At 64.9% G+C, this 114,453-nt stretch carries 97 protein-coding genes, 3 tRNA genes, 3 pseudogenes and 1 riboswitch (2 of these 104 cut by a window edge); of the genes and pseudogenes, 53 read left to right on the top strand and 50 right to left on the bottom strand.

The features are described 5' to 3' along the window. From LRX75_RS05455 to LRX75_RS05485, 7 genes are all read right to left on the bottom strand, one after another. On the bottom strand, positions 1–139 hold the beginning of the coding sequence (locus tag LRX75_RS05455) for a protein-glutamate methylesterase/protein-glutamine glutaminase (RefSeq protein WP_113149173.1). It extends 923 nt beyond the left edge of the window; 139 of the gene's 1,062 nt are visible here — the first part of the coding sequence; it begins with the start codon at positions 137–139; its stop codon lies beyond the left edge, outside the window. Further along, complete coding sequence (cheR, locus tag LRX75_RS05460; RefSeq protein ID WP_113149174.1) at positions 136–1,044, bottom strand: protein-glutamate O-methyltransferase CheR; 909 nt, start codon at positions 1,042–1,044, stop codon at positions 136–138. The genes LRX75_RS05455 and cheR overlap by 4 nt, the downstream gene beginning before the upstream one ends. Beyond that, positions 1,041–1,508, bottom strand: coding sequence for a chemotaxis protein CheW (locus LRX75_RS05465; protein ID WP_231812573.1), 468 nt, complete (start codon positions 1,506–1,508; stop codon positions 1,041–1,043). The genes cheR and LRX75_RS05465 overlap by 4 nt, the downstream gene beginning before the upstream one ends. A gap of 3 nt (positions 1,509–1,511) precedes the next feature. After that, positions 1,512–3,812, bottom strand: a complete 2,301-nt coding sequence (locus LRX75_RS05470; protein ID WP_231812575.1) for a chemotaxis protein CheA — start codon at positions 3,810–3,812, stop codon at positions 1,512–1,514. Between the two features lie 25 nt (positions 3,813–3,837). Then, positions 3,838–4,203 carry a chemotaxis response regulator CheY1 gene (gene cheY1, locus LRX75_RS05475; protein ID WP_062470377.1) on the bottom strand — a complete coding sequence of 122 codons (366 nt, stop codon included), beginning with the start codon at positions 4,201–4,203 and terminating at the stop codon, positions 3,838–3,840. A gap of 2 nt (positions 4,204–4,205) precedes the next feature. Next, positions 4,206–4,499: an STAS domain-containing protein gene (locus tag LRX75_RS05480; RefSeq protein WP_113149177.1), complete on the bottom strand. Its 294-nt coding sequence runs from the start codon at positions 4,497–4,499 to the stop codon at positions 4,206–4,208. Positions 4,500–4,626: 127 nt separating this feature from the next. Continuing rightward, a complete protein-coding gene (locus LRX75_RS05485) occupies positions 4,627–6,258 on the bottom strand; it encodes a methyl-accepting chemotaxis protein (RefSeq protein ID WP_231812577.1) in 1,632 nt (543 codons plus the stop codon). A 732-nt stretch (positions 6,259–6,990) separates the two neighbouring features. On the opposite strand from LRX75_RS05485, the gene LRX75_RS05490 reads away from it, so the two are divergent. From LRX75_RS05490 to LRX75_RS05505, 4 genes are all read left to right on the top strand, one after another. Then, on the top strand, positions 6,991–7,245 hold the full coding sequence (locus LRX75_RS05490; RefSeq protein WP_092932100.1) for a GlsB/YeaQ/YmgE family stress response membrane protein: 255 nt from the start codon (positions 6,991–6,993) through the stop codon (positions 7,243–7,245). A 12-nt stretch (positions 7,246–7,257) separates the two neighbouring features. Then, complete coding sequence (locus LRX75_RS05495) at positions 7,258–7,446, top strand: hypothetical protein (RefSeq protein WP_092932098.1); 189 nt, start codon at positions 7,258–7,260, stop codon at positions 7,444–7,446. A 121-nt stretch (positions 7,447–7,567) separates the two neighbouring features. Further along, positions 7,568–8,032, top strand: coding sequence for a YbaK/EbsC family protein (locus tag LRX75_RS05500; RefSeq protein ID WP_231812579.1), 465 nt, complete (start codon positions 7,568–7,570; stop codon positions 8,030–8,032). 180 nt (positions 8,033–8,212) lie between these two features. Then, positions 8,213–8,602, top strand: a complete 390-nt coding sequence (locus LRX75_RS05505) for a DUF930 domain-containing protein (RefSeq protein ID WP_231812581.1) — start codon at positions 8,213–8,215, stop codon at positions 8,600–8,602. A gap of 51 nt (positions 8,603–8,653) precedes the next feature. On the opposite strand, the gene LRX75_RS23255 is transcribed toward LRX75_RS05505, so the two are convergent. Further along, positions 8,654–8,779 carry a hypothetical protein gene (locus LRX75_RS23255; protein WP_269456077.1) on the bottom strand — a complete coding sequence of 42 codons (126 nt, stop codon included), beginning with the start codon at positions 8,777–8,779 and terminating at the stop codon, positions 8,654–8,656. 245 nt (positions 8,780–9,024) lie between these two features. Here LRX75_RS23255 and LRX75_RS05510 point away from each other — a divergent pair, with 245 nt between their 5' ends. The 5 genes from LRX75_RS05510 to LRX75_RS05530 all read left to right on the top strand — a co-directional run bounded on the left by LRX75_RS05510 (position 9,025) and on the right by LRX75_RS05530 (position 12,060). Continuing rightward, entirely contained in the window at positions 9,025–9,561 is a 537-nt protein-coding gene (locus LRX75_RS05510) for a sigma-70 family RNA polymerase sigma factor (protein WP_231812583.1), read from the top strand. Next, positions 9,548–10,333 carry an anti-sigma factor family protein gene (locus LRX75_RS05515; protein WP_231812585.1) on the top strand — a complete coding sequence of 262 codons (786 nt, stop codon included), beginning with the start codon at positions 9,548–9,550 and terminating at the stop codon, positions 10,331–10,333. Before LRX75_RS05510 ends, LRX75_RS05515 begins: the two co-directional genes overlap by 14 nt. A gap of 59 nt (positions 10,334–10,392) precedes the next feature. Next, positions 10,393–11,109, top strand: a complete 717-nt coding sequence (locus LRX75_RS05520) for a Bax inhibitor-1/YccA family protein (protein WP_113149183.1) — start codon at positions 10,393–10,395, stop codon at positions 11,107–11,109. 122 nt (positions 11,110–11,231) lie between these two features. After that, positions 11,232–11,858: a DUF2076 domain-containing protein gene (locus LRX75_RS05525; protein WP_231812586.1), complete on the top strand. Its 627-nt coding sequence runs from the start codon at positions 11,232–11,234 to the stop codon at positions 11,856–11,858. A gap of 4 nt (positions 11,859–11,862) precedes the next feature. Continuing rightward, positions 11,863–12,060: a hypothetical protein gene (locus LRX75_RS05530; RefSeq protein WP_231812587.1), complete on the top strand. Its 198-nt coding sequence runs from the start codon at positions 11,863–11,865 to the stop codon at positions 12,058–12,060. Here the strand turns inward: LRX75_RS05530 and LRX75_RS05535 are convergent. Then, positions 12,039–12,113: transfer RNA gene (locus tag LRX75_RS05535), tRNA-Thr, on the bottom strand. The two genes, LRX75_RS05530 and LRX75_RS05535, sit on opposite strands and share 22 nt — an antisense overlap. A 247-nt stretch (positions 12,114–12,360) precedes the next feature. Here LRX75_RS05535 and LRX75_RS05540 point away from each other — a divergent pair. From LRX75_RS05540 to LRX75_RS05590, 11 genes and pseudogenes are all read left to right on the top strand, one after another. Then, a complete protein-coding gene (locus tag LRX75_RS05540; protein WP_231812588.1) occupies positions 12,361–12,594 on the top strand; it encodes a hypothetical protein in 234 nt (77 codons plus the stop codon). A 310-nt stretch (positions 12,595–12,904) separates the two neighbouring features. Next, positions 12,905–14,197 (top strand): UDP-N-acetylglucosamine 1-carboxyvinyltransferase, encoded by a 1,293-nt coding sequence (murA, locus tag LRX75_RS05545; protein WP_113149186.1) that lies wholly within the window; start codon positions 12,905–12,907, stop codon positions 14,195–14,197. Between the two features lie 123 nt (positions 14,198–14,320). Then, positions 14,321–14,776, top strand: a complete 456-nt coding sequence (locus LRX75_RS05550; RefSeq protein WP_231812589.1) for a DUF2948 family protein — start codon at positions 14,321–14,323, stop codon at positions 14,774–14,776. 134 nt (positions 14,777–14,910) lie between these two features. Continuing rightward, the gene (gene hisD, locus LRX75_RS05555) at positions 14,911–16,215 is read left to right on the top strand and encodes a histidinol dehydrogenase (protein WP_231812590.1); all 1,305 of its coding nucleotides are present in this window, start codon (positions 14,911–14,913) and stop codon (positions 16,213–16,215) included. Next, a complete protein-coding gene (locus LRX75_RS05560) occupies positions 16,212–16,688 on the top strand; it encodes a UPF0262 family protein (RefSeq protein ID WP_113149189.1) in 477 nt (158 codons plus the stop codon). The genes hisD and LRX75_RS05560 overlap by 4 nt, the downstream gene beginning before the upstream one ends. Before the next feature lie 3 nt (positions 16,689–16,691). Then, positions 16,692–17,168 carry an arsenate-mycothiol transferase ArsC gene (locus LRX75_RS05565; RefSeq protein ID WP_113149190.1) on the top strand — a complete coding sequence of 159 codons (477 nt, stop codon included), beginning with the start codon at positions 16,692–16,694 and terminating at the stop codon, positions 17,166–17,168. A 250-nt stretch (positions 17,169–17,418) separates the two neighbouring features. Beyond that, a complete protein-coding gene (gene infA / locus LRX75_RS05570; RefSeq protein WP_004435948.1) occupies positions 17,419–17,637 on the top strand; it encodes a translation initiation factor IF-1 in 219 nt (72 codons plus the stop codon). A gap of 265 nt (positions 17,638–17,902) precedes the next feature. Further along, the gene (locus LRX75_RS05575) at positions 17,903–18,523 is read left to right on the top strand and encodes a Maf-like protein (protein ID WP_231812592.1); all 621 of its coding nucleotides are present in this window, start codon (positions 17,903–17,905) and stop codon (positions 18,521–18,523) included. Between the two features lie 61 nt (positions 18,524–18,584). After that, positions 18,585–18,809, top strand: a pseudogene (gene yacG, locus LRX75_RS05580) (DNA gyrase inhibitor YacG); the annotation flags it as partial. A gap of 340 nt (positions 18,810–19,149) precedes the next feature. Further along, a tRNA-Phe gene (locus LRX75_RS05585) sits at positions 19,150–19,225 on the top strand. Positions 19,226–19,417: 192 nt separating this feature from the next. Next, positions 19,418–20,734, top strand: coding sequence for a tyrosine-type recombinase/integrase (locus tag LRX75_RS05590; protein WP_231812594.1), 1,317 nt, complete (start codon positions 19,418–19,420; stop codon positions 20,732–20,734). 9 nt (positions 20,735–20,743) lie between these two features. Here LRX75_RS05590 and LRX75_RS05595 read toward each other — a convergent pair whose 3' ends face one another. Next, entirely contained in the window at positions 20,744–22,216 is a 1,473-nt protein-coding gene (locus LRX75_RS05595; RefSeq protein ID WP_231812596.1) for a recombinase family protein, read from the bottom strand. A gap of 407 nt (positions 22,217–22,623) precedes the next feature. Between LRX75_RS05595 and LRX75_RS05600 the strand changes: the two genes are divergently transcribed. The 3 genes from LRX75_RS05600 to LRX75_RS05610 all read left to right on the top strand — a co-directional run bounded on the left by LRX75_RS05600 (position 22,624) and on the right by LRX75_RS05610 (position 25,836). Continuing rightward, positions 22,624–24,183 carry a flagellar hook protein FlgE gene (locus LRX75_RS05600; RefSeq protein ID WP_231812598.1) on the top strand — a complete coding sequence of 520 codons (1,560 nt, stop codon included), beginning with the start codon at positions 22,624–22,626 and terminating at the stop codon, positions 24,181–24,183. A 15-nt stretch (positions 24,184–24,198) separates the two neighbouring features. Then, positions 24,199–24,768, top strand: coding sequence for a DUF6641 family protein (locus LRX75_RS05605; protein ID WP_231812600.1), 570 nt, complete (start codon positions 24,199–24,201; stop codon positions 24,766–24,768). Between the two features lie 309 nt (positions 24,769–25,077). After that, positions 25,078–25,836 carry a DUF2958 domain-containing protein gene (locus tag LRX75_RS05610; RefSeq protein WP_231812602.1) on the top strand — a complete coding sequence of 253 codons (759 nt, stop codon included), beginning with the start codon at positions 25,078–25,080 and terminating at the stop codon, positions 25,834–25,836. Here LRX75_RS05610 and LRX75_RS05615 read toward each other — a convergent pair. The 3 genes from LRX75_RS05615 to LRX75_RS05625 form a co-directional block, all read right to left on the bottom strand. After that, the gene (locus LRX75_RS05615; protein ID WP_231812603.1) at positions 25,821–26,123 is read right to left on the bottom strand and encodes a hypothetical protein; all 303 of its coding nucleotides are present in this window, start codon (positions 26,121–26,123) and stop codon (positions 25,821–25,823) included. The genes LRX75_RS05610 and LRX75_RS05615 overlap by 16 nt on opposite strands. A gap of 367 nt (positions 26,124–26,490) precedes the next feature. Further along, positions 26,491–27,090, bottom strand: a complete 600-nt coding sequence (locus LRX75_RS05620; protein WP_338110274.1) for a nucleoside deaminase — start codon at positions 27,088–27,090, stop codon at positions 26,491–26,493. Positions 27,091–27,155: 65 nt separating this feature from the next. Further along, entirely contained in the window at positions 27,156–28,406 is a 1,251-nt protein-coding gene (locus LRX75_RS05625) for an amidohydrolase family protein (protein WP_231812605.1), read from the bottom strand. Positions 28,407–28,616: 210 nt separating this feature from the next. Between LRX75_RS05625 and LRX75_RS05630 the strand changes: the two genes are divergently transcribed. Further along, a complete protein-coding gene (locus LRX75_RS05630) occupies positions 28,617–30,197 on the top strand; it encodes a gamma-glutamyltransferase family protein (RefSeq protein WP_231812607.1) in 1,581 nt (526 codons plus the stop codon). Here LRX75_RS05630 and cysG read toward each other — a convergent pair. Then, positions 30,190–31,752: a siroheme synthase CysG gene (cysG, locus tag LRX75_RS05635; RefSeq protein WP_231812609.1), complete on the bottom strand. Its 1,563-nt coding sequence runs from the start codon at positions 31,750–31,752 to the stop codon at positions 30,190–30,192. The two genes, LRX75_RS05630 and cysG, sit on opposite strands and share 8 nt — an antisense overlap. Then, positions 31,724–34,426: a nitrate reductase gene (locus tag LRX75_RS05640; RefSeq protein ID WP_231812611.1), complete on the bottom strand. Its 2,703-nt coding sequence runs from the start codon at positions 34,424–34,426 to the stop codon at positions 31,724–31,726. The genes cysG and LRX75_RS05640 overlap by 29 nt, the downstream gene beginning before the upstream one ends. A gap of 95 nt (positions 34,427–34,521) precedes the next feature. Between LRX75_RS05640 and LRX75_RS05645 the strand changes: the two genes are divergently transcribed. Beyond that, entirely contained in the window at positions 34,522–34,707 is a 186-nt protein-coding gene (locus LRX75_RS05645; RefSeq protein ID WP_231812613.1) for a type II toxin-antitoxin system HicA family toxin, read from the top strand. Between the two features lie 17 nt (positions 34,708–34,724). Then, positions 34,725–35,123 (top strand): type II toxin-antitoxin system HicB family antitoxin, encoded by a 399-nt coding sequence (locus LRX75_RS05650; RefSeq protein ID WP_231812615.1) that lies wholly within the window; start codon positions 34,725–34,727, stop codon positions 35,121–35,123. Between the two features lie 7 nt (positions 35,124–35,130). On the opposite strand, the gene nirD is transcribed toward LRX75_RS05650, so the two are convergent. The 7 genes from nirD to LRX75_RS05685 form a co-directional block, all read right to left on the bottom strand. Beyond that, the gene (nirD, locus tag LRX75_RS05655) at positions 35,131–35,523 is read right to left on the bottom strand and encodes a nitrite reductase small subunit NirD (protein WP_231812617.1); all 393 of its coding nucleotides are present in this window, start codon (positions 35,521–35,523) and stop codon (positions 35,131–35,133) included. Positions 35,524–35,528: 5 nt separating this feature from the next. Continuing rightward, entirely contained in the window at positions 35,529–37,976 is a 2,448-nt protein-coding gene (gene nirB, locus LRX75_RS05660) for a nitrite reductase large subunit NirB (RefSeq protein WP_231812619.1), read from the bottom strand. A 13-nt stretch (positions 37,977–37,989) separates the two neighbouring features. Then, positions 37,990–38,787: an ABC transporter ATP-binding protein gene (locus LRX75_RS05665; protein ID WP_231812621.1), complete on the bottom strand. Its 798-nt coding sequence runs from the start codon at positions 38,785–38,787 to the stop codon at positions 37,990–37,992. Between the two features lie 14 nt (positions 38,788–38,801). Further along, a complete protein-coding gene (gene ntrB / locus LRX75_RS05670) occupies positions 38,802–39,692 on the bottom strand; it encodes a nitrate ABC transporter permease (RefSeq protein ID WP_231812623.1) in 891 nt (296 codons plus the stop codon). Between the two features lie 61 nt (positions 39,693–39,753). Next, positions 39,754–41,046 (bottom strand): CmpA/NrtA family ABC transporter substrate-binding protein, encoded by a 1,293-nt coding sequence (locus LRX75_RS05675; RefSeq protein WP_231812625.1) that lies wholly within the window; start codon positions 41,044–41,046, stop codon positions 39,754–39,756. 345 nt (positions 41,047–41,391) lie between these two features. Next, positions 41,392–42,684 carry a CmpA/NrtA family ABC transporter substrate-binding protein gene (locus tag LRX75_RS05680; protein WP_231812638.1) on the bottom strand — a complete coding sequence of 431 codons (1,293 nt, stop codon included), beginning with the start codon at positions 42,682–42,684 and terminating at the stop codon, positions 41,392–41,394. Positions 42,685–42,727: 43 nt separating this feature from the next. Next, the gene (locus LRX75_RS05685) at positions 42,728–43,315 is read right to left on the bottom strand and encodes an ANTAR domain-containing response regulator (RefSeq protein WP_113149202.1); all 588 of its coding nucleotides are present in this window, start codon (positions 43,313–43,315) and stop codon (positions 42,728–42,730) included. 276 nt (positions 43,316–43,591) lie between these two features. Here LRX75_RS05685 and LRX75_RS05690 point away from each other — a divergent pair, with 276 nt between their 5' ends. From LRX75_RS05690 to LRX75_RS05715, 6 genes and pseudogenes are all read left to right on the top strand, one after another. After that, entirely contained in the window at positions 43,592–45,493 is a 1,902-nt protein-coding gene (locus LRX75_RS05690) for a potassium transporter Kup (RefSeq protein ID WP_113149203.1), read from the top strand. Positions 45,494–46,039: 546 nt separating this feature from the next. Beyond that, on the top strand, positions 46,040–53,572 hold the full coding sequence (locus tag LRX75_RS05695; protein ID WP_231812640.1) for a type I polyketide synthase: 7,533 nt from the start codon (positions 46,040–46,042) through the stop codon (positions 53,570–53,572). Beyond that, complete coding sequence (locus LRX75_RS05700; RefSeq protein WP_231812642.1) at positions 53,569–54,981, top strand: aminotransferase class I/II-fold pyridoxal phosphate-dependent enzyme; 1,413 nt, start codon at positions 53,569–53,571, stop codon at positions 54,979–54,981. The genes LRX75_RS05695 and LRX75_RS05700 overlap by 4 nt, the downstream gene beginning before the upstream one ends. Before the next feature lie 52 nt (positions 54,982–55,033). Then, positions 55,034–55,837: an SDR family oxidoreductase gene (locus LRX75_RS05705; RefSeq protein ID WP_231812644.1), complete on the top strand. Its 804-nt coding sequence runs from the start codon at positions 55,034–55,036 to the stop codon at positions 55,835–55,837. A gap of 83 nt (positions 55,838–55,920) precedes the next feature. Beyond that, a complete protein-coding gene (locus LRX75_RS05710; RefSeq protein WP_231812646.1) occupies positions 55,921–57,525 on the top strand; it encodes an LTA synthase family protein in 1,605 nt (534 codons plus the stop codon). 6 nt (positions 57,526–57,531) lie between these two features. Continuing rightward, a pseudogene (locus LRX75_RS05715) lies at positions 57,532–58,867 on the top strand (capsule biosynthesis protein). Here the strand turns inward: LRX75_RS05715 and LRX75_RS05720 are convergent. The 6 genes from LRX75_RS05720 to LRX75_RS05745 form a co-directional block, all read right to left on the bottom strand. Further along, positions 58,837–59,847: a KpsF/GutQ family sugar-phosphate isomerase gene (locus tag LRX75_RS05720; protein WP_113149208.1), complete on the bottom strand. Its 1,011-nt coding sequence runs from the start codon at positions 59,845–59,847 to the stop codon at positions 58,837–58,839. The pseudogene LRX75_RS05715 and the gene LRX75_RS05720 overlap by 31 nt on opposite strands. Positions 59,848–59,983: 136 nt before the next feature. Beyond that, entirely contained in the window at positions 59,984–60,451 is a 468-nt protein-coding gene (locus LRX75_RS05725; RefSeq protein WP_231812648.1) for an RrF2 family transcriptional regulator, read from the bottom strand. Positions 60,452–60,612: 161 nt separating this feature from the next. Next, positions 60,613–60,855, bottom strand: a complete 243-nt coding sequence (locus LRX75_RS05730) for a hypothetical protein (RefSeq protein WP_231812651.1) — start codon at positions 60,853–60,855, stop codon at positions 60,613–60,615. Positions 60,856–61,385: 530 nt separating this feature from the next. After that, on the bottom strand, positions 61,386–63,920 hold the full coding sequence (gene secD / locus LRX75_RS05735; RefSeq protein ID WP_231812653.1) for a protein translocase subunit SecD: 2,535 nt from the start codon (positions 63,918–63,920) through the stop codon (positions 61,386–61,388). An 89-nt stretch (positions 63,921–64,009) separates the two neighbouring features. Then, positions 64,010–64,474, bottom strand: a complete 465-nt coding sequence (locus LRX75_RS05740; RefSeq protein ID WP_231812655.1) for a hypothetical protein — start codon at positions 64,472–64,474, stop codon at positions 64,010–64,012. Between the two features lie 137 nt (positions 64,475–64,611). Next, the gene (locus LRX75_RS05745; RefSeq protein ID WP_231812657.1) at positions 64,612–65,490 is read right to left on the bottom strand and encodes a dimethylarginine dimethylaminohydrolase family protein; all 879 of its coding nucleotides are present in this window, start codon (positions 65,488–65,490) and stop codon (positions 64,612–64,614) included. A gap of 505 nt (positions 65,491–65,995) precedes the next feature. Here LRX75_RS05745 and LRX75_RS05750 point away from each other — a divergent pair. After that, a complete protein-coding gene (locus LRX75_RS05750; RefSeq protein ID WP_231812659.1) occupies positions 65,996–66,319 on the top strand; it encodes a chorismate mutase in 324 nt (107 codons plus the stop codon). A 70-nt stretch (positions 66,320–66,389) separates the two neighbouring features. On the opposite strand, the gene LRX75_RS05755 is transcribed toward LRX75_RS05750, so the two are convergent. Together LRX75_RS05755 and mscL are read right to left on the bottom strand one after the other, a co-directional pair. Further along, positions 66,390–67,556, bottom strand: a complete 1,167-nt coding sequence (locus tag LRX75_RS05755) for a pyridoxal phosphate-dependent aminotransferase (RefSeq protein WP_231812985.1) — start codon at positions 67,554–67,556, stop codon at positions 66,390–66,392. Positions 67,557–67,705: 149 nt separating this feature from the next. Then, positions 67,706–68,143: a large conductance mechanosensitive channel protein MscL gene (mscL, locus tag LRX75_RS05760; RefSeq protein ID WP_231812661.1), complete on the bottom strand. Its 438-nt coding sequence runs from the start codon at positions 68,141–68,143 to the stop codon at positions 67,706–67,708. A 211-nt stretch (positions 68,144–68,354) separates the two neighbouring features. Here mscL and LRX75_RS05765 point away from each other — a divergent pair, with 211 nt between their 5' ends. Beyond that, on the top strand, positions 68,355–71,861 hold the full coding sequence (locus LRX75_RS05765; RefSeq protein ID WP_231812663.1) for a hybrid sensor histidine kinase/response regulator: 3,507 nt from the start codon (positions 68,355–68,357) through the stop codon (positions 71,859–71,861). A gap of 19 nt (positions 71,862–71,880) precedes the next feature. On the opposite strand, the gene LRX75_RS05770 is transcribed toward LRX75_RS05765, so the two are convergent. Next, a complete protein-coding gene (locus tag LRX75_RS05770) occupies positions 71,881–72,528 on the bottom strand; it encodes a response regulator transcription factor (RefSeq protein WP_231812665.1) in 648 nt (215 codons plus the stop codon). An 85-nt stretch (positions 72,529–72,613) separates the two neighbouring features. Next, complete coding sequence (locus LRX75_RS05775) at positions 72,614–73,078, bottom strand: hypothetical protein (protein ID WP_231812667.1); 465 nt, start codon at positions 73,076–73,078, stop codon at positions 72,614–72,616. A 192-nt stretch (positions 73,079–73,270) separates the two neighbouring features. On the opposite strand from LRX75_RS05775, the gene LRX75_RS05780 reads away from it, so the two are divergent. Both LRX75_RS05780 and LRX75_RS05785 read left to right on the top strand, forming a co-directional pair. Further along, positions 73,271–73,618: a DUF952 domain-containing protein gene (locus LRX75_RS05780; protein ID WP_231812668.1), complete on the top strand. Its 348-nt coding sequence runs from the start codon at positions 73,271–73,273 to the stop codon at positions 73,616–73,618. After that, a complete protein-coding gene (locus tag LRX75_RS05785) occupies positions 73,615–74,700 on the top strand; it encodes a quinone-dependent dihydroorotate dehydrogenase (RefSeq protein WP_231812670.1) in 1,086 nt (361 codons plus the stop codon). Before LRX75_RS05780 ends, LRX75_RS05785 begins: the two co-directional genes overlap by 4 nt. On the opposite strand, the gene LRX75_RS05790 is transcribed toward LRX75_RS05785, so the two are convergent. The 3 genes from LRX75_RS05790 to LRX75_RS05800 are packed head-to-tail and all read right to left on the bottom strand — an operon-like array spanning position 74,679 to position 76,868. Continuing rightward, entirely contained in the window at positions 74,679–76,049 is a 1,371-nt protein-coding gene (locus tag LRX75_RS05790; protein WP_231812672.1) for an MATE family efflux transporter, read from the bottom strand. The genes LRX75_RS05785 and LRX75_RS05790 overlap by 22 nt on opposite strands. 44 nt (positions 76,050–76,093) lie before the next feature. Continuing rightward, on the bottom strand, positions 76,094–76,600 hold the full coding sequence (locus tag LRX75_RS05795) for a CAP domain-containing protein (protein ID WP_231812674.1): 507 nt from the start codon (positions 76,598–76,600) through the stop codon (positions 76,094–76,096). Between the two features lies 1 nt (position 76,601). After that, on the bottom strand, positions 76,602–76,868 hold the full coding sequence (locus LRX75_RS05800) for a DUF6460 domain-containing protein (protein ID WP_231812676.1): 267 nt from the start codon (positions 76,866–76,868) through the stop codon (positions 76,602–76,604). A gap of 216 nt (positions 76,869–77,084) precedes the next feature. Between LRX75_RS05800 and LRX75_RS05805 the strand changes: the two genes are divergently transcribed. Together LRX75_RS05805 and LRX75_RS05810 are read left to right on the top strand one after the other, a co-directional pair. Next, positions 77,085–78,044, top strand: coding sequence for a class I SAM-dependent methyltransferase (locus tag LRX75_RS05805; RefSeq protein ID WP_231812678.1), 960 nt, complete (start codon positions 77,085–77,087; stop codon positions 78,042–78,044). 197 nt (positions 78,045–78,241) lie between these two features. Further along, on the top strand, positions 78,242–78,874 hold the full coding sequence (locus tag LRX75_RS05810) for a YitT family protein (protein ID WP_113149225.1): 633 nt from the start codon (positions 78,242–78,244) through the stop codon (positions 78,872–78,874). Between the two features lie 33 nt (positions 78,875–78,907). Here the strand turns inward: LRX75_RS05810 and LRX75_RS05815 are convergent, their stop codons facing one another. Together LRX75_RS05815 and LRX75_RS05820 are read right to left on the bottom strand one after the other, a co-directional pair. Next, complete coding sequence (locus LRX75_RS05815) at positions 78,908–79,207, bottom strand: Rmf/CrpP family protein (RefSeq protein WP_231812680.1); 300 nt, start codon at positions 79,205–79,207, stop codon at positions 78,908–78,910. Between the two features lie 61 nt (positions 79,208–79,268). After that, complete coding sequence (locus LRX75_RS05820) at positions 79,269–79,484, bottom strand: hypothetical protein (RefSeq protein ID WP_231812682.1); 216 nt, start codon at positions 79,482–79,484, stop codon at positions 79,269–79,271. A 148-nt stretch (positions 79,485–79,632) separates the two neighbouring features. Here LRX75_RS05820 and LRX75_RS05825 point away from each other — a divergent pair, with 148 nt between their 5' ends. The 3 genes and pseudogenes from LRX75_RS05825 to pdeM all read left to right on the top strand — a co-directional run bounded on the left by LRX75_RS05825 (position 79,633) and on the right by pdeM (position 83,708). Continuing rightward, entirely contained in the window at positions 79,633–80,271 is a 639-nt protein-coding gene (locus LRX75_RS05825; RefSeq protein ID WP_231812684.1) for a YitT family protein, read from the top strand. An 84-nt stretch (positions 80,272–80,355) separates the two neighbouring features. Beyond that, positions 80,356–82,884: pseudogene (locus LRX75_RS05830) on the top strand (ligase-associated DNA damage response DEXH box helicase); the annotation flags it as partial. A 95-nt stretch (positions 82,885–82,979) separates the two neighbouring features. Further along, the gene (gene pdeM / locus LRX75_RS05835) at positions 82,980–83,708 is read left to right on the top strand and encodes a ligase-associated DNA damage response endonuclease PdeM (protein ID WP_231812686.1); all 729 of its coding nucleotides are present in this window, start codon (positions 82,980–82,982) and stop codon (positions 83,706–83,708) included. 201 nt (positions 83,709–83,909) lie between these two features. On the opposite strand, the gene LRX75_RS05840 is transcribed toward pdeM, so the two are convergent. The 4 genes from LRX75_RS05840 to LRX75_RS05855 form a co-directional block, all read right to left on the bottom strand. Further along, positions 83,910–84,146 (bottom strand): Lrp/AsnC ligand binding domain-containing protein, encoded by a 237-nt coding sequence (locus LRX75_RS05840; protein WP_062595166.1) that lies wholly within the window; start codon positions 84,144–84,146, stop codon positions 83,910–83,912. Positions 84,147–84,266: 120 nt separating this feature from the next. Continuing rightward, complete coding sequence (locus tag LRX75_RS05845) at positions 84,267–85,055, bottom strand: TIGR02186 family protein (protein WP_231812688.1); 789 nt, start codon at positions 85,053–85,055, stop codon at positions 84,267–84,269. Then, entirely contained in the window at positions 85,055–85,981 is a 927-nt protein-coding gene (locus LRX75_RS05850; RefSeq protein ID WP_113149233.1) for a TSUP family transporter, read from the bottom strand. Before LRX75_RS05850 ends, LRX75_RS05845 begins: the two co-directional genes overlap by 1 nt. Before the next feature lie 175 nt (positions 85,982–86,156). Then, positions 86,157–89,960 (bottom strand): peptidoglycan-binding protein, encoded by a 3,804-nt coding sequence (locus LRX75_RS05855; RefSeq protein ID WP_231812986.1) that lies wholly within the window; start codon positions 89,958–89,960, stop codon positions 86,157–86,159. A 361-nt stretch (positions 89,961–90,321) separates the two neighbouring features. Between LRX75_RS05855 and LRX75_RS05860 the strand changes: the two genes are divergently transcribed. From LRX75_RS05860 to LRX75_RS05870, 3 genes are all read left to right on the top strand, one after another. Beyond that, the gene (locus LRX75_RS05860) at positions 90,322–92,118 is read left to right on the top strand and encodes an acyl-CoA dehydrogenase C-terminal domain-containing protein (RefSeq protein ID WP_231812690.1); all 1,797 of its coding nucleotides are present in this window, start codon (positions 90,322–90,324) and stop codon (positions 92,116–92,118) included. 77 nt (positions 92,119–92,195) lie between these two features. Next, complete coding sequence (locus LRX75_RS05865) at positions 92,196–93,404, top strand: acetyl-CoA C-acetyltransferase (protein WP_231812692.1); 1,209 nt, start codon at positions 92,196–92,198, stop codon at positions 93,402–93,404. 13 nt (positions 93,405–93,417) lie between these two features. Further along, positions 93,418–95,631, top strand: coding sequence for an FAD-dependent oxidoreductase (locus tag LRX75_RS05870; RefSeq protein WP_231812694.1), 2,214 nt, complete (start codon positions 93,418–93,420; stop codon positions 95,629–95,631). Positions 95,632–95,756: 125 nt separating this feature from the next. Here LRX75_RS05870 and LRX75_RS05875 read toward each other — a convergent pair whose 3' ends face one another. The 4 genes from LRX75_RS05875 to LRX75_RS05890 all read right to left on the bottom strand — a co-directional run bounded on the left by LRX75_RS05875 (position 95,757) and on the right by LRX75_RS05890 (position 99,990). Then, positions 95,757–96,809 carry a Tim44 domain-containing protein gene (locus LRX75_RS05875; protein ID WP_420851156.1) on the bottom strand — a complete coding sequence of 351 codons (1,053 nt, stop codon included), beginning with the start codon at positions 96,807–96,809 and terminating at the stop codon, positions 95,757–95,759. Positions 96,810–96,983: 174 nt separating this feature from the next. Next, positions 96,984–98,015, bottom strand: a complete 1,032-nt coding sequence (locus tag LRX75_RS05880) for a glycerophosphodiester phosphodiesterase family protein (RefSeq protein ID WP_231812698.1) — start codon at positions 98,013–98,015, stop codon at positions 96,984–96,986. A 100-nt stretch (positions 98,016–98,115) separates the two neighbouring features. Beyond that, the gene (locus LRX75_RS05885) at positions 98,116–98,547 is read right to left on the bottom strand and encodes a DUF4174 domain-containing protein (protein WP_231812700.1); all 432 of its coding nucleotides are present in this window, start codon (positions 98,545–98,547) and stop codon (positions 98,116–98,118) included. Positions 98,548–98,622: 75 nt separating this feature from the next. Continuing rightward, positions 98,623–99,990 (bottom strand): Nramp family divalent metal transporter, encoded by a 1,368-nt coding sequence (locus LRX75_RS05890; protein WP_231812702.1) that lies wholly within the window; start codon positions 99,988–99,990, stop codon positions 98,623–98,625. Between the two features lie 245 nt (positions 99,991–100,235). Between LRX75_RS05890 and mntR the strand changes: the two genes are divergently transcribed. Continuing rightward, positions 100,236–100,685, top strand: coding sequence for a manganese-binding transcriptional regulator MntR (mntR, locus tag LRX75_RS05895; RefSeq protein ID WP_113149243.1), 450 nt, complete (start codon positions 100,236–100,238; stop codon positions 100,683–100,685). An 18-nt stretch (positions 100,686–100,703) separates the two neighbouring features. On the opposite strand, the gene LRX75_RS05900 is transcribed toward mntR, so the two are convergent. Further along, positions 100,704–101,705, bottom strand: coding sequence for a calcium:cation antiporter (locus tag LRX75_RS05900; RefSeq protein ID WP_269456092.1), 1,002 nt, complete (start codon positions 101,703–101,705; stop codon positions 100,704–100,706). A gap of 348 nt (positions 101,706–102,053) precedes the next feature. Here LRX75_RS05900 and LRX75_RS05905 point away from each other — a divergent pair, with 348 nt between their 5' ends. The 3 genes from LRX75_RS05905 (at position 102,054) to LRX75_RS05915 (ending at position 103,990) form a co-directional block, all read left to right on the top strand. Continuing rightward, positions 102,054–102,713 (top strand): S24 family peptidase, encoded by a 660-nt coding sequence (locus LRX75_RS05905; protein WP_113149245.1) that lies wholly within the window; start codon positions 102,054–102,056, stop codon positions 102,711–102,713. Positions 102,714–102,726: 13 nt separating this feature from the next. Continuing rightward, positions 102,727–103,470, top strand: a complete 744-nt coding sequence (locus tag LRX75_RS05910; protein WP_231812706.1) for a hypothetical protein — start codon at positions 102,727–102,729, stop codon at positions 103,468–103,470. 109 nt (positions 103,471–103,579) lie between these two features. After that, positions 103,580–103,990: a tellurite resistance TerB family protein gene (locus LRX75_RS05915; protein ID WP_231812708.1), complete on the top strand. Its 411-nt coding sequence runs from the start codon at positions 103,580–103,582 to the stop codon at positions 103,988–103,990. Positions 103,991–104,009: 19 nt separating this feature from the next. On the opposite strand, the gene LRX75_RS05920 is transcribed toward LRX75_RS05915, so the two are convergent. Beyond that, positions 104,010–104,846 (bottom strand): transporter substrate-binding domain-containing protein, encoded by an 837-nt coding sequence (locus LRX75_RS05920; protein ID WP_269456079.1) that lies wholly within the window; start codon positions 104,844–104,846, stop codon positions 104,010–104,012. A gap of 94 nt (positions 104,847–104,940) precedes the next feature. Here LRX75_RS05920 and LRX75_RS05925 point away from each other — a divergent pair, with 94 nt between their 5' ends. Further along, complete coding sequence (locus LRX75_RS05925) at positions 104,941–106,863, top strand: glycosyltransferase family 2 protein (protein ID WP_231812712.1); 1,923 nt, start codon at positions 104,941–104,943, stop codon at positions 106,861–106,863. 75 nt (positions 106,864–106,938) lie between these two features. On the opposite strand, the gene LRX75_RS05930 is transcribed toward LRX75_RS05925, so the two are convergent. Beyond that, positions 106,939–108,381, bottom strand: a complete 1,443-nt coding sequence (locus LRX75_RS05930) for a sensor domain-containing diguanylate cyclase (protein WP_231812714.1) — start codon at positions 108,379–108,381, stop codon at positions 106,939–106,941. A gap of 257 nt (positions 108,382–108,638) precedes the next feature. Here LRX75_RS05930 and LRX75_RS05935 point away from each other — a divergent pair, with 257 nt between their 5' ends. Genes LRX75_RS05935 through LRX75_RS05945 form a run of 3 tightly spaced genes read left to right on the top strand, consistent with a single transcriptional unit; the run spans position 108,639 to position 112,671 of the window. Beyond that, a complete protein-coding gene (locus LRX75_RS05935) occupies positions 108,639–110,177 on the top strand; it encodes an FGGY-family carbohydrate kinase (RefSeq protein WP_231812716.1) in 1,539 nt (512 codons plus the stop codon). Beyond that, positions 110,174–110,950: a DeoR/GlpR family DNA-binding transcription regulator gene (locus LRX75_RS05940; RefSeq protein ID WP_113149251.1), complete on the top strand. Its 777-nt coding sequence runs from the start codon at positions 110,174–110,176 to the stop codon at positions 110,948–110,950. Before LRX75_RS05935 ends, LRX75_RS05940 begins: the two co-directional genes overlap by 4 nt. A 35-nt stretch (positions 110,951–110,985) precedes the next feature. After that, positions 110,986–112,671 (top strand): glycerol-3-phosphate dehydrogenase/oxidase, encoded by a 1,686-nt coding sequence (locus tag LRX75_RS05945; protein ID WP_231812987.1) that lies wholly within the window; start codon positions 110,986–110,988, stop codon positions 112,669–112,671. A 332-nt stretch (positions 112,672–113,003) separates the two neighbouring features. Here LRX75_RS05945 and LRX75_RS05950 read toward each other — a convergent pair. Further along, positions 113,004–113,077 (bottom strand) — tRNA-Gly (locus tag LRX75_RS05950). Between the two features lie 76 nt (positions 113,078–113,153). Continuing rightward, the gene (locus LRX75_RS05955) at positions 113,154–114,248 is read right to left on the bottom strand and encodes a 2'-deoxycytidine 5'-triphosphate deaminase (RefSeq protein WP_231812718.1); all 1,095 of its coding nucleotides are present in this window, start codon (positions 114,246–114,248) and stop codon (positions 113,154–113,156) included. 73 nt (positions 114,249–114,321) lie between these two features. Then, positions 114,322–114,400: riboswitch (SAM riboswitch) on the top strand. Between the two features lie 45 nt (positions 114,401–114,445). Here LRX75_RS05955 and LRX75_RS05960 point away from each other — a divergent pair. Further along, a protein-coding gene (locus tag LRX75_RS05960; RefSeq protein ID WP_231812720.1) for an O-succinylhomoserine sulfhydrylase crosses the window boundary here: on the top strand, positions 114,446–114,453 show its start. Its footprint extends 1,186 nt past the window's final position; only the first 8 of its 1,194 coding nucleotides appear in the window; its start codon is at positions 114,446–114,448; its stop codon lies beyond the right edge, outside the window.

Below are 114,453 nucleotides of genomic sequence, written 5' to 3' on the forward strand. Positions count from 1 at the left end.
TGATGGCCTGGCGCGCCTGCATGGCATCGGCCGCCTGACCGACCACGCTGACGGCGGGATCGGCATTCAGGATGGCCGTGATGAGACCGCGCATGGTGGCGCTGTCATCAACGACGAGAACGCGAGCGGGAGCGGTCATGAGCGGCCTCCCGCGTGCTTGCCGGTGTAGCGGTAGGCGGTGATGCCGATATTGTCGAACACGGCCTTGGCGTCGCCGGAGACGCGCTCGGAGTGGCCGATATAAAGATGCCCGCCGCCATCCAGCGTGGTTGCGAAGCGCGACCAGATCTTCATCTGCGTCGGCTCGTCGAAATAGATGACGACGTTGCGGCAGAAGATCACGTCGAAGGGTCCCTTGAACGGCCACTGCGCCATGAGGTTCAGCTCGTTGAAGGTGATGAGCCGCTTGACCTTGTCGTCGATCTGCCACTTCTCGCGGCCGTTGACCGAGGTCTGCGAGAAGAACTGCTTGCGCATCTGCGGCGTGACCGTTTCCAGCGCGTTGAGATCGTAGGCGCCGGCCCGGGCGATCGCGAGAATCTTCGGGTCGATATCGGTCGCCAGGATACGGATGTCGTAATCCGCCGCGTTGGGCAGGACCGCCAGGATGGTGAGCGCGATCGAATAGGGCTCCTGCCCGTCGGAACAGGCGGCAGACCAGATGCGAACGCGGCCGCCGGTCTTGGCACGCGCGATCAGCCCCGGCAGAACCGTGTCGCGCAGATGCTCGAAATGGTGGTTCTCGCGGAAGAAGCGCGTGAAGTTGGTGGTGAGGTGCGAGAGCATGTCCCGTCGCTCGGCGGCACCGGCGGGAGACGAGACGAGGTTGCAGTACTCGCGGAACCCCCCGAGCCCGAGATTGCGGATGTGTTTCGACAGGCGCGAATAGACGAGCGAGGCCTTGGTCTCGTTCAGATAGATGCCGGCATCCGCATAGATCATCGCTGCGATCTCGGAAAGATCGCGGCGCGTCAGCGGGTATTCGCCGCTGGCCAGGCACTCGTCGGGCGACGCTTTCGTGTCGAAGGCGGCCATTCTGCTCATGCGGCTTCGCTTTCGGTGTGAGGGAAGACGGCGTCCAGTTCGATCAGGCAGATCATGCGCTTTTCGATGGCCAGAACGCCGCGGGCAAAGGTTCGCTCGAAGTCGGAACTGACATCGGGCGTCGGCTGTATGTTGTCGTTCGTCACGCTCAGTATGTCGGACACCGCCTCGACCAGCAGCCCGACGATCCTCCGTCCGGACTGAGCGACGATGATGACATGCCGAACGGTGGGTTCGGCCGGGTTCATTCCGAGGCGTGCTGCCAGATCGATGATCGGCAGGACCGCGCCCCGCAGGTTGATGACGCCGAGCATGTAGCCCGGCGTATGGGGCATCGACGTCGCAGGCGTCCAGCCGCGGATCTCGCGCACCGACATGATATCGACGCAGAACTCCTGATCGCCGATCCTGAAGGCGATCAGTTCGCGGGCACCGCTGGTCATGGTGTTTGCGAGCGTCGTCATGGTTTACCCCACAGCTGCCAGGGCTGATTCGAGCCTGAGGGGCTGGCCGCGCGAGGCCGCGACCACAGCATCCACATCCAGGATCAGCGCCACGCGGCCGTCACCGAGAATAGTCGCCGCGGCGATGCCGGGCACATGGGTGTAGTTGGCCTCGAGGCTCTTGATGACGACCTGGCGCTGGCCCTGGATCGCATCGACCATCAGCGCGCGCTGACCGCCGCCTTCCGATTCCACCAGCAGCGCCACGCCTTCGACGGGATTGGCCTGCGTGGCGCGGAAGTTGAGGATCCGGCCGACATCGACCAGCGGGCAGAAGGAGTTGCGGATCGAGATCAGGCGTTGCGTCGCACCGAAGGAATGGATCGAGGCGGCATCCGGCTGCAGCGTTTCGACGATGGCCGTCAGCGGCACGACCAGCGTCTGGCTGGCGACCGTGACCACCATGCCGTCGAGCACGGCGAGCGTCAGCGGCAGGCTCATGGTGAAGACGGAACCCTGCCCCGGCTTCGACGAGATGTTGATGCGGCCGCCGAGCGCCTGGATGGAGCGCTTGACCACGTCCATGCCGACGCCGCGGCCGGAAAGGTCGGAGACCTTCTCGGCGGTCGAGAAGCCCGCGTGGAAGATCAGGTTGTCGATCTCCTCGTCCGACAGGTTGGCATCGGCCGCGATCAGGTCGTTGTCGATCGCCTTCTGGCGGACGCGTTCGCGGTTGATGCCGGCGCCGTCGTCGGCCAGCTCGATGATGATGCGGCCCGAGCGGTGCTTGGCGGTCAGGCGGACGGTGCCTTCCGGGTTCTTGCCGAGGGCGACGCGCTTCTCCGGCATTTCCAGGCCGTGATCGACCGCGTTGCGGATCATGTGCGTCAGCGGCTCGGCGAGCTTGTCGATGACGGTCTTGTCGACTTCGGTGTTCTCGCCCTCCGTGATGAGGCGCACCGACTTGCCGGTGATATCGGCGATTTCGCGCACTGTGCGGGCCATGCGCTGGAAGACCGGCTTCACCGGCTGGGCGCGGATGGCCATGACCGAGTCCTGGATCTCGCGGGTGAGCTGCTGCAGCTCCTCGAGGCCCATATTGATCGACGACGTGCCGTTGGTATCGTTCTCGATGACGCTCTGCGAGAGCATCGCCTGGTTGATGACGAGCTCGCCGACAAGGTTGATCAGGCGATCGACGCGGTCGAGATCGACGCGGATCGTCTGGCCTGCGGCGGCGGCCTGCTGGGCGCTGGCGGCATTGGCGGGCGCCTGCTTCGCGTCGGCAGCCTTGGCGGCGGCACTGGCGAGATTCAGGACGTTGCTGGCGGTTTCGAGCGCCGTGACCGTGGCTTCGCGCTCGCCGGCTGCGATCTGCTCCTCTTCTTCCACCACGCCGAGCGGATGCTCGGGCTCCTCATCGAGGATCGACAGGTCGAAGGGAACGGCCTGCATCGGGGCTTCGCCTTCGATCGCGTCCGGCTGTTCGCCTTCGGCGCGCTCGGCCACCTCGAGTTCGCAGTCCCATTCCGCAAATTCGAAGACGCCGCGGATCGCATCCTCGCCCTTGTCGGTGCGAAGCGAGATCTTCCAGGAGAAGTAGGCGTCCTCGGGGTTGAGGCCATCCAGCGACGGCAGGCTGTCCATGTCGCAGTGGATGCTCATCTCGCCCAGACGCGAAAGGTCGCGCAGAAGCAGCGTCGCCTCGTTACCCTTGCGATAGAGATCCGCATTCGGCTTGAAAGAGATCTCGAAGGTCGGCATCGCGACCGGCTCGACGGCGGCTTCGTCGCCGAAATCGTCGAACGAGAAGGCGACGGGCACGAAGCCCTGGTCGTTGGGTGCTGCCGGAGCCGGGGCCGGCGCGGCAGGCGCGGGCTTGGCGGCCGCGGGCTTGGCTGCAGCCTTGGCCACGGGAACCTCCGCAGCTCCGGGAAGCGGCGTGCCGTGGGCCAGGGCCTCGAGTTCGCGGATCAGCTGCTTGGAGCGCGCTTCATCCACACTGCCGCCGTCGCGGGCACAGTTGGTCAGGTCGGCCAGAACGTCGGCCGACTTGAGCATGACTTTCAGAACCTCCTGCGTGGGTTCCAGCTTGTTGGAGCGAACGCAATCCAGCGTCGTTTCGAACACATGCGCGAACGAGACCAGATCATCCAGCCCGAAGGCGCCCGCGCCACCCTTGATGGAGTGAACGGCACGGAAGACCGCATTGACCGTCTCCGGATCACGATCCCCGTCATTCAAACGAAGGAGACCGGATTCCAGTTCTGCGAGCTGTTCTTCACATTCCTGGAAGAAGATCTCTTTGATTTCATTCATATCCATAGCTGGAATCCTGGCGAGGGTTTTTTTAAGCGGTTACGCGCTCGATGGCGTCGATCAGCTTGGTCGGATCGAAGGGCTTGACGATCCAGCCGGTCGCTCCGGCCTGGCGGGCGCGGTTCTTCTTTTCCGCGTCGCTTTCCGTGGTCAGGACCAGGATCGGGATGGCGCGGTACTTCTCGTTGCGGCGCACACCTTCGATGAAGCCGAAGCCGTCGAGGCGGGGCATGTTGATGTCGGTGACGATGACATCGGGATTACAGTCTTCGAGGACTTCGAGACCTTCGATGCCGTCTTCGGCCTGGATGGTTTCGAAACCGGCATTGTTGAGCGTCACGAGGAGCATATTCCGGATGGTCCGGCTATCGTCCACGGTGAGAACCTTCTTCTTCATTTTCAGATCTCCTTCGCCATCAGGTGGTCGACATTGACCCCGATGAGCTGCGTCGTTTTTGTAAAAGCGTCCGACACCTTGGAAAGGGTGAAGGCGTGTTTGTCCTCTTCCCAGCTTTTGGCGCCAGCCATCAGCACCTGGACGCAGAGCGCTCCGACCCGCTCCACCGCCGAGGCGTCGATGACGATGTTGCTGCCGCGCATCTCCGTCAGCTTGCGATGAAGGGCGCTGGCCTCGTTGAGGTCGAGGACCGGCGCGAGATTGAGCGTCTTCGATGCGGCTTTCTTTGGGGCCATCACGGCGCCTTTCCTTGTGTCACCTGGAGGAGATTGACCTGTCGAACGAAACCGTCCGCGTTGCGATGGCCGGCAGGGCCGGTGTCACGCAGGCGAAACGGGCATGGACGCAGAGCCGGGAGCATCGTCATGATCGCCCCCATGCCGACACGCGCCCGAAGGCGATGTCGTCCTCGTCTTCGAGAAAGGCCTCCGTCCTCGCCACCGGCACAGGCAAAGCCTGTCGCGGCAGCGTGGGGGCGGCCATCGTCTTGTCCGCTGCGCGTGCGCCAGCGGGGCGCAGCGTGAAGCGGCGAATGGTTTCGCCAAGCTCGATCGTCACCATGCGCGCGGTCTGCCCGGCAGCCGCCGTGCGTTCAGCGTCGCCGGTGAGGCCTGCAAGCGCGCGGCCGGAGCGGCCGATCTCGCTGCGGAGATCTTCGAGGCTGGACAGATCCTCGCCCGACTGCCGCGCGATGCCGGTGATGGCGGACTGGATGCCGTGGACCTGCTCGACGATGCTGCCGATGGCGGCCTGCGTGCGGCCGACGCGTTCGACACCGGCGTCGACCTGGGCCTTGGTGCCCGTGACGAGCTGCTTGATCTCGCGGGCCGCATCGCCCGAACGCTGGGCGAGCGCCCGGACTTCCTGGGCGACGACCGCGAAACCGCGGCCGCTTTCACCGGCGCGTGCCGCTTCGATACCGGCATTCAGCGCCAGAAGATTGGTCTGGAAAGCGATTTCGTCGATGACGCCGATGATCTCGCCGATCTTTTCGGCGGAGGATTCGATGTCGGCCATGGCCGCGATGGCAAGACCGGCGATCTCGCCGCTGCGCTCGACCGAATGTCCCGTCGCCGCAACCGCTTTTTCGGCCGCAGCACTTTCGCGTGCGCTGTCGCGAACCCGGATGACCAGGGCTTCCAGGCGTTCGGCAACCGAATCCAGCGCTGCCGCTTCGGATTGCGCGGCCGAACCCAGGCGTTCGGTTCCCTCGGCCAGCGTCTCACCTGCCGTGGCGGACGAGGCGATGCCGGCATCCAGATTGCGCAGGTTCGCCTCGATCGCATCGAGCGCGGCATCCAGCGAACGGGCAAGCGGGGCTGCGGCCTCCGGCGCGTCGGCCGGGGTGCGCGCCGAAACGTCGCCGGCGGCCAGAGCCTCGGCGATGCCGGTGAAGGCTGTAAGCACCTCGGCTTGCGACGTGGCGCGCGTTTCCGCCAGCTGGCGCTGGTGCATCTGGCGCTGTTCGTTGAAGCGAAGGGTAACGCCGATTTCGGTATCGACGAAGACGGTGCGGACGAGAGCGGAGACAAGCTCCGTCAGTTCCTGCTGCTTGCCCTTGCCGGTCGCCAGCATGGATTTCGGCCAGAACGCCTCGATGGCGGACACGATCAGCTTCTCGAGAATGACGCCATGGCCGGCGATCTGCCAGCGGGGATCGAGGCCCATGCGGCTTTCCGCATCGGCCAGCACCTTGACGCGCTCGGCATAGAGACTGTCGAACCGCGCATCGGTCAACACGCCCCAGTGCGCGGCGTGGAGGTCGTGCAGCCGGTCGATCTGACGGTCGCTGGAGAAATGGCGCGAGGCTTCGGGAAAGGTCTGTAGGCGCTGGAAAAGATCGCGCAGAGCGAGATCGACCTGCGGCTGGAGGGCCTGGCGGTGACGGCGCAGGATGTCGGTTTCGCTGGAATCCAGCCCGGCAAACCGCAGGCGCTCGACCAGGCTTCCTGCCTGCGCCCTCCGATTCTGGTCTGCCACGGCTTCCTGTCCCACGTTTGTCCCCGGTCCCGGTATGTCTCCCGTCAGGACCGATGACCATCACCGCCTGCCGAATGAAATGAGAGGGCGCGCGATGGCGCCAGATGATGCCTGCCTGTCCGAAAACGGAACATGTGCCCCGTTAACGTCACATACCGGGTTGGAACCGGCTCGTCGGATCGGCATCATGCCCGGGAGGGGACAAGGGGTCCCCGCTTCGACGTGTAGGGACCATGTTTATGGTTAATTCGTTGCTTGAAAGTTAACGCCGGCCCCCTAATCCACAGAACGCTGAAAGATCGTTCCGGAAAGGCCGCAAATGCCTGTCGGCACAGGTTTTCATCCCCCATTCCTCGCAATTGTGGCCGTGGTCTCGCGCGCATAGAAAGAGGACACTTCCGGCGCGACATTTTGCGGCCCGGCGACCGCGTGATGGACGACGCGATGAGGTCGTCCCGGCATCGTGCGCGTCTTTCGGGAAGGATCCAGCGGACATCATGATGATGACGCGAAAAGGAAACGGGCAATGATTGTTCTCGGACTGAGCGCCACCCTCATCGCATGCCTGACGCTCGTTGCCATCTCCGTCCTTCTCAACATCGACGACGGTCGCGTCGCGCTTCCCTCGCGCGTCCTCTGAGCCGTCCTGGGGACGCGCATCATCTGAACATTTCCCGTTGCTGAAGATCTAACCCGGCGCGCGCGCTGCCCTATCTTCTGGTTCATCCATTCGGAAAGGAACCATCCATGGGTATCGAAAGCATCCTCATCTTCCTCCTGATCGGCGCAGTGGCCGGTTGGCTTGCAGGCCTCATCGTGTCCGGCTTCGGCTTCGGCCTGTTCGGCAACATCATCGTCGGCATCATCGGCGCCTTCATCGCAGGCTGGCTGTTCCCGCGTCTCGGCTTCGTGATCGGCGGTGGCATCCTTGCGGCCATCATCCACGCGACGCTCGGTGCGATCATTCTCCTCGTTCTCATCCGCGTGATCAAACGAGCCTGAGAAGGAGGTATCATGTCCAGCACGACAGACCCCAAGATCGAAGCCGCGCTCGCGTCGTTCATTTCCGACCATCCGGAAATCGACAGCCGCGACGCGGCCATCGCCGCCATTCTCGAGAACTGGTTTACGAGCCACGGCTATCTGCCGCACGGTCAGGAGGGCACGCGCCCCGAAGACCTTGACGCGACCAACGACGACTGAAAAAATCGGCAGCGGCCAGACATGAGGCGGGCGGAACGGTCCGCCTTTTCGTGTCAGCGCCTTTTCGCGTCAGCGCGTGAGGGGCTGGCCACCGGTAAATCTTCAGACAGCGGACAGCCTCATGAGTCTTTCCTCCGTGACAGCCTTCCTGGCCGAGAAAGCGCCCGACCTTGAGGTCATCGTTCTCGACGAGAGCACAGCGACCGTCGCCATGGCAGCGGCCGCGCACCGGGTCGTGCCGGCGCAGATCGCCAAGACCCTGGCGCTTCGTATCGCCGACGACGTGATCCTGATCGTCACGGGCGGCGAAGCGCGCCTCGACAACAGGAAATTCAAGGCGCGGTTCGCCACCAAGGCCCGGATGCTCGACCTTTCCGACGTGGAGGCGGAAACGAGCCATCCGGTGGGCGGCGTCTGCCCGTTCGGCCTGCCGAAACCACTTGCGGTCTATTGCGACGTCTCGTTGCGCGCCTTCGACATCGTCGTGCCGGCGGCCGGCGCCACCAATGCGGCCGTGCGGATTTCGCCCGAGCGCATGGCCGAGATCACCGGAGCGGCGTGGATCGACGTAACGGCCTCGACATAAATCGGCCGATCGTCTCGTCTACTGAAAAAATTATTTAGACCAAAGGGTTACAGGATCGCCGCACCATGATAAGGCGCAGATGGTCGCGCCTTGCGGGCCGCCTGCCTTGTTTCAGCCATCGAATGGCCAAGAAAATTGCCTTGAAGCGGCGTTTTCGACCGATAGTGAGAGAATCAACGCATGAACAGGATTGCCTTGTCGGCTCTGCTGGCGGCGTGCACCGCCACCTCGGCTGCCGCCATGGACCAGACGCTCGTTCGCCAGTTCCAGAAACTCGATCCCGCCACGCGGCTGGAGCAGCGCTGCGATACCGAAGCGATGGAGCGCATCAACAAGGACAAGACCACGTATCGGCCCGACAAGGTCATCGCCTATGCGTTCGGCGATCCGGTGACGGGCACCAACACCATCTCCGCCCCCGGCGCCGTGTTCCGCAGTCAGGGAGAATGGTATCGACTGAAATTTCGCTGCACCACCGGCCCGGATCACATCGACGTGCGATCGTTCAAATACGAGATCGGCAGCCAGATTCCGCATGATGCCTGGGAAAGGCACTATCTCTATCCCTGATGTCCGCCGATCCTTCGTCCTACGTCTTTCGGGGTGACCGTCGAGACGGTTTTAAAGGAACGCCCAGAGACCGAGAAGCGTGAGGACGGCGAGGAACGCCATGGTGTTCAACAGCGTGCGCATCATATGTGTGGCCATGTTCAACTCCTCCCTCAGCGCGGCCGATGCTTGCTGCATGCCGCACGCTTCTGCCGATCGACCTGTCGCTCTTCCGGAACGGCCTCCTCCAAGGCGCGTCCCCCGTCAGGCGCCGAGGCCCCTGATCTAGCGAGTATATCATCTATTCGTTAAGAAACCTCATGACAGAGATGTGAACCTCTGTATATTAGCAAATGCGATAATTCACCCGTCCGCTCTCGCGCTTGCGAAAAATTTTTTGGAGGAGCGTGGAATAGAGCGCCGTCGCCATGCGTATATCTTGCATGGACGACAGGAAAAGCCCCTTCGATGTCATCGGCCAGCTCGGCGCTCTGCGGCGTTACGCCCGGTCGCTCGTGCGCAATCCCGACGATGCCGAGGATCTGGTGCAGGATGCGCTGATGCGCGCCTATGAGCGCCGCCCGACCTTTCACCAGGGTGCGAACCTGCGGGCATGGCTGATGTCCGTCCTTCACAACACGCATATCGACAGCCTGCGGCGCAAGCGCTCGCAGACGCGGCGCGTGGAGGAAGCGGCTCTGCTTTCGCAAGGCCTGCACCATGGCGGTGCGGAAGATGTCGTTCGTCTCGGGCAGTTGCGCGAGGCGTTCTTCAGCCTTCCCGAAGAGCAGCGCGCCGCGCTGCATCTCGTTGCCATCGACGAGATGTCCTACCAGGACGCCGCGCGCGTCCTCGATATTCCCGTGGGAACGCTGATGTCGCGTCTTTCCCGCGCACGGGCCCGCCTGCGCGCGTTCGAGGAAGACCGCACGCCGACCCACCTCAAGATCGTTGGAGGCACCGACAATGACCATGGCTGACCCGATCCTCGACAGCGACCTCGATGCCTATGTGGACAACCAGTTGACGCCGCAGCGCCGGCGTCAGGTCGAGGCGTATCTGGCGCAGAACCCGGAGTCGGCTGCCCGCGTGATGGGCGACCTGCATCTGCGCAGCGAACTGCGCCTGTCGCTGCAGGCAACCGTCGATCCCGGCGGCACGCGGCAGACCCGTGACGCCGCGCGTCGGCTGGAAGGCGGCCTGCGCTTTCCGCGTATGGGGCAGCAGCTGCAGAAGGCGGCGGCCGTCGCCCTGCTCGTCGGGGCCGGCTGGGTTGCCAGCACGAGCTTCGGGCCGTTCCAGGTGACCGAGGTCGTGGCCTCCGAGCCGCCGCCCGCCCATGTGGAAGAGGCCGTGCGCGCCCACCGCACGGCGGAGATCCGCGAGACCATGTCGTCGCAGCCGGAGGTGCGGACCTACGACCGCGAGGACATTCGCGCGGCGACGGCGATCGTCATGCCGGCCCTGCCCGACGGCTGGACGGTGGTCGATGTTCAGGTGTTTCCCTCGCGCTTCGGCCCGAGCGTCGAGCTTGCGATCCGCACGCCGGACAAGGAGCAGATGTCGCTCTTTGCCGTGCGGCCCGGAGCCTTCTCGGTGCGGCCGGTCAAGACCTACGCCATCGACGGCATCGAGGCGGCGGACTGGCAGATCGGCGACGTGGCCTATGCGCTGGTGTCGGCGACAGACGATGCGAGCGGCGATGCCCGGCTGGCGAAGACGGCGGAGCGCCTGTCCAAAACTCTGTACTGACCTCTGGCGCGTCCGGCGCCAGGTCATTCACCCTTTCTCATCTATCAAGGAGAACCTCGATGAGCTTCAGCAATCCCGGCCCGCGCTACGGCGCAACGGCGCAAAGCGGCGCCTTCCTCGACCAGGCCCTGCGCCAGCACATGCTGCGCGTCTACAACTACATGGGCCTTGGCCTCGTCGTCACCGGCCTCGTCGCCTTCATCGTCGGCACGACGCCGGCGCTCTATGTGCCGATCTTCCAGACGCCCCTGAAGTGGGTCGTCATGCTGGCACCGCTCGGCTTCGTGCTGTTCCTGTCGTTCCGTCTGCAGACCATGTCGGCCGGCGCGGCACAGGCCATGTTCTGGGCGTTCTGCGCCGTGATGGGCCTGTCGCTCGCATCCGTGTTCCTCGTGTTCACCGGAACGAGCATCGCGCGCACCTTCTTCATCGCCGCAACCATGTTCGGCGCGACAAGCCTCTATGGCTATGTGACCAAGGCCGACCTGTCGAAGATGGGCTCGTTCCTGATGATGGGCCTGATCGGCGTCATCATCGCCTCGGTCGTCAACATCTTCCTCGGCTCGTCGGCACTGCAGTTCGCCATCTCGGTGATCGGCATCGTCGTCTTCGTCGGCCTCACCGCCTATGACACGCAGAACATCAAGGAACAGTTCGCCGAGAACATGGATCAGGAATCGCAGCAGAAGCTCGCCGTCTTCGGCGCGCTGTCGCTGTACCTGAACTTCGTCAACATCTTCCAGCTGCTGCTGAACTTCACCGGCGAGCGCGAATAGTCCCCTCACGTTCCCCGACACCGATGCCCCTTCCCTTCCGGCCGCGAGGACCGGGAGGGAGCCCATCCGACCAGACCCCTGCAACAGTTTCGTTGCGCATGAGATCACGGAGACACATCACCATGGACAGCAATGACCGCCAGGCGATCGACGGGCTTTTCTCCCGCATTGCCGAGGTCGAGCGCCAATCCGGCCCGCTCGATCAGGAGGCCAATGCCTTCATCGGCCAGAAGATCGCGGCACAGCCGACGGCCCCCTACCTGATGGCACAGACCATCGTGGTGCAGGAGCAGGCCCTTGCCAAAGCCGAGCAGCGCATCCAGGATCTGGAGCGCCAGTCCTCGAGCCGGTCCTCCGGCGGGCTGTTTTCCAGCCTCTTCGGTGGCGGAAGCCCGGCCGCCCCTGCCAGCCGCGCGGCCCCTGCCGCCGCCTACGGACAGCAGGCGGCACAGCAAGGCGGCTATGGCCAGACCGGCACGGCCATGGGCCAGCCGCCAGCGGGCCAGCCGAACAGCCCCTGGGGCAACCAGGGTGCAGCCCAGCAGGGCCAGCGCAGCGGCGGCGGCTTTCTCCAGGGTGCCGCCCAGACCGCCATGGGCGTCGCCGGCGGCATGCTCCTCGGCAGCGCCATCGGCAGCATGTTCTCCGGCAGCGAAGCCAACGCGGCGGAAACACCGGCCGAGCCGGAAGCACCGGCGGACGACGTCGGCGCCGATATGGGCGACGACATGGGCGATATGGACTTCTGATCGCTTGAAAGAGGTGCATGCACGCAAGGAAGGAGCCGGTCGCAAGCCGGCTCTTTCGCGTGATGTCAGCGGCGTCGGTGAACGTGCCAATGCGCCCGGAAACCGACGTGGCGGGCAGCCGACAGGGATCGTTCGCGGCTTCGATCGCCTGATCTTGCAGGAATATTTTGCGGAGGAGAATGGTGCTGCTAGAGAGATTTGAACTCTCGGCCTCTCCCTTACCAAGGGAGTGCTCTACCCCTGAGCTATAGCAGCACTGAAGACAGCGGCGGCGTGTTGGCGACCGTGTTGGAGCGAGGGCCTATTGCCATAGGTTTTCCGGGAGCGCAAGGCGGGTGGTGCGGTTTTCTTGTGTTTGGTCGGATTTGAATAGCGGGACGCGGGTTTCACGGGGCGCGGTGATTTCGTAAGGATGGCGCGCTGGCGATGCGGTGATCGGCAGCCTCGGTGCGATGGATCCGTCGATGCGGGCGGCAGATCGAGGCGGAGGGGAGACGAGAGAATGAGCGAAGCGGAGCGGCAGGCGCAGGCGCGGCGGGAACGGGCGGCACGGACGTTGCGGGAGAACCTTCAGCGGCGAAAGCAGCAAGGGCGTGCGCGACGGGCGGGCGATGCCGACGAGGCCGTGGGACTGCCGGCGGCAAACGGCGAGGTGCCGACCGCTGCAACCTCAACGGCCGCGGGTGACGGAGCCCTCGCCGACGCCGGTTCGGCCGGTGAGACGGCAGAGGAATAGGCGGCTCGCTGCTCCCCGCCGCCGCCGAATCGGTAGGCGCAGGGCCAGCATCGGTCACGAGCGCGCGCAGGATCGGCCGCAAGCGCTGCGCGGATCGCGCAGTCTGCCGCAAATCCGGACGAATTCTCGAGATAATGGTGCGCGGCACCCTTCTTTTGGGGCTCCAGCATCGCCCATACACCCGCTTGCGCCTCGGCGTCCTGCGGGTCGCTTCTCATTTGCCATGGCTTGCTTTATGGAAGCCGTCTTTCCTGCCGACGTACGGCATATCTATTATTCAGGGGCTCCCTAGCCCCGACGAGGACCGATCATGGATCGCATCAGAATTACCGGTGGCAACGAGCTTCACGGGATCATCCCGATTTCCGGCGCCAAGAACGCCGCCTTGCCGCTGATGATCGCATCGCTCCTGACGGACGACACGCTGACGCTGGAGAACGTGCCGCATCTGGCCGACGTCGAACAGCTCATCCGCATTCTCGGCAATCACGGCGCCGACATTTCGGTCAATGGCCGGCGCGAGCGGCAGGGCGAAAGCTATGCCCGCACGATCCACTTCACCTGCCGCAACATCGTCGATACCACGGCGCCCTACGAGCTCGTCTCCAAGATGCGGGCGAGCTTCTGGGTCATCGGCCCGCTTTTGGCGCGCGAGGGCCGAGCCCGCGTGTCGCTGCCGGGCGGCTGCGCCATCGGCACGCGGCCGGTCGACCTGTTCATCGAGGGCCTTGCGGCGCTTGGCGCGAACATCGAGATCGACAGCGGCTATATCAATGCGACGGCGCCAACCGGCGGGCTGATCGGCGCGCGCTACGTGTTTCCCAAGGTCTCCGTCGGCGCGACGCATGTCATGATGATGGCGGCGACGCTTGCCAATGGCACGACGACGATCGGCAATGCCGCGCGCGAGCCGGAGGTGGTCGATCTCGCCAATTGCCTGAATGCCATGGGCGCGAAGATCACCGGTGCCGGCACCTCCACCATCACCATCGAAGGGGTCACCTCGCTTTCCGGCGCCCGCCACCGGGTTCTGCCCGACCGCATCGAAACCGGCACCTACGCCATGGCCGTGGCCATGACCGGCGGCGACGTGATCCTGGAAGGGACCGATGCGCGCCTGCTCGATACGGCGCTGGAAGCGATCCGCCGCGCGGGCGCCGAGATCACGCCGACGGAAACCGGCATCCGGGTCTATCGCAACGGCGGCGGCATCAAGCCGGTCGATGTGGTCACCGATCCCTTCCCCGGCTTCCCGACCGACCTGCAGGCGCAGTTCATGGGCCTGATGACGCGCTCCAGCGGCGTTTCGCACATCACGGAGACGATCTTCGAAAACCGGTTCATGCACGTGCAGGAGCTTGCCCGCCTCGGCGCGCGCATCACCCTGTCCGGCCAGACGGCCAAGATCGAGGGCGTGCCGCGCCTGAAGGGTGCGCCGGTCATGGCGACCGACCTTCGCGCCTCCGTGTCGCTCGTCATCGCCGGCCTCGTGGCCGAGGGCGATACGACCGTTTCCCGCGTCTACCATCTGGATCGCGGCTTCGAGCGGCTGGAAGAGAAGCTGACCCGCTGCGGCGCCATCGTCGAGCGCGTCACCGACTGATGCGACCCCGGTCGCGGCTCTCGGCGCAAGCACCCGTTGCGCAAGGATGAGCCGCGACCTATCTCTGCTACAGGACCACGGACCCCGATGGCCCGACAGGCAGAACCGCACAGGCAGGATCGCATGGACACATTGAAGCTCATGGCGCTCGACGCGCAGGACCTCGAGATCATATCCGCCCATGTGCAGGATGCGGTCTTCAAGGTCGAGGGCATCTCCTATGCGCCGCGCACCGGCACCTTCGCGCTGGTGGTGAACCGGTTCGTCTGGGAAAAGACGGTCGATGGGAAAACCGGCACCCCGGACAAGAAGACCAACGAGCGCCGCCGCGCCGTGATCGGCTTTCACCGGGTGACCTCCGTGCGCTCCATCGGCTTTTCGCGAACGGATACGGATGCCGTGCTCTCGCTGCTGGCCCTGCGCTTCGAGCCCGCGGGCGAAGGCCCCGACGGCGTGCTGGAACTGGTGCTGGCCGGGGACGCGACGATCGCGCTGCATGTGGAATGTATCGAGGTACAGCTTGCGGATACGGGCGGGGCGTGGGAAACCGCTTTCAGGCCCCATCATCCGGAAAGCTGATCCGGACAGCTGAAACGGTGCGGGTCCGCACCCGACGAAGAAGCGGCCCGTGCGGCTGTCGATCCGGACGGTGCCGTTTCGCCTGATATGCCGCATCCGATACGACGCCCGCCGATACGAAGGAACCAGACCCAGTGGCCATTCGCCTCGATCATCGCGCTTCCGATTTCGAGGCCGCTTTTGCGGCTTTTCTCACCACCAAGCGGGAGGTGTCCGAGGATGTCGACCTCGCCGTGCGCCGGATCATCGCCGATGTGCGCGAACGGGGCGACGCGGCGCTCGCCGAGTACACGCTGAAATGGGACAAGCTCGACCTTTCCTCGACGTCCATGACCGTGACGGCCGAGGAGGTGGATGCCGCCATCGAGGCCGTGCCTTCCGAGGTGCTGGGCGCGCTCAAGGTCGCCGCCGTGCGGATCGAGGCGCATCATGCCCGCCAGCTGCCGAAGGACGACATCTATACCGACGCCATGGGCGTCGGCCTCGGCTCGCGCTGGACGCCGATCGACGCCGTCGGCCTCTACGTCCCCGGGGGAACCGCGAGCTATCCGAGTTCCGTGCTGATGAACGCATTGCCGGCCAAGGTCGCGGGCGTGCCGCGCGTGGTCATGGTGGTGCCGGCGCTGGCCGGCGCGATCAATCCCGCCGTGCTGGCCGCGGCCCGCATGGCCGGCGTGTCGGAGATCCACCGGATCGGCGGCGCGCAGGCGATCGCAGCGCTTGCCTATGGCACGGCCACCATCGCGCCGGTCGCCAAGATCATGGGCCCCGGCAATGCCTTCGTCGCGGCCGCCAAGCGGCAGGTGTTCGGCACCGTCGGCATCGACATGATCGCCGGCCCGTCCGAAGTGCTCGTGATCGCCGACAAGGACAACGATCCGGACTGGATCGCAGCCGACCTTCTGGCGCAGGCCGAGCATGATCCGGGCGCGCAGTCGATCCTCGTCACCGACGACGCCGATCTGGCCGATGCCGTGGAGCGTGCGGTCGAGCGGCAGCTGACCACGCTCCCCCGGGCCGAGACGGCGCGCAGCAGCTGGCGCGACTTCGGCGCGATCATCCTGGTCGAGGACCTCGCCTCCGCACCCGATCTCGCCAACCGGATCGCCGCCGAGCATGTCGAGCTGGCGCTCGCCGATGCGGATGCGATGATCCCGCAGATCCGCAATGCCGGGGCGATCTTCATCGGACGCTACACACCGGAGGTCATCGGCGATTACGTCGGCGGCTCCAACCATGTTCTGCCGACGGCCCGCTCGGCCCGCTTTTCCTCCGGTCTCGGCGTGCTCGACTACATGAAGCGCACATCGATCCTCCGGCTCGGGCCGGACGAGCTGCGCGACCTCGGCCCCGCCGCCATCGCGCTTGCCCGTGCGGAAGGGCTGGAGGCGCATGCGCGCTCCGTCGCGATCCGGCTCAACCTCGGAGACGCGGGATGAGCCAGCCGCCCGCCTTTCGCCTGTGCGACGTGGTGCTAGACGAAACGATCGGCCGCTCGACGCCCGATGTCGAGCATGAGCGGGCGGTGGCGATCTTCGACCTGATCGAGGAAAACAGTTTCGAGCCGATCGGTCATGATGGCGGCCCCTACCGGCTGAAACTGTCGCTGATGGACAGCAAGCTCGTGCTCGTCGTGACCACGGAGGCGGGTGGCGACGTCATCACCCATATCCTGTCGCTGACGCCGTTCCGCCGGATCGTGCGCGACTACTTCATGATCTGCGAGAGTTATTACGAGGCGATCCGCAGCTCGACGCCGAGCCAGATCGAGGCGATCGACATGGGCCGGCGCGGCATTCACAACGAGGGCTCGCAAACGCTGATGGATCGGCTTTCGGGCAAGATCAAGCTCGACTTCGATACGGCGCGCCGGCTCTTCACCCTCGTCTGCGTGCTGTACTGGCGGGGATAGGCGATGGCGCCGGGGCTTGAACCGCGAGACGACGGCGCCAGTCCACCCCGATCGGTGCTGTTCATGTGCGGCATGAATGCCATCCGCTCGCCCATGGCCGAGGTGCTGGCGAAGGCGCTTCTGCCGCCCGGCACCTATATCGCATCCGCAGGCGTGAAGACCGGCGAGCGCGATCCCTTCGTGGATGTCGTGCTGGACGAGCTGGGCCTGACCGCCGGACGCCACGAGCCGCACACGCTGGACCAGCTCGAGGACGATTATTTCGACATGATCGTCACCCTTGCTCCGGAAGCCCACCACACGGCGCTGGAGCTCACCCGCTCCATGGCGGTGGATGTCGAATACTGGCCGACGGCCGACCCGACGGCCACCCGCGGCACGCGCGACCAGATCCTTGCGGCCTATCGCGACGTCCGCGACCATCTGGAAAGTCTCATCCGGCATCGTTTGCTTGGACAAGCGCCGCGCAAGATGCCATAGAGCGGGTCACGCGCAGCCGCGCATGCGAGGACAGGCGTTCTCCGGCGGCCGCACGGACCCTCGTCGAAGCCTTCGTGCCCGGCCTGCAGCGTCGAAAGACGCCGTTTTGCCGTTGCCGAACCCTGGTTGCTGACGGAAAGATCGAAAACCGGAACGCCGCTGTTCACAAACGGACGGTGATTGTGTAGTTTCCGGCAAATTTTGTAAAGAGGCCCAGTGCCTTCCTGAAACTCGGAAAGACAAATCGTCAATGGCGAAAGAAGAAGTCCTCGAATTCCCGGGCGTCGTAACCGAACTGCTGCCCAATGCGACGTTCCGCGTCAAGCTGGAGAACGAACACGAGATCATCGCCCACACGGCCGGCCGCATGCGCAAGAACCGCATCCGCGTTCTCGCCGGCGACAAGGTGCTGGTGGAAATGACCCCTTACGACCTGACCAAGGGCCGTATCACCTACCGCTTCAAGTAAAGCGGGCGGCACGGGCACGGCGCGCACCGCCGGCCTCGGGACGGCTGCCATCGACCGCGGTCCGGTCGCCTTTGAGCTGTCGCCCTGTTTTCCGCCGCGGTCGCGACACGGCGCCTCGACCATCCACCGTTTCCGTGCGAAAGCCGTGTCGAGGCAGACGTGGACCTGCGCCACACCGCTGCGCAACGTAACCTGCCGCAGGTGCTCGATCCTGGAAACCGGTTCCGGTCGAGATCCCCGCGGAGAGATCCGGGAACGACAGACGATGGCACACGATCAGACGCTTATCCTGGCATCCGGCTCGCCGCGCCGCGTCGAGCTGCTCGCCCAAGTGGGCATCGAGCCCAAACGCCTGATGCCGATGGATCTCGACGAGACCCCGCGGCGCACGGAGCATCCGCGCTCGCTCGCCTGGCGGCTTTCCGCCGAGAAGGCGCGCGCGGCTGCCGCGGCGCTGAAGGGTATGGACGAGGCGCGCGGCGCCTATCTGCTTGCGGCCGACACGGTCGTCAGCGTCGGCCGGCGGATCCTGCAGAAACCCGAGAGTGTCGGCGAGGCCACGGCGGCGTTGACGCTGCTCTCCGGCCGCAGCCACCGTGTCTACACCGGCATCTGCCTCATCACGCCGGATGGCTCTGTACGGCAGAAGGTCGTGGACACGAAGGTCCGCTTTCGCCGCCTGACCTCGCACGACATCGAAAGCTATCTCGCCTCCGGCCAGTGGCGCGGCAAGGCGGGCGGCTATGCCATCCAGGGCATTGCCGGCAGCTTCGTGGTGAAGCTCGTCGGCTCCTACACCAATGTCGTCGGCCTGCCCCTGACCGAAACCGTCGCCCTTCTCTCCGGCGAGGGCTTCAACGTGCATGACGCCTGGCTTGAAGGATGACACCATGAGCAACGAGACCCCCAAGCCGCCGCGCGGCGCCAAGCCCCCCAACGACACCGGCCCCGCACCCGCCAAACCCGCATCCAACGTCGCCCCGCTGCGCAAGACCGTGCCCTGCCCCGAATGCGGCCGCCCGTCCCACCGCGAGCACTACCCCTTCTGCTCGAACCGCTGCCGCGACCTCGACCTCAGCCGCTGGCTGACCGGCGCCTATGCCATCCCCGTCTCGCAGGACGAGGACAATCCCGACGATACGCTGCAGAACAGCACGCGCGACGACGAATAAGCCGCAGCGCCCGACGACGATCTTTGCCGCCGTGCGATCGAGTGCGCCGGACAGCAACAACGGCCAGCTTGTTTCGAACGCCCCCGCCTTCAGCCTTTCGTGCGCCCTTCCGCCCAGATGATCGGGAAAAGGAGCCCGCGCAGCGCAGCCGAACAGCCCTCGCGCGCGCCCGAAACAGCCGAAGAAGCTGAAGTCTATCAACACGTTGATCCCGAAACGCATTTTCTGTCAGAAAAACGCCATCTGGCGCTGGACACCTCCGAACAAGATGTTATAACCCCGCTCGCTTCCCGGGGAAAACCAAAGCCCTACGGTCCGAAGGGACCTTCGAAGCCGGTATGCCCGGATAGCTCAGTTGGTAGAGCAGCGGATTGAAAATCCGCGTGTCGGTGGTTCAAATCCGCCTCCGGGCACCATTAACTTGCTGAAAATGCTAGGTTTTCAAGGTGCTCTTTGATCCCGCTTGTGCTGGAAATACACTAGCGCACGTCTAGCACAGCCTGCAAAATTGCTCTTTTCCTTCAAGGCCCATCATGCCTGCTTCGGTTGCAGGTTAGCGCAGCTTTAACGCAGGCGTGCTAGCAACGTAACCGATTTTGGAGAGCCTCATGTTGCAGCGTGCGAAGCAACCCCAACAACCCTTTGTCCTCTTTCAGCGTACCGGCGGCGCTATCTGGTCGGTACGTTTTTCCGCTGGCGGCAAGCAGATCAGAAAAAGCCTCGAAACGGAAAACTATGACGAAGCGCATCACCGGGCCTACCAGATCTGGAGCGAGGCGAACTATCGGGTGAAAAATGGCTTCACCGCCGTCGTTCGTCCCTTCGCGGATGTGGCCGAGGAGTTCATCAAGCTCGTGATCGCCGAGAGCGAGCGTAACGACCGCAGCGAATATCATCCCCGCGACTGGCCCCCGGTCATTCGCCGCTATCTCATCGGTTTTTTCGGTAACAAGCCCATCGACACGATCCGCGAACCGGATATCGGGCGCTACATGGAATGGCGCCGGAACTACTGGGTCAGCGGACCGGGAAAAGATATCGAGTTCATTCGCTATGAACGCGGCGGGAAGATCCTACGCCGTTCGGCACGCCATGAGGTTCCGACGATCAGCCGTCAGCGAGGCGAGTTGACCATCGTGCGGGCTTTGTTTCAGCAAGCCGTCAAATGGGGTTATTGTGGCAAGCTCGATATTCCAGACCTCAAGGTCCGAAAGCGCGTCGATAACAGCCGTCCGAGCTTCACGCCGGAGGAATTCGAGCTGCTCGTCAGCACGAGCTTGCAACGCATCTACCCCGATCATAGCGGGCAAGGACAGCTGATCCGCGGCAAAGACGGCAGGGTCTGGCGGCAATTCCGACAGAACATGCATGTCATCTCCGATAGACTGAAACTGCACGCCCATATCGAAATCGCCTCCGGTACGGGAATGCGACCGACGGAGCTTAAAAATCTCAACTGGGGCCATGTCGTCGGTTTCCGCTCGACACGGCAAAACAAGCTGGAAGACCAGGATGTTCGCTTTCAGGTGCAGGGCAAAGGCAAGCACGGTGCATTGGTCCCGCACCTGACCGTCATCCCATGGCTTCATGCGCTCTGGGATGCTTTCGAACGAGAAGTCGAACGCGAACCGCGAGACGATGATCCTGTTTTCGCCGATCGTCACGGTAATCGTATTCAGAGCTTCAAGAAGGGCTTTTCCGAGCTATTGAAGGTCTGCAATCTACAGACAGATTTTCGCGGTGTGGCGCGCACCACCTATTCGTTGCGGCACTATTACATCTCGGAAATGATCGCGCGCGGCGTCGATGTCTATGATATCGCCCGAAACACGAGGACGTCGATTGCGATGATCGACAAGCATTACGGCCAAGTCAGCACCGAGCGTCGCAAAGATCAGTTGCGGCCGGATCATAAGGAATGGTGAGCGCCGACATTACGCCGCGAATGCCCGGAAATATCCGCTGACCCGACCATCCTGCACCCGGTAGGCGGTCACGCCGTTTTCCACGACGATGACGGCCGAGTACGTGCGGCTGTCAAAGCTGATCTCGCTGACAAGCTCTCTGATCGCGGCATGTGTTTCGCAGCGAAGCTCATAGCGGGCGATGTCATCGGCTTGCTCCCACAGCGCACGCAGCCTGCCGATATGGTCGCAGGTTTCCATCGGGCTATCGTGCCGAATGGACCGGCGCTGGCGTTCTCCCTGCTGGTGCCGTAGCTCGCCTTCGACAGCATGCCGTTCGCTTTGCCGGACCTTCAGCAGATCAACGATCGCATCTGGTGGTTCGCTACTATCCTCGATGACTTGCGCCAACCGCTGCTCTCTCCTGCGAAGCTCTTCCCGTTCAAGCGTCAGCCGGGCAATGCTCTCGTCAAGCTCGCGATGAGCGTCATCGAACCGCGTCGATTGCAGCGTCTCCGCAAGGTTGAGTTCGTTGACATGGTCGAGGATCGCCACCTCCAGCGGCTGATACCGAAAATGCCGATTGCCATCGACACAGCGATGACCCCGCACATAGTTCGCGCAGACGAGATAGCGACCGTTTTCATTCTCTTTGACCCTGCTCATCTTCATGGTCATCGGCCCGCCGCAGTGGGCGCAATGGCAAAGCCCGGTGAAGAGATTGGCGAATGTGTTGCCCTTGCGGCCGGGTTTGCCCGGATTGCTTCGCCTGGCCTGCACCCGCAGAAACACATCCTTGTCGACGGCGGCGGGAAAGTAATTCGCGATGGGCTCGCCATCCGGCACGCGCCTGCTATCGATAATCCGATGCGGCTGGAACGTGCCGATGACATCCGGCCGGGTGAGCAGCGCCTTGATGACGCTCTGATACCAACCATCCTTGCTCTTGAACGCGGGAATGCCGTCCGCATTGAGCTTGCGGGCGATCACCGTCGCACCGAGACCGCGCGTTGCCATCTCGTAGATCGCCCGGACAGTCTTCACATGGTCGTTCAACGTGAACGCGTAGCGGTTCGCGTCAATCCGCTTGGCGTCGATCCAAGCGGGGGTAATACTGGTGATATGCCCTTTGCCTTCGCGCGCCAGTTCTCGCTTGCGTTTTGCGACCGCGCTGATGCGTTCGCTTTTGGTCTGGCTCTCCTCGTGTCCCCGCGACATGACGGCGAGGCCGATGATGAGCTTGGTCCAGTCACCATTGAGCCGGTCACGGCTGTAAATCTGCCGATCCTCGCCCAGCGTCACGATGACAATCCCGGCATTGATGATCGCCATGAACAGCGTCAGCGCATCCGGCACGGCTTCCCTCGATAACCTGTCGAGGCTTTCGATCAGCAGGTAGCTGCCCTTGGGGATCTGCCCACTCTCGACCATCGAGAGGAACCGGCCGAGCGCCCCGGTCTTGAAGTTCCGACCCTTCCACGCGCTGACGCCCAAGTCCTGCAAGCTGTCGTCCAGAAGCAGAGCGTGTTCGTCCGCTCAAGCTGCCGGCGCAAGCTATCCCCACGAAGCTGCTTGCGGGTGCTCATGCGGACGTAGGAATACGCTCGGATCGGAAACGGGCTGCTGTTGCTGTCGTCGGTACCCATGACGGCCTCCTCATGTTGCGATCCGCTAACATGGGGCTATCGGGCGGGCGAGCGTGAAGGGCGGAGTGTAACCGGCTTGAACGGAGTGCAGGTGCGGCTTGCGCATCAAGGTGGTTCAAACCACCTCCGATTCGAGCCCATGCTAGCGCAACCCAGGCGATTGCAGAACCGCTAATTTGCACGAGCGTAATGGTTGTGACGCGCACACGCGTGTGGCTGGCGGATTGCCGGAATGGAAGCAAGCGAGCGGGCGGGGCTGCACTTATGAGCTTAAATGGAACCATGCGGACCGGCGTTTCCGGTATGAATGCGCAGGCGAACCGCCTGAGCACGGTTGCCGACAACATCGCGAATGCGAGCACGACCGGCTATAAGAAGGCGTCGACAGAATTCTCTTCGATGATCCTGGCGACGACGGGTGGCACCTACAATTCCGGCGGCATCACTACCGACGTCCGCCACGCGATCTCAGCGCAAGGCACCTTCACCGACACCACCTCGGTGACGGACCTCGCCATCGACGGCAAGGGGTTCTTCGTCGTCACGGGCACCGACGGTCTGGAATACCTGACCCGCGCCGGTGCGTTCACGCCCGTGGATGACGGAACGCTGCGCAACGCGGCCGGCTTTACCCTGATGGGGTACGAATATTCCTCGACCAAGGACCCGACCATTGTCGTCAACGGCTTTTCTGGCCTTTCGCAGATCACTCTCGCAGAGCAGGCGTTGACCGCAACAGGCTCCACGAGCGGTGTCTTGGATGCGAACCTGCCGTCGAATGCCGATGTCGGCTACGAAAAAGCGACCTCGCTCGTTGCCTACGACAGCCAGGGCAACACACGAAAGATCGAATTCCAGTACGAAAAGACCGATGACAATGCCTGGCGCCTACAGGTTAGCGAAGGTTCATTCTCTCTTACGAAATTCACGACAACAAGCGACGCGGTGGTCCACGGGTCGCTCGACGGGGCGCCAAGCCCCTTGGCAGTTCCTGACTGGACCGTCGATGAGCAAGGCATTGGCCGACAGGTCAACTACACATACACGAGGATTTCCCCGACGAGCTGGGCTTTGGATGTCATCGACACATCGACATCCGGCGTCATTGCCAGTCGGGTTCTGGATTTCGATAGCACCGGCAATTTGACCACAGACCCCATTCTGCAAACGACCGCCTCGACCTTCGCCGGCGCGACGCTTCCATCTATTCGCATCGATCTATCTCAGATCAGAAACTCCCCGGGGCCGCACATCCCCGTCACTTCGTCCAACGGGAACGAAACAGGCAGCCCGATCAATCTTCTCTTCGACACCAATGGACGACTGATCGGCCCCGCCAGCGTGCAAACGGTCGCAACCGTTTCCGGCGGCACGGTTCTTGAAGGCCTCGCGATCGATATTTCCGGATCGACCCAACTTGCTTCGGACTTCACCGTGTCGAACGGCAAGATCGACGGCACGTCGGCCTCCAAAGCTGCCAGCTACGAGATCAGCGACGACGGTGTGCTCTCGGTAAAATACGACAACGGCAAACTGACGCCCAAATACCGTATCGCCATGGCCTCGGTGCAAAGCCCCGACCACCTGGAGCCGCTGTCGGGCAACGTTTATGCGCAGAGCAGCAATTCCGGTGCGGTCGTCATGGGTTATGCCGGCAGCAACGGCTACGGCAGCATCATTTCCGGCTCGCTGGAAAATTCCAACGTCGATATCGCCGAGGAACTGACGAGCATGATCGAATCTCAGCGAAGCTACACGGCCAACTCCAAGGTGTTTCAGACGGGTTCAGAGTTGTTGGAAACTCTGGTCAACCTGAAGCGCTGATACCTTTGTGCCGACGTGCTCGGCGAACTGTGGTCAGGCGGTGCGTTCTATCATCGCTCGGCAGAACTCTTTGCTCGCCCTTTTGGCAGACGGCTGTATCCGGGAAACACGTTCAACGGTTTCGGAAAGGATCACAGCATGTCTCACCTCAAGGCTCTCAAGCTCACCTCAGCCGTCGCGGTTCGCGCAACGGTCGATCCGGTGCAGCGTTCGCGGGAAAAGATGGTCGCAGCACTCGCCGAGCAGAAGCAGATGGCGGAAGCGAAGATCGCCGGTCAGGCGTTCACGCCCACGCATGTCGTGCGCAAGAAGAATGCCGAAGGCGTGCGCGTCGAAGTCGAAGCCCCCAAGCGCGTGCGTCAGGGCTGGTTCACCGATGGCGGCGGCAAGGTCTTCCTGGCCCTTCGCTACGCCGGCAAGACCATCGAGTTCGCCAAAGACAAGAACGCCATCGAGATCGGCGACCTCTCTGCACTGCCGAAAATCATCGACACGGTGATTGAAGCGGTTCGCGCTGGCGAACTGGACACGCAGCTGACCGCTGCTGCCGTCGAGCGCGGCCAGATGCTGCGCAAGCCCAAGTAAGCCGCGCGTTTTTGCGGGGTATGCATCCGAAGCCCATGGGATCATATGATCCCATGGGTTTCATGCGTTCCGGCCTGCCGGAACGCTGTCAAAGAGCGTCACGGACGCGCGTTCGTTAGGAGACGCTACACGCTACCGTTTTCGCCTTGCATCGCATTCCTTGAAGCGTCTGTGCGTCTGCTTGATGCGCGCAGCCCGCTCGGCTTGGCCCTAAAACACGCACGCCATTGCCGGTTCGCTCCCCGCATATTGCGCTCGCCCTTTGCGCCCGTTGGATTTTTGTTTCCGCCGAATTCGAGCGGAGACCCTATGCAGAACCATTCAAGCGATGACGACACGAAACTCAGGCAAGCGCAAACCGATTTGGCCATGCTCTTTTCCACCGACCTGCACGTGGGAGCCGAACGTTTCTACAAGATCAAGCGCAAGGGGACCGCGCTGAACCTGCGCTACGAAATCGATGGTGAATTGCACCAGCGCAGCTATCTATCCGCTCTCTCGTGGCGGGCGATCCTGCTGTTTGCTCTCACCGAAAGCAAAACCGTCATCGTTCATGAGATGGACGAGCCGGGCCGTTATCGGCGGCTGTTTCCGACAACGCTGTTGCGTCGATTGCAATGGCATGCCCGGCCGAACGCGAACTTTCCGCCTGTCGCGCGGCTCTATGATCCCAACGGCAGCGCCGTCATGCTGCTGACCCGAAGCCGACTATGCGGTCATGCCGTCGATGTCCTCCACAACCTCACTGATGGCGAGCCTGTGTTTCAGCCGCTGTGGATTTCCGACATCATGGCGTTGCGTCCGATGCTCGGCATCAACCTTGTCCGCGACGATGCATTCTCGGCCACCATGCCGGTCAGTGCGTATCTGGAAGCCGCCGCGATCACGGGCCGAATCGCCGCGGAGCCGGAGCTTTGCGAGACGCCTTTCGGCGGCAACGTACCCCGGCTCGAACTGCCGCGACCATCCGCGGCAGTTCGCAGCCTCTTCGATCAGGCATGCCGCGAAAATCCGGCTGTGCAGGATCTTCAAGGCCGCACTGCATACGGCGACTACGACTTCGATTGACCAGTGAGAAACGCCGCGAATTCGCGTTGATAAGCCTCAAGCACGCTGTCGTCTTCATGGCGCATGTAGGCATCGTGCGGGCCAGGGTCCCCAGCCTTAGCCGCCTTATAGATGGGGTTGCGCTCAAGCCAGTCATCCGAAACCGCCTGGTCGAGCCTCATTTGAAGTAAGATCATTCGGCACCGGACCGCGTCGATTTCCTCAGCCAATGGCGCGTATACGTCAGGCCACTCGGTTTGGTAACGATAGATTGCAGTCTCGGCATCAGCCAATACGTCGCTAAGCATCGAATTGCTCCTTCAAGCTGTGAGATTTTTATGTTCAATGGGATACCGGGGCCGAACCGGCCCCGGGTTTGTCGTGTTTCACGACAACTTGGCGTCTTAAGCCGGGTTGCTCCGCAAAGCCCGCATCCTTCGCAGAACGACCAGTTCCTCAAGGCGCTGGAACATCTGCCGATAGCTTAGTCCCCTGATATAAGCGTAGTCAGCGCCCAGCACCTGCAAGAGCTTCTCTTCGGAAATGGCCTCGCCTTCTGCAGCCAGAATTGTCTGCGCCAGCGGTAGAAGCTCATCCGGTGTAGGCCACGGGCAATGGACGACCTTGCAGCGGTCGCGGATGAACGAGCCTATTCTTGCCGGCCAAGCGCCGCGCTCACCAGGCCCCGTGGTGCACCGCCCCCGCCTCCTCCTCCAGGCACGGGCCCACGACCGCGATCGGCTTCTGCCCCGCGGCAAAGACGGTGCGGGAGGGGAGGTCCATGGTGGGGTTGTCGGGGTGATCCCCGGTGAGGGTTTTCAGGGCGTGCTCGGAGAGGCCGTAGACGACGCGGCCGATGCCGGTCCAGTAGATGGCGCCGGCGCACATGGCGCAGGGTTCGGCCGAGGAATAGAGCGTGCACGTGGCGAGAAAGGGCTCTCGGTAGCGTTTGGAGGCTTCGGTCGCGAGCAGGCGTTCGGCATGGGCGGTGGCGTCGAGATCGGGGAAGTAGCCGTTTTCCATTTCGATCAGAACCTCGCCGTCCGGGCCCGTGAGAAGCGCGCCGAAGGGCATGTTGCCGTGGGTCCGTGCGCGGCGGGCGATGTCGAAGGTCTGTCGCAGGCACCGCGCGTCGGCTTCGGTGAGAGGCGAGCCCGTGACGGGCTGGGTGTTCGGGGCTGCGACGACCTGCGTGGTGCCGCTCTCGGAAGTGGCACCACGGTCGCGTGCTGCCGGGTTCGTCGATGTCTGTTCGGCTGTCGTCCTGTCGCACATGGCGCTCTCCTGGATCTGCCGTCGGGTCGTGGATCGCCCGCCGGTCGGTGGCACGTTCCGCGGCCTCAGTCTGTCGGGAGGGTGCGGAAGAGCTGGGTCGGTGGGCGCTCGAAGCTCTGGCGGCCGTTCTTCCAGGCGGCCGTGGCCGTCGCCGGGCCGGCGATGGCCTGTGCGGCGGAAGGGGCCGACAGAAGGACGAGGGTGGCGGGATCGCCGATGGCAGGCGGCAGGGCGTCCAGGCCGAGCAGGCGTTCCGCATTGACCGTGATCATATCAAAAACCCCTGCGAGCGCCTGTTCCGTGCCCAGTTGCGCGACATTCGCGTAGAGATTGGCCATGCGCAGCAGCGAGACGTCGCCGAAGGGCGTGAACGGGTTCAGCACATTGTTGGTGGAAATGGTGGTGAGCACGCCGAAGCCTGCGAGGCGGTGGGCCGGCGTGACGCCGCGGGGAACGAGATGCGTCGCTGCCCGACCGGTGAGGAAAAGATCGGTCGCCGGCAGGACGGTGACGGCGATGCCGGCATCCGCGATCCTCCCGGCCGTCACGGCAAAGGCCTCCGGCGGCAGCGCGGAGAGTTTGGTCACGTGGCCGACGGAGACCCTGCCCTGATATCCGCGCCGGAGCGTCTCGGCGATGACGGTCGGAAGGTTCGAGCCTTCGGGGTCGAGATCGAAATCCAGGTGGAAATCGACGGGCACGCCGTGCCGTTCGGCAAGGTCGAAGATGGCGGCGATATGTGCCTGCGGATCAGGATCGGTATAGGGGCAGCCGCCGACGAGATCAGCGCCGGACCGCAGTGCCGCATCCAGCATCTCCAGCGTGCCGGGGTCGTTGGTCAGGCCTTCCTGCGCGAAGGCGCAGATCTCGATGTCGATCAGCGCGCGATAATCGTCGCGAAGCTGCTTGATGGCCTCGAAGGAGCGGAAGCCGGCGCGTCCGTCGATCTCAACGAAGGTGCGGAGGCGGTTCGTTCCGTTGACGATCGCCTGCTCCACGACATCCGCCGCCCGTGCGTAGACGTCGGCCTGCGTGAAACCGGCTTTGGCGCGCGAGGTCTCGGCGACGGCTTCGGCCAGCGTGCCGGTGCAGAGCGTGCAACGGCCGATGATGCCGGCCTTGTCGAGATGCAGGTGGGTCTCGACAAGGCCGCGGCAGAGAAACTGCCCCTTGGCATCCCGTTCCGGCGCATCGCAGACGAAGGTTCGCGCCCGGTTGTCGGCGATGCCGGCGATGACGCCGTCTTCGAACGCGATATCGGTTATGCCCTGCCGTCCCTGCAGGCGGGCATTGCGGATCACGAAATCGATGGTCATTGTTGCCTCGCGATCGCTCGGGTGCAGACCCTGTAGCAGGAGCGGCCTTTGCGCATACTGGTGGACGCGCGGCGCTCCGGGGGTCGGCGAAGTTGAAACGGGTTCTTGCGGGAACGCAAGGCCGGAGATGGCGATGAAGCGATGAGCACTCAGCAATCCACGGAAAGGTCTGGGATGGCGGCCAAGGCCTCTGTGCGAGGTCGCGGCGGAATGGTCACCAGTCCGCATGGTCTGGCGAGCGAGGCCGGGGCACGGGTGTTGCGCGAGGGGGGCAATGCGATCGAGGCCTGTATCGCAACCGGTGCTGCCATCGCCGTGCTCTACCCGCACTTTTGCGGCCTTGGCGGCGATGCCGTCTGGATCGTCGCGGATCCCGACGGGCGGCGGAGCTGCTTTCTCGGCATCGGGCAGGCGGCGCGGCACCTGCCCGGGCGTCCTGCCGATGAGACCGCGATCGCGCTTCGCGGAGCGGGCTCGGCGCTGACCAGCGCCTGCGTGGTGGACAGCTGGGGGCATGCGCATGCCTACGCCGTACGGCACTGGGGCGGAACGCACACCTTCGCCCGCCTGCTGGACGATGCCATCGGCTTTGCGAGAGACGGGTTTCCGGTTACGGCGTCGCAGGCCTTCTGGCTCGACTTCCGCAAGGCGGAGGCGGTGAACTGGCCCGGCTTTGCCGAAGTGTTCATGCCCGGTGGTTCTGCGCCCGAGGTCGGCACGATCTTTCGCCAGCCGCGCCTTGCCCGCACGCTCGAACGGCTGGCGACGGACGGACCGCGCGCCTTCTACGAGGGGCCGCTGGCGCAGACGATCGCCGACGGGCTGCGCGCGGCCGGGTCTCCGCTGACAGCAGCGGATCTGGCCGAGACGCGGACACGCGAGGAAGCGCCGGCGCGCCTTCTCTATCGCGGCATGGAATTGCTGGCGCCGCCGCCGCCGACGCAGGGCGCGACGACGCTGGCCATCATGGGCATTCTCGCGCAGTTCGATGTGGCGGCGCTCGATGCCGGGGGTGCCGACCATCTGCATCTCTGCGTCGAGGCGGTGAAGCAGGCCTTTCTCGACCGGCACGGCCTTGCCGATCCCGATGTCAGCGCGCAGCGGATCGATGCGCTGCTCGATCCAGCCCATCTCGCGGCCCGGGCGCAGGCCATCGATATTGCCCAGGCGCAAGACTGGCCGCACGTGTTTCGCACGGGCGATACCGTGTTCTTCGGTGCGACGGATGCCGGGGGGCGCAGCGTCAGCGTCCTGCAGAGCACCTATTTCGACTGGGGAAGCGGCGTGGTCGTGGGCGATACCGGCATTCTCTGGCAGAACCGGGGTGCCGCCTTCTCGCTCGACCGCGGCCATCCCAATGTGCTCGCGCCGGGCAAGCGGCCATTCTACACGCTCAACCCCGGCATGGGACTGCGCGACGGGCGGCCGGCGCTGATCTACGGAACGCAAGGGGCCGACGGGCAGCCGCAGACGCTAGCCATGCTTCTCACCCGGCTGATCGATTTCGGCGAGGATCCGGCACAGGCGCTTGCCGGCCCGCGGTTTCTTCTCGGCAAGACCTTTTCCGACAGCCGCGACAGCCTGAAGCTCGAAGCAGATGCCGGCGAGGCGGTTTTCGAAACGCTCGCGGCTCGCGGCCATCTGCTGTCGCCGCTGCCCGCGCAAAGCCCGATCGCCGGACAGGCGGGCGTCATCCGCGTCAATGCGGACGGCACGCTCGATGGCGCGCATGATCCGCGCGGGGATGGCACTGCCGTCGCCGTCAACACGGATATGTCGCCGGCTAAATAGAGATCCGCTGCAGCGGGCATTCCGAGCTGTCGTCCGGGGCCACCATATGGCTTTCGGCGGAGGCTCTGGGAAAGACGCTTCCGACGCCGATGAGGACCGGATTGTCGTAGCCGATCTCGGCGATGCCGATGTGCATGGTCGATACCGTGCCATGCCAGCGCCGTTCCTCCGCGCGGCTGATGTCGGAGGCGATGACCACCGGCATATTGCCCGCCATACCCTCGGCCATCAGGCGCTCGGCGATGGCGGGGGCCGTGCGGCCGCCCATGTAGAAGACGGTCGTGGTGCGCGGGTCGGCGCAGGCGCGCCAGTCGACATCGGTCGGCAGGCAGCCCTTGCGCGAATGGCCGGTGATGAAGCGGACGGCATGGGTGTGATCGCGGTGGGTCAGCGACACGCCGAGGCGGGAGGCGAGCGCGCTGGCGGCCGTGATGCCGGGCACGACATCCACCGGAATGCCGTGCGCCTCCAGACAGGCGATCTCCTCGCCGGCGCGGCCGAACACCATGGGATCGCCGCTCTTCAGGCGAACCACGGTCTTGCCGGCCTTGGCGAAGGTCACCATCATGGCGTTGATGTCTTCCTGCTTGCAGCTGGTCCGGCCGCCCCGCTTGCCGACCAGCATGCGCTTGGCCTCGCGTCGGGCCAGTTCCAGCACATCGCCGGACACGAGATCGTCGAACAGGATGACATCGGCGGCCTGCAGTGCGCGCACAGCCTTCAGCGTCAGCAATTCCGCATCGCCCGGACCCGCGCCGACCAGCGTCACTTTGCCGGGCGCCGGTCCGTCACGCGTTTCCCGGCGCCCTGCGGCCAGGCGATCGGCTTCGGCGACGAGATCTGCCGCGCTCTGCGGTGTGGGAACGCTGGTGAAGGCCCGATCAACGAAGCGCTCCCAGAAGGCGCGCCGCTCCGGGCCCGGGTGCAGGCGCATGGCGACAGCGTCGCGCAATGATTGCGCCAGTGCCGACCAGCCCTTGAGGCTCTGCGGCAGGAGCGTCTCGATGCGGCGGCGGATCGCCTGCGCGAGGATCGGCGCGGCGCCATCGGTGGAGATCGCGACGACGACGGGCGAGCGGTTGACGATGGAGCCGAACTGGAACTGGCAGAAGGCCGGCTTGTCGATGACGTTGACCGGCACGCCGGCGGCAATCGCCGCGGCGTGGAATGCGCGCGCTTCGTCGTCCTCCTCGCAATCGGCGATGGCCAGGGCGGCACCGGCCAAGACGCCGGCCGTCCACCCCTGCGCGTGGTGGACGAAGGCGCCGCGCGCCTGCCCCGTCGCGCTGTCGGCCGCATGGCGCAGGAGCATGTCGGCGAAGACGTCGCAGAGCGTGTCGTCAGGGGCATAGACGTGAACCTCGGCGCCGCAGGCGGCCAGAAGTTCGGCCTTCCAGCATGCGCCTTCCGTGCCGCCGGCCAGGACGACGCGCTTGCCCTCCAGCCCCCAGAAGACGGGGAGCTTTGCCAGCGCCTCGACGCGGGCGGCCGTCCGGGCGGGCGAGACCTCGCGGGCGCCGTTTGCGTCACTCTGCAGCAGCGATACGCGTTCCATTGAGGATCTCCCTGATCTCTGCGCGGCAGGAGCCGCAATTGGTGCCGGCGTTGAGGGCTTTGCCGATGGCCTCCACCGTGCAGCAGCCGCCGGCCGCTGCGGTGACGATCTGGTTGATGCCGACGTTGAAGCAGGAACAGACCGTCGCGCCGGGATCGACGGCCTCGGCGCCCGGGCGGCCTGCGACGACCGCAAAGCGGCGGCGCAGATCGGCATGGGCGGCGCCGAGCTGGGCGATGGCCCAGTTTCTGGCGACGGCGACGGGGCGCGGGCTGAGGAAGACGGCGGCAAGCAGCCGCTCGCCGTCGAAGAAGGCCAGCCGGATATGGCCGGTAACGGCATCGCGGTAGCCGAGGGGTTCAAGGCCCGGGGGAATGCCGAGCGTCTCGACACTCCACCCGGTCCAGTCGCGATCCTGCATCCCGCCCTCCTCCCCGAGAGGCAGGGGTGCAGCCGCAAACTCCATCCGCCAGCCGCCGATCGCCCGGGCAAGGGCGTGATAGGCGAGCGGATGAGAGGATCTGGAGATATCGGGTTTTTCGACCGAGATGGCGAAGCCGTAGAGCCCGACATCGAGCTTCGCCGCCTTGACGGCCACATGCTTGGAGGCGGGCTGGCCGGACACGGGATCCACCCGTCCCGGCACCAGCGCATCGATACGGGCGGCGGAGGCGAACTGGTCGTTCCAGTGCATGGGCGCAAAGAGGTGCCCCGGCTTCTGGCGCGGCGTCACGAGGGCACGCAGCACCGCCTGCCCCTGCGGGCTTTCCAGCACCACGAGATCCGCCGGCGTCAGGCCGAGCGCCTCGGCGTCGTCGGGATGCATTTCCACGAAGGGTTCGGCGAAATGCGCGGTCAGGCGCGCCGTCTTGCCGGTTCGCGTCATCGTGTGCCACTGGTCGCGAATGCGGCCGGTGTTGAGCGCGAAGGGATGCGCTGCCGTTGTCCGTTGCTCCCGTGCGGGAGCGACGGCCACGAAGCGCGCGCGGCCATCCGGATGGTAAAAGCGACCGTCTGCGAAGAAGCGGCTGTCGGCCATCTGCGGCGCCACCCCCGCCGGCTGCGGCCACTGGAAGGGCGCGAGCACGTCGTAGGCGTCTTCCGTGATATCGGCATGAGCGCCGATGTCGAAATCGCGCCGTCCCTCGTTCTCGAAGCCGGAGAGTGCCGCGTGCTCGGCAAAAACGGCGGCCGGGCCGGCAAAATCGAAGGCGGCGCCAAAGCCCATGCGCCGGGCCACCTCAGCCATCTGCCACCAATCGGCTTTTGCCTCGCCCGGTGCGGAGAGAAACGCCCGCTGGCGCGAGAGACGTCGCTCGGAGTTCGTCACCGTGCCGTGCTTTTCACCCCAGCCGAGCGATGGCAGCAGGACATGGGCATGCGCCGTCGTGTCGGTCTCGGCGATGACGTCGGAGACGACGACGAAGGGACAGGCCGCCAGCGCGGCCCGGACGAGATCGGCTTCCGGCATGGAGACGACGGGATTGGTCGCCATGATCCAGATCGCCTTTACCCGGCCATCCGCAACGGCGCGAAAGAGATCGACGGCTTTCAGGCCCTGTTTATCGGCGATGACCGGCGACTGCCAGAAGCGCTGGACCGTGTCGCGATCCTCCGCGCTCTCGATCGCCATATGGGCGGCGAGCATATTGGCGAGACCGCCGACCTCGCGTCCGCCCATGGCATTCGGCTGCCCGGTGAGCGAGAACGGCCCCATGCCGGGCCGGCCGATGCGGCCGGTGGCGAGGTGACAGTTGATGATGGCATTGACCTTGTCGCTGCCGGAAGAGGACTGGTTGACCCCCTGGCTGTAGCAGGTGACGACCCGCTCGCTGGTCGCGAACAGGGAATAGAAAGCCGCGATGTCCGCGGCATTGAGCCCCGTCGCCTCGGACACGTCGGGAATGCCGAGATGTGCGACGCGGGAGAGGGCCGCATCGAAGCCGTGCGTGTGGTCGCTGATGAAGGTCCGGTCGAGCTTGCCTCTCGCGGCAAGATCGGTCAGCAGTCCGCCGAACAGTGCCGTGTCGCCATCGGGCAGGATCGAGAGGTGCAGGTCGGCGATATCGCTCGTCGCGGTGCGGCGCGGATCGATGACGACGACGTTCATCTCCGGCCGGGCAGCCTTGGCGGCGGCGAGGCGCTGATAGATGACCGGGTGGCACCAGGCGAGATTGGAGCCGGTGAGCACCACGAGATCGGCAAGCTCGATATCCGCATAGGTGCCCGGCACCGTATCCGACCCGAAGGCGCGCCGGTGACCGGCCACCGAGGAGGACATGCAGAGGCGGGAATTGGTGTCGATGTTCGCCGAGCCGATGAACCCCTTCATCAGCTTGTTGGCGACATAATAGTCTTCGGTCAGGAGCTGGCCGGAGACGTAGAATGCGACCGAATCCGGTCCGTGCTGGCGGATGGTGTCGGCGAAGGTCGTGGCAACGAGATCGAGCGCCGCATCCCAGGACGCAGGCGCGCCGGCGATCTCGGGCGTCAGCAGGCGACCGTCGAGATCGATGGTTTCGGCGAGCGCCGAGCCCTTGGAGCAGAGCCGGCCGAAGTTCGCCGGATGATCGGGATCGCCCCGCACCGAAACGGCACCGGTCTCCTCGACGCGAGCGATCACGCCACAGCCGACACCGCAATAGGGACAGGTGGTTTTCGTTTCAACGGGCATGACGGTCGGTCCTTTCAACGGCGTAACAGCACGGCTTGTCATCTTGCAGCACCCGTCGTAAGTGTGTATATATATGCGCATTGGCGAGGTGGGGCATGGAGCGTGACAGCCGCAGGATCATCCAGCGCCTGAGGGAAGACGGTTTCGACCTCGTCAAGGTGTCGGGTTCGCACCACAAGTTCCGCAAGGGTGACCGGACGGTCATCGTGCCCCATCCCAAAAAGGACCTGCCGCTCGGCACGGCGCGCAACATCGCTCGCCAGGCCGGCTGGCACATTTGATGAAAGGCAGATCTCCCATGCGGTCTTATCTGGCACTCGTCCACAAGGATCCGGACAGCGCCTTCGGTGTATCGTTTCCCGACATGCCGAGCGTGTTTTCCGCAGCGGATGCGGAAGAGGACCTGATTGCCCATTCCATCGAGGCTTTGCGCCTGTTCGCTGAAGACGAGCCCCTGCCAGAGCCCTCCACTGTCGAGGCGATCCTCAAACGCGCGGATATCAGGACCGAGCTTGCGGAAGGCGCTTTCCTCATTCGCGTGCCGCTGATCGAAGACGATACGCGGGTCGTGCGCGCCAACGTCACATTCGAGGCGGGCACCTTGCGTGCCATCGACGAAACGGCTGCAAGAAGAGGGCTGAGCCGCTCCGCCTTTCTGGCGAGTTGCGCACGCAAGGAGATTGAGGCCGTCGGCTGACATCGTCCTACTCCGCCGCAACCATCAGCTTCAAATTGTCGAGCGCGATCGCCAGCACGCCATCGCGGTTGCGCACGGCCACCGTGCGAACCTCGCCTTCGTCAGCACCAAGCGCCCTGCCGGTTTCCAGCGAGATCACCATGTTGTGCAGAGGGCACGTAACGGAGGTGCCATGGACGATGCCCTGGGACAGGGGGCCGGCCTTGTGGGGGCAACGGTCCTCCATCGCAAAGACCTGATCATCCGCCGTGCGGAAGACGGCGATGCGGCCTTGGGGGGTGCGTACACAGCGGGCCCCCCGCAGGGGAATGTCGTGAATCGTGCCGATATCGACCCAGTTCACGCCGAAGCCGCTTTCGAAGCCGGCGGCATCGCCTTCCCGGATGGTCTTCGTTTCCATGGTTCTCACTCCGCCGCTTCCGCCATGCCGACGACGGCCATGGGCTTGAACTCGTGCTTGTCCTTGCCGGAGACGCGCTCCGACCAGGGATCGACCTGTGCGAATGTCTGGGAGAAGACGAAGCGGTCGAAATAACCCTTGCGTTTTTCCGCATCGCCCATGATCTGGCGGCGGATTTCGTCCAGTCCGACGCGCTTTGCCCATTTGTAGATGCGCTCGAGGTAGCGGCCCTGCTCGCGGTACATCTGCGCCAGCGCCACGATGTGTTCGAGGGCGTCGTCTTCCGTGGCGACGAGACCCAGCACTTCCGTGCCCTTGATGTCGAGGCCGGCAGCGCCTGCGAAGTGGATCTCGTAGCCGCTGTCGACGCAGATGACGCCGATGTCCTTGCAGGTCGCCTCCGCGCAGTTGCGCGGACAGCCGGAGACAGCCAGCTTCAGCTTTGCCGGCGTCCAGGACCCCCACATGAACTTCTCAAGCCGGATTCCGAGTCCGGTCGAATCCTGCGTGCCGAAGCGGCACCAGTCCGTGCCGACGCAGGTCTTCACCGTGCGCAGACCCTTCGCATAGGCCTGTCCGGAGACGAAGCCGGCCTTGCCGAGATCCGCCCAGACGGCCGGCAGGTCTTCCTTGTGGATGCCCAGAAGGTCGATGCGCTGGCCGCCGGTCACCTTGACCATGGGGATCTCGAACTTGTCGACCACGTCGGCGATCGCGCGCAGTTCGCCGGCATTGGTCACCCCGCCCCACATCCGGGGAACGACGGAATAGGTGCCGTCCTTCTGGATGTTGGCATGGACGCGCTCGTTGATGAAGCGCGACTGGTAGTCGTCGGCATACTCGTCCGGCCAGTCGCAGACGAGATAGTAGTTGAGCGCCGGGCGGCACTTGGCGCAGCCGCAGGAGGTCTTCCACTCCAGTTCCTGCATGACGGCGGGGATCGTCTTCAGCCCCTTGGCGACGATCAAGCGGCGCACGTCGTCATGGCCGAGCTCGGTGCAGGTGCACATGGGCTGGACGGCTGCCGGATTGTAGCTGTTGCCCAGCGTCAGCACCATCAGCTGCTCGACGAGGCCGGTGCAGGAGCCGCAGGAGGCGGAGGCCTTGGTGTGGGCGCGCACGTCGTCGAGCGATGTCAGGCCCTTGGCCGTGATCGTGCCGACGATCTTGCTCTTGCAGACGCCGTTGCAGCCGCAGATTTCCGCATCATCCGGCAAGGCTGCAACGGCCGCCGTAGGGTCCAGCGGGCTGCCCCCCTGATAGGCCTGGCCGAAAATAAGGGTATCGCGCATCTCGGAGATGTCGGTTCCCCGCTTGATCATGTCGAAGAACCAGGCGCCGTCGGCCGTCTCGCCGTAGAGCACGGCACCGACGATGCGGTTGTCCTTCAGCACGAGGCGCTTGTAGACGCCGGCGGTGGCGTCGCGCAGCACGATCTCCTCGCGGTCCTCGCCTTCGGCGAAGTCACCGGCCGAGAACAGGTTGATACCGGTGACCTTCAGCTTGGTATTGACGACGGAGCCGCGATACTCGGACGCGCCGCCGATCAGACGATCGGCCAGCGTCTTCGCGCTTTCGTAGAGCGGTGCGACGAGACCATAGCAGACACCGCGGTGCTCGGCGCATTCGCCGAGCGCATAGATCGAGCCGTCCGACGTCATCATGCCGTCGTCCACCACGATGCCGCGATTGGTGACGACGCCCGCATCCTTGGCAAGCTGGGCTGCCGGGCGGATGCCGACGGCCATCACGACGATGGTGCCTTCGATTACCCGGCCGTCCTCGAGCTCGATGCCCTCGACCTTGTCCTCTCCGACGATGCGCTTGGTGTTCGCCTTGGTGATGATCTCGATGCCGCGATCGTTCAGGGCCTTTTCAAGCAGGTAGGCCGCCGGCGGATCGAGCTGGCGCTCCATGATCGTCGGCATGATGTGGATGACGGTGACATCCATGCCCTGGCGCTTGAGGCCGTAGGCGGCCTCCAGCCCGAGCAGGCCGGCCCCGATGACGATGGCGCGGCCGCCGCGCCGGGTGGCATCCAGCATCTTCTCGACGTCGTCCAGATCGCGATAGGCCAGCACGCCCGGCAGCGTGTGCCCCGGCACGGGGATGATGAAGGGCAGCGAGCCGGTGGCGATGACCAGCTTGTCGTAGCTTTCGGTGACGCCGTTTGCCGAGGTCACGGTCTTGGCGGCGCGGTCGATGCCGGTGACCTTCGCACCCTTGTGCAGGGTCACGCCGTGGCGGGCATACCAGTCGTCGCCATGGATGACGATGTCCTCGTAGAGCTTCTCGCCGGAGAGGACCGGCGACAGCATGATGCGGTCGTAGTTGACGCGCGGCTCCGCGTTGAAGATCACGACGTCGTAAAGGCCGGGGGCCTGTTCGAAGAGTTCTTCCAGCATGCGGCCGGGCGCCATGCCGTTGCCGATGATGACCAGTTTCTGTTTCATGTCATCCTCTCCTTCACGCGGCTTCCACGAGGCGGTGGCGCTCGTAGAGGAATTTCAGGACGGCCTCCCGGCACTTCAGATAGGTGCGGTCCGTGGCCAGCTCGATGCGGTTGCGCGGGCGGGCGATCGGCACGTCGAGGATCTCGCCGATACGGGCCGCCGGACCGTTGGTCATCATGACGATGCGGTCGGAGAGCAGCACGGCCTCGTCCACGTCGTGGGTGATCATCAGAACGGTGTTGCCGAGCTTTGAATGGATCTGCATGACCTGATCCTGCAGGTGGGCGCGGGTGAGCGCATCGAGCGCGCCGAAGGGCTCGTCGAGCAGCAGCACCTTCGGCTCCATGGCGAGTGCCCGGGCGATGCCCACGCGCTGCTTCATGCCGCCGGACACTTCGGAAGGCTTCTTGTCCTTGGCATGCGTCATCTGCACGAGGTCGAGATTGCGCATGACCCAGTCGTGGCGTTCCGCCTTCGACTTCTTGCGGGAGAAAACCTTGTCGACGGCGAGCGACACGTTCTCGTAGACGGTGAGCCAGGGAAGAAGCGAGTGGTTCTGGAAGACGACCGCGCGCTCCGGGCCGGGCTCGGACACTTCCTTGTCCTCGAGCAGGACCGCGCCGCTGGTGACTCTGGTCAGGCCGGCGACGAGGTTGAGCAGCGTGGACTTGCCGCAGCCGGAATGGCCGATGATCGAGATGAACTCACCCTTTTCGACGCCGAGCGAGACCTGCTTGAGAACTTCGGAGACCTGACCGTTGCGCTCGAACGACTTGTCGACCAGTTCGATGGAGAGATAGCTTTTTGCCATGGGAACGTCCTCCTTCAGGCCGTTGCGGTGCCGCGGGTGACCGCGCGGCCGATGAATGCGATGAACCGATCGAGGAAGAAGCCGACCACGCCGACGTAGATGAGGGCGACGATGATGTCGCTGATGAGCGACGAATTCCACGCATCCCAGATGAAGAAGCCGATGCCGACGCCGCCGATCAGCATTTCGGCCGCGACGATGGCGAGCCAGGAGAGGCCGATGCCGATGCGCAGGCCCGTGAAGATGTAGGGGGCCGCGGCCGGCAGCATGATCTTGGCGAAATATTCGAACTGGTTGAGGCGCAGCACCTTGGCGACGTTCTGGTAGTCCTGCGGAATGTTGCGGATGCCGACGGCGGTGTTGATGATGATCGGCCAGACCGCGGTGATGAAGATGACGAAGATCGCCGAGGGATTGCCGTCCCGGAAGGCAGCGAGCGACAGCGGCAGCCAGGCCAGCGGCGGCACGGTGCGCAGGATCTGGAAGATCGGGTCGAGACCCTTCATGGCCCACTGGCTCTGCCCGACGAGCACGCCCATGGCGATGCCGACGACGGCGGCGATGGCATAGCCGACGGCCACGCGCTGGAGGCTGGCCATGATGTGCCAGGCCATGCCCTGATCGGTGCCCTGTCCGACATAAAAAGGATGGACGATCAGGTCCCAGCTCTCGGCCATCACACGCGTCGGGGACGGCAGGCTCGATGTCGGGGAGGAACAGATGAACTCCCAGGCGACCAGAAGCACGAGCAGCGTGACGAGCGGCGGCACGATATCGCCGGCCACGGCCGAGAGCCGTCGCATGAGCTGCGAGGGGGCCGGACGCTTGGCCGGCGCGGAGAAGGTGACGACCTGGGCGCTCGGCTTTGCCTTGGCGGGGGCCGTGTTCAGATTGGTGACGGACATGCCGGTCTCCTGAGAATGAGGGTTGCGGCCGGAGCACGAGGCGCCGGCCGATCGGGGCCGGTCAGGCGAAGCGCTTGATCGAGAGGCTCTGCAGGTAGGCTTCCGGATTTGCCGGATCGAAGGTCTTGCCGTCGAAGAAGGTCTCGACGCCGCGCGATGTGGAGGCGGGCACGTCGGTGATGCCGAGGTCCTTGGCGGCGGCGCGCCAGATGTCCTCGCGGTTGACCTTGGAGATCAGCGCCTTGATGTCCGTGTCCGGCGCATACTTGCCCCAGCGCATGTCCTCGGTCAGGAACCAGGCGTCGTGGCTCTGGTAGGGGTAGGAGGCGTGGTCGGCCCAGAACTTCATGAGGTGCGGGCTCTGGTCGACCACCTTGCCGTTGCCGTAATCGTATTCGCCCTTCAGGCGGCCGACGATGTCCTTGGCCGGCACGTTGAACCAGGCGCGCTTGCCGATGATGGCGGCCAGCTCTTCCTTGTTGGCCATGTCGTCGCACCACTGCTGGGCTTCCATGATGGCCATGGTGAGCGCCTTGGCCGCATTCGGGTTGGCCTCGACCCAGTCGCTGCGCATCGCGAAGGATTTTTCCGGGTGCTTGTCCCAGATCTCGGCCGTGTTGACCGCGGTGTAGCCGATGCCCTGATTGACGAGCTGCGCATTCCACGGCTCGCCGACGCAGAAACAGTCCATGGTGCCGACCTTCATGTTGGCGACCATCTGCGGCGGGGGAACGACGATGGTTTCGACATCCGTGTCCGGGTCGATGCCGCCGGCGGCCAGCCAGTAGCGAATCCACAGATCATGCGTGCCGCCGGGGAAGGTCATGGCCACCTTGGCGGCCGTGCCCTCGGCCTTCTTCTTGGCGAAAGCCTCCTTCAGCACGCCGGAGTCGATGCCGACCTTCAGATCCGCATAGGCCGAGCCGACCGAGATCGCCTGGGCATCGAGGTTCAGCCGGGCGAGGATCGACATGGGCAGCGGCTGGTTGTTCTGGGTAACCTTGCCGGCCGAGATGAGGTAGGGCATGGGGGTCAGGATATGCGCGCCGTCGATGCCGTTGCCGGCCGAGCCGAGCACCAGATTGTCGCGCGTCGTGCCCCAGGATGCCTGCTTGACGACATTCACCTCGGTCATGCCGTGCTTGTCGAAGAAGCCCTTCTCCTTGGCGATGATCAGCGGCGAGCTGTCCGTCAGCGCGATGAAGCCGAGGGTCGCCTTGGTGGTCTCCGGCCCTGCCCCTTGCGCGAAGGCGCCACCGGGGAAGGCGGCCTTCACGGCGGTGAGGAGGGCGGCGGCGGCCGTGGTCTTGAGGATCGAGCGGCGGCTCAGGGACGGGGTCGAGATACGGGTCATCGGAAGATATCCTCTGGTGAAACGGGCGGAAGCTTGGAATTTCGGCACAAAAAAACGCCGCTCGGAAAATGCATCTCAAGGAGCCTGAAGCTCCGGAGCAAAAACCTTGCGACGTCGGTGTCATTGGGTGAGCGCGTCTTGCGCTCTTTCGCTTCAATCGCCGTTGACTGAGCAATTTCTTAAAAGCAAGAGCCGTGCCAGATGCGCGAAATGCGGCCAACCGGTTGTTTCAAATCGGAAATCATCTTCGTGCTCGAAAGATAACCAATTCTGCCATTGCTTATCTTCTAGCCACATGCTCGCGATGCAGCGAAAATCGTGCATCGCAAAACAGCATGTGCGGGATCAGGCTTCGTCGCCGAGGGAGCCCGCGGCCTGCTCGTAGCGGACGGGAAAGGCGGCGACATAATCCGGGATCGCGTGCGGATCGAAGGTGAAGCCATCCATGAAGCGATCGCCGAAGGAGGTGCCTTCCGCCCGCAGATCTGCATCGGCGGGGCCCGCGCCCAAGGCGGCGCGGTAGAGATCGGGCCGGTAGGCCGACACGGCCTTTTCCGCCAGTGCCGGCGACCAGTCGGCCTGCCCCCAGCGCAGCATCTGGCTGTAGGTCCAGAGCGCATGGCTCGGCCGGGGATAGTTCGCAAAGCCGGCATGGAACGAGAAGTAGTCCGGGATCACGCGGCGCTCGCCCGTGTCGTCGAGGCTGAACTCGCCGGCCAGCACCCGGCGGATGATATCGACCGGGGCGGCGATGTAGTTCGGCTGCGCCAGAAGCGTCGCGAGGTCGTCGTGGTTTTCGCCCCGGTCGCACCAGCGGGCGGCCGCATCGAGCGCCACCAAAAGACGGGAGACGGTCTCCGGATGGCTCTCCGCCCAGTCCGGCCGCATGCCGATGACCTTCTCGGGTGCCGACGGCCAGATGTCCTGTTTGGCGGCGACGATGCGGCCGACGCCCCGTTCCGATGCCACCATGTTCCACGGCGCGCCAACGCAGAAGCCATCGATGGCGCCGGCGGCCAGCGCATCGGAGGTCAGCGGCGGGGGAACGACGACCAGCTTGACGTCGAGGTCGGGGTCGATGCCGCCGGCGGCGAGCCAGTAGCGGAACTCGTAATTGTGGGAGGAGAACGGATAGGTCATGCCGAAGGTCGGCGGCGCCTCGCCGGCGTCCCGCATCCCGTCGAGAACGCGGCGGAGCACCCGCGCATGCGCAAGGGCATCGGCGCCCTCCGGCGCGCCGGCATCGCGCATACGGGCAAAGAGCCGGGTCGAAAGCGTGATGGCATTGCCGCCGCGGCCCAGCGAAAACGGGGTGATCGTCGGCGACGGGTTGGAGCCGAGCCCAAGCATCGAGGCAACGGGCATCGGCGAGAGCATATGGGCGATGTCGAACTGGCGGAAGGCCAAGCGGTCGCGCACATTGGCCCAGGAGACGTCGCGCACGAGGTCGAGCGCCAGCCCCTCGCGGGCCGCGAAACCGAACTCTGCCGCTGCAATCAGCACGGAGGCATCGACGAGCGGAATGAAGCCGGCCCTGAGGACGCGCGCACCCTCGCTCCTTGCGCCACGTGCGGGCGCCGCAAGCGCCGCGCCAGGAACCGCCGACGCTGCGCCGGGGGAGATCAGCGTTGACGTCATGGGCGTATTCTCCAATCGACGGAATAGCGGCGGAACGCGGCGATCATGTGAGCAGACCCGCCGCCGTCACGACGCTCTGCGCGATATCGGCGATCTTCTTTTTTTCGTTCATGGCGGTCTGCCGCAACAGGGTGAACGCCTCCTCCTCGGAAAGACCGCGCAACTTCATCATGATGCCCTTGGCCCGCTCCACGACCTTACGCTCCTCGAGCGCGGATCTCGCTTCCGCCAGTTCCCGCTGCAGCCTCGAGAAGGCGTTGAAGCGGCTCACGGCCATGTCGAGGATCGGCTTCACCCGCTCCTTGCGCAGGCCATCGACGATATAGGCGGAAACGCCGGCATCGACGGCCGCCTCGATGGAGGCCGTATCCGAACGATCGACGAACATGGCGATCGGACGGCTGACGGTGCGGGTCAGCTGGAACAGATGTTCCATCATGTCCCGGTTCGGGTTCTCCAGGTCGATGATGATGACGTCCGGCTTCAGCGTCTCGATGATGCGGGCGACGCCGTTGACCTCGTGGATCACCGTGACCTTGAGATGCCCGGCCTCGCGCAGACCCTCCTCGATGATCGAGGAGCGTATGGCATTTTCATCGATGACGAGGATCGTAAGATCGGCGTTGCGCATGCGCCTATTCTTGTGCAGCGCAACAGAATGCGCAAGCGCTGCCGCGGCAAGATTTCGCGAGGGCGACGGGCGGCGCGTCTTCGGGCTTGCTCGCGACCGGACAATGATTGTAACGGTGTGTTCGAAACGGCCGGGATACGGTGTCCGCCCGGGCTCGCAGGCGCCGTGACCGGCGGCGCGTGGCGCCTGCCTGAAGACGGATCGTCTCGCGCAAGCTGTTTCGCGCACGCAACGTGTCTTGCCCGGTGCGAGACGTGAAGGAAAGTCTGACATTCCATGACCGCATCCGCCGGCCCTGCCCAGCAGGACACCGCAGGCACGAAGAAGTTTCTCGTCCTGCTCATGGGATCCATCGGCGTCGTCTATGGCGACATCGGGACCAGCCCGCTCTATGCCTTTCGCGAAGCGCTCCGCCCTTTCTCGCATGACGGCATCAGCCACAACGAGGTCATCGGCCTCATTTCGCTGATGGTCTGGACGCTGACGATCATCGTCACCTTCAAATACGTCCTCTTTCTCCTGCGGGCCGACAATGACGGCGAAGGCGGCACGCTGTCGCTTCTCGCCCTCCTGATGAAGAAGACCGGGCGTTACATGCCGGTCCTGTTCTTCGCCGGCATCATCGGCGCCGCCCTGTTCATCGGGGATGCCATGATCACGCCGGCGCTGTCGGTCATGTCGGCCGTCGAGGGGTTGAAGCTCGTGACACCGGCGCTCAGCGGCTACGTCCTGCCGATCTCGGCCGCCATGATGGTCGGCCTCTTCGCCGTCCAGTCGCGCGGCACCGCCGCGGTCTCCAATTTCTTCGGGCCGATCACCGTTCTCTGGTTTCTCGCCATGGCCTGGGGCGGCATCCTGCACATCGGCGACGACTACACGATCCTCGAAGCGCTCAATCCGGTCAACGCCGTCTGGTTCATCACCCATGCCGGCTTCGTCGGGCTCATCGTGCTCGGCGCCGTGTTCCTCACCGTCACGGGGGCGGAAGCGCTCTATGCCGATCTCGGCCATTTCGGCCGCAAGCCGATCCAGGTCGCGTGGTTCATCCTCGTCTTCCCGTCGCTGGCGCTCAACTATCTCGGCCAGGGCGCCTTCGTGCTGGCACATCCGGAAGCGGCGGAAAACCCGTTCTATCTGATGTATCCCGACTGGGCGCTGCTGCCGGTCGTGCTTCTGGCGACGGCCGCCACCATCATCGCCAGCCAGGCGGTCATCACGGGCGCCTTCTCGCTGGCACGCCAGGCGGTCCATCTCGGCTTCCTCCCGCGCCTGCAGATCACCTTCACCTCCGAGACGAATACGGGGCAGATCTACGTGCCGGCCGTCAACACGCTGCTTTTCGTCGGCGTGCTCGTGCTCATCTTCACCTTTGGGGACTCGGAGTCGCTGGCGACCGCCTATGGCATCTCGGTCACCGGCGCGATGGTGGTGACGACGCTCATGGCCTTCCAGTTCCTGCGCTCGGTGTGGAAATGGAGTGCCGTCGCCGCCGGTGCCGTGCTTTTGCCGCTGCTGCTTCTGGAAACGGTCTTCCTCGCCGCCAACCTTCTCAAGATCCATGACGGCGGCTGGGTGCCGGTTCTGCTGGCGGCCACCATCATGGTGATCATGTGGACATGGCGGAAGGGCTCCATGATCCTGCGCGAAAAGACCGCGCGCAACGACATCCCGCTCGAAACCTTCATCCGGTCGATCGAGAAGAAATCCGATCACGCCCCGGTCGCGGTTCCCGGCACGGCGGTGTTTCTCACCAGCGTGCCCGACAAGACGCCTGCCGTGCTGCTGCACAATATCAAGCACAACCATGTCCTCCACGAGCAGAACGTCATCCTGACCGTGCGCACCGCCGACACGCCCTATGTGCCGCCTGCGTCGCGCATCGAACTCGTCCGGATTTCCGATCGCTTCCTCCGTCTCCAGATCACATTCGGATTCATGGACGACCAGAACGTGTCCAAGGCGCTGGGTCTCTGCAAGAAGGCCGGCTTCAAGTTCGAGATCATGCAGACGTCGTTTTATGTCGGACGGCGCAACCTGATCAGCGACCCGAACTCCGGCCTGCCCAAGTGGCAGGATCGCCTCTACATCGCGCTCGCCGGCATCGGCATCGACCCTTCCGACTACTTCCGCCTGCCGGCCAACCGGGTGGTGGAGCTCGGCGAACAGGTGACGATCTGATCGCCGTACAGGCGTGCCGCGATCCGCGCTCCATCCGCAATTCCGCAGGACATCGTCGACCGTACGAAGGCCTTCCTCCTATGGCGTTGCGAGGCGTGTTCTGGTAACCACCGCCTCGCGCGGACGTGGCCTGGGTCAGCATTGCGAAGCGCACGGCACGGGTTCGGTGCCATTTGGCGTCGGGCAGCAGGCCTCAAAACCTGCACATTTTCGGGTCATCCATCGCCGGTTTTAAGGACATTCAGCCTCCATTCATGCACGGAAGGTCTCTCTCCTTTATGACCCGCAGAAAAAGAAATGAATCGCTCGACAAACGAGCCCACTTGTTGCTGTACTCGGTAAGGCGCTGGTTGTTGCGCCGTAAAGTTGAAAGCCTACACGTTTATATCAATACCCTCTGTTTTAGTTATATATCATATAGATAGACCCATTTTGACCGTGTCCCCGATCGGGGACTGCCACCCAAGAGAAGTTCTGATTGATTTTTCGGGACCCAAGTGCAATCAGCAAGTCACACTGCAGACAGTTCAGAGCGTTCGATAAAAGATGACAGCAGAAATCATAGGGCGCGCCTGCGTCGCTCCGGGAGCTGATTCGCCTCAAGCGCTTTTCCGGCTTCTGCGGCAGGGCAAATGTGCGGTAACGCAGATTCCATCGGATCGGTGGGACCTTGCTCGCTTCTGGCATCCCGAAATGGGCAACCCCGGCAAGACCTATTCGTTTGCCGCCGGGGTGATCGACGACATTTACGGGTTCGACCCTGCCGCCTTCGGCATGTCGCAGCGCGAAGCCATGTATATGGATCCGCAGCAGCGCGTTCTCCTGCAGCTGGCGTGGCGCGCGATCGAAGACGCCAACATCTCGCTGACCTCGCTTCAGGGCGAGAATGTCGGCGTCTATGTCGGCGCATCGAGCCTCGACCATGCAAACCTGACGGTCGAAGACCCGGCGGCGGCCGGCCCCTACTTCATGACCGGCAATACGCTGTCGGTCATTTCCAACCGGATCTCGCATATCTTCGGGCTCAGCGGCCCCTCCATGACCATCGATACGGCCTGTTCGTCCTCCATCGTCGCACTCGATCAGGCGATGCGGGCGCTGAATGCCGGAGAGATCGACACCGCCATCGTCGGCGGCATCAACATTCTTGCCCATCCCCTGCCCTTCGTCGGTTTTGCGCAGGCGCGCATGCTGTCGCCCGAAGGCCTGTGCCGCGCCTATGACAATGACGGCGCCGGTTATGTGCGGGCCGAAGGCGGCGTCGTCTTCGTGCTGCGTCGCTCCGACAGGGCCCGGCAGGAAAAGGACCGCAGCTACGCGCGCATCGTCGCGACGGGCACGAACTCGGCCGGCCGCACCAACGGCATCTCGCTGCCGTCGCGCGAGTCCCAGGCAGCTTTGCTGCGGTCGATCTACGACGGCAACAATATCGACGCCAACCAGGTCGCCTTCGTCGAAGGCCACGGGACCGGCACGAAGGTCGGCGACCCCGCGGAAGTCTGGTCGATCGGCACGGTCATCGGCACCAACCGGCGCGCGCCGGTTCCGATCGGCTCCATCAAGTCGAATATCGGGCACACCGAGCCTGCCTCCGGCCTCTTCGGCATGCTGAAGGCCGTCATGGCGCTCGAGAACAATTATCTCCCGGCATCGCTGCACTTCGACACGCCGAACGAGAACATCGACTTCGACGGCCTGAACGTGCGCGTGACGGCAAACCCGATCGAGCTTCTGCGCGGCAAACGCGCGCGCCTCGCCGGCATCAACTCCTTCGGCTTCGGCGGCGCCAATGCGCATGTCGTGATTTCCGATCCCGAACCCGTCTCCGAAGACCGCCAGCGCAACACGACCGCCGGTCATATGTTCATGGCGAGCGCCCACACGGCGAGCAGCCTCGAAGAGCTTCTGCGCGCCTACAAGTCGTCTTTCGCCAAGGCCTCCCGCGAGGAAGCCCGTGCGATCATCGCGGCCTCCGGTGCCAATCGCACGGCCATGCGCCACCGCTTCGCGGTCCGCAGCGAGAATCCCGAAGACATCATCCGCGCCATTTCGAGCCATATCGACGTTCCCGCATCCGATCTGGGCGAGACCGGCGAAGCCGTGACGCGGGACGCGAAGGTCGCCTTCGTGTTTTCCGGAAACGGCTCGCAATGGGCCGGCATGGGTGCGGACGCCTTCCGCGAGAACCTGCATTTCCGCCAGTGCTTCACCTCGATCAGCGCCCTCTTCAAGTTCCACGCGGACCTTGATCTGGCAGCGCTCCTCACCGATCCGGATCTCGCCCAGAAGCTGGCCGATACCAAGATCGCCCAGCCGCTGCTCTTTGCGGTGCAGGCAGCCCTGTCGGACTCTCTGGTCGCGATGGGCATCAAGCCGACGGCCGTCTTCGGCCATTCCGTCGGCGAGATCGCTGCAGCCTACGCGGCCGGCGCCCTGTCGCTGGTCGATGCCGTGGCGATCGTCGCCAAGCGCTCGCTGCATCAGGACCTTCTGGCCGGCAAGGGCACCATGGCCGCCGTCATGCTCGGCGACGAGGCCGCACAGGCCTTCGCGGAGAAGCACGGCATCGCCAATGTCTGCGTCGCCGCCATCAACGCGCGCAACTCCGTGACGATTTCCGGCCCCGTGGCCGAGGTGACCGCGTTCCGCGATGCCGCCCGAAAGGCGAAGATCCCGGTCCAGATCCTCGATATCAACTACCCGTTCCACCACCCGATCATCGACCAGGCCAAGAAGGCCTTCATGGGCGATATCCCCGACCTGGCGCCACGCACCACCGAGATCGCCTATCTCTCGACCGTCACCGGCGAGCGCCTCGACGGGTCTCAACTGGACGTCGACTACTGGTGGAAGAACGTGCGCGAGCCGGTTCGCTTCCAGGCCGCGACGGAAGCGGCCATCGCGCTCGGCTGCACACTGTTCCTCGAGGTGTCGCCCCGCCCGATCCTGTCATCCTACGTGAAGGAAACGATCAAGGCGGCCGCCGCGCCGGGCATCGTGGTTCCCACCTTGTTGAAGGATGCTGCAGCCAAGGGGATCGACCCGGTGTCGCGCGCCATGGCCCGCGCCATCGCGCATGGCGCCGACTTCCATACGGCGCGCCTCTTCGGCAAGCGGAATGCCTCCGTGCGCCTGCCGCTTCTGCCCTTCGAGCCAACCGAACTTCGTCCCGCGGTGACCAGCGACAGCGCCGATCTTTTCGGCCGCGGCTCCCGCGTGCCCTATACGCTTGCCGGCTGGCGCGCCGACCTGAACGGCGGCAGCTGGAAGAACCATATCGACGGGCACCTCTTCCCGGATCTGGCCGAACACGTCGTCGACGGAAAGCCCATCCTTCCGGGCAGCGGCTTCATCGAGATCGCGATCTCGGCCGCCCAGCAGTTCTATGGCAGCAGCGAGGTCGAGATCACCAATCTCGAAATCGTGCGGCCGCTGGAACTCGGCGATACCAGGATCATGGAGCTCTCGACGATTCTGTCCCCGGAGACCGGCGACATCGAGATCCGCTCGCGCGAGCGCCTGACCGAAGACGACTGGGCGGTGCATGCGGTCGCCCGCTGCCGCAAGCCGATCGCACGCAACGACCACATCCGGCCCGACTTCAAGGGTCTGGAGAAGACGGAAACCGTTCTTGCGGCGAAAGCCTACGAGACGGCGCGGCAGTTCGGGCTGGATTACGGTCCACGCTTCCAGCTGATGTCCAAGGCCGTCGCGATCGGCGACCGGTTCATCGATGTCGAGCTGAAGACGCCGTCCGAAGCGGGGCACCCCTTCGTGTCCTACAGCCTCAATCCGATCTCCGTCGATGCGACGTTCCACGGCATGGTGGCGCTGTTCGGCCGGTTTACCGGCGAAGCCGGCGGCGCACCCTATATTCCCGTTCGTTTCGGTTCGGTGCGGCTGGCCGCCTCGGGCCAGGTGATCAAGCGGGCCATCGCCGAGGTCGAGCGGGTCAGCGCAAACTCGATCAAGGCGAAGTTCCGTTTCTACGGGGAAGACGGCAAGCTCGTCGCCGCGTTCGACGACTGCCGCTTCCGCCGGACCTACCTGCGCCAGCACAAGACGCTGGACATGCTGTCCTACCATTACGAGGCCGTGCCCTCGGAGACGCTTGCGGCGCTGCGGCCTGCGCAGCCGAAGCCTCTGCCGGCTATCCTTCTGCCGGCGGATGGCGGCGAAGGGATCGACAACACGACGCTTCTCTTCAACGCTGCCATCTATCGCGCCTGCCACGAGATCGCGCTGAAGCTCGCGCGCGGCGGCAACCAGGTGGACATGCGGCTTCTGCCCGGCGATGTCGGCTTCCGCTGCTTCCTCAGCAACTGCCTCGTCGTGCTGGAAGATGCAGGCCTGGCCGAACATGCGGACAATCGCTGGACGGTGGCGGCCGACTTCGCGCTGCCTCCGGTCAGCGAAATCCTAAAAGAACTCTACGCCGAAAATGCCGCGCGTGCCGTCGAGGCCGTGCTCATCAACGACGCCTATACGGAGGCGCTGGATCGCCTGTCGGCGCTCTATGCCGCAGAACTGTCCGGCCAGAGCGGCGAGGACGCCGTCGTTCAGACGATGAGCTTCATCAGCGAGGCGACGCTCGATCATCAGGCCGTCCACGCGCTGGCCACCCGCCAGCGCACCGACATGGTCTACGCGGCACTCGAACAGGCCCTGTCGTCAGCTGAGACCGGCCTTCGCGTCATCGAACTCGGTACGGTCTCTGCGAGCTTCACCCGGCGCCTTGCGGCTCTTGCCGTGCGCCACAGTGCAAGCCTTGCCGTGATCGAGCCGCGCGACAATGCGCAGCGCAATCTCGAAATCGCCTTCGAGGACGATGCGCGGGTGTCTGTCCTCAAGAAGGACGCCTTCGCCTCCGTCAAGACGGTCGATATCGTCGTCAGCGCGTCCGAGATGCTGTTTGCCCTGGTGGACGAAGATCCCACCCTGCGCGGCGTTCTCGGTCACGCCCTGCGCCCTGGCGGCGCCTTCATCGCCGTGACGACGGCGCCGACCGTGTTCAGCGATTTCGCCTACGGGCTGACAGATGGATGGTTTGCCCGGAGCCAGTCGCCGGAGTTCCCGATCGGCCGGTTTGCGACAGCGTCGCAGTGGGAAAAATGTCTTGCCGACCTGAGGCTGTCCGACATCGTCATCGACGATCGCGAAGGGGCCTATGGCGCGCTGATCGCCCTGGAGGCGCGCGCCGGCCGGTCCGCGCTCGACGCCCATGCGCAGGATGGCACCGCACCGGTCTCGCACCACCCCATCCTCGTGCTCGGGACAGCGTCCGCGACCGCCGCTCTGCCGTCCTCCCTCTCCGACTGTGCGATCGTGCCCGTGGCGCTCACCGGTGAGGAGACCGACAAGGGGCAGCTTCTCGAAGCGTTCAAGGCGCTTCAGGGTCGCGCCATCCGGGCGGTCTACCTGTCGCCCGTGCCGTCGGCCGACACGCTCGCGGATTCCGAGCACCTGCAGACCCTCGTCCTGTCGCTCAGCGCCTTTGGCGAGGCCGTGCGCGCGCATCATGCCGATCGCGAACCGACGGGCGACGAGCGTCCGCGCCTGGCACTGGTTGCCCCGGGCGGATCGCCGGTCTCTGCGACATCGGCACTGAACAGCGGCGTCTGGACCTTCTGCCGCGTGCTGCAGAACGAATACGAGCTGCTCGATCTCCATGCGATCGATGCGCCCGCCGCGACGCCCTCCGAGGTCGAGACAGCCCTGGGCCTCGCCGCAGCACTCATCGAAAGCCAGCACGAGAATCGCGAATGGGCGGTGGTCGATGGTCATGCGCAGGAAATCCGTGCGGTTCCCGGCCCGGTCGAAGGCACGCTTCGCCAGACGCAGTCCTTCGCGGCAGCCACCATCCGCCAGCGGGTGGCCTCGCAGGTCGGCAGCATCGCATGGGAGGCCACCAGCCTGCCGGAACCCGGCCCGACGGATGTCGTCGTCGAGGTCGCCGCCACCGGTCTTAACTTCCGGGACGTGATGTGGGCCATGGGCCTTCTTCCCGAAGAAGCACTCGAGGACGGTTTTGCCGGTGCGACAATCGGCATGGAGCTTTCCGGCCACGTGGTCGCGCTCGGCAGCGAGATCACGGATCTCGCCATCGGCGATCCCGTCATGGCCATGGCTTCGGCCGCCTTCTCGACGCATGCCGTCGTCGCGCGCGCCGGCATCGCAAGGCTGCCGGAAACGGTCAGCCCGGTTGCCGCCGCGACGGTTCCGGTCGCCTTCCTCACGGCCTATTATGCGATGATCGAACTCGGCCGCATCCGCGCCGGCGAGACCATCCTCATCCACGGCGCAGCCGGCGGTGTCGGCCTGGCCGCGCTGCAGGTGGCAAAGCACGCCGGTGCCAAGGTGATCGCCACCGCCGGCACCCGCGAGAAGCGCCACTTTCTGACGATGCTGGGCGCCGACCACGTCTTCGATTCACGGTCGCTGTCCTTCGTGGAGGACATCCGCGCCGTGACCCATGGCGAAGGTGTCGATCTCGTCCTCAACTCGCTTTTCGCCGAGGCGATGGAGCAGAGCCTGTCGCTGGTCAAACCCTTCGGCCGGTTCCTGGAGCTCGGCAAGCGCGACTACTTTGCCGATAGCAAGATCGGGCTCCGGCCGTTCCGCCGCAACATCAGCTATTTCGGCATCGACGCCGACCAGTTGCTCGTCAACCAGCCGGACCTGACCAAGCGGATCTTCGCCGAAGTCGGGCAGCTGTTCGAAGAGGGCAAGTTCGTGCCGCTGCCCTATCGGGCCTTCGCGCATGACGAGATCGGCAACGCTTTCCGCCTGATGCAGAATGCCGGGCATATCGGCAAGATCGTCGTGCTTCCGCCGGTTGCCGGACGGGACTCCGTTTCGGCAGCGGCCGGCGCACGGATGGCGGTCTCCGAGGATGGCGTGTATCTGGTGGTCGGCGGCATCGGCGGGTTCGGCCTTGCTGCGGCCAACTGGCTCGTGGAAAAGGGTGCCCGCCGGATCGCGCTCACCACCCGCCGCGGTGTGGCCGGTGCCGACACGCTGGATGCAATCCAGCGCTGGGAAGCCAAGGGCATCGTTGCCAGCGTCCACGCCTGCGATATCACCGATGTCGATTCGACAGCCGCGCTGCTTGCAACGCTGCGGCGCGAGGCCCCGCTGAAGGGTATCGTCCATGCCGCAATGGTGCTCGACGATGCGCTGATCTCCAATCTCGACCGGGCGCGCAACCGACCCGTTATCGATACCAAGGCGAAGGGTGCCGCCGTTCTCGACAGCCTGACGCGCAAGGACGATCTCGACCTCTTCCTCCTGTTCTCGTCGGCGACGACGCTGGTCGGCAATCCCGGTCAGGGCAACTACGTCGCGGCCAACGGCTATCTCGAGGGACTGGCGCGGGCGCGGCGGGCAGCGGGGCTGAAAGGTCTCGCCATCGGCTTCGGCGCGATCTCCGACACCGGCTATCTGGCGCAGAATACCGATGTCAACGACATCCTGTCCAAGCGCATCGGCAAGACGGCGCTGAAGGCCCAGGCGGCCCTCGACCAGGTGGAAGCCTATATCGTCGCCGACCCTGGCACGGTGAATGCGGCGACCGCCATGGTTGCCGAGTTCGACTGGACGGCGGCGCGCAATCTGCCGGTCGTTCGCCAGCCGCTGTTTTCGGTGGTGATGCGCACCGCCGACCAGCATACCGGCAGCAGCGACGGCAGCACGCTCGATCTGGTCGCCATGATCGAGGGCAAATCGCCGCAGGAGGGCGAAGACCTGCTTTATGAGCTTGTGGCCAACGAAATCGCCGCAATTCTGCGGGTTTCCAAGGATACGATCTCCCGGAACAAGGTCTTGAAGGAAATCGGGCTGGACAGTCTGATGGCCGTGGAACTCGGCATCAGCTTCCAGCAGAATACGGGCTTCGATATGCCGCTCTCGGGCGTCGCCGACAATACGACCGTCGGGGACGTTGCGCACAAGCTGTACGAAAAGGTCAGCAAGCGCGACCAGGGAAGCGACGAGGAGGAGCCGCCGACGGAAGACAAGATCCTGAGCGAACTGACCCAGCGCCATAAGGCGACGTCTCCGGAGAAAGCTGCAAGCCAATGAGCGACGACCGGCAACCTGCCGCATCGAAGATGAACAGCAGCATCCGGGAGAACCTGCTCGACCGGATGCGCAACACGCACCAATCGTCCGAGCGCAACCGGATGGCCCGCTCCGAACGCGAGGTTCCCACCGCGGTCCGCCGGACGCAGATGCGGTTCGAGGACCTGCCGGAGTACAAGCAGGTGCAGACGCAGGAGGCGGCAAGCGCCCAGCTCGGCATCGACAATCCCTTCTATCGGGCGCATGCGACGGCGGCCGGCGCGACGACCGTCATCAACGGACGCGAGCTGATCAACTTCGCGTCCTACGACTATCTCGGGCTCAACCGTCATCCGCATGTGCTGGGCAAGGCGAACGACGCCATCGGCACCTATGGGATCTCGGCTTCGGCCAGCCGCCTCGTGGCCGGCGAGCGACCGGTGCATGGCGAGTTGGAAGAGCGGATCGCCCGCTTTTACGGCGTGGATGCTGCGGTTTGCTTCGTCAGTGGTTACCTGACAAATGTCGCGGCGATCAGCTGCCTGCTCGGCCCGAAGGACCTCGTCGTCCACGACGAGTTCATCCACAACAGCGCCCTTGCCGGTATCAAGCTGTCGGGCGCAACGCGTCGCCTGTTCAAGCACAACGACGCCCACGACCTCGAAACCGTGCTGCGGACGGTGTCCGGCGACTATCGCCGTATCCTCGTGATCGTCGAAGGTATCTATTCGATGGATGGCGACGTGGCGAACCTGCCGGCCATCCTCAAGCTCAAGGCGGAATACGGCTTCTGGCTGATGGTGGACGAGGCGCACTCGCTCGGCATCCTCGGCCGTCGGGGTCGCGGCACGTTCGAGCATTACGGCATCGACCCGAAAGAGGTCGATATCTGGATGGGCACGCTGTCGAAGACGACGGCGAGCTGCGGCGGTTACATCGCCGGCAATGCGGCACTGGCCTCCGTCCTCAAGGCGACGGCGGGCGGGTTCGTCTATAGCGTCGGGCTCGCACCGGCGCTGACGGCCGCGGCCATCGGCAGCCTCGACATTCTGGAGAACGAGCCGGAGCGGGCTGCAGCCCTCCGGCGCAACGGGACGCTGTTCCTGAAGCTCGCGCAGGAAGCCGGTCTCGACACCGGGCTCAGCGCCGGTTTTTCCGTCGTTCCGGTTCTCGTCGGCGACAGCCTGCGGGCGGTGCAGCTCTCCAACGACCTTCTGACGGCCGGCATCAACGCGCTGCCGATCATTCACCCTGCCGTGCCCGAAGGGCTTGCGCGCCTCCGCTTCTTCATCACCAGCGAGCATACCGAAGAGCAGATCCGCAAGACGGTGATGCTGACGGCGGAGAAGCTCAAAGACCTCACCGACCGCAATTTCGGGCTGGCCTCCATCGACATCCAGCAGATGATGAAACTGATGGCGGCCCGGTGAAACCGGCGCGACGGCCTTCGGTGACGCGCGCCTCCAGAGGGATGGGCGCGGCATGACCCATGTCGTCATCACCGGGGGATCGAGCGGTATCGGCCTTGCCGTGGCACGGATTTACGTGCGTCGCGGCTATCGCGTTTCTCTGATCGCGCGCGGCGCGGCGGCGCTCGAGGCCGCACGGATCGCGCTGGACGAAGCGCGCGACGGACGCGTTCACATTGCCACGGCCGATGTCGCGGATGCGGAGGCCGTGGGGGCGGCCATCCGGGCCTGCGAGGCTGCGGCCGGTCCCTGCGACATCCTGATCTGCTCGGCCGGCATCGTGACGCCCTCTCCGTTCGACGCGCAGGCGCCGGCCGATTTCGACCGGCAGATCGCCATCAACCTGTCCGGCTCCGTACATGCGGTCCGCGCCGTCTATGCACGGATGTGCGCGCGCGGACAGGGGCGTATCATGCTTGTCTCCTCCGGCGCGGGGCTGATCGGCATTCCGGGATATGCCGCCTACTGTGCGTCGAAATTCGCGCTTCGCGGTTTTGCCGAGGCCTTGCGATCGGAAGCAAGGCCGAAGGGCGTCACGATCTCCATCTGCTTCCCGCCCGACACCCAGACGCCACAACTGGAGCGGGAGCGCGCGGCCCGTCCAGCGGAAGCCGAGGTGATCATGGGTCAGGTAAAACCCTGGAGCGCGGAGCACGTGGCAACCCGTCTCGTTCGAGCGCTCGATCGCGGACGCTTCGATGTCTATTTCGGGCTGACGCTGCTCGCACTCGGAAGGCTCGCGCCGCTCGTTCGTCCCCTGATCGACCGGTACTTCGACCGACAGATTCGCCGCCTGCACAGAGTAACGGAACCGTGACAACGCTTGTCACCCGTCGGGATTGTCTCTAGAACTCGGTCGCGACGTGACACCGCTCACGCCGCGATATTGAAGGGTTTCGTTTGCCGTCGACATCGCTCCAGCTTCACGATCATCCGGTCTCGTTGATCCTCGTCTGCTTCACGCTCTCGTTCCTCGTTGCGTGGTTTACCGACAGGTTCGCGCTGCCCGCGCGCGAGCGTCGCCGCAACATGCCGGCAAACAGGACCGTGTGGCACGCCCTGCGCGACGGCATCGCCCGCATGCCGGTCGTTGGTATCATCTATGCGTTCTTCTTCGCCATCTCCTGGCGCCCGCTGTATGGTGCCGCTGGTTGCATGAGCTTCTTCATCATCTTCACCGCGATCTCGCGCGCAAAGTTCCGGTTCATCCGCGAACCCTTGGTGTTTTCCGACATCGCGCTGGTGGCGGACGTCTTCAAGTACAAGTCGATCTTCTATGCGAACTCCCTGAACATCGTCTTCTGGTTCGTCGCCTTCGGCTATGTGTTCGGCGTGTCCGGCCTCTATATGTATTTCGAGCCGAACGTGCTCCCGAACCATGCCGAGCCGTTCTACATCGTGCTGATGGTCATCGCCGCCGCCCTGCCCTGGATCTCGCTCTTCTGGGGCCCGGTCAACACGCCGACGGCCGACCTCGTGCAGCGGCTCGTCGGCAAGCCGGACGCCAAGGTCAGCACCGTCCGTTTCGGCACCTTCTCCTCCGTCGTCTTCCACTTCATCATCTGGCTCGGCGTCCGCCGGGAGAAGATCGTCAACGAGCTGTCCGGCGCCTTCTTCGCCGCCGTCAACGACCTGATCGGGCATGATGCGGAGAACAAGGCGCCGCTGGTCGTCGTCTGGCAGTCTGAGTCCTTCCTCGACATGCGCCATTACGGCGTAAACTCCATTCGCCTTCCGACCATCGACCGGTTGCAGAAGCTCTCCACGCAGTGGGGACGCATCGCGACGGTGTTCGAAGGTGGGTACACGCTGCGCACCGAATTCGCCGTGCTGAGCGGGCTGCAGCCCGACGATATTCATGTGGATGCCAGCTACCCCTATCTCCGGGCGCGGCACTACACCGATGTGGTGTGGCCGACGAAACTCAAGAAGGCAGGCTGGCGGACGCACTTCATCCACCCCTACGACCGCACGTTCTTCCTGCGTCACAAGGCGATGCCGCTGCTCGGCTTCGAAGAGATGACGATGCTGGATGCGTTCGACCACGATCCGGCGCGCGACGGGCCTTACGTTTCCGACACCGCGCTAACGCGCAAGGTGATCGAGGCGGTGGACAAGCAGAAGGACGACAAGGGCAGCTTCATCTTCGTCGCCTCCATGGCCAATCACGGCCCGTGGGAGCCCGGGCGCGTTCCCGGCTACAGCGATCCCGTCAGCATCTATCTGGAAATCCTGCAGCAGTCGGACAGGGCGCTCGGCCAGCTGGTCGATCACCTGAACAAGCTCGACCGGCCGGTCTGGCTCGTGTTCTACGGCGACCATGCGCCGCTGCTGAAATCCTTCGCCGACCCTTTTCCGGACCCGCGCACCGACTATTTCATCACGCCGCTGGCCGCCGCCCGCACGCTGCAGCAGGGGCCCGTCTTCCCGCGCAACGAAGAGCCCTGGAACCTGCTGAAGGCCATGCTGAAGCATGCGAACCTTCACAAGGACGAGCTGGACTAGGCGGCGATGACCCTTGGCGGCACGCATGCATCCGGCAGCGCGCAGCGGGTGTTTCTGTTTCTCGAAGGCCCCTCGTCGCCGCTCTTCATGAAGATCGCCGACCGGCTGGACGCTGAGGGGCATCTCTGCCTGCGGGTGAACCTGAATATCGGCGACCGGATCTTCTGGCGCCGGCGCGGCGGATACGCGTTTCGGGGCCGAGCGGAGACATGGGCCGGCTGGATCGCCGATTTTCTCACGCGCCACGGCGTGACCGATCTCGTCCTTTTGGGCGAGGAGCGCCCCTACCACCGGGTGGCGACGGCGGCTGCAAAGCGAATGTCGATCGACATCTACGTGATCGAGATGGGATATCTGCGACCGGACTGGCTGACGCTCGAGCGCGACGGCATGTCCACCAATTCGCACTTTCCGGATGATCCCGACCATATCCTGCGGGCCGCCCGCGATCTGCCCGAGCCCGACTGGACGCGGCGATATTCGCAGACGTTTCTGGCGGAGGCCGCCTACGACCTTCTCTACAATCTGCCCAACGCGTTCCTCTGGTTCCTCTACCCGCATTACCGCCGCCACGCGCTTTACCATCCGCTGGTGGAGTATGGCGGCTGGGTCCTCAGACTCGTGCAGGAGAAGCGGCGCGCCCGGCAAGCGCAGGCGACGATCTCGGCTCTTCAAGCGGGCCATGGGCCCCTGTTTGTCTTTCCGCTACAGCTGCAGACGGATTTCCAGCTTCGGGCGCATTCGCCCTACCACGACCAGCAGCAGGCGATCGACGAGGTCCTGACGTCGTTCTCGCGCTTTGCGGCACCCGACGCGCGGCTCGTGGTGAAGATCCATCCGCTCGACAACGGCCTTGTCGACTGGGCCGGAACGATCGCGCGCGGTGCTGCTTCGCTCGGGCTCGGTTCGCGCGTTTCGTTTCTCGATGGCGGGGATCTCGCCGCGCTGATCGGCCTCAGCGCCGGCATCGTGACCGTCAATTCCACCGTCGGCCTGCATGCGCTGCAACAGCGCAAGCCGGTCAAGGTGCTTGGGGTCGCGATGTTCGATATCGACAGGCTGACGGATCAACAGCCGCTCGACGGCTTCTGGCACGCGCCGCGCCTGCCCGATGCGGCTGTCTGCACGGCCTTCTTCCGGCTCGTCGCGGCCGCCATTCAGGTTCGCGGCAATTTCTATTCGCAAGCCGGGACGGATGCCGGTGCGGAGGCGATCGCGGCCCGTCTTCTGGCGCGCAATGTCAACCAGCCCGATGCCTTCATCGATCCGCCGCCGCGCAGACGCGCGATCAAACGGCCACGGCCTTAAGCGTCACGCGACGCCTGCGCGCAGCAGGTCGTGAATGTGCAGGATTCCGACCGGCGTCTCGGTCTCATCGACCAGGAACAGCACGGTCACCTTGCTCGCCTGCATGACCTGCATGGCAGCGCTTGCCAGCAGCTGGGGCGAGATCACGCGCGGCTTGACCGACATGATCGCCTCGACCGTCTGTTGCAGGAGACCGTCCGACATGTGCCGGCGCAAGTCGCCATCGGTGATGACGCCCGCAAGCTTGCCGTCCTTGCCGACCACGCCGACGACGCCGAAGCCCTTGGAGGACATCTCGATCAGGGCCTGCCCCATCTGCGCGCCGAGCGGCAGGAGCGGCATGGCCTCGCCGCGATGGCCGAGTTCGCCGACGAGGAGAAGCTGCGCGCCGAGCTTGCCGCCGGGGTGGAAGGTCTTGAAATCCTCGGCCGAAAAGCCGCGGCGCTCCAGCAGCGCGATCGCGAGTGCATCGCCGACGGCCAGCTGCAGGAGCGCCGAGGTGGTTGGCGCGAGCCCATGCGGGCAGGCCTCTACGACCTTAGGAAGGACGATCGGCACGGTGGAATGACGGGCCAGCAGGCTGTCGCGGTTCGAGGTCAGCGAGATCACCGGCACCTTGAAGCGCTGGGCGTAGGTCAGCATGTTGCCGAGCTCCACCGTTTCGCCCGACCACGACAGCAGGATGAGCAGATCGTCCGACGTGATCATGCCGAGATCGCCATGGCTGGCTTCCGTCGGATGCACGAAATAGGCCGATGTTCCCGTGGACGCCATGGTGGCCGCGATCTTGCGTCCGATATGGCCGCTCTTGCCCACGCCGGAGACGACGACGCGCCCGTTGCGCTCGCCGATCAGCGTCACGGCATCGGCCAGATTGCGGGCGAACACCGCGTCATTGGCAAAGCTGGTGGCGAGCGCATTGGCACCATCGACGGTGGTGGCAAGCGAGCGCCCGATGGAATCGAGAATCGCACTGTCCCCGGTCAGGCTGGCATCGATCGATCTAAGGCTCATTGTGTCTCTCCCGGCAATCTGAACGCGGGTTACTCCCTGCGCGGGGAAAGATCAACGCGTAAACATGAACGAACGAAGTCGCCGCCGGAGCACTTTGATGGCATCGAGGTCTCGACGCGTGGGATTGGCGGCGTGTTTAGCTGACGCGCTGGACCGCCGTGTCGTCAGGCAGCGCCACGCGGTGCTTCTCGGGATTGGCGATGAAATCCTCGAGCGTCATCGAATCCAGAATATCGGCCATCGCGTCGCGAACAATGGTCATCGAGCGGCGAACTTCGCATGTTTCGGGATCGTTGCAATCGTCGCAGACCTCGTAAGCCGTGCGGCTGGCACAGCGGATCGGTGCCAGCGGACCATCGAGCGTGCGGACCACCTGCCCGATGCGGATCTGCGCCGCAGGGCGCGACAGCGAATAGCCGCCGCCCGGGCCCTTCTTGGACTTCAGGAAGCCGGCATTGCGCAATTCGAGCAGGATGGCGTCGAGAAACTTCTTCGGAATGTTGTTGCGGGTCGCAATCTCGGTGATGAACGCCGTTTCACCCGGATCCAGATGCGCCAGATCCACCAGCGCCTTCAATCCGTACTTACCCTTTTTCGTCAACATTCCGCGTGCTCGTCCTGAGAAGCCCTACGCCCGACAATTCAGGCGTGCTGCCGCGCCACACTATCACGTTTGGCGCATTTCAGACATAGCCGCTGCACCCCGGAGCAAGGTTTTTACCGGAAAAGCAGCACAAATACGGATTGCGAGAGCGACAGCCCGCCTTAGGCTGCCATGTCCGCCAGACGCCCGGGCTGTCCGCGGGTACCGGCGAGATGGGCGACGACCGCGTGGCGTGCGGCATCGGCCGTGGCGAAGCGCTGCGCGTCGAGTTCCCAGACATGGTACTTCACGGCGACGAACTTCAGCGTGCCAGCATCGGGAACGACCACGCCGACAGCTTCTCCGTTGATTTCGATGACCTGCCGGTTGGCGGTCGCATTCGCGTTGATGGTGTTCTTTTCCATAGTGAACGCTCCTTCCGCGCCAGAGGCGGGAGTGTCTGTCAGTTTCGCAAATCTCGATGGTTTTATCCGGGGTCACATTCGCGAAAGCGAACACATCCACCGGTCTGCCACTGCTTTACGACACAGGGAACGCGAGCCGCGGATGGAAGCAGTGCGGTCAATGTCGAACATGCCTTCTCCTCTGGCTCGACCCGCCAAGCGGGTTTCTGGAACATCCCGCCGACCTTGGTCTCTGCGGATGATCTGAAACTAGCGCAGTCTATATCCGAAGTCAATTACAAAATCATTCATGGCGCAATCTCATTCCAAAAAATCTCTATAGAGCGCCTATATTGAAAGTCTCATTCCGCATTTCGCCATTATTCGGAAAATTATGCCGATTCGAAGACATGCGCCGAAACGTCGTCACGGCACGACAGATCTAGGGTGTTCTTCGCACGAAAAAAGGGCGGTCCTTTAGACCGCCGCGTGAAATTTTCATGACATTTGCGATGCCGGGCCGAAGCGCACCCGCTCCGGCCGGACAGGCGTCAGCCTTTGACCGGCTCTCCCGGGACGCCGGCCGCGCGGGCCGTTTCCCGGTCCTTCCACCAGCGGCTGAGGAACAGGAGGATCGGGCCGCCGATATAGATCGAGGACGTGGTCGCGACGATCACGCCGAAGATCATCGGCCAGGCGAAGCTCTTCACCGCATCGCCGCCCCAGATGGCCATGGGGACCAGAGAGAAAGCCGTCGCCATGGAGGTGAAGATGCATCGTGCGATCACCTGGTTGATCGACATGTCGATCAACTCGGAGAACGGCATCGACTTGTACTTGCGCAGGTTTTCTCGCATGCGGTCGTAGACCACGACCTTGTCGTTGACGGAGTAGCCGATCATCGTCAGCACGGCGGCGATGGCCGTGAGGTTGAAGTCGATCCCCGTCAGCGCGAAGAAGCCGATGGTCTTCGTAATGTCGAGCAGCAGAACCGCGATGGCGCCCACCGCGAAGTGCCATTCGAAGCGCCACCAGATGTAGATCAGGATGGCGAGCATGGCGAGCGACACGGCCAGGAAGCCGGAACGGGCAAGCTCCGCACTGATCGTCGGGCCGACCACTTCCGTACGCTCGAAAGAGGCATCCGGGATGGTGCTGGCAACGGCGCCCTTGATGGCGTTCAGCGCCACCGTCTGTTCCTGCTCCCCGCCCGGCTGGCGCTGGACGCGGATGAGGACGGACGTGCCCTGGCCGAATTCCTGCAGGGCGACTTCGCCGAGGTTCAGGCCTTCGAGGTTTTCGCGCAGCTTGGGCAGGTCGAGCGTCGTCTTCGACGTCGTTTCCACCTGAATACCGCCGACGAAGTCGATGCCGTAGTTCAGGCCCGGCGTGAAGAACAGGATGACCGAACTGATCGACAGGAACGCCGACGTCGCGATGGCGATGTAGCGGCCGCGCATGAAGGAGAAATGCGGGAGATGCCGGACCTTGCCGAAAAGCGAGGGAATTTCCAGCTTCTTCATTTTCCGGCGCACCACCACTTCGCGCATCATCAGGCGGACGACGGTGATGGAGGTGAACATGGAGATGACGATGCCGAGCATCATGGTCACGGCGAAGCCGCGAACCGGGCCGGAACCGAAGGCAAACAGCAGCACGGTGCCGGACAGCGTCGTGACGTTGCTGTCGATGATCGTGGCATAGGCCTTGTTGAAGCCGACATCGAGCGCCTTCATGGCACCGGCACCGGCTGCGGTTTCTTCCCGGATACGGGCATTGATCAGGATGTTGGCGTCGACGGCCATGCCGATGCCGAGGATGATACCGGCGATGCCGGGCAGCGTCAGCGTCGAGCCGAGCATGCCGAGAACGCCGATCGTGAGGATCGTGTGCAGCAGCAGGCCGATATTGGCGATCATGCCCCAGGAGCCGTAGAGCACGACCATGAGCGTGACGACGAGGATGAAGCCGGCGATGCCGGTGAAGATGCCCATGCGGATCGAGTCGGAGCCGAGGTTCGGGCCGACGGAGCGTTCCTCGATGATGGTAAGTGGCGCCGGCAGGGCGCCGGACCGCAGGAGCGCGGAGAGGACGGTGGCTTCCTGGGCGGTGAAGTTGCCCGAGATCTGGCCCTGCCCGCCGAGGATGGGCTCGCGGATGACGGGCGCCGTCAGCACCTTGCCGTCGAGCACGATGGCGAAGGGCTTGCCGACATTGTCGCGGGTGATTTCCGCGAACTGGCGTGCGCCCTGTGCGTCGAAGGAGAAGGAGACGATCGGCTCGTTGGTCTGCTGGTTGAAGCCGGCCTTGGCGTCGGCAAGACGCTCGCCGGAAATGGCGACGCGGGTCTCCACGGCATATTTCGCCGGATCGTTGGCGCCCACGAGGATATCGACGCCGCGCGGTGCAACGCCGTTCGGATCGACCGTCTGATCGACCATGTGGAAGCTCATCTGGGCGGTGGAGCCGAGAAGCTGGCGCAGGCGCGTCGGGTCCTGCAGACCGGGCAGCTGGACGAGGATGCGGTCCGAGCCGACGCGCTGGATGAGCGGTTCGGCAACGCCGACCTGGTCGACGCGGCGGCGGATGATCTCGAGGCTCTGGTCGACGGCGGCCGTCATGCGTTCGTCGAGACCGGCCTGGGTCAGGCGAACCGTGATGGCGGCGTCGGCGCTGGTGACGTTGATATCGGAGGACGAGGAGCCGAAGCCGAGCGGGCTTGCCGGCGCGGCGAGCGCGTTGATCTTCGGGGTCACGCGGTCGCGGGCGTCCGCATCGGCGATCGTGACGACGATGGCGTCGCCGGCGATGCGGGCGGAGGAAACGGGCACGCGCTCCGTGCGCAGCACGCCGCGGATATCATCCAGAAGCGTGTTCAGCCGGGCCTGCCGCAGACCGGCGGCATCGACTTCGAGCACGAGGTGGGAGCCGCCCTTGAGGTCGAGACCGAGGGTAACCGGCTTGACCGGGAGGTAAGCGGCGTAACGCTGCTGCGTTTCCACCGAGAGAACGTTGGGAAGCGCCGCGAGGATCCCGAAGAGGGTGATCGCGACATAGGCCAGAATGGCCCATTTCGATGTGCGCATGAAGGGTTTCCAATATCGTCCGCCCGGAACCCCTGACGGGTGCGGCGGGTCGTGAAGGCAAAGGGTATGACGCGCGAAGCGCCGGCGCGTCAGCGGCCGAACGGCCTGCGAACCGGCGGCGCCCGGGCTTCGGCTGCCTCGGACACACCGCCGTGGAGACGATGGCTGCGGCCTGGGGCAGCCGTGACGGTGGCGGGGTGAAGACGGACTGGCGCCAGGAAGGCCGGAAGGAGAAACGGATCGGCACCGCCGGGAACGGGCTTTGCGTCCACGCGCTCGGCCGTGAAGCGGATATCGGCCGGCTGGGCCGCCCGCAGGGCCTGGCGGGAGAGCGCGGTATCGGCCGCGCGGCCGTCCCGGTTCTCGCGGTCGGAGACGTCGCCCGGCCGGAGGAATGCGCCGGTTCCCGACGCGACGATCTGGGCGGACGCGACGAGCGGCATCGCCAGCACGGCGGCAAACAGCCACAGCAGCGCCAGAAGCCGCGTCGAGGCTCCCCACGCTGCCCGGCGCCATTGCTGGCGGCGGCTCGCTCTGCCGATCCCGTCGGTCACAGGCCTGTCCTTCCCTGCGGACCGCGTCGGAGCGCTCCGTCTCTTCTGGTCGCGCCGAAACGCTTCGTCGATGCCGGCTTTACAACCATTCCCGGCAGGCAAAGTCAAATCACGCTCTCTCCATGGATACGGCAAGCTCAGCCGGCGCTGCGCAGGAGCGGGCAGACCAGCCCGGTCGGGCCGCCTTCGCATGGCACGCAGAGGGCGTCGCCCTCGAAGGTCCGCACCGTGCAGCCGGCCGCCTCCAGCGCTCCTTGCGTTTTCGGATAGCCCGACAGCATCACCAGTTCGCCCGGCTTCAGCGCGAGGACCTGCAGACTGACGCCGTTGCTTGCATGGAATTCGTCGGCGGGCGCCTCGATGAGGCTGATGCCCCATTCCTGCAGGATCTGGTAGAGCGCGACGGGAAGAAGCGGCGCGAAGACCAGCGCCAGATCGCGCCGCAGGGGGCTGACGATCGAGGACAGGTGGAAGCAGGCATCGTCGCCGTTCCAGAGCGGCAGGTCGTAGCTGAGGGCATCGACACCTTGCGCGGCGAGGATCGTCGCCAGCTGGGCGATGCCCTCGTCATTGGTGCGCAAGCCGCGGCCGATGAGCAGCGTTTCCGCATCCAGCCAGACGAGGTCGCCGCCCTCGACCGTGCCGATGCCGTCGATACGGCCGAGAATCGGAATGCCCGCCTTCTTGCAGGCCGCTTCGTGGAGCGCGACCTCCTTGCGCCGCTCGACCTTGCCCGGCCGCAGCAGAACCGCCCCGTGTGGCGTCATCAACAGCGGATCCTGCGTGAACATCGCATCGGCAAGACCATCGCCTCTGTCCTCGATCCAGAGGATCTCGGCGCCGGATTGCTCCACGAGGCGCGCAACGCCGTCATATTGACCGATGGCTTTTTCAGCGTCGAAAGTCGCGCCGTAATGCCACAAGGCGGCATCGGCAGCCATCAGGCTTTTCGCCGGACGGCGCATGAGGACGCGCCTGAGGGGGGCCGACATATCCCGAACGCCGAATTCCGCCATGATCTCTCCTGTCCGAACGAAGCACCCAGCGGCCTGTCCTGCATCGGAAGCGCATCATAGGCAGGCCTGCGACGGCGACAAGGGCCACGAAAAAGGCCGCAGGACGGGACGATCCTGCGGCTTCAAATCGGGACAGTCAATCAGGCGACACCGCACGCACGGTGCCGACGGGCCGACCTTAGCCACCGGCCCGTCAGCATCGGCTTAAGCGTTTCCGGACAATTTGACCGATCGCCACATTTCCATCCGCTCGCCCTTCCGCGGTCAGGCTGCAGCCTGGCTCAAGATTGGGACGATATCTCCTTTCCCATGCCGGCGGGCATACGGCATCCTGCATGTCCGCAACCCATGCGGATCCCCGATCCGCCCGCCGGCAATCCCCCTGCCATTTCCTCATCGATGCCCGTCCTGCATCATGACCGGATCATTTTCCCCTTGCCTCGATTCGCGTGTCGGGCGACATGCGTGACGGCCGCGACGGGCGTTCGGGACAATGGCGAGAAGGATGGCAGCGATGAAGACGGCGGCGGAATGCCAATCGATGGCCGATATCCGGACGGAGATCGACCGGCTCGACGAGACCCTCATGCGGCTTCTGGCAGAACGCTGGAGCTATATCGGCCGGGCGGGCGAGATCAAGACGAAGGCCGGCCTCCCCGCCGACATTCCGAGCCGCGTCGATGAGGTCCGCGCCAATGTCCGCCGCCACGCCGCCGATCTCGGCCTCGATCCCGCTTTCTACGATGCGATCTGGGCGCAGCTGATTCGCCATAGCATCGTACGGGAGGAAGAGATTCTCGCGCCGCGGGACACCACACCGGGCACCTGAACGCGCCATGGACAGAGCCGGCGAACGATGGTTTGCCGGATGGTCTGTCTGCGATGTCGGCCGTCGACGATCAGAGCGCGGCGATATAGCTCGCGAGCCTGTCGGCCGCTGTGCGGATGTGAAGCGGGTCCCGCAGGAAGCAGGCGCGCATGAAGCCGGCACCGCCGGCGCCGAACGCCGTGCCGGGCGCAAGGCCGACCAGCGTGCGATCGACGATATCGAGCGCTGCCGCACGCACGTCGGTGATGCCGTCGATCTTCAGGAAGGCGTAGATGGCACCGTCCGGGCGGAGCGTCTCCACGCGGTTCGTCGCGATCAGCGCATCGCAGAGAATGTCGCGCGACATCGTCGCCTTGACGACGTTCTGCCGGGTGAATTCGTCGCCGTGATCGAGGGCTGCGCAGGCGCCGGCCTGGATGAACGGCGCAACGCCGGAGGTGGAATACTGGATGAGGTTTTCGAGCGCCTGGCCGATCTCCGCCGGGGCGACGATCCACCCTGCCCGCCAGCCGGTCATCGACCAGTTCTTGGAAAAGGAATTGACGAAAATGATCCGGTCCTCATCCTCCATCACGTCGAGGAAGGAGGGCGCGCGGGCATCGGCATAGAAGTAGAGCGCGTAGATTTCGTCGGCGATGATCCACAGACCATGGCGGCGGGCGAGGTCCAGAAGGGCGACGAGATCGGCCCGCGTTGCCGTCCAGCCGGTCGGGTTCGAGGGCGTGTTGACGAAGATCGCCCGGGTGCGCGGCGTGATCGCCGCCTCGATGCGACCGAGATCCAGCTGCCACTTGCCGTTCGTGAACGACAGGGGCACGCCGACGGCGCGGGCGCCGGAAAGCTCGGCGGAGGCCGCGAAATTCGGCCAGGCCGGCGTGAGATAGAGAAGCTCATCGCCCGGAGACGCCACGGCCTCGACCGACAGCTTGATCGACTGCATGCCGGAGCCGGTGACGAAGACATTGTCCATTCCGAGCGTCTTGTTGAAATGACGGTCGTAGTAGCGCACGATCGCCTGGCGAAGCTCGGGGATGCCGCGCTGCCAGGTGTAGAAGGTCTCCCCCGCCGTCAGCGATGCCCGCGCCGCCTGCGAGATGAAGTCCGGCGTCGGCAGGTCGCCCTCGCCCACCCAGAGCGGAATGAGACCGTCGCGACCGCGCGCATAGTTCACGACCTCGACGATGACGCTCTGCGGTGCGGCGAGCGCCCGGGTGCTGAGGCCGGACGCGGCGTCCATCGAAGCAGGATCGGAGGATGGGGAGATGGAGGATGACGACATGGCTGGCTGCGGTCCGGTTGACGACGACCCGGACGTCCTAGACCCTTTCGATCGGACGATCACGCGATAAACGCTGGCCGTCCGATCGATTTTCGTGATGTGTCGCCTCAGACGCGCGGTGCGCGCAGCAGATCGCGGATTTCCGTCAGGAGCTGGACGTCTGCCGGCGGCGGAGCCTGCTCTTCCTTGCCCTCGCGCTTGTCGCGCTCGACGGAGGCGCGCAGCTTGTTCACAGCCTTGATCATCATGAAGATGATCCACGCGAGGATGAGGAAGTTGATGAACACGGTGATGAAATTGCCGTAGGCGAAGATGGCGCCCTGCTCGCGCGCCTGCGCCAGCGTCGTCGCCGTCACATTGCCGCTGAGCACAAGGAAGTAGTTGGAGAAATCGAAGCCGCCGCCCGTGAGCGCGCCGACGATCGGCATCACCAGATCGTTGACGACGCTGTCGACGATCTTGCTGAAGGCCGCACCGATGATCACGCCGACGGCCAGATCCATCACGTTGCCGCGGGCAATAAATTGCTTGAATTCGTTCAACATCCCAACTCTCCTTTGACGCGCACCGGACTTGCCGGACCCCGATATGCAACCTATCGCCTTACGCGGGAAAGAAAAGTGGGGCCTGCACGCTTTCGTGATCCGTCTCCTCGTTGGTAACCGGACTTCGACTTAAGACGAAAGCCGGGGCAATTCTCTTGAGCGTGCCTTTGGCCTATGCTCGACGCGAGGGACGCGGCAGAGGGAGGAACCCATGCTATCCGGCACGGTCGTCTTCGCGGCCGCATTCACCTATCTGCTGCTGCTGTTTGCCGTCGCCACCTACGGCGACCGGAAGGCGCGCAAGGCCGCGTCCGGCGGCCTGGCCGCGCGCGGGCGGCCGCTCGTCTATGCCTTCAGCCTGGCGATCTACTGCACGAGCTGGACCTATTTCGGCGGCATCGGCCTTGCGGCCGAGCGGGGGCTGGAATTCACCGGCATCTATATCGGGCCGATCCTCATGTTCACCGTGGGCCTGCCGATCATCCGCCGCATCACCACGCTCGCCAAGTCGCAGAAGCTGACATCGGTCGCCGACTTCATGGCGGCGCGCTATGGCAAGAACCCGACGGTCGCCGGCATCGTCGCGCTGATCTCGCTGGTCGGCGCCATTCCCTACATCGCCCTGCAGCTCAAAGCCGTGTCGAGTTCGATGGCTGTGCTGGTCGATACGCGGCCCTACGGGCTCGACAGCGGAACGGCATTCATCGACCTGCCGCTTCTCGTCACGCTGTTTCTCGCCTGCTTTGCCATCGTCTTCGGCACGCGCCACACGGATGCGACGGAGCATCAGGACGGGCTGATCCTCGCCATCGCCATGGAATCGGTCGTCAAGCTCGTGGCACTGGTCACCGTCGGGCTCTACGTCGTCTTCTTCCTGTTCGACGGTCCCGCCGACATGCTGGTCCGCGCCGGGGAAAACAGCGCCGTGATGGAGGCCCTGACCTACCGGACGCCGATGGCACGGTGGATCGTGCTTACCCTCCTCTCGGCCATCGCCATCATCATGCTGCCGCGGCAGTTCCACGTGACGGTGGTGGAAAACCGCACACCGGGCGAGCTGCGGATGGCGGGCATCCTGTTTCCGCTCTACCTGATCGGCATCAATCTCTTCGTGCTGCCGGTCGCCATTGCCGGCATGCTGACGTTCCAGGGGAACGGCGTTGCCGATCTCTACCTGCTGACGCTGCCGCTGTCGCACGATCTGCCGGTTCTGACGCTCGTCGCCTTCATCGGCGGCTTCTCGGCCGCCACCGCCATGGTCATCGTCGCCTCCGTCGCGCTGTCGATCATGTTGTCCAACGACATCGTCATGCCGGTCTTCCTGCGGCGGAACCTGACCGGGCGCGGGCGCTCGAAGGATGTCGGCGCCACCCTGCTCAACGTCCGCCGGATGGCGATCTTCGCGGTGCTGCTGCTCGGCTACGGCTACTACCGGGCGGCCGACATGAGCGCCGGTCTCGCCTCGCTCGGCCTCCTGTCCTTCGCGGCGATCGCCCAGATGGCGCCGGCCATGTTCGGCGGGCTCGTCTGGCGGCAGGCGAATGCGCGCGGCGCCATTGCCGGCATGACGATCGGTTTCTTCGTCTGGGCCTATCTGCTGTTCCTGCCGAGCCTCGGCGGTCCCGACAATTCGCAGGTCGCCGCGACCATTCTCGGTTTCCTGTTTCCCTTTGCCGAGATGTTCACCGCGCAGACCGCCGATCCGCTGGTGAACGCCACGGCGCTCAGCCTGCTCTTCAACAGCATGGCCTATGTGCTCTTCTCGCTGTCGCGCACCCCGAAACCGCTGGAGCGGCTGCAGGCCGGGCTGTTCATCCGGCGGGCGTCGCGCACGGAACGCGCCTTTCGCGGGCGCAAGACCAAGATCACGGTGCTCGACCTGAAAAGCACCATCGCGCGCTATCTCGGCGAGGAACGGATGCAGCGGTCCTTCGAGACCTATGCGAGGAAGAGCGGGCGGCGGCTCGACGACGGGCAGCCGGCCGACATGGCGCTCATCCATTTCTCCGAGCAGATTCTCGGCAGCGCCATCGGCTCGTCCTCGGCCCGTCTCGTGCTGTCGCTCGTCCTGCAACGGCTCGACGACACCTCGCCGGATACCGCCATCCTGCTCGATCAGGCCAGCGAAGCCCTGCAGTACAATCAGGACATGCTGCAGACGGCACTCTCGCAGATGGACCAGGGCATCGCCGTCTTCGACAGCTCCAACCACCTGATCATCTGGAACCGGCGCTTCCGGCAGTTGCTCGACCTGCCGGAAGCGTCGGGACAGGTAGGCTTTCCACTGTCGGAGATCGTCGCGATCCTGACGCAGCGCGGCGACCGGGTGCGCGACGGCGAACCCGCTTTGCTGACGAGCTTTCTCGTCCTCGACAAGCCGTTCCAGCTGGTCCTTTCGGGTGGCGAGCGGATCATCGAGGTGCGCAGCAATGCGATGCCGGACAAGGGTCTGGTGACGACCTATACCGACATCACCCAACGGGTGGCGGCCGACATGGCGCTCTTGCAGGCGAACGAAACGCTGGAGGCGCGCGTGGCCGAGCGCACGGCGGAGCTGACGCGGGTGAACCGCGAGGTGGCGGAGGCGCGCGCCGCGGCCGAAGAGGCCAACAACGGCAAGACGCGCTTCTTCGCCGCGGCCGGCCACGATATCCTGCAACCGCTGAACGCCGCGCGGCTCTATTCCTCCTCGCTGGTCGAGCGGCTCGGCGCCTCCGAGAACCGGCTTCTCGTCCAGAACATCGACTCCTCGCTCGAGTCCGTCGAAGCCATTCTCGGTGCCGTGCTCGATATTTCCCGGCTCGATACGGGGGCGATGAAGGCACGGCTGCAGACCGTGCCGCTCGATGATTTCCTGCGGCGGATCGAGACGGATTTTGCACCCGTCGCCAAGGCGAGCGGCCTGACGCTCACCGTCATGCCGACCTCGCTGAGTGTTCGCACCGACCCGAACCTGCTGCGCCGGCTGGTGCAGAACCTCGTGTCGAACGCCGTGAAATACACGCCGAGCGGCCGGGTGCTGGTGGGTGTGCGGCGCCGCGGCGCGGAGGCGGTGATCGAGGTCATCGATTCCGGCATCGGCATTCCCGCCTCAAAATTCCGCACGGTGTTCAAGGAGTTCGCGCGACTGGAGGAAGGTGCGCGGACGGCCTCCGGGCTGGGCCTGGGGCTCTCGATCGTCGATCGCATCTCGCGCGTCCTGCATCACGGCGTCGATCTGCAGTCGGTGCCCGGCAAGGGCACGCGGTTCCGGGTGACGCTGCCGATCGAGACGGGCACGGTGCGGACAGTGGGGGCCGTCGCGGATCTCGCGGCCTCCGGCCCTGCCGCGCCGATGAACGGGCTTGCCGTGCTCTGCATCGACAACGAGCCACGAATTCTGGACGGCATGCGCAGCCTTCTGGAGAGCTGGGGATGCCGCGTGATGACCGCGGCTTCGGCGCAGGCGTGGCTTGCGGACGATACCAGCGACGTGCCGGAAACGATCATTGCCGATTACCATCTCGATCATACCACCGGAATCGACGCCATCCGCGACATCCGCACGGCGTTCGGCCGCGCGATGCCGGCGCTGCTGATCACGGCGGACCGTTCTGTGGAGGTCCGGACGGCGGCCGAGCGCGACGGGATCGCGCTGCAGAACAAGCCGGTGCGGCCGGCCGCGCTGCGGGCCTGGCTGACGCGCTCGGCCTCCTTGCCCAAAGCCGCGGCCGAGTGATCACGCCATGACGGCGTGGTTACGCAGCGACGGCCGTGACCTTGCCGAGCTGTATGACGGCCTGCGTGCGGCTGTCGACGTTGAGCTTGAGGAGGATGGCCGAGACATGCGCCTTGATGGTCGCCTCGGACACGCCGAGTTCATAGGCAATCTGCTTGTTGAGAAGGCCTTCCGCCAGCATGGCCAGAACGCGGGACTGCTGCGGCGTCAGCGTGTTCAGCCGCTGAATGAGATCGGCCACATCGGGCTCGTGGCTCATGCCGCGCCGGAAACCGTCCGGCGTGTAGAGATGTCCGGCAATCACCGTGTCGATCGCGCGGCGGATGTCCTCGATACCGGCCGATTTCGACAGGAAGCCGCAGGCGCCGAGATCGATCGCGCGGGTGATGGTCGCGGGCTCGTCATGCGCGGAAACGATGAGGATGGGCAGCGAGGGGAATTCGGTGCGCAGGACGATCAGGCCGGAAAAGCCGCTGATACCCGGCATGGTAAGATCGAGCATCAGGAGATCGGCGTCCGGATGGCGGGCGGCGGCCTCGCGCACGGCAGCGAAGTCCCCGGCCTCGACGATATCGGGCGCACCCGGCATGGCGGCAAGCGCCTGACGCATCGCCCCGCGAAAGAGCGGGTGATCGTCTGCAACGATGATGGTCATTCCCATTGCCATGATGCTCCTCCTCGAGCGACCGGGCGTCGGGTCCTCCAACCCGGCGGCCGGCTTCATGTCCTGACGCTCCAGAGGATGCCCCTGATCACGTCTTGCGGAGATCGCCGTCAGGCTCAGGCGCCGGCGGGGTCTCTTCTCCCTGCCACTCGCGCCCGAAATCCCTGGCGATCCCCATGAAGCTGCGTATCATTCTATCCATAATGCCCATGGTCTGGTCAATGTCTTCCTGCGTCGGCAGGCGCGGCGAGACGCCCGACGTCGCGTCCTTCCCCGCTTTTTCCAGCGCCTCCACCCGCTTTTCGAGAAGATCGAGTTCCAGATCGTAGGCCGTCCGCTCATCGGCGGCCATGCGGCAGACGAGATCGCCGGCCTTTTCCTGGCAGAGCGTCACCTCGCCGGTCTGTGTGTCCAGCCGCGCGATGCCGGTATCGGTCTTCTGCATGCTGTAGCGCCCCGGTGCCGGCTCCTGCGCGAGGGCGGGACCGACACCCGCCAGCAGCGCGACGAGGGCGAGAGACACTCTGCGGGGTGGAAGGCGACGGTTGGGCATGGCGGCAAATCTCCCTTGGGTCGTTGTCGTTCGGGCGCGTCACATGACATGCGTCTTACACAGATGGTGGACTTTTACGGCGCTTTGCGGCAAGTCCACGGCATCAGGGCCTGCCCCGTTCCATCGCGCGTCGCGGACCGAGAAGCCCGCCTGACGCCGTGGGACGAACCAGAAAGACGAGGAGCGAGCACCATGTCCGGCATCATCTACAAAATCGTGCCATCGACGCTGTGGCGAAACGCGCAGGCCGGCGGAACGTTCGATGGCGCGCCGGTCGATCTTGCCGACGGCTTCATTCACTTTTCGACCGGAGAACAGGTGCGGGAAACCGCGCAGCGGCATTTTGCCGGGCAGGACGATCTGCTGCTGGTCGCCATCGACGGCGAGGCGCTGGGCGAAGCGCTCGTCTACGAGGCGTCGCGGGGCGGGGCGCTGTTTCCCCATCTCTATGGCCCGCTTCCCCTGACGGCCGTGATGTCGGAGCAACCCTTGCCGCTGTCGCCGGACGGGACCCATGTTTTTCCGGAGCTTCGCGCATGAGGGTCAATCTGGAAGCGCTGGCGCGACGCGCGCTGTTCCTCGCCGATCCGGAAACGGCCCATGGGCTTTCCATCAAGGCCCTGCGGTCCGGCCTCGTGCCGTCGCATGCCGCGCCGGCCGATCCGCGGCTGCGCCAGTCGGTGGCCGGCATCAGCTTTCCCAACCCGGTCGGCATGGCCGCCGGCTACGACAAGAACGCCGAGGTGCCGGAAGCGCTGCTGCGCCTCGGCTTCGGCTTCACCGAAATCGGCACCGTGACGCCGCGCCCGCAGGCGGGCAACGACCGGCCGCGCATCTTCCGGCTTGTGCGAGACGAGGGGGTCATCAACCGGCTGGGCTTCAACAATGAGGGCCATGCCGCGGCGCTCGAACGCCTGAAGGCCTGCCGGGCCGACCCGCTGATCGGCGTCAACATCGGCGCCAACAAAGACAGCACCGACCGGGTGAACGATTATGTGCTCGGCATTCGCTGCTTTGCGCCCGTTGCCCGCTACTTCACCGCCAACATCTCCTCCCCCAACACGCCCGGCCTGCGCGACCTGCAGGCGCGCGGAAGCCTGTCGGCGCTGCTGACGGCGGTGCTGGAGGCGCGGGATATCGAGGCGCGCAAGCTGAAACGCAAGCTGCCGGTGTTCCTGAAGATCGCGCCGGATCTTACCGACGAAGGTCTGGACGATATCGCCGCCGAAGCGCTCGCCCATCCGCTCGACGGGCTGATCGTGTCTAACACGACGCTTTCGCGCGCCGGGCTGAGCGACACGTCGCAAGCGGCCGAGGCCGGCGGCCTCTCCGGCAAGCCGCTGTTCGACCCTTCGACCGTCGTGCTCGCGAAGATGCGCCAGCGCGTCGGCCCCGATCTGCCGATCATCGGCGTCGGCGGCATCCATTCGGCCGAGACGGCGGCGGAGAAGATCCGGGCGGGCGCCGATCTCGTCCAGCTTTATTCCGGCATGATCTACGAAGGTCCGGCATTGCCCGGCCGGATCGTGCGCGGCCTGTCGCGCCTCTGCGACCGCGAGGGGCTTTCGGCGATTCGCGATATCCGGGATTCCCGAACCGACTACTGGGCCGCGAAGGTCTGAGCCGCCCGCCGGGGCACGCGCGACCAAAGCAACAGGCCCCGGCAGAGCAGGAACAGGTTCAGCGCCGCCCAGAGCCCGTGATTGCCGAAGACCGGCACGAGGGCGCAGAGCGCTGCGACATAGATCGCGAACGCCGCCAGCATCATGTTGCGCATGTCGCGCGACCACGTCGCGCCGATGAAGACGCCATCCATGAGGAAGGCGAGCGCGCCCGTCATCGCCGTCAGTGCCGCCCAGGGCGTGTAGCCGTAAGCGACGGCGCGGACATCCGGTGCCGTGGTCAGGAGATCGACGAGAGCGTTTCCGAACAGGAAGAAGCCGAGGGTGGTCAGCGTCGCGAGCCCGAAGGACCAGAGGGCCGTCATCTTCAGCGTGCGTTCGAAGGCCGGGCGATAGGCCGCGCCGATGGCACGTCCGATCAGCTGTTCGGCTGCGTTGGCAAGGCCATCGAGATAGTAGCCGGCCACGAGGAAGATCGTCATCAGCACGGCATTTGCCGCCAGTGTGACCGGACCGAAGGCAGTGCCGACCCGCGTCATCACCAGAAAGACCGCGAGCAGCACGAAGGAGCGGATCATGATGTCGCGGTTGAGCGCGAAGAGCCGCGTCAGACCCGCGCGCTCGGCGATCTCGCGCCAGGCGGGCCGCGCCGTGGGGTCGAAGCGGGAAACGACGATCGCGAAGCCGACGAGGGCACCCACCAGTTCGCCGGTCAGCGTGGCGATGGCGACACCGGCCACGCCCCAGCCGAGGTAAAGCCCGAGCGTGATCGACAGGACAATATTGACGCCGTTGATCAGCGTCTGCAGCAGGAGGCCGAGCGTCGCCTGGCCCCGCCCGAGCACATAGCCGAGGATGGCGTAATTGGCGAGCGATGCGGGGGCGGCGAGGATGCGCCAGAGGAAATAGGTGCGCGTGACCGCGGCCACCGCTTCGCCGGGATCCAGCAGCGTCAGCCCTGCCCAGAGGAGGAGCGGCGACACAGCAATGGTCGCGACGCCGGCGGTCAGCGCGATGATCATCGAGCGCCAGAAGACCGTCTGCTCCTCGCGCCGGTCGCCGCGGCCATAGGCCTGCGCCACGAGCCCGGTCGTCGCCGAGCGCAGGAAATTGAAGGTGACGAAGATGAGGTCGAAGACGACGGCCCCGACGGCGAGGCCCGCAAGCAGCGTGGCGTCGCCGAGCCGGCCGATGACGGCGGTATCGACGAGGCCGAGAAGCGGCGTCGTGAGGAAGCCGAGCGTCATGGGCACGGCGATGGAGAGAATGAGCCGGTTGGTGACATGAAAGGCGCCCGCCCCTTGCCGGTCGAGGCCACTTCCGTCACGATCGATGCTGCCTGCCTGCATGTGTGCGTCTCCCGACGTCATGCAGCGGCGTTTCCCCCTGCCCCTCAGGTGCCGGAGGACAGCACCATCGCCCAATAGGGCCGGTTGCCGGAAGCGGGGTTGCGCATGACGGCAACGCCCAGACCTGAATAGCCGGGTCCGAGCATGTTTTCGAGATGTTTCGGCGAGTTCAGCCAGGCGAGATAGGCCTTTTGCGCGTCCGCCTGCCCGACCGCGATGTTTTCGGCTGCGGGAAGCGCCACCGACTGGCTCTTCATGCGACCGCCGAAACTGTCGGTGATGCCGATCAGATGCGCCATCTTGCCGGCTTTCGCCATGCGGCCGGCCTGCGAAAGAGCGGCGCTCGCGGCTGCCGGATCGCGCGAAAGCGGGCCGAGGCCACGCTCCTTGCGCAGGCCGTTGATCAGGCCGAGCGTCGCTTCGGTCTGGTCGCTGCCGTCGCCGGGCGGCGCCAGCACGGCGGTGGTGTTGCAGCCGGCCAGACCGGCCAGCGGGAGGGCGGCCGCCGCCTTGAGAAAGGTGCGGCGGTTCTGCGCGGAGGAAGCGAGCATGTTACCGACGGAAACTGAGAAGCCTGAGCACGATGAAGACCGGGATGACCACCGCGGCACCGATCAGCAGATATTCGCCGACATCGCCCAGCGCAGCGAAGCCGGTGTACCAGAGATCGACGAAGAAATCGCGGATGCCGCGGAAGATGCCGTAGGGCGTCCAGCCGAACACGGTCATGAGGAAACCGACGACCAGCGACAGGACCAAGAGCTTCACGATGACCCGGCCGGGCGTATCGCCAAGAAACCTGTTCACACCATCCGCCATGTCCATCCGTCTCCCTGGGCTGTCCCGCGCGCAGCTGCCGGGCTCCAACGTCGCTGCCGCAGCATGTAGCGATCACGGCCTCCTGTCGCAAGGATTGTGGGCGGAATCGCGGCGTGCGGAACCTCGCGCGCGAATTCCCTTTTCAGGCTTCCGGCGACAGCCTATGTGCTCGTCATCCGGCATCCGGCATCCGGCATCCGGCACAGGAGCTTCGCCATGAACCCGCATCAACTGTCCTCCGGCGACCTCATTGCCGACCGGCGTGCCGAATATGCGCAGATGCTGGCGGCAAGCGGCGATCATGCGGAAGCGGCGGACCTGATGCGCCAGGCGCTGGAGCGGGTGCCCGACTGGGCGGCCGGCTGGTTTCGCTTGGCCGAACACGAGGAGAAGGCCGGAGAACGCGACGCAGCCGTTTCATCGCTTGGCCGCGTGCTCGACCTCAACCCGGACGACATTTTCGGCGCCCGCCTGAAACGCGCCGTCCTCGGCGGCGGCGATGTGCCGGCCCAGGCGCCCAGCGTCTATGTCGCGCGGCTCTTCGACGACTATGCCGACCGGTTCGACACGGCTCTGGTGGAGCGGCTGGGATATACGGTGCCCGCACGGCTGGCGGGGATGGTGGAGCGATTCACGGGCGGAGCGATGCTTGAGCGCGCCATCGACCTTGGCTGCGGCACCGGCCTCTTCGGTGCGCAGATCCGGCATCGGGTCGGCATGCTGGAGGGCTACGACCTCTCCGCCAACATGCTGGCCAAGGCGGACGAGAAGCATCTCTACGACCATCTCGGGGAAGCCGATCTCTCCCGGCCTCTCGACACGTCCGGCCTGATCGCCCCGGATCGTCCCCGCGGGCGCGCGGATCTCGCGGCAGCCGCCGACGTGCTGATGTATCTCGGCGATCTCGTCTCGGTCTTTGCCCTCGTCCCGCATCTGTTGACGGCGAAAGGGCTCTTTGCCTTCTCCGTCGAGGACGCGCAGGACGGTACGGCAAACGGCGCTGCCGAGGGCTTTCTCCTGCGTCCCTCGCTGCGCTATGCGCATACGGAGGCCTATGTCCGCAGCCTCTGTGAGACGGCCGGGCTCGACGTGCTGGATGTGACGCGCGCGACCATTCGCAAAGATGGCGCGCAGGACATCGCCGGCATTCTGTTTCTTTCGCGCCAGAGCCTCTGAACGACGCTTTATTGCGAAGTTGAAATAGGTCAGCATACCTTACGTATTTGCCTTGCAAAGCATTGCGAAAGCCCGATGATATCGGTGCTTCCAAGGCGTCGGCCGCATGCGCCGACCTGGAAACACGCGCATTTTCTGACCCTCTCGGGCCCTACGCCTGTCGATACCGACCTCACCGCCTTTTCGGAGCGAATGCCATGTCCTTGATTTCGGCCCTCGGCTTCTGGAATACCAATGCGGCTCGCCATACGCCGATCGAGGATGTGCAGGGTGTCTTCACCGGCAGTGTCGTCTCGGCGCTGGGGCTCTACATTCTGGCCAGTGCCGGACTTCTCACCGGCAGCACGGCCGGCATCGCCTTTCTGCTGCACTACGCGCTGGACGTGAATTTCGGGCTGGCCTTCTTCCTGCTCAACCTGCCGTTCTTCTATCTCTCGCTGAAGCGGCTGGGATGGGCCTTCACCATAAAAACATTCATCGCCATCGGCCTGACATCCGTCATCGCCGACATGCAGTCGCGCTTCTTCGTGATTTCGAGCATCCACCCGGCCTGGGCCGCGCTTCTCGGCGGGCTGCTGCTCGGCTATGGCCTTCTGGCGCTCTATCGACACCGCGCCAGCCTTGGCGGCGTGGGCATTCTCGGGATCTATCTGCAGGAACGTTTCGGCATCCGCGCCGGTCTCGTGCAGCTCGCGATCGATCTCTGCGTGCTCACCGCAGCCTTCTTCGTCACCCTTCCCTCGGTCGTCTTCTACTCGGTGCTGGGCGCCGTGGCGCTCAACCTCTTCGTGACGATCAACCACCGGTCCGACCGCTACATCGCCCTCTAGGTCGAGCGGCGCCGAACCGGCGTCCGGCGGGCCTCACTTCATCGTGTTGAAGCCTTCGATCCAGGCGTCGCGCTTCGCGCGGCTGGAGGCGGCATAGGGGCAGGATCTGAGCGCCATGCCTTCGAAGGCGGCGTTTCGGCCCTCGCATCGCAGCCGCGCCGCCTCCTCCGGCGTCAGCACCGGCTCGGCTTCGCCGCGGTCGTCGGACGGCGGGGGCGTGTCCCGCTCCAGCCGCGCCTGAATGCTGCGCAAGGCGGCAAGAACCGGTGCGGGCGCATCGGCGGTCCGCGTGGTGGTGCTTTCTCCTGTCTGTCCCGGCACGATGAAGGTCATCTCCTGTCTCCTACTCCTGTTGATCCTCTTCTATCAGGAAAACATGAAATAAATGACTGCGTCACGGGCCCGGTCGCACACCCGTTTGTGGTGCCGCCTCGTCCATGGCCTTGCGCACGGTGTCGTGCATATCGGCATCGCGATCCTTGTCGGTATCATGATGCGCGACATTGCCGCCGTCCTTGCGTTTCAGTTCGCGGTCGATCGTCGCGCGATCGCCCTCGGCGGGCTCCTGCAGGATCTTGTCGCCGGCCGGTGCCGTATCTTTGTCGTCCATGATGCCATCCTTTCGTCTTCGCGAACATCGCTTTCTGTCAACGAGAAGAAACGAGCGGCCAAATCGATGGTTCCTTAAGCGGCTCGACACCTTTCCGTTTCCGTTGCAAAGCCGTATGCCTCTTCGTGACACAGCAGAGAGGCAGGACATGACGGCCGTCAGAGGAGCTTTTACGGCGCTGATCCATTCGCGGGCGGAGCGGCATTCGCTTCTGGAAGACGCACAGGGCATCGTGGCCGGCAGCATGCTGGCCGTGCTTGGCGTGGCGCTGCTGCAGGGTGCCGGCCTGTTCACGGGCGGCACGGCCGGCGCGGCCTTCCTGCTGCATTATGCGACGGGGCTGTCCTTCGGCGCCTGCTTCTTCGCCATCAACCTGCCGTTCGCCTATCTCGCCTATCGCCGACTGGGGATGGGCTTCACGCTGAAGACCTTTGCGGCGATCGCGCTGACGGCGCTCCTGTCCGAAGTCGTGCCGGCGCAGCTTGGTCTCGCGCGGGTCGATCCGCTGGTGGGGGGCCTGTTCGGCGGTCTGGCCATCGGTGCCGGCATGCTGGCGCTGTTCCGGCACCGGGCGAGCCTTGGCGGCATCGGCATCCTCGCGGTCTATATTCAGGATCGCTTCGGTTTCCGGGCGGGCCTCGTGCAGCTCGGCTTCGACGCCGTGATCCTCGCCTTCGCCGTCTTTCTGGCCAGCCCCTTCATCATCCTCTGCTCCGTGCTCGGCGCGCTGGTCCTCAACCTCACCATCGCCGTGAACCATCGCAAGGACCGCTACATCGCGTTCTGACGGCCAAGGCCGTTTGCAGATTTGGCCGGTTTCAACGACGCCGATCTCTGGAAAGAGCCGGGTCGGCGTTCTACATTCGTACCCGTGAAACAGATCCCGTCCGTTCAGCCCGCATCGCCGGCCTTCGCTCTGCCAGAACCGTTCCTGCGCTGGTTCTCGCGCAAGGGCTGGCAGCCGCGTGCGCATCAGCTCGATCTGCTCGCGCGGATTCGCGGTGGGGAGAGCATGCTGCTGATCGCGCCGACCGGGGCCGGCAAGACGCTCGCGGGCTTCCTGCCTTCGCTGGTGTCGCTTACCGAGCGTGGCCGGATCCCGCCCGGCACCGGATTTCACGGCATCCACACCCTCTATATCTCGCCGCTGAAGGCGCTGGCGGTCGATATCGAGCGCAACCTGATGACGCCCGTCGGCGAGATGGGGCTGCCGATCCGGGTGGAGAACCGCACGGGCGACACGCCGCAATCCAAGCGCCAGCGCCAGAAGCTCGATCCGCCGGATATTCTCCTCACCACGCCGGAGCAGGTCGCCCTGCTGATCGCCAACGGCGAGGCCGAGCGCTTCTTCAAACATCTGGAATATGTCATCTTCGACGAGCTGCACTCGCTGGTCACCTCCAAGCGCGGGCATCTGCTCGCCCTCGGGCTTGCGCGGCTGCGGCGGCTTGCGCCCGGACTGAAGACCATCGGCCTCTCCGCCACGGTCGCCGACCCCATGGACCTGCAGCGCTGGCTGGTGGCGCAAGTGCCGGATCGGGCGGAATGCGCGGGCGTCATCACGGTTTCGGGCGGGGCGAAGCCCGACATCTCCATTCTCGCCAGCGAGGTTCGCGTGCCCTGGTCCGGGCATACGGCAAGCTATGCCATGCCGGAGGTCTACGAGGCGATCAAGCGGCACCGCACCGCCCTCCTCTTCGTCAACACGCGCAACCAGGCGGAACGGCTGTTCCAGGCGCTCTGGACCATCAACGACGACAACCTGCCGATCGCCCTGCATCACGGCTCGCTGGATGTCGGGCAGCGACGCAAGGTCGAGGCGGCCATGGCGGAAAACCGCCTGCGCGCCGTGGTCGCCACCTCGACGCTCGATCTCGGCATCGACTGGGGCGATGTGGATCTCGTCATCCATGTGGGCGCGCCGAAGGGGGCGAGCCGTCTCGCCCAGCGCATCGGCCGCTCCAACCACCGCATGGACGAGCCGAGCCAGGCGATCCTCGTGCCGGCGAACCGTTTCGAGGTGATGGAGTGCCAGGCGGCGCTCGATGCCAACTATCTCGGGGCGCAGGACACGCCGCCGGTCGGCCGCGGCGCGCTCGACGTGCTCGCCCAGCATGTGCTCGGCATGGCCTGCGCCGCGCCGTTCGATCCGCTCGCACTCTACGACGAGATCACCAGCGCGTCGCCCTATGCCGAACTGACATGGGAGACCTTCGAGCGCATCATCGATTTCGTGGCGACGGGCGGCTATGCGCTGCGCACCTACGAGCGCTATGCCCGCATCCGCAAGACGGAGGACGGGCTGTGGCGCGTGTCCAACGGCAAGGTCGCGCAGCAGTACCGGCTGAACATCGGCACCATCATCGAATCGCCGACGCTGAACGTGCGGCTGGTCGGCAAGATGGCCAGCAAGGCGCGCATGGGGCGTGGCGGCCTGTCGCTCGGCAAGGTGGAGGAGTTCTTTCTGGAGATGCTGTCGCCGGGCGATACCTTCCTGTTCGGCGGCAAGGTCATCCGCTTCGAGGGCATCCATGAGAACGAGTGTCTGGTGACGCAGGGCTACAAGCTCGACCCGAAGATCCCCTCCTATGCCGGCGGCAAGTTTCCGCTCTCGACCTATCTCGCGGCCCAGGTGCGCCGGATGCTCGCCGATCCCGAAGCGCATGCCGACCTGCCGGAGCAGGTGCGCGACTGGCTGGCGATCCAGCGCGACCTCTCCATGCTGCCGCGCCAGGACGAGCTGCTGATCGAGACCTTTCCCTATGGCAACCGCTATTTCATGGTCACTTACGCCTTCGAGGGGCGGCTTGCCCACCAGACGCTCGGCATGCTGCTGACGCGGCGGCTCGACCGGGCGGGGCTGAACCCGATGGGCTTCGTCGCCACGGATTACTCGCTGGCGATCTGGTGCATGGAGGATATGACGCAGGCGTTTCAGGCCGGCCATCCCTCTCTGGCCGACCTCTTCGACGAGGACATGCTGGGCGACGATCTGGAGGCGTGGCTCGACGAGAGCTATCTGCTCAAGCGCACCTTCCGCAACTGCGCCATCATCGCCGGGCTCATCGAGCCGCGACACCCCGGCAAGGAGAAGACCGGGCGGCAGGTCACGGTCTCCAGCGATCTCATCTACGACGTTCTGCGCAGCCACGAACCGGACCACATCCTGCTTGAGGCGACACGCAACGATGCGGCAACAGGGCTTTTGGATATCGGGCGGCTTGGCGATATGCTGGTGCGAATCAAGAGCCACATCGTCCACCGGCCGCTCGAAAAGGTTTCGCCGCTTGCCGTTCCGATCATGCTGGAAATCGGCCGGGAATCCGTGCCGGGCCAGGCACCGGACGCGCTGCTGGCGGAAGCTGCCGACGAGCTGATCTTCGAGGCGATGGGCGAACACGCCGACATGCCGGGCTTCTCGCAAGGGTCCGGCGCGCCGGCTCCTTCGGAAGACTCTGACGAGCCGGTGGATCGACCGGCGGGAACACGACGCTGATGCACCGCCTCTACCATGCCAGCCGCACCGCGGCCGATGCCTACCCTGCCCTGTCCGAACGCATCGCCGTCAACGGCGTCGCCGTCGTCTGCGATCCGCTTGGCGGCCTGCACCTGCCGGATCACGATGTGCTCGTCGTCTCCGACCTGCACCTTGAAAAAGGTTCGGCCTTCGCCCGCCGCGGCATGATGCTGCCGCCCTACGATACCCTCTCGACGCTGAAGATCCTGCAGGCGATCATCGCCCGCCACAACCCGAAGACCGTGATCAGCCTCGGCGACAATTTCCACGATCGCGTCGGCTCCGCTTTGATGCCGGAGATGTTTCGCCAGATGATCGTCGACATGGCGCGCGGGCGCGAATGGATCTGGATCAACGGCAACCATGATCCGGACGGCGCCGCGACCCTGCCGGGCGCCTCTCTCGACGAATTGCGGCTTGGCGGCCTCACCTTCCGGCACGAGCCGAGCCTCGAGGCGATCCCGGGCGAAATCGCCGGCCACCTCCACCCCGCCGCCATCGTCCGCCGACGCGAGAAATCCGTGCGCCGTGCCTGTTTCGCGACCGACGGCACGCGCCTCGTCATGCCCGCCTTCGGCGTCACCACCGGCGGCATGGACCTCGCCCATCCCACCATCTGCCGCCTGTTCGACCAGACGAGACTGACCGCCCACATGCTCGGCCGCGACCGGATCTATTCGGTGCGGTTTGCAAATTTACGGGGGTGAGTGGGGTGTGTGCTCGGCGGGTGGAGCCGCCCCTCATCCGGCTGCCGCCGCCTTATCCCCGCGAGCGGGGCGAAGGGACACTTGGCACCCTTTGCGCTTACCAATAAGAGTCAGATCGAGGGCCACTACACGTCTCTTCTCCCCGTCAAAACGGGGAGAAGATGCCGGCAGGCAGATGAGGGGCCGCTCGGAGGTGAAAATCTAAAACGCGTTGAACGTCAGTGTGGTCAGCGAGCGGGTGATGCCGGGGACGGTGGCGATGTTGTCGTTGATGAACTTGCCGATGTCCTGGCCTTCTTCGATGTAGACCTTGATGATCAGGTCGTAATCGCCGGAGGTGGAGTACATTTCCGAGACGATTTCCTTGCGGTAGATCGCGTCGGCGACCTCGTAGGTCTTGCCGGGGGCGCATTGGAGCTGGACGAAGATCGGCTTCATGTCGGTTGGTCCTCATATGTTTCCGCACGACATAGGGCAGAATCGCGGTCTGTGGAACCGTGCCTTTCCGGAAGGCGACGCAGCTTTTCCTTCAGTCAGGTCAAGGCGACGCTTTTCTCCCTAGTCGCGTCGGAAGGCGACGCTGGCGGCCCAGCCGGTGATGACGGCGAGCAGGACGGCGAAGAGACCGTAGAAGAAAGGGTGCTTGTGGGCGGCCTCGGTGATGGCGGCTTCGAGGCCGGTCTTGATGACCCGGAGCGGCAGCGCCTTGGCCGCCACGAACACGCCATCGCGGAAAAGGTAGGCGCGCACGACATGAACGCCGTTTGGCACGTCGGCCGGCAGGCGCACGGAGGCCTTGAAGAGGCTCGCCGAAATGAACTGCACCCCACCGGGATCGCGCTGGTAGACGCCGCTCGTTTCGCGCAGGCGCCGGAAGGCGCTGCGAAACTCGGTGACGCTGCTGCCGTCGCCGATATAGCCGATCGGACTCAGCGTCATGTGGGCCACGCCGATGCCCATATTGTTCATCTCGTTGGCTGGCGCGATGGCATCGATGTCGCGCGTGCTCGAGAGAGAATAGGATTCCGGCACGAGTTCGAAGGTCATCGACTGGGTGTTGACCCAGATGCCGAAGACGCGGCGCTTCTTGCGCACGGTGGCGCTTTCCTTCGGGCCCTCCAGCGAGACGACGATATTGTATTTGCCCTGCGCCAGAAGGTCGGGCGCGAACCCGTCGATCGCGCCGAAAATGGTGAGGTCGGCGCCTCGGAAGTCGGAGGTGATGGCGATCTCGTCGGTGGAGATGCCGATGTCGAGCTTTTCGGTGAACTCGTCCGCGCGGTTCTGGGCCGCCGCGGGAGCCGCGAGCGCCAGGGCCACGAGGAGGCTTGCGAGACGACGGCGCATCAGAAGCCGGACCCCGACGAGATGACCGAATAGATGTCAGCGGGCGGCAGCACGAGTTCGACCGCAAGACGGATGCCGACGGCGAGCACCAGGAGGGCCAACAGCGCCCGCAGCTGCTCGCCGCGCAGCTTCTGGCCGACGCGCACGCCATATTGCGCCCCGATGACGCCGGCGATCATCAGCACGAAGGCGAGCACGATATCGACCGTGTAATTCGCCGTCGCCTGGACGATGACTGTATAGGCCGAGACGAAGATGATCTGGAACAGCGACGTGCCCACGACGACATTGGTCGGGATGCGCAGGAGATAGATCATGGCGGGCACCATGATGAAGCCGCCGCCGACCCCCATGACGGAGGTGAGGATGCCGATGCAGAAGCCGAGACCGGCGACGGGGATGATGCTGAGATAAATCTTCGACTTCTTGAACCGCACCTTGAGCGGAAGGCGGTGGATCCAGCCGTGATGGCCGGGGCGGCGCAGCGGCATGGCCTCGTTGCGCTTGGCGCGCCGCAGCGCATTGATGCTTTCGGCCAGCATGAGCGAGCCGACGGAGCCGAGCAGCAGCACATAGGCGAGCGAGATCACCAGATCGAGCTGGCCGATGCGGCGCAGGGCGGCGAAGATCCAGATGCCGAGCGTCGCGCCTGCCAGGCCTCCGAGCAAGAGGACGGTGCCGAGCTTGATATCGATGGTGCCGCGGCGGAAATGGGTGATGGCGCCGGAGATGGAGGAGGCCACGACCTGATTGGCGCCGGTGGCGACGGCGACGACCGGCGGGATATTGTAGAAGATCAGGAGCGGCGTGATGAGGAACCCGCCACCCACGCCGAACATGCCGGAGAGGAAGCCGACGGCGGCCCCCATGCCGAGGATGATCAGCACGTTCACCGAGAGTTCCGCAATGGGCAGGTAGATCGTCACGGCCGGACCTCGAACGTCGAACGGAGCAGCGCAGCTTGTGGACGCTCCCAAACGAAGGCAGCGCGCGCCGGAAGGCCGCGCCGTTTGCCGCAGTATGCACCGGGCTGCTGCATAATGTCTAAACGACGTCCGATTTTTGTACGGCGCAACGCGCCGCACGCGACAGGCGCGTCGATCAGCCGTTGCGCTTCAGCAGCTCCTTGACGAGGGCGTCGGTGATGCGGCCGTTGGGCTCCTGACCGATCGAGGTCTGGAAGGCCTTGATGGCGTTGACGGTCTTGGTACCGAGCGCGCCGTCCGGCGTCCCCGCATCGAAGCCGTTGTTGTTGAGGATGGCCTGGATGTTGCGGACGGCCTTCTTCATATCGACGGAGGACGTTTTGGTGCCCTTGCCGACCCATGTGTCGGGAACGGTGGTGTCGTTGCCCTTCGGATCGAGCGTCGCCGGCTTCCAGGCCGCGACCTTGGCCTTGGCGGCCGCGAGCTGGTCGGGAGACAGCTCCTTCTCCACCTGATCGCGCTTCTGCGCGGCATCCGTATCGCCATCGGCGGCCGCGACCGAGAACCACTTGTAGGATTCCGCGAGGTCCTTCGCCACGCCGTTGCCGCGGGCATAGAGGATGGCAAGGTTGAACTGGCTGTCGCGCAGGCCGAGATCTGCCGCCTTCGCAAACCACATGCTGGCGAGCGTGAAGTCCGGCGTGGTGCCGTTGCCGCTGGCCAGCATGACCGCGAGGTTGTGCATGGCATTGGCATTGCCGCTTTCGGCCGCCTGCTGGTAGAGCGCACGGGCCCGGGCGGGGTCGCGCGGAACGCCGGTGCCCTTTTCATAGAGGCTGCCGAGGCGATATTGCGCGGGAACCACACCGGCATCCGCCGCGCGCTGGTACCACTGGGCGGCCTTGGCGAAATCGGCCTTGACGCCGCGGCCTTCGGTGTAGACCGCGCCGATCTCGAAGTAAGCCTTGGGATCGCCGGCGCGGGCCGCGTCGGCGAGCGCTGCGGGCACGATTTCGGCCGGAACCTCGACGGGGGCCGCGGAGACGGGCGTCTCTGCCGCGGGTGTCTCGGCCGGAGCGTTGTCAGCGGCCGGTGCCGTCGCCTGCGCTTCGGGCTGCGGTGCCATGGCAGGTTCGGTCGCCTCGCCCTGCGGCTGCAGCGAACTCAATGGTGCGACGCCTTCGTCCGACGCCTGCGGCGCAGGTTCGCTCGTGGGTGCAGCAAGAGCAGGCGCCGAGTCCGAGGAGGTTTCCGGCGCGGCATCGGCCGGTGCCGTTTCGGTTACGGCCGGCGTTTCGATGGTCGTGACCGGTGCTGCCGCCTGCTCGTGCTTCATCAGCGTGCTGACGAGCGGATAGGAGAGGATGGCGAGGAGCACCGCGCCGACGGCCATGAGGATCGGGCGGCGATGACGGGCAAGAGCGCTCGGGGCGGCACCCGGACGTGCCGCCGTCCGGTTGCCGGTATCCACTTCCTGTGCCGCCTGCTGGGCCGCGCGACGGGCCGCCGCGATGAAATCGGATTTGTCGCCATCGCCGGAAAGAGCCGGGTGAGCCACCTGCCCGGCGCGGACGCGCTCCAGGATCCGCTTGACGTCGGGCGTGCCCGAGCCGGGCTCGAGCAGCTGGTTGGCGGCGTCCGGATTGATGGTGTCCAGCGCATCGATCGACGGCGTCGGCTCGACGAACTGGCGCTCGACGGGGGCGAGCTGCTTGCCGCGCTTGCCCGAAAAGCGACCGGTGAGGCCCGAGAGAAGGCCGGTGCGGGCAGCCGGTGCATCGACCGAAACCGCCGGTGCGGGCTCGCGCAGGTCGGCTTCTGTGGCAGGCGATGCATCGAGACCGATGTCTTCCGCAACCCGGTGGTCGCGTTCCCCCGGCATCGCGACGGTGGCGCGCATGTTTCGCGTCAGGTCGTCATAGCTGCTACCAACCTCTTCGCGCTCCAGAAAGGCGGGCGTCTCGGCGCGCGGCATCTGTGCCGCCGTCTCGCGGCGGCCGAAAGCGGGGGCGGGTTCGTCGCGGAGCATGTCCTCGCGGGAAATCGGCGCGGAGGCGCGCTCCTCGATACGCTCCAGCTTGTCGGCGATGTGCACGAGCGTTTCGTGCAGCGCCTCGAACGTGCGGGCGGTCCGCTCGTCGCTCGAGCGGCTGAGGTCTTCCAGCGTCTTCAGGTCGTCGGCCAGAGCCGAGATGGCTGCGATGTCGGCGATGCCCGGGGCGGCCGACTGCGTCATGCCGTTGCGCGTATAGGCCTCCATCACGGCTTCGGCCGCCTGACGCGCAGCCTCTATGATGTATTCGTCGCTGGAGGCGAGATAATCCTCCAGCGCGTTCATGCGGCCCTCGACGTCGGCGGGCACGGCGGCTGCGACCTCGCGCGGCTCGCTGATGAGGAAGGAAAGATTGGCGATCTGGTCCTGCAGGCTGCGCAGCACCTGACCATCGTCGTAGGGTGCGGCGTGCGTCTCGTCGAGACGCTGAGCGATGCCCGACAGCTGGTCTTCGAGGCGCAGGAAGCGGTCATCGACCAGCGGTGCCGGGCTGTCGAGGCCATCGATCCGGCGGGCAAGATCGTCGAAGCGGCGCGCCAGCGTGTCGCTGACATCGCCGGTGTCGAGCGCATCGATCTTGGCGGAGATTTCGGCGAGGTGACCGCTCAGATCCGGCTGTGCGGAGGCACGCTCGGCGCGCTCCATCATGGCGGAAAGGTGATCGAGCCGTTCCTCGAGGCGGGCGGCGGCTTCCGCGTTGACCAGATCCTCCACGCGCGCGGACAGCGCTTCGATGCGAGAAGCAAGACCGTTGTCCACGGGAAAGGCGAGATCGTCGATCTGGCGCGACAGGTCGACGAGGCGGCTTTCGACCCGGGTGACGCCGGGGCTGTCGGAGGCGGACGCCGTGCGGCCGCTGGCGACGATGGCGCGGCTGATCTCGTCCAGACGCGCGTCCAGGTCGGCGAACTGCTCCTGGAAACGGCGGTCGTCCGGCTGCATGTGGCGGCCGATGAGGTCGATGGCCTGCGCCACGGCCACGAGCTTGTCCTCCAGCGCATAGAGCGCCGGGCCGTTGTTCATGGTGCCGAGCTGTGACTTGATCTCGTCGAGACGGTAGGCCAGCGCAACGAGCTCGTCGTCCCGGGCGGCATCGAAGACGTTCAGCCGATCCTCGACGCCGGTCCAACGGCTCTCCATGCGGCGCACGCTTTCCTCGCGGGCGAGACCGTCGATCATGGCGCGCATCTCGTCAAGATCGGCACGCAGGGCCTCGCTGTCGGAGGTCGTCGGCTGGCGGCCGAGATCGGCAAGCGAGAGCGAGAGGCGCTGGAGGTCCTGGCGAATGTCGTGCGCAAGCGCATCACCCTGCGTGGCGGCGGCGGCGATGCCGTGCATCTCGCTGCGCAGCGACGACATTTCGCGCGAAAGACCCTGCTCGATATCGCGCTTCAGGTCCTGGCGAAGGCCGACCAGAGTCGTTGCGATGTCGCGGACGGCGGTATCCGACATGACGGCGGGTGCCGCCTGCGGAACGGGACGGGATGGAGCGCGTGCCGGCTCGGCCGGCATCCGCGCGGAGCGGTCGTCATCCAGCGAACGACGCGGAGGCTGACGGTCGTCATAGGCGGGCATGACGTAGCGGTCGGCCGGGCGCGAAACGGCCGGGTTCGTTGCCGGGGCCGGGGTGGAGGGCGCACGCGTCTGGAACTGATGCCGCTCGGTCGCCTTTTCCAGACGGGTGGCGCTCAGCGCGCGCTGGCGCTGCAGAATTTCGGAGATGGCATCGGCGCGGGAAACGGGACGTTCGGCAGCAACGGGGCGCGCCTCGACCCGGGCGACTTCCGGCGGACGAGCCTCGCGCTTGGCGGGCGCGATCAGGCCTTCGATCCGGGCTTCCAGGCCTTCGATCGTCCGGTTGAGGGCTTCCAGCGACGAGCGCTCGCCGTGTCTGCCGTCGAGACGGTCGTCGGCATGTGTGCCCATCCGGGGAGGAGTTGATCGCGATCCGTTCATGTGCTTTCGCCTCTTCGCCTGGCATTCCCCGAACTCGGCTGAAGGATCAGGCCCCTTGCGCCGGTGGACAAGGCTGCGGACGACTCGGAACGGAACAAGCAGCATTGACCTCTCGCGCCACTTTCCCGGAACGTGGTAAACAAGCCGTTAACCGACGGGAGGATTTCGGTTTCCACCCTCGAAATTTCCAAATGCCGCCGCGCCCTTCACGCCAGATTGTTCGGGCAAAATGCCGCGGACGTGAATTTTGACGTTTACGCGCACGTCAGTTTTTAATAGAGTACCCTCATGAATGGCCTTATGAGGTTAGGCCCAGGGAGGAAGACAGTCGATGCCCATCTACAAGGCTCCGGTCGAGGACACGCTTTTCATTCTTAACGACGTGCTCGGCATCGAGCGCTACAACAATATTCCCGGCTTTTCGGACGTGACGCCCGACATGCTGGACGCCATCGTCGGCGAAGCGGCCAAGCTTGCCGAGGAAGTGCTTTTCCCGCTAAACCTCTCTGGCGACCAGGAAGGCTGCGTGCGCCACCCGGACGGCTCGGTCACCACGCCGAAGGGCTTTAAGGAAGCCTATGAGCTCTACCGCGAAAGCGGCTGGCTCGGCCTTGCCGCACCGGAGGAATTCGGCGGCCAGGGCCTGCCCTACACGCTGCACACCGCAATCGGCGAATACATGTCGTCGGCCAACATGTCGCTGACGATGTATCCCGGCCTGACGCAGGGCGCGATCGCCGCCATCATCGAGCATGGCACGGACGAGCAGCGGGCGACCTACCTGCCGAAGATGATCGCTGGCGAATGGACGGGAACGATGAACCTGACGGAGCCGCACTGTGGCACCGACCTCGGGCTTCTGCGCTCCAAGGCCGTGCCGCAGCCGGACGGCAGCTACAAGATCTCCGGGCAGAAGATCTTCATCTCCGCCGGCGAACACGACATGGCCGACAACATCATCCATCTCGTTCTCGCCCGCATCGAAGGCGCGCCCGAGGGCACGAAGGGCATCTCGCTCTTCATCGTGCCGAAGTTCATCGTGGAGGCCGACGGCACGCCGGGCACGCGCAACGGCGCGACCTGCGGCGCCATCGAGCACAAGATGGGCATCCACGGCAACTCGACCTGCGTGATGAACTACGACGATGCGACGGGGTACCTAATCGGCACGGCCAATCGCGGCCTGAACGCCATGTTCGTCATGATGAACGAGGCCCGGCTCGGTGTCGGCCTTCAGGGTCTCTCCGTCTCGGAAATCGCCTATCAGAACGCCGTCGCCTATGCCCGCGAGCGCCTGCAGGGCCGCTCGCTGTCGGGCATCAAGGCGCCGGACAAGAAGGCCGATCCGCTGATCGTCCACCCCGACATCCGCCGCGTGCTGATGACGATCCGCGCCTTCAACGAGGCAAGCCGCGCCTTCACGCTGTGGACCGCGCTGAAGTCGGATGTCGCGCATCGCTCGCAGGACGAGGCCGAACGCCAGACGGCGGACGATCTGCTCGGCCTCGTGACGCCGATCCTCAAGGGCGTGCTGACCGACCGCGGCTTCGACCACGCCGTCATGGCGCAGCAGGTCTTCGGCGGGCACGGCTATATCGAAGAGCACGGCATGAGCCAATATGTGCGCGATGCGCGCATCGCCATGATCTACGAAGGTGCGAACGGCATCCAGGCGCTCGACCTCGTCGGCCGCAAGCTGGGGCTGAACGGCGGTCGCGCCGTGATGGCTCTCTTCAAGGAGATCGGCGACTTCTGCGACGAGAACCGCAGCGACGATCAGATGACCGCCTATACCAAGGCGCTCAAGAAGAGCCTCAACGACCTGCAGTCGGCGTCCATGTGGTTCATGTCGAACGCCGTGGCGAAGCCCGACAATGCCGGTGCCGGATCGACCGACTACATGCATCTCAGCGGGCTCGTCGTGCTCGGCTATATGTGGGCCAAGATGGCCAAGACCGCACAGGGGCTGCTCGCCTCGGGCGCCGGCGACCGCGAGGACTTCCTGAAGAACAAGCTGGTGACGGCCACCTTCTTCATGGACCGCATCCTGCCCGAGACGGCCCTGCGCCGCTCGCGCATCGAAGCGGGATCGGATACGCTGATGGCACTCGACGCCGCCGCATTCTGAAACTCAAGGCTGCACCTGACACTTCATCGCCTCCACGGATAGATCGACGGCTTCGAGCCGATTGGGAGAACGGGATCATGACTGACGTATTCATTTACGACCATGTGCGCACGCCACGCGGTCGCGGCAAGAAGGACGGCGCCCTTCACGAGGTGCCGACGCCCCGCCTTGCCGCGCGCATGCTGGAAGCGCTGCGCGACCGCAACGGGATCGACACGAACACCGTCGACGACATCATCATGGGTTGCGTCGATCCGGTGTTCGAGGCCGGCGCCGTGATCCCGAAGGCCGCGGCCTTCGAGGCGGGCTATTCCAATCGCGCGCCGGGGATCCAGATCTCCCGCTTCTGCGCATCGGCGCTCGATGCCATCAATCTGGCGGCCGGCAAGATCGCGCAGGGCGCCGACGACATCGTCATCGCCGGCGGCGTCGAGAGCATGTCGCGCGTCGGCATGGGCATGTCGGGCGGCGCCTGGTACATGGACCCTTCCGTCAACTTCCCCGGCTATTTCATGCCGCAGGGCGTGTCGGCCGATCTGATCGCCACGAAATACGGTTTCACGCGCGATGACGTGGATGCCTACGCCGTCGAGAGCCAGCGCCGCGCCGGCGTGTCCTGGAAAAAGGGCTATTTCGACCGGTCCGTCGTTCCGGTGAAGGACCAGAACGGCATCGTCATCCTCGCCAAGGACGAGCATATGCGTCCGACGACCACGATGCAGAACCTTGCGAGCCTCAACCCCTCCTTCCAGATGCCGGGCGAGATGGGCGGCTTCGAGGCCGTCGGCATTCAGGCGCATCCGGAAATCGAGAAGATCAACTACGTCCACCATGCCGGCAACTCGTCGGGCATCGTGGATGGTGCCGGCCTCGTGCTGCTCGGCTCCAAGGCCGGCGGCGAGAGCCTCGGCGCCAAGCCCCGCGCCCGCATCAGGGCCTTCGCCAATATCGGCTCCGACCCGGCGCTGATGCTGACCGGCCCCGTGGACGTGACGGAAAAGCTTTTGAAGCGTGCCGGCATGACGATCGGCGACATCGATCTGTTCGAGTTGAACGAGGCCTTCGCCGCCGTGGTCCTGCGCTATCTCCAGGCGTTCGACATCTCGCACGACATCATGAACGTCAATGGCGGCGCGATCGCGCTCGGCCATCCGCTCGGCGCCACCGGCGCGATGATCCTCGGCACGGTGCTCGACGAGCTGGAGCGCCGCGACCTCAACACCGCCCTCGTCACGCTCTGCATCGGCGCGGGCATGGGCACCGCTACGATCATCGAACGCGTTTGAGGGAGAGAAGACCATGACCTACACCAATTTCACCATCGAAACGGACGCCGACGGCATTGCTCTCGTGACCTGGGACATGCCGGACAAGTCGATGAATGTGTTCACGGCCGATGTGCTGCGCGAACTCGCCGCCGTCAACGACGCGGTCGTGAAGGACGAGGCCGTCAAGGGCGTCGTCTTCACCTCGGGCAAATCGACCTTCTCGGGCGGCGCCGACCTGTCGATGATCAAGGGCATGTTCACCTTCCAGGCGGAAGAGAAGACCAAGAACCCCGACACCGCGGCACAGAAGCTGTTCGAGCTTTGCGGCGAGATGACGGGCCTGTTCCGCACGATCGAGACCTCCGGCAAGCCGTGGGTTTCCGCCATCAACGGCACCTGCATGGGCGGTGCCTTCGAGCTGTCGCTTGCCTGCCACGGCCGCGTGGCCTCCAATTCCAAGGCGGTCAAGATCGCCCTGCCCGAGGTCAAGGTCGGGATCTTCCCCGGCGCCGGCGGGACGCAGCGCGTGCCGCGTCTGACCAATGCGCAGGATGCGCTGCAGATGATGACGACGGGGCAGACGCTGACGCCGCAGCGCGCCAAGGCGCTCGGCCTCGTGCACGAGCTTGCCGCGCCCGAGGCGCTGATCGATGCCGCCAAGGCCATGATCAAGAACGGCCTGAAGGCGGTTCAGCCTTGGGACGAAAAGGGCTTCAAGGCCCCCGGCGGCTCCATGTGGAGCGCGGCCGGTGCCCAGCTCTGGCCGGCTGCCTCCGGCATCCTGCGCCGCGAAACCTATGGCAACTACCCCGGCGCGCTGGCCATCGTGAAATGCGTCTATGAAGGTCTTCAGGTGCCCTTCGACACGGCGCTGAAGATCGAACAGCGCTACTTCACGCAGATCCTGCAGACCACCGAAGCCTTCTCGATGATCCGCTCGCTGTTCATTTCGATGCAGGAACTGGGCAAGGGCGCACGCCGCCCGGGTGGCGTTCCGAAGTCGGACTTCAAGCATGTCGGCGTCGTCGGTGCGGGCTTCATGGGCGCCTCCATCGCCTACGTCACGGCCGCCGCCGGCATTCCCGTCACCCTCATCGACCGCGACATCGCCGCCGCCAGCAAGGGCAAGGCGCATTCCGAGGGCCTGGTGAAGGACGGCGTGGCCAAGGGCCGTATGACGCAGGAAAAGGGCGAGCAGCTGCTCGCGCTGATCACGCCGTCGGCCGATTACGCCGACCTGAAGACCGCCGATTTCGTGGTCGAGGCCGTGTTCGAGGACCGCAAGGTCAAGAAGGACGTGATCGAGGCCGTCGAAGCCGTGCTGTCTCCCGACGCGATCTTCGCATCCAACACCTCGACGCTGCCGATCACCGGCCTTGCCGAGAACTCCAAGCGGCCCGCCCAGTTCATCGGCGTCCACTTCTTCTCGCCGGTCGAGAAGATGATGCTGACCGAGGTCATCCTCGGCAAGGAAACCGGCGACGCGGCGCTTGCCCGGGCACTCGACTATGTCGCCGCCATCAAGAAGACCCCGATCGTCGTCAACGACACACGCGGCTTCTACGTCAACCGTTGCGTCTTCCGCTACATCCACGAAGCCTATGACATGCTGATCGAAGGCGTGCCGGCGGTGATGATCGAGAACGTGGCCAAGATGGCCGGCATGCCCGTCGGCCCCCTCTCGCTCAACGATGAAGTGGCCATCGACCTGTCGCAGAAGATCCTCAAGGCGACCGTCGCCGATCTGGGCGAACAGGCGGTCGATCCGGCGCATCTCGAACTCGTCAACAAGCTCGTCGACGAGCTCGACCGGCGCGGGCGCAAGAACGGCAAGGGCTTCTACGACTATCCCGAGAAGCCGGCGAAGAAGCACATCTGGGCAGGCCTCAAGGATCTCTATCCGCAGAAGTCCGCGGACACGCTGGACGTGCAGACGCTCAAGCAGCGCTTCCTCGTCACCATCGCGCTGGAAGCCGCCCGCACCATCGAGGAAGGCATCGTCACCGATCCGCGCGAGGCCGATGTCGGCTCCATCCTCGGCTTCGGCTTTGCGCCCTATACCGGCGGCACGCTGTCCTACATCGACGGCATGGGCGCCAAGGCCTTCGTCGCCCTGTGCGAGAAGCTGGCAGCAAGCTACGGCGACCACTTCGCGCCGACGCCGCTGCTGAAGGACATGGCCGCCAAGGGCGAGACCTTCTACGGCCGCTTCGACCCTTATGCAAAGGTCGCTGCCGCGGCCTGACGATGACCATCGGGCTTGGCGGCGCCCATGTCCCGATGGTTTGCCCATGAAAAAGGCCGGCGCATTTTGCGCCGGCCTTTTCTATTTCGGGACCCGTCTTTCCGGGCAGGGCTGCAGAAGCGTGATCAGGCTGCCTGGATGGCGGAGACCTGCCACTGGGTGCTCGGACGACGGAAGAAGGTCCAGACTTCGGTGGCTTCGGTCGGGCGATCCGGATCGCCTTCAACGACCTTGCCTGTGTCCCGGTCGCGGGTGACGTCGATGCTTTCGTAGCGCATGGCGACCGTTGCGAATTCGCCGGCGTCCTCGCGCCAGGATTCGGCCAGGTCACCCTGGAGAAGCTTGACGTCGCGAACTTCGTTGCGAAGGCCCTTGGTCGCGTTTTCGCTCAGTTCCTCGGCGAGCCAAGACATGGCTTCCGGTGTCGTCAGGCGGCGCAGGGCACCGTAGTCTTCGGCACCGTAAGCGGTCTGCACGTCCTTCAGCATGGCTTCGAAGCGCTCCAGATCGGCCGGGCCGATGCCGAGTTCATCCGAAACGGCTGCGGAGCGGGCCGGCTGGGCCTGCGGTGCCGGGCCGCCGCCGATGCGCGGGATGGTGAAGCCCGGGCCGCGCGAGCCTTGCGCATTTCCCTGCGGTGCATTGCCCGCCGGAGAGCGGGCCGTGTCGTTGGCCGCTTCGCGGGCATACCCATTGTACGCACCGCCGGCGCCGGCGCGACCCGTCGCCGGCTGCTGCTGGCGATTGCGCAGGAAGCGCATCAGCAGCATCGCGGCACCGGCGATCAAGGCGAGTTGCAATAGCATGCCGAGGAAGCCGGCAGCGCCGCCGAAGCCATTGCCCATCATCATGCCGAGCAGGCCGCCGAGCGCAAGGCCACCGAGCAGCGAACCACCGAACCCGCCGAAAAAGCCGCCGGGACGGCGTGCCGGCGCGGTTTGGGCTGCGCCCGGCTGGTTCTGCGCCGCGTTCGGACGCGTGGACTGCGGGGTCATGGTGCGGTCGATCGGCGCCGTGGTGTTCGGGGCCGTGCGCGTGACGGGCGGTGCGGAGAAGGTGCGCGTGCCGCGGCTGCCGAAGCCACCGCCTGCGCGACGTGCCTCCGCGAAATCCGTCGCCGTGATGACAAGCGTCATCGCGACCGCCGACAACACTGCAAATTTCTTCAATCCTGACATGCCTCATCCCCGTTATCGTTCAACCGGGTCACACGGACCCTCGTGCAGATATATGGGCATGGATGCCACGGGTTGAAAGGCTTTTGCGCCGCGTTCACGAAAACGGCATCGTCCGTGACGGAACAGCCGGGGATCGCTCGCCGGCCCGGGTCACGGGCGACGCCATTGTTCCGGTCAGTTCGTCAGGTCGTAGGGAACACGATAGCCGCTCGTCTCCAGCCAGGCGATCAGGGCCTTGGGCTCGTCGGTCTGGATGATCGTTGCACCGCGATCGATCCAGAAGCCCCAGCTTTCGCGCGGCTTGCCCTCGATAACGGCGCGCTCGTCCCCGCGGCCACCGGCCTGCATGCCGGGTTCACGGTTGACGATCGTGTAGGTGTTGACCCACTGGTGCCAGTTGCCGCGGATTGCCGCCGCACGGGCTTTTGCGGAAAAGAGCACCCCGCCATCCTCCGTCTGCGGTGCGCCGTCGGCATGCCAGTGGACGAGTTCCGCGGCCGGCGCGCCGAAGGGTGCGATCGCCTTTGCCATGAACGCCGGGTCGTGCACCGCATCGTCGGCGAGGATGGGCAGAAAGGTGATATCGGGACCGATGGCGGTCATCAGCGCCTTGGCGTCGGCGACGCGCCTGTCGTTCCAGAGGTTTTCCTTGACGAGGATCTGCTCCGCCATGCCGAGGCGGCGGGCGAGCGCGGCGACCTCCGGCAGGATGTCCGGCGTCAGCTTGTTGTCGATGTTGACGAGGATACGGCCGCGCGTCTCGATCAGGGCCTGCTCGAGCGTCGGCACCGTTTCGTCCGTCGCATGACCATCGGCCTCCACCACGAGGCGGCAGGTTTTCAGCACGGCCAGCGGCGTCGCGCGGGTCTCGCCCCGGCAGGTCGTGGTGCGATCCAGAAAATCGTCGTGCATGAGGATCAGCGTGCCGTCAGAGGATTTGCGAACGTCGAGTTCGATCATCTCGGCACCGAGCGCGATGGCGTTGCGGATCGCATCGAGCGAATTCTCCGCCCGGATCATGCGGCCGTTTTCCTTCCAGCCGGTCCGGTGCGCGACGACCATGATGTGGCTGCGCCAGGCATTGGCATTCTTCAACCGATCGAGAATCTGAGAGGTTCGCGTCGTCTCTATCGCCCGGGCGGGAAAGGTCGCGGCCACGGCAAGACAGCCAGCGAGTGCGGAAATGAGGAGACCGGTCCAGCGCATCGTGCAAGCCCTTTGGACGGTTGCGGGTCCACTGGGCTTAGAATCCGGCCGTGACAGCGCCGTGAAGCTGCGATGACGGAAGCATGAAGTGTTGTGGGGCTTAGCGGGACGCTTCGTTGGCCCGCATCGGCATGCTGTCGATCAGGCCGAAGAGCCGATCGGGCGTCACGGGCGCCACGGCCCGCAGCTTGATACCGCCATCTTTGCCGACGAGGATCGCCGTGAACCGGCCGTTCCGGTCAATGCCGGCGTCCGTGCGAAGCTCTCGCGCCGAGACCGAAGCCGCCGTGCCGAACACCGGGTTCACGCTGTCACCGAGAACCTCGAGGACGACCATGTCGCGGTCTGCGAGAGCCTTCGTCTCCCCGGCAAGAAGCCGCCTCTGTTCTGCGACACCGGGATCTCCAGGGTTTGAGAAGACGATGAGCACGCGGTTCTTCCAGCCGAAGGCATCGAGACCCGCGGCGCTGGCGCCCGATGTGGCGGTGGCGGCGAGAAGGGCAAGGGCGACCGTCTTGAAACTGCGGATCATCGGGGATCTCCTTCACGCGATGAACGCCGCGCCAAGGCGCGACGTTCCTTCACATCCCCGTCAGCGTGCGTGCGATCAGGCGATGAACGTGTCGTAGAGCAGCTTGATGTTCAGCACGACGATGATCGTGGCGACCAGCCAGGCGAGCGCTCCGACCCAGCGGGCAACCACGAAGGTGCCCATCTTTTCCCGGTTGGTAACGAAGCTGACGAGCGGGATGACCGCGAAGGGGAGCTGCATGGAGAGCACGACCTGGCTCAGCACCAGCAGTTCGGCCGTGCCGCGTTCGCCATAGAGATAGGTGATGACGACGACGGGTACGATGGCGATGCCGCGGGTGATGAGGCGACGGGCCCAGTTGGGAATCGTCAGCCGCAGAAAGCCTTCCATGACGATCTGGCCGGCAAGCGTCGCCGTGACGGTGGAGTTGAGACCGGAGGCGAGCAGCGCGACGGCAAAGAGCGTCGAGGCGATGCCGAGGCCCAGCAACGGCGAGAGAAGCTCGTAGGCCTGCTCGATTTCCGCGACCTCGGTGCGGCCGTTGGCATGGAAGACGGAGGCTGCGACGATGAGGATGGCGGCATTGATGAACAGCGCCAGCATGAGCGCAATGGTGCTGTCGAGCGTCGCCCACTTGATGGCCTCGCGCTTGCCCGGCTCTGTGCGCTCGAACTTGCGTGTCTGGACGATGGAGGAGTGGAGGTAGAGATTGTGCGGCATGACGGTAGCGCCGATGATGCCGATGGCGATGTAGAGCATGGCCGGATTGGTGACGACCTCCGTCGAGGGCAGGAAGCCCTGCAGGACGGCGGCGATCGGAGGGGCCGCTGCCGCGATCTGCACGATGAAGCAGAGGGCGATGATGCCGAGCAGCGCCATAACGAAGGCTTCCAGGAAGCGGAAGCCCTTCTGCATCAGATAGAGAAGCAGGATGGCGTCGAGCGCGGTGATCAGCGCGCCGGCGATCAGGGGAATGCCGAACAGCAGCTTCAGCGCGATCGCCGTGCCGATGACCTCCGCAAGGTCGCAGGCGATGATGGCGAGTTCGCAGGCGATCCAGAGCACGAAGCCGACGGGCTTCGGATAGGCATCGCGACAGGCCTGCGCCAGATCCCGGCCCGTGGCGATGCCGAGACGCGCGGCCAGCGCCTGCAGCAGAATGGCCATGAGGTTGGAGAGAAGAATGACGGTGAGCAGCGTGTAACCGAACTGGGCGCCGCCGGCGATGTCGGTCGCCCAGTTGCCGGGGTCCATGTAGCCGACCGACACCATATAGCCGGGGCCGACGAAGGCCAGAAACCGCCGGAACCATGTGCCGCCGGTGGGCACGGCGACGGTCGAATGCACATCGGCGAGACTCTGGCGCCCCTCCTCTTCGGAATGGTTGAACCGCCAGCTGGAGCGGGTCTCACGCTGGTTCAAGGAAAGGTCGGGGGTGGCCATCGGGGCAGTCTCCGGATGCGGAAAGACGTCAATGTCGGAAAGCTAGGGCAGGTCCGAACATTATGCAATATGCTATATTTCATCGATCTTGCTTTTTTCTGCAGTGCGGCGGTTTGGCCGCAACGCGGGAATTGTGGCGGTGGAAGAGCGGAGAAAGCCATTCGGCAAAAACCGGCTTGCATGCTAGACACGCAAAACACGATGCCATGCCCATCCGGCATGCAAGCTGAAAGGATCAGGAATACGTGGCGCGCCGAACCATTCCCCGCGCGGATCCCCTTCCGGACGCCGACATTCACTCCGAGGGCTTTCGCCAGACACGGGAAGCACGGCGCGGCGCTCTGGTCGAGGACTATGTCGAACTCATCGCCGACCTGATCGATGACGGCAACGAGGCGCGCCAGGTCGATATCGCCGCGCGTCTCGGCGTGGCGCAACCGACTGTCGCCAAGATGCTCGCGCGGCTGGCGGCGGACGGCCTCGTCTCGCGCAAGCCCTATCGCGGCGTGTTCCTGACGGAAGCCGGGCAGAAAATGGCAGCCGAAAGCCGCGAGCGTCACCAGACGGTGGAGCAGTTCCTGCGGTGCCTCGGCGTCAGCCCGGAGACGGCGCGCATCGATGCCGAGGGCATCGAGCACCATGTCAGCGACGAGACGCTCGCCGCCTTCCGCCGCCTGATTGCCGACCGCTCCTGACGCAGGCTGTCTTCGGCATCAGAGCCCGAGACATGACAGCATGATGAAGGTGGCGAACAGCACGAAATGGGTCATGCCTTCGATGGCGTTGGTCTCGCCGTCATTGAGGTTGATGGCGGCGACGATCAGCGTGATGGTGATCATGACCGTCTGCACCGGCGTCATCGCCATGATGAACGGCTGGCCGGTGTAAAGCGCAATGGCCTCCATGACCGGCACGGTGAGAATGACCGTCGACAGCGACGCACCCAGTGCGATGTTGACCACCGACTGCATGTGATTGGCGAGCGCCGAGCGCATGGCCGTCATGATCTCGGGCGCGGCGGAAATGGCGGCGACGACGATGGCGGCGAGAACCGGCGGCGCGCCGGTGCCCTCCAGGCCCGTATTCAGCAGCGTCGACATGATTTCCGCGAGAACGCCGATGACGACGATGCCGAACACCAGGATGCCGATCGAGAGCGCCGTGCTCTGGGGCGCCTCGACAGGGCCGCCGGCGCTCTCGCGGCGCGTCTTGGGGTAGCTGTAGCTGAAGAAATAGCTGTGCGCGCCGACCTGCATGCGCAGGAACAAGGCGTAGAGCATGATCATGGCGACGATGGTGAAGCCGGAATAGAGGTGCCACTTCGCCTGCGGTACGAATTCCGGCACGATCATGGAAATGCTCATGGCCGTGAGAATCATCACGCAATAGGTGCGACTGGAATCGTCGTTATAGGGCTGTTCGCCATGCTTCAGCCCACCCAGAAGGGCGGCTATGCCGAGAATGCCGTTAATATCCAGCATGACGGCGGAATAGATCGTGTCGCGCACCAGGGTCGGCGAGCTCTCCGGCGAGCGCATCATGATTGCGAGAATGACCACCTCGACCAGAACGGCCGACAGCGTCAGGATCATCGTGCCATAGGGATCGCCGACCTTGGTGGCGAGGATTTCCGCATGGTGCGCCACCCGCATCGAGGCGAGGATGATGGCCGCGATAAGGAACACGGCGCCGGCGAGCGAGGCCACCTGCCCCATGCCGATCAGCGTGTGCTCGGCGGAAAAGCCGGCGATACCCGCCGCGATGGCAACGAGGATGAGCCGCTCTGAGCGGATGAGGGTGAAGAGCACGGCGCCTCGCTCGTCTGGATGCTGGATTCGGCCCGGTCGGCCTGAAGGGGTCGGAAAATGCAAGTATAGGTGCCGGGACACGCATTTCAATAAAAGTGCCGCGCGTGATAAACCAAGGATTATTTTCCTCGCGTTCTTTACTTGATGCTGATTTTTGGCTAGTGTCCTGCCGGATAGAGGAGAGGCTCCGCTTCCCCGGTCACGTGTCATGCGGACACGTGACCGGGACACCGAGATTACCAGGATACCGGGACGATGCTGTCACATGAGCGTATCTGGCATGCGATAGACGCCTTGGCGGAGCGGCATCAGATGTCGCCGTCGGGACTTGCCCGGCGTGCCGGCCTCGATCCGACCTCGTTCAACAAATCCAAGCGCCAGTCCGCCGACGGACGTGAGCGCTGGCCCTCCACCGAATCCATCGCCAAGGTTCTCGACGCGACGGGCTCGACCATCGGGCAGTTCATGGAATTCCTGCGGCCGGACGGCGGCAAGGGCTCGAACGGCGTGGAGACTCTGGCGTCGTCCAACGCCATTCCGCTTCTCGGCTTCGCCCAGGCGGGCGCCGGCGGCTTTTTCGACGATGGCGGCTTTCCCGCAGGTCAGGGCTGGGATGTGGTCGATTTTCCCGCGGCCGGCACCAAGGCGGGCGTCTATGCGCTGGAGATCCAGGGCGACAGCATGCAGCCGCTCTATCGGGATGGCGATGTGCTGATCGTGGAGCCGGGCGCGCAGGTTCGCCGCGGCGACCGCGTCGTCGTCAAGACCACCGAAGGCGAGGTCATGGCCAAGGTGCTGATGCGGCAGAGCGCGCGCGGCATCGATCTCCACTCCCTCAATCCCGAACATCCGAACCGCAGCTTCGACCTCTCCGAGGTGGAGTGGATCGCCCGGATCATCTGGGCGAGCCAGTAGGACCGTTTTCCTCATGCATCGTTTTCTGCTCCGCATCGGTGGTCCCGCGCTCTGCGTCGTCCTGACCCTCGGCCTGCTTCTGACGGGCAAGTCGGCGATCACGGGCGAAGAGAGCACGGCTGCGCCGGACATGACGCTGGAGACACCCGATCTCGGCGATGTCCCGACGATCGGTGAAGATCCTGACATCGGCGATATCGTTCCCGCCGATCCCGGGGCGGAGCCGCTGCCGTTTTCGCCCGAGGCGCCGCAGCCGGGCGGCGGTGTGACGCCGGGCCCCGTTCCAGAGCCGCCGCCGGCAGCCGGAGCGCTCCCCAGCGCCACGCTCGTCGATCCGGCAACGCTGGAGGAGACCATTCTCCGGCATCCCGTCGCTCTGTCGGCCGGCCTGGTCGATTTCGAGGGGCGGACGATCCAGATCGCGGGCGTCAAGCCGCAGTCGGTCGAGCGGATCTGCCGTGCGACGACGGGGGACTGGCCGTGCGGCACCATTGCCCGCACCGCCTTCCGCAACTTCATCCGCGCCCGCGCCTTTACCTGTCAGACACCGAAAGGTGGGTGGAGCGGAACGGCCACCGCGCGGTGCACGATCGGCACCGATGACCCCGCCCTCTGGCTGGCCCGCAATGGCTGGGCGGAGGTGGAGGGAGACGATACGGCCCTGACCGCTGCGGTCGCATCCGCGAAGACCACATCGAAGGGCTTCTATCGCAGCGGCACGGAGCCCTCGGCGCCGTCGGCCGAGCCTGCGCCTTGATGGCGTTCACAGGGGACGGCCTGCTGCTGGAACGCCGCAGGATCGGTGGATGTCTTGCAACGGGGCGGCTGCGACCATACGTGCGGAGCGGATGAACCCCGGAGATCGCATGTCCCAAACCTTAAGCCACCAGGAAGCCCTGATCCACGTCATGGTCATGATGTCGGCGGTGGACAGCGCCATGAGCGACGAGGAGCTGGAGCGGATCGGCAAGCTCTGCCGCATCCTGCCCGTCTTCGACGACTTCGAGGAAGAGGACCTCGTGCCCGTGGCACAGCGCTGCGCGACCTTGCTGTCGGCACCGGAGGGGCTCGATATTCTGCTGGAACTGGTGCGCGAGGCGCTGCCGCCGCGTCTGTTCGAGACGGCCTATGCGCTGGCCGTCGATATCGCGGCCGTCGATCTCACCGTCCGAACCGAAGAGCTGCGGCTCCTCGCCTTGCTGCGCGACCGTCTCGGCCTCGACAAGCTCGTCTGCGCCGCCATCGAGCGGGGTGCACAGGCGCGTATGCGCCACTGAAAGTGCGCTTCGTGCGCGATCAGTAGATGCCCGTCGGGAAATATCGCAGGTAGATTTCATTCAAGCGGCCGCTGCGGGACAGCTCCAGAAGCGCGTGATCCAGCGCCTGCGTCAGGGCCGGATCGCCCTTCCGGTTCATGATCGCCAGACCTTCGCCAAGGAAGTGCTCGGAGACATAAGCGCCATCGACGAGCCTGCAGCAGGCGGCCGCATCGGGCGAGGCTGCCCAGAAGGACAGCTGCATCCCGTCCGAGAAGACCGCCTCCACCGCGCCCGTCTTCAGGGCCTGAAGCATGGCCGCGCGATCGGGAAAGGCCTGCGCCGTGGCTGCGGGAAAGAACGCCTTGAACATGGCCTCGTGCGTCGTGCCCGCGACGACGCCGACCCGCTTTGCCAGGAGTGCGGGGAGGTCGGTTTTGGCGACCGTTCCCGGCGGGGTCCGCGCGGCGAAGCGGGCGGGGAGACGCAGGAACGGCCGCGTGAAGGCAAAGCGCTGACGAAGCGCGTCCGTCATATCGACGCCGGCCAGCACAGCCTCGCCCTGTCCCTCCTCCAGCGCCGGCTGAAGCTCCTCAAAGGTCACCGCCTGTATCTGACACTTCGCCTCGATCTCCAGAACCCGGCAGATTTCGCGGGCGAGATCGACATGGAAGCCGGAGAGCTTCTGCGACTGGTCGATGAAGTTGAACGGCGGAAAATCGACGGTGGTCAGGAACCGCAGGCGTGCAAGCCCGCTGAGATCGGGCTTTGCGATCCGCTCGCGGGCGTCGAAGGACAAAGGCAGTTCGCGCACCGGTTCCGCCGCGTGCACTGCAATATTTCCTATCCAGACCGCCGCAAAGATGATTAAGATCATCCTAATGATCGGCTGAATTGAGACGTTCCGTATCATTCTCATCAAATTCCGGCTTCCGGTCTTCACGGCCGACGCTGTCTGCGACGAGGTGTTCATGCGTGTCCTAGACTATCCGTCGCTGCTGGAAATGGCTACTCGAAGAGCGCGTCCCGTTCCGGAAAACACGCCTCTACCGACCTTTTCCGGGGATCTGTTGCGCGAAGGGCGTCTCCTTCTAAAACTCGGCATCGGCAAGCCGACGATCGCCCGGATGATGCTGCGGGCGCAGGAGAATGGGACGACCGCAGAGGACGAACTCCTGGCGTCCGGCGAAATCGTTGATACGCTCTATTTCGAGGCGCTGGCGGATCTGCTGGGGCTTCCGTTCATGGCGGACATCGATGCCGATCAGGTTCACGATGCCGAACCGCTGGATGCGCAGCTCGTCTTGCCGGACATGCTGCGTCTCTTTCATTCGAGCCGGCCGGCGATCACCGTCATCGTGCCCAAACTCGACCAGCTCCACGATCTCGCGCTGAGGCTCGATCGACGGCCGGCGCTTGTCGACATCCTGGCCGTATCGACACCCCGTGCGGTGCGGACGGCGGCCTGGACGGCGGGCCGGGAGCGGCGCGTGCGCGACGCGGTGACCCTCCTTTTCGATGCCAGGCCCGAACACAGCGCCCGCATCGTGTTCTGGGGCAAGCAAGGCTTCTATGCCGGGCTCGGGCTTTCGTTTTTTGTCGTCTCCGCCTTTCTCATGCCGCTCGTCTGGCTGCTGGTCACGCATCTCGTGTTGACCACCCTCTACTTCTGCCAGCTTTTCCTGCGCGCACGCGCCCTCCTCCATGTGAAGAAAGCCGTGCTGAAGCCGGCGTCCGCGCCGAGGCTCGATACGCGCGCGACGGGGCCCCTTCCGGTCTACTCGATCTTCGTCGCCCTCTACCGCGAGACGGAGGTCGTGGCACAGCTGGTCGGCGCGCTCGATCGGCTCGACTGGCCCCGGTCGCGCCTCGACATCAAGCTGATCTGCGAGGCCGACGATGGCGAAACGCTCGCCGCCCTGGAAGCCCTGTCCCTATCGCCCGAATACGAGATCGTGCGCGTTCCCGCCGCCGCGCCGCGCACGAAGCCGAAGGCGCTGAGCTATGCCCTTCCCGGTGCGCGCGGCACGTTCCTGACCATCTACGACGCGGAGGACCGGCCGGACCCGGGCCAGCTGCGGGAGGCGCATGCCGTCTTTCTCGCGGCGGATCCGCGCGTTGCCTGCCTCCAGTCGCCTTTGGTCGTCACGAATGCCAGAGCGGGATGGCTGAGCGCCATGTTCGCACTCGAATATGCCGCTCTGTTTCGCGGGCTGCTGCCCTTCCTGTCATCGGCTGGCCTTCCCCTGCCGCTCGGCGGCACATCGAACCATTTTCGCGTGGATGCGCTCAAGGCGGTCGGAGGATGGGATCCGTTCAACACGACCGAGGATGCGGATCTCGGCATGCGGCTCTATCGCCTGGGCTACCGCTCGCAGATGATCCGTCGCCCGACGCTCGAGGACGCGCCGACGGACACGGCAGCCTGGTTTGCGCAGCGGACGCGTTGGTTCAAGGGCTGGCTGCAGACATGGCTCGTGATGATGCGGGATCCCGGCCTCTTCTACCGGCAGATGGGATGGAGGGCGTTCGCGACCGCGCAGATCCTCGTTGCCGGCATGATCCTGTCGGCGCTGGCGCACCCGCTGACCCTGGCCTTCCTGATCTATCTCGGCTGGACGCTGCTTAACGGCCATCTGTCGAGCGGAGACACGGTCCTTGCCTCCTGCCTGATAATCCTCGACACGCTCAACATCATCGGCAGCTACACCCTCATGATCCAGCTCGGCCGCAAGCCGATGGGCGCCGAGGAGTGGCGGGCCGTGGGCGGACGATGGCGGGCCGTACCCGCCTACTGGCTGATGATCTCCGGCGCAGCCTGGGCTGCCATCATCGAGCTCTATCGTAAGCCCTTCGTCTGGAACAAGACGCCGCACCGGCCGACACGTTCATAGGACATAGCCCGTGGAAGCGGGCTCGCTTCAAGGACGCGACGGCAAGATACGAACGCGGGCCCGCAAGCCGCCTGCTCAGCGCCGCCGATTGGCCGCGGCGCGGCTGTAATAGGCCTGTTTCTGCTTGTACATGTCGATATCGGCGCGCTTGACCAGAGCCTCCATGCTTTCCGAGACCGTGCTGGTCGCGCGGCCCATGGAGACGCTGAGTGTTCCTGTGGGATAGAACTGGTTGTTGATCTTCAGAAGATCGTCGATGCTCTCGATCATCGCCGCCACCGCCGCTTCGTCGGCGCCGGGCATGAGCAAGGCGAACTCGTCGCCGCCGATGCGCGCGGCGCGATTGGGGCCGCTCACCGCTTCGTTCAGCACTTCTCCCAGACGCCGCAACAGCGCATCGCCGGCATCGTGACCGCGCTGATCGTTTGCCTCCTTCAGACCATTGAGATCGAGAATGACGACGGACACCGGACGCAGGGACTTCCGCTCGATCCGGTTCAGCTCCTCCATGTAGAAGGCACGGTTGTGCAGCTTGGTCAGGACATCGTGCTTGCCGAGATATTCGAGATAGGCCTCGGCCTTCTTGCGGGCGGTGATATCGGTCAGGGCGACCTGGACCAGCGACCAGTCGTCCTCGTGTCCGGGCAACACGGAAAACTGCAGCAGCACGAAGCGCTCGGACCCGTCGAGCGCGTAATTGACGACTTCGCGATGGTGGAGCAGATTGCCGTTCCACAGCTCGATCAGCTGCTCGCGAAAATGCTGCTGCATGTTGCCGCGGAAGATGTCGGCGAGGCGGTGGAGCAGCGTCCGGCGATCGGGTGCGCCAAAAAGATCGAGCGTCGCCTGATTGACGTCGATCACGCGGATCTCGCTCATGCACTGCGTGACGAATTCGGGATGCACGTCGGTGAACACGCGGAAATCCAGAATGCCGCGCCGGCGCACGTCGTCGAGCAACAGTTTGATCCGGCTGAAATCTTCCACCCAGAGCGAGACCGGGGAGTGTTCGAAGATCCCTTCCGCATACTGGCGGCTCTCCCGCTCCGCGCGGGCCGCCGTTTCGCGTGCCGTCACGTCTTCCGTGGTAAGAAGCACCCGGGCCAGCGTCCTCTCGTGGCCCGGAAGCACATTGCCCCTCAGCTGGATATCGAGCCTGCGGCCGCCCAGCGTGTAGTTGATGGCGTTGCTGGCAAAGACGGACTTGCCGTCGAAAAGCTGGGAGAGCTCGCTGATGTGGCTGGTCAGCATGTCGTCGCGAAAGACGAGGCCGAGGTTTTCAACCAGATGATCGAGGTCGCGCGCCTCAAACAGCTCCAGCGTTCGCCTGTTGACCTTCAGCACCTTGATACGGCTGGAACAGGCTGCGACACGGGCAGGATCTTCGGCAAGGAAGGCGGAGATGTTCTCGACGCCTTCGCCACGCCATGTCTCGAACAAGGCCTGGACGCCGCTGAAATCCTCGATCCACATGGCGACCGGCGCCAGATCGAACGTTTGGGCTACATCGTCTTCCATCGTCACGAAATCATGGATCCTTGTTGAACCGATGCGTCATGTTTGACTGACCATTAGAGCCGTAGCCAAGAAAAGACGATCTTGCAACGCAACCTATGCTGCGCCGCACGCAAAACCCGCCATTCGCGGCATGGTCTCACGGCTCAGCGTGACATCGTCACGGCAATGTCACGCCGATTGACGGGAATATCACACATCCGTATGTTACCGCTCGCCGACGGCCATCGCTTTCGGAATCGGGATGGGAGGACGGAACGATGGATTGCCTGCTCGGCATCGACAATGGGCTCACGGTGACGAAGGCCGTCGTCTTCCGGCCGGATGGAACGCCGATCTCCGTGGCGCGTCGCCGGGTCGCGCAGTCGCTACCGCATCCGCGCTGGGTGGAGCGCGACATGGACGGGCTCTGGGCCGCCACCGCCGAGGCGATCCGCGAAGCGATCACGACGGCCGGTTGCCGTCCCTCCGACATCAAGGCTGTCGCTGCGACCGCGCATGGCGATGGCGTCTATGTGCTTGGCCGCGACAGCCGGCCGCTGGGGCCTGGCATCCTGTCGCTCGACAGCCGCGCCGGTACCTTGTCCGACGCGTGGAACGCGACCGATATCGCCGCGCGGGCGCTCGATCTGACGGGCCAGTCTCCGCACGCTTCCGCACCCTCGGCCATCCTTGCCTGGATGCGCGACAATCAGCCGGAGCGCTTCGCCGGCATCGGCCATGTGCTCGCCTGCAAGGACTGGCTGCGCTTCTGCCTGACCGGCACGATCGGCACGGACCGGACGGAGGCGAGCATTGCCTTCACGAACGTCGCGACGCAGGCCTTCGACCGCGAGGCGCTGGCGCTGTTCGGTCTGGACGCCGTGTGGAACGCGCTTCCCGACATGGCGCCGTCGGCGGCGATCGTCGGCGGCGTGACGGCCGCGGCTTCCGCGCTGACCGGGCTTGTGGAGGGGACGCCGGTCGCCGCCGGCTTGCACGATGTGACCGCCTCCGCCCTGGGCATCGGCGGGCACGAGGTGGGGCTGCTGTCGATCGTTGCCGGCACCTACTCGATCAACGAGGTGGTGACGGACCGGCCGGTCACCAATTCGCGCTGGCACTGCCGAAGCGCCATCGAGCCCGGGCAGTGGAACAACATGGCCGTTTCCCCGGCATCGACTGCGAATTACGACTGGTTCCTCGACCAGTTCTGCCGTGCCGAGCAGAGCGAAGCCGCAGCGAGCGGCACCGGCGTGCATGCGCTTCTGAAACCGGAACTCGATGCCGCCTTCGGTCGTCCGTCCGATATCCTGTTCCACCCCTACCTGTTCGGCTCGCCCTATGGCAGCACGGCAAGCGCGGGCTTCTTCGGCGTTCACGGCTGGCACGATCGCGGCGATATGCTGAAGGCCGTCCTCGAAGGAATCGTCTTCAACCACAAGGCCCATGTGGACGACCTGCGCAGCGTCATGCCGATCACGGAGGCGCGGATTTCGGGCGGCGGCGCACGCAATCCGGCGCTGTCGCAGATGTTTGCCGATGCGCTCGACCTGCCGGTCCACGTGACCTCGGCGGATGAGGCCGCCGCCTGGGGCGCCGCATTGACGGCGGGCGCCGCGATCGGCCTCTACGAGAGCCCGCAGGCCGGCGCCCGCCAGACGACGACGATCCTGCGCAGCCACATGCCGGACCCGGAGCGACGGGCGGCCCTTGCGGCACGGTATACGCTCTACCGCGAGATGGCGGAGGCGATGCAGCCGCACTGGCGCGCCATCGAGCGGCTTGCGGAAGGTTCGCGACGGGCGATCGCGACATGAAGGCCGATGCCCGCCGGGAGGAGATCGCCGACTATATCATGCAGGCCGGACAGGCCCGCATCGAGGATCTGGTCGCGCATTTCGGCGTGTCCCGCATGACGATCCACCGCCATGTCGACCGGCTTGCCCATCAGGGCGTGCTGCGCAAGCTGCACGGCACCGTCACCGTTCAGCCATCCGGCCTCTACGAGAGCGCCTTCCGCTATCGCGAGACCGTGGGCAAGGCGGAGAAGGCGGCGCTGGCGCGTGCAGCGCTTGCCCATGTGGAGCCCGGACAGGCGGTGATGCTCGACGACAGCACCACCGGTGCCGCCCTTGCCGACCTCCTCGCCGGCGTGCGGCCGCTGACGGTGATCACCAACGGGCTCGTCTCCACCAACCGGCTGATCGACATCGACGACATCGAGGTGCTCTGCCTCGGCGGCACCTACCACCGCACCTTCAACGCCTTCATCGGCCTGACGACGGAACGCACCGTCGCAGCGCTCCGGGCCAATGTGTTCTTCTGCTCGGCCTCGGCGGTGGATGGCGGCACGGCATTTATCCAGGACGCGCAGGTGACCAAGGTCAAGCAGGCGATGATGGCCGCGGCCTCGCGCCGTATCCTGCTGCTCGACTCGTCGAAATTCGGCAAGGTCGCGCTGAACGTCTTTGCCGATCTCACGGCCTTCGATGCCGTTCTGGCGACGGACAGGCTGGCCGACACCGTCCGCGCCGATCTTCTGGCACGCGGCGTTCCCCTCAGCATCATCAAGACAGGCAGGACATCATGAGCGAAACCGTCAACGAGACGCGCTGGCCGGGCGGCATGGCCGAGCGCATGGAAGCGATCGCGAGAACCGGCACCGTCGATGTCGTCATCATCGGCGCGGGCGTCAACGGCGCCGGGCTGTTTCGCGATCTCTGCGCGCAAGGCCTGACCTGCCTCATCCTCGACAAGTCGGATTACGGATCCGGCACCAGTGCCGCACCCTCGCGGCTGATCCATGGGGGCCTGAAATACCTGGAAACGGGCGAGCTGCGTCTGGTGGCGCAATCCACCTATGAGCGCAACCTGCTGCTGCGCAACGCGCCGCATTATGTGAAGCCGCTCGCAACCGTCATTCCCATCTTTTCCTGGACGAAAGGCGTCTGGTCGGCCGTGCGCACGCTCTTCGGTGCCAAGGGAACGCCGCGCAGCCGCGGCGCGCTTCTGATCAAGACCGGACTGTCGATGTACGACGCCTATGGCGCGCGCCAGCGGGTGATGCCGCGGCACAGCATGGCCGGCAAGGCCGCATCGCTGCGCAGCCTGCCGGCGCTCACGCCCCGTATCGTGGCCACCGGCACCTATTACGACGCGACCGTGACGCATCCCGAGCGGCTGGTGGCCGAACTGGTGCGCGACGGCCTTGCGGCCAGCCCCACCTCTGCCGCCGTCAATCATGCACGCCTGGAAAGCCGCGCCGGCGATACGCTCGTCATCTCCAGCCTGCTCGACGGTGCAACGCTGCGCGTCAAACCGAAGATCGTTGTGAACGCCGGCGGGCCCTGGATCGACACGGTCAATGCCACGCTCGGCGAGACATCCCGCATGATCGGCGGCACCAAGGGCTCGCACATCCTGCTGCGCCATGACGCGCTGCTGAAAGAGCTCGACGGGCGGATGATCTACTTCGAGGCGGACGACGGCCGGATCTGCCTCGTCTTCGACTATCTCGGCCGCGCGATGGTCGGCTCGACCGACATCAAGGCCGACCAGCCCGACAGCGTGCGCTGCGAGGACGACGAGATCGACTACCTGCTCGACAGCCTCGGCAAGCTCCTGCCGAAGATGCATTTCGACCGCAGCCAGATCGTCTACACCTACAGCGGCATCCGTCCTTTGCCGGCTAATGATGCGAGGGATCCCGGCCTGATCAGCCGCGATCATGTGACGCCGGTGCTGGAGCCGACGGGGGACCGCCCCTTCCCCGTGCTGTCTCTCGTCGGCGGCAAGTGGACGACGTTTCGCGGCTATGCCGAAGAGGTGGCCGACACCGTCTTGCAGCGCCTCGGCCGGTCGCGCGCGGTTTCGACGGAGGTGATGCCGATCGGCGGCGGGCGCAACTATCCCGGCGACGATGCGGCACGCCACCGGCTGGTCGCCGATATCGCCGCGACATCAGGGCTTCCCCAGGCGCAAGCGGAAGCGCTGTTCGCCCGCTATGGAACGACAGCGCACGCCGTCGCCCGGCACATCGCCGCGTCGAGTGCCGTCGCCCTTCCCGACGCGCCGGACCATGTCGAAGGCGAGATCGATTATCTCATCCGCCATGAGCAGGTGGGACGGCTCGCCGATATCGTGCTTCGCCGCACGGCGCTCGCCGTCACGGGAACGCTGACACGGCGCCTCCTCCGCCGGATCGCGGAGATTGCCGGCCAGGGGCTCGCGTGGGATGCGGCAAGAATGGAGCAGGAGATCGAGAGCGTCAGCGACGAACTCTCGCGGCTGCATGGCGTGACCCTGGCGTAGTCGCCGGGGTTCGTCGCCCGAAATGCGCCAATATTTTCGGGGGCTTCAAGACAATAAAAAAGGCCGGGGCGAAACCGCACCGACCTTCCTCATTCGCTTTTATCAAGTTGCCAGTACATCCGTGGTCAAATCGACGAAAGCTTGTATCGGACCCGAGAACATCTCTTCTTTCGAAACGCTCGACCGGTTGCCGATAAGACGAATATAGGGGCCGAATGTGACGGCTTCAAGTCAGAGCCGAATTTTCTTCGGAAAAATCATTCCAGCCGATCGACCGGCCCCGAGCCGGCGTGGAGCGGTGACATATATCTCAGGGTCGCACAGGAAGGGGCTGGAGCGGGTGAAGGGAATCGAACCCTCGTATTCAGCTTGGGAAGCTGCTGCTCTACCATTGAGCTACACCCGCCGATGCGCCAGACATCCAACAGATGCGGCGGCGTGTCAATCCTCAAGCGCGAAAACGCGGATGCGAAACGCGGCTCTCAGCCACGAAAGTGCTTGGAAAGCTTCAGGCCCTGCGCCTGATAGTTCGATCCGACACCGAGGCCGTACAGACCTTTCGGGCGCTCCATCATGTGTTCGTAGACGAGGCGGCCGACGATCTGGCCGTGTTCGAGAATGAAGGGCACCTCGTGGCTGCGCACTTCAAGCACGGCGCGGCTGCCCGTGCCGCCCGCCTGCGCATGGCCGAAGCCGGGGTCGAAGAAACCGGCATAATGGACGCGGAACTCGCCGACCAGCGGATCGAACGGCGTCATTTCCGCGGCAAAGAGCGGCGGCACATGCACGGCCTCGCGCGAGACGAGGATGTAGAACTCATCGGGATCAAGGATGAGCTCGTCGGCGCCGCGGCTGTAGAGCGGCTCCCAGAAATCGTAGATCCCGTGAGCGCCCTTGCGGTCCACATCCACCACGGCCGTGTGGTGCTTGCCGCGATAGCCGATCAGCCCGTCGGCGCCGGTTCCCTTCAGGTCGATCGACAGGGCGATGCCGGCACCGGAAACGTTCGGCGTATCGCTGGCCACCAGCGTCTCCGTGCGGTGAAGGTCGAGAACCTCGCCCTCCGTCAGCAGCGCATGGCCGACGCGGAAGCGGATCTGCGACAGGCGCGAGCCGCGCCGCACGATGACGGGGAAGGTGCGCGGGCTGATTTCGAGATAGAGCGGGCCGCGATAGCCGGCCGGGATCTTGTCGAACTCCTGCGCGCGATCGGTGATGACGCGGGTGAAGATATCGAGCCGGCCGGTCGAGCTTTTCGGATTGGCCGAGGCCGACATCGCAGCCGGCAGGTCGAGGCTTTCCATCAGGGGGACGATGTAGACGCAGCCTGTTTCGAGCACGGCGCCCTCGGTCAGGTCGATCACGTGCAGCTTCAGGCGATCGAGCTTGTCGGCGACGAGATGGCCGGGCCCCGGCATGAAGCTCGCGCGCACCCGGAAGGCCCGGGCGCCGAGCCGCAGGTCGAGGCTCGCCGGCTGGATCTGGTCCTCGTCCAGCGGTCCTTCGCTCAGAAGGCGGCCATCATCGAACAGCGAAGCGATTGCGCTATCCGCCAGAATGCCCGTTTCGCGCGCCATGCCATCATCCTTTTTTCGAGGCCGACAAAACCAAATACGGCCGATTGACGCAAGCGGGGCGAAGACGTATGGGAACTTATCCCGTGGTGATTTGGCCGGTCGGCTTGCAGCCACGTTAAACAAATGGCTAAAAAGACCGGGCTCGAACCGGTCTGCTTTACGCGACCGGTTTTTTTGTTTCTGGAAGGAGACAAGCGATGAGCAC

It is taken from the genome of Rhizobium quercicola (genome assembly GCF_021168455.1).
GTDB classification, from domain to species: domain Bacteria; phylum Pseudomonadota; class Alphaproteobacteria; order Rhizobiales; family Rhizobiaceae; genus Ferranicluibacter; species Ferranicluibacter quercicola.

What these genes read in the sequence shown, in the direction of transcription:
- cheR (WP_113149174.1), bottom strand. Translation starts at nt 1,044, where the DNA reads ATGAGCAGAATGGCCGCCTTCGACACGAAAGCGTCGCCCGACGAGTGC.
- LRX75_RS05465 (WP_231812573.1), bottom strand. Translation starts at nt 1,508, where the DNA reads ATGACGACGCTCGCAAACACCATGACCAGCGGTGCCCGCGAACTGATC.
- LRX75_RS05470 (WP_231812575.1), bottom strand. Translation starts at nt 3,812, where the DNA reads ATGGATATGAATGAAATCAAAGAGATCTTCTTCCAGGAATGTGAAGAA.
- cheY1 (WP_062470377.1), bottom strand. Translation starts at nt 4,203, where the DNA reads ATGAAGAAGAAGGTTCTCACCGTGGACGATAGCCGGACCATCCGGAAT.
- LRX75_RS05480 (WP_113149177.1), bottom strand. Translation starts at nt 4,499, where the DNA reads ATGGCCCCAAAGAAAGCCGCATCGAAGACGCTCAATCTCGCGCCGGTC.
- LRX75_RS05490 (WP_092932100.1), top strand. Translation starts at nt 6,991, where the DNA reads ATGGGTATCGAAAGCATCCTCATCTTCCTCCTGATCGGCGCAGTGGCC.
- LRX75_RS05495 (WP_092932098.1), top strand. Translation starts at nt 7,258, where the DNA reads ATGTCCAGCACGACAGACCCCAAGATCGAAGCCGCGCTCGCGTCGTTC.
- LRX75_RS05500 (WP_231812579.1), top strand. Translation starts at nt 7,568, where the DNA reads ATGAGTCTTTCCTCCGTGACAGCCTTCCTGGCCGAGAAAGCGCCCGAC.
- LRX75_RS05505 (WP_231812581.1), top strand. Translation starts at nt 8,213, where the DNA reads ATGAACAGGATTGCCTTGTCGGCTCTGCTGGCGGCGTGCACCGCCACC.
- LRX75_RS23255 (WP_269456077.1), bottom strand. Translation starts at nt 8,779, where the DNA reads ATGCAGCAAGCATCGGCCGCGCTGAGGGAGGAGTTGAACATGGCCACA.
- LRX75_RS05510 (WP_231812583.1), top strand. Translation starts at nt 9,025, where the DNA reads ATGGACGACAGGAAAAGCCCCTTCGATGTCATCGGCCAGCTCGGCGCT.
- LRX75_RS05515 (WP_231812585.1), top strand. Translation starts at nt 9,548, where the DNA reads ATGACCATGGCTGACCCGATCCTCGACAGCGACCTCGATGCCTATGTG.
- LRX75_RS05520 (WP_113149183.1), top strand. Translation starts at nt 10,393, where the DNA reads ATGAGCTTCAGCAATCCCGGCCCGCGCTACGGCGCAACGGCGCAAAGC.
- LRX75_RS05525 (WP_231812586.1), top strand. Translation starts at nt 11,232, where the DNA reads ATGGACAGCAATGACCGCCAGGCGATCGACGGGCTTTTCTCCCGCATT.
- LRX75_RS05540 (WP_231812588.1), top strand. Translation starts at nt 12,361, where the DNA reads ATGAGCGAAGCGGAGCGGCAGGCGCAGGCGCGGCGGGAACGGGCGGCA.
- murA (WP_113149186.1), top strand. Translation starts at nt 12,905, where the DNA reads ATGGATCGCATCAGAATTACCGGTGGCAACGAGCTTCACGGGATCATC.
- LRX75_RS05550 (WP_231812589.1), top strand. Translation starts at nt 14,321, where the DNA reads ATGGACACATTGAAGCTCATGGCGCTCGACGCGCAGGACCTCGAGATC.
- LRX75_RS05560 (WP_113149189.1), top strand. Translation starts at nt 16,212, where the DNA reads ATGAGCCAGCCGCCCGCCTTTCGCCTGTGCGACGTGGTGCTAGACGAA.
- LRX75_RS05565 (WP_113149190.1), top strand. Translation starts at nt 16,692, where the DNA reads ATGGCGCCGGGGCTTGAACCGCGAGACGACGGCGCCAGTCCACCCCGA.
- infA (WP_004435948.1), top strand. Translation starts at nt 17,419, where the DNA reads ATGGCGAAAGAAGAAGTCCTCGAATTCCCGGGCGTCGTAACCGAACTG.
- LRX75_RS05575 (WP_231812592.1), top strand. Translation starts at nt 17,903, where the DNA reads ATGGCACACGATCAGACGCTTATCCTGGCATCCGGCTCGCCGCGCCGC.
- LRX75_RS05590 (WP_231812594.1), top strand. Translation starts at nt 19,418, where the DNA reads ATGTTGCAGCGTGCGAAGCAACCCCAACAACCCTTTGTCCTCTTTCAG.
- LRX75_RS05600 (WP_231812598.1), top strand. Translation starts at nt 22,624, where the DNA reads ATGAGCTTAAATGGAACCATGCGGACCGGCGTTTCCGGTATGAATGCG.
- LRX75_RS05610 (WP_231812602.1), top strand. Translation starts at nt 25,078, where the DNA reads ATGCAGAACCATTCAAGCGATGACGACACGAAACTCAGGCAAGCGCAA.
- LRX75_RS05615 (WP_231812603.1), bottom strand. Translation starts at nt 26,123, where the DNA reads ATGCTTAGCGACGTATTGGCTGATGCCGAGACTGCAATCTATCGTTAC.
- LRX75_RS05620 (WP_338110274.1), bottom strand. Translation starts at nt 27,090, where the DNA reads ATGTGCGACAGGACGACAGCCGAACAGACATCGACGAACCCGGCAGCA.
- LRX75_RS05625 (WP_231812605.1), bottom strand. Translation starts at nt 28,406, where the DNA reads ATGACCATCGATTTCGTGATCCGCAATGCCCGCCTGCAGGGACGGCAG.
- LRX75_RS05630 (WP_231812607.1), top strand. Translation starts at nt 28,617, where the DNA reads ATGGTCACCAGTCCGCATGGTCTGGCGAGCGAGGCCGGGGCACGGGTG.
- cysG (WP_231812609.1), bottom strand. Translation starts at nt 31,752, where the DNA reads ATGGAACGCGTATCGCTGCTGCAGAGTGACGCAAACGGCGCCCGCGAG.
- LRX75_RS05640 (WP_231812611.1), bottom strand. Translation starts at nt 34,426, where the DNA reads ATGCCCGTTGAAACGAAAACCACCTGTCCCTATTGCGGTGTCGGCTGT.
- LRX75_RS05645 (WP_231812613.1), top strand. Translation starts at nt 34,522, where the DNA reads ATGGAGCGTGACAGCCGCAGGATCATCCAGCGCCTGAGGGAAGACGGT.
- LRX75_RS05650 (WP_231812615.1), top strand. Translation starts at nt 34,725, where the DNA reads ATGCGGTCTTATCTGGCACTCGTCCACAAGGATCCGGACAGCGCCTTC.
- nirD (WP_231812617.1), bottom strand. Translation starts at nt 35,523, where the DNA reads ATGGAAACGAAGACCATCCGGGAAGGCGATGCCGCCGGCTTCGAAAGC.
- nirB (WP_231812619.1), bottom strand. Translation starts at nt 37,976, where the DNA reads ATGAAACAGAAACTGGTCATCATCGGCAACGGCATGGCGCCCGGCCGC.
- LRX75_RS05665 (WP_231812621.1), bottom strand. Translation starts at nt 38,787, where the DNA reads ATGGCAAAAAGCTATCTCTCCATCGAACTGGTCGACAAGTCGTTCGAG.
- ntrB (WP_231812623.1), bottom strand. Translation starts at nt 39,692, where the DNA reads ATGTCCGTCACCAATCTGAACACGGCCCCCGCCAAGGCAAAGCCGAGC.
- LRX75_RS05675 (WP_231812625.1), bottom strand. Translation starts at nt 41,046, where the DNA reads ATGACCCGTATCTCGACCCCGTCCCTGAGCCGCCGCTCGATCCTCAAG.
- LRX75_RS05680 (WP_231812638.1), bottom strand. Translation starts at nt 42,684, where the DNA reads ATGACGTCAACGCTGATCTCCCCCGGCGCAGCGTCGGCGGTTCCTGGC.
- LRX75_RS05685 (WP_113149202.1), bottom strand. Translation starts at nt 43,315, where the DNA reads ATGCGCAACGCCGATCTTACGATCCTCGTCATCGATGAAAATGCCATA.
- LRX75_RS05690 (WP_113149203.1), top strand. Translation starts at nt 43,592, where the DNA reads ATGACCGCATCCGCCGGCCCTGCCCAGCAGGACACCGCAGGCACGAAG.
- LRX75_RS05695 (WP_231812640.1), top strand. Translation starts at nt 46,040, where the DNA reads ATGACAGCAGAAATCATAGGGCGCGCCTGCGTCGCTCCGGGAGCTGAT.
- LRX75_RS05700 (WP_231812642.1), top strand. Translation starts at nt 53,569, where the DNA reads ATGAGCGACGACCGGCAACCTGCCGCATCGAAGATGAACAGCAGCATC.
- LRX75_RS05705 (WP_231812644.1), top strand. Translation starts at nt 55,034, where the DNA reads ATGACCCATGTCGTCATCACCGGGGGATCGAGCGGTATCGGCCTTGCC.
- LRX75_RS05720 (WP_113149208.1), bottom strand. Translation starts at nt 59,847, where the DNA reads ATGAGCCTTAGATCGATCGATGCCAGCCTGACCGGGGACAGTGCGATT.
- LRX75_RS05725 (WP_231812648.1), bottom strand. Translation starts at nt 60,451, where the DNA reads ATGTTGACGAAAAAGGGTAAGTACGGATTGAAGGCGCTGGTGGATCTG.
- LRX75_RS05730 (WP_231812651.1), bottom strand. Translation starts at nt 60,855, where the DNA reads ATGGAAAAGAACACCATCAACGCGAATGCGACCGCCAACCGGCAGGTC.
- secD (WP_231812653.1), bottom strand. Translation starts at nt 63,920, where the DNA reads ATGCGCACATCGAAATGGGCCATTCTGGCCTATGTCGCGATCACCCTC.
- LRX75_RS05745 (WP_231812657.1), bottom strand. Translation starts at nt 65,490, where the DNA reads ATGGCGGAATTCGGCGTTCGGGATATGTCGGCCCCCCTCAGGCGCGTC.
- LRX75_RS05750 (WP_231812659.1), top strand. Translation starts at nt 65,996, where the DNA reads ATGGCAGCGATGAAGACGGCGGCGGAATGCCAATCGATGGCCGATATC.
- LRX75_RS05755 (WP_231812985.1), bottom strand. Translation starts at nt 67,556, where the DNA reads ATGGACGCCGCGTCCGGCCTCAGCACCCGGGCGCTCGCCGCACCGCAG.
- mscL (WP_231812661.1), bottom strand. Translation starts at nt 68,143, where the DNA reads ATGTTGAACGAATTCAAGCAATTTATTGCCCGCGGCAACGTGATGGAT.
- LRX75_RS05765 (WP_231812663.1), top strand. Translation starts at nt 68,355, where the DNA reads ATGCTATCCGGCACGGTCGTCTTCGCGGCCGCATTCACCTATCTGCTG.
- LRX75_RS05770 (WP_231812665.1), bottom strand. Translation starts at nt 72,528, where the DNA reads ATGGCAATGGGAATGACCATCATCGTTGCAGACGATCACCCGCTCTTT.
- LRX75_RS05775 (WP_231812667.1), bottom strand. Translation starts at nt 73,078, where the DNA reads ATGCCCAACCGTCGCCTTCCACCCCGCAGAGTGTCTCTCGCCCTCGTC.
- LRX75_RS05780 (WP_231812668.1), top strand. Translation starts at nt 73,271, where the DNA reads ATGTCCGGCATCATCTACAAAATCGTGCCATCGACGCTGTGGCGAAAC.
- LRX75_RS05785 (WP_231812670.1), top strand. Translation starts at nt 73,615, where the DNA reads ATGAGGGTCAATCTGGAAGCGCTGGCGCGACGCGCGCTGTTCCTCGCC.
- LRX75_RS05790 (WP_231812672.1), bottom strand. Translation starts at nt 76,049, where the DNA reads ATGCAGGCAGGCAGCATCGATCGTGACGGAAGTGGCCTCGACCGGCAA.
- LRX75_RS05795 (WP_231812674.1), bottom strand. Translation starts at nt 76,600, where the DNA reads ATGCTCGCTTCCTCCGCGCAGAACCGCCGCACCTTTCTCAAGGCGGCG.
- LRX75_RS05800 (WP_231812676.1), bottom strand. Translation starts at nt 76,868, where the DNA reads ATGGCGGATGGTGTGAACAGGTTTCTTGGCGATACGCCCGGCCGGGTC.
- LRX75_RS05805 (WP_231812678.1), top strand. Translation starts at nt 77,085, where the DNA reads ATGAACCCGCATCAACTGTCCTCCGGCGACCTCATTGCCGACCGGCGT.
- LRX75_RS05810 (WP_113149225.1), top strand. Translation starts at nt 78,242, where the DNA reads ATGTCCTTGATTTCGGCCCTCGGCTTCTGGAATACCAATGCGGCTCGC.
- LRX75_RS05815 (WP_231812680.1), bottom strand. Translation starts at nt 79,207, where the DNA reads ATGACCTTCATCGTGCCGGGACAGACAGGAGAAAGCACCACCACGCGG.
- LRX75_RS05820 (WP_231812682.1), bottom strand. Translation starts at nt 79,484, where the DNA reads ATGGACGACAAAGATACGGCACCGGCCGGCGACAAGATCCTGCAGGAG.
- LRX75_RS05825 (WP_231812684.1), top strand. Translation starts at nt 79,633, where the DNA reads ATGACGGCCGTCAGAGGAGCTTTTACGGCGCTGATCCATTCGCGGGCG.
- pdeM (WP_231812686.1), top strand. Translation starts at nt 82,980, where the DNA reads ATGCACCGCCTCTACCATGCCAGCCGCACCGCGGCCGATGCCTACCCT.
- LRX75_RS05840 (WP_062595166.1), bottom strand. Translation starts at nt 84,146, where the DNA reads ATGAAGCCGATCTTCGTCCAGCTCCAATGCGCCCCCGGCAAGACCTAC.
- LRX75_RS05845 (WP_231812688.1), bottom strand. Translation starts at nt 85,055, where the DNA reads ATGCGCCGTCGTCTCGCAAGCCTCCTCGTGGCCCTGGCGCTCGCGGCT.
- LRX75_RS05855 (WP_231812986.1), bottom strand. Translation starts at nt 89,960, where the DNA reads ATGGGCACACATGCCGACGACCGTCTCGACGGCAGACACGGCGAGCGC.
- LRX75_RS05860 (WP_231812690.1), top strand. Translation starts at nt 90,322, where the DNA reads ATGCCCATCTACAAGGCTCCGGTCGAGGACACGCTTTTCATTCTTAAC.
- LRX75_RS05865 (WP_231812692.1), top strand. Translation starts at nt 92,196, where the DNA reads ATGACTGACGTATTCATTTACGACCATGTGCGCACGCCACGCGGTCGC.
- LRX75_RS05870 (WP_231812694.1), top strand. Translation starts at nt 93,418, where the DNA reads ATGACCTACACCAATTTCACCATCGAAACGGACGCCGACGGCATTGCT.
- LRX75_RS05875 (WP_420851156.1), bottom strand. Translation starts at nt 96,809, where the DNA reads ATGTCAGGATTGAAGAAATTTGCAGTGTTGTCGGCGGTCGCGATGACG.
- LRX75_RS05880 (WP_231812698.1), bottom strand. Translation starts at nt 98,015, where the DNA reads ATGCGCTGGACCGGTCTCCTCATTTCCGCACTCGCTGGCTGTCTTGCC.
- LRX75_RS05885 (WP_231812700.1), bottom strand. Translation starts at nt 98,547, where the DNA reads ATGATCCGCAGTTTCAAGACGGTCGCCCTTGCCCTTCTCGCCGCCACC.
- LRX75_RS05890 (WP_231812702.1), bottom strand. Translation starts at nt 99,990, where the DNA reads ATGGCCACCCCCGACCTTTCCTTGAACCAGCGTGAGACCCGCTCCAGC.
- LRX75_RS05900 (WP_269456092.1), bottom strand. Translation starts at nt 101,705, where the DNA reads ATGGGGCAGGTGGCCTCGCTCGCCGGCGCCGTGTTCCTTATCGCGGCC.
- LRX75_RS05905 (WP_113149245.1), top strand. Translation starts at nt 102,054, where the DNA reads ATGCTGTCACATGAGCGTATCTGGCATGCGATAGACGCCTTGGCGGAG.
- LRX75_RS05910 (WP_231812706.1), top strand. Translation starts at nt 102,727, where the DNA reads ATGCATCGTTTTCTGCTCCGCATCGGTGGTCCCGCGCTCTGCGTCGTC.
- LRX75_RS05915 (WP_231812708.1), top strand. Translation starts at nt 103,580, where the DNA reads ATGTCCCAAACCTTAAGCCACCAGGAAGCCCTGATCCACGTCATGGTC.
- LRX75_RS05920 (WP_269456079.1), bottom strand. Translation starts at nt 104,846, where the DNA reads ATGATCTTAATCATCTTTGCGGCGGTCTGGATAGGAAATATTGCAGTG.
- LRX75_RS05925 (WP_231812712.1), top strand. Translation starts at nt 104,941, where the DNA reads ATGCGTGTCCTAGACTATCCGTCGCTGCTGGAAATGGCTACTCGAAGA.
- LRX75_RS05930 (WP_231812714.1), bottom strand. Translation starts at nt 108,381, where the DNA reads ATGGAAGACGATGTAGCCCAAACGTTCGATCTGGCGCCGGTCGCCATG.
- LRX75_RS05935 (WP_231812716.1), top strand. Translation starts at nt 108,639, where the DNA reads ATGGATTGCCTGCTCGGCATCGACAATGGGCTCACGGTGACGAAGGCC.
- LRX75_RS05940 (WP_113149251.1), top strand. Translation starts at nt 110,174, where the DNA reads ATGAAGGCCGATGCCCGCCGGGAGGAGATCGCCGACTATATCATGCAG.
- LRX75_RS05945 (WP_231812987.1), top strand. Translation starts at nt 110,986, where the DNA reads ATGGCCGAGCGCATGGAAGCGATCGCGAGAACCGGCACCGTCGATGTC.
- LRX75_RS05955 (WP_231812718.1), bottom strand. Translation starts at nt 114,248, where the DNA reads ATGGCGCGCGAAACGGGCATTCTGGCGGATAGCGCAATCGCTTCGCTG.